We start from the raw sequence: 114293 nt of genomic DNA, 5'->3' as shown, positions 1-114293 counted from the left end.
GAACGGGGTCGGCAACGTCCAGGCCTTTGCGCCCGAATATGCGATGCGCATCTGGCTCGACCCGCAAAAGCTCGCCTCCTACAACCTCTCGGCCGCCGAAGCGCTGGCAGCGGTGCAGGAACAGAATAGCCAGACCCCGGGCGGCCAGCTCGGCGACCAGCCGATCGCCAAGGGGGCGCAGCTCAACGCCGTGATTACGACGCAGGGCCGCTTCACCAAGCCCGAGCAGTTCGAAAGCATCATCCTGCGCGCCAACCCCGACGGGTCGGCGGTAACGCTGGGCGACGTCGGCCGCGTCGAGCTGGGCGCGGCGAGCTATCTCTTCTCGTCCGAGCTCAACGGCAAGCCGATGGCGGGCCTCGCGGTCCAGCTCACCCCCGGCGCCAACGCGCTGTCGACCGCCGAGGGCATTCGCACGCAGATGGCCGAGCTGGCGAAGGGCTTTCCGCCCGACGTCACCTGGTCGATCCCTTACGACACGACGCCCTTCATCAGCCTGTCGATCGAGGAAGTGGTGAAGACGCTGGGCGAAGCGATGCTGCTCGTCTTCCTCGTCATGTTCCTGTTCCTGCAGAACTGGCGCGCGACGGTGATCCCGACCGTGGTCGTGCCGATCGCGCTCGCGGGTGCCTGCCTCGGCCTCTGGATGTTCGGTTTCTCGATCAACGTGCTGACGCTGTTCGGCATGGTGCTCGCGATCGGCATCCTCGTCGATGACGCGATCGTCGTGATCGAGAATGTCGAACGCATTATGAACGAGGAACATCTGCCGCCCTATGAGGCGACGGTGAAGGCGATGGGGCAGATCACCTCGGCGATCGTCGGCATCACATTGGTGCTGATCGCGGTGTTCATCCCGATGGCATTTTTCCCCGGATCGACCGGCGGTATCTATCGCCAATTCTCGATGACGCTCGCGATCTCGATCGCCTTTTCGGCGCTGCTCGCGCTGACGCTGACCCCGGCGCTGTGCGCGACGCTTTTGAAGCCGCACGACCAGACCGAGCGCAAGGGGCGGATCGGGGCATTCTTCGACCGCTTCTTCGGCCGCTTCAACGACTGGTTCGGGCGCACGACCGACCGCTATCAGGGCGGCGTCGGCAAGATGCTCGCGGCGCCGCTGCGCTGGCTCGGCGTGTTCGCTCTGATGGTCGCGGTGACGGCTTTGCTGTTCACCCGCCTGCCGGGATCGTTCCTGCCGCAGGAAGATCAGGGCTATCTCGTCACGGTCATTCAGGCTCCCCCCGGCGCGACGACGCAGCGCACCAACGAGGCGACCAAGCAGGTCAAGGCCTTCTTCGCCGAGCAGCCGCAGGTCGCCAATGTCGTGGCGGTCAACGGCTTCAGCTTCTTTGGCCAGGGCCAGGCGAACGCCATCATGTTCACGCCGCTCAAACCCTGGGACGAGCGCAAGGGCGACGAGGACAGCGCCGACGCGATCGCGGGCAAGGCGATGGGCGCGTTCATGGGCATCAAGGAAGCGTTCGTCTTTTCGCTGAGCCCGCCCTCGATCCCCGAACTCGGCACGTCGAGCGGTTTCACCTTCAAGCTGCAGGACCGCGGCGGCAATGGGCGCGACGCGCTGATCGCCGCGCGCAACCAGATGCTCGGCGGCGCGATGCAGAGCAAGCTGCTCGCCAACGTCCGCCCCGAGGGGCAGGAGGACGCGCCCGTGCTGAAGCTCGACATCGACCGGATCCAGGCGCGCGCGCTCGGCCTGTCGATCGGCGAGGTCAATGCGACGCTCGCGATCAGCTTCGGCAGCGCCTATGCCAACGACTTCACCCGCGAAGGCCGCGTGCTGCGCGTGCTGCTCCAGGCCGACGCCGCGAGCCGGATGACGCCGCAGGATGTGCTCGACCTGCGCGTACGCAGCGCGAATGGCGACATGGTGCCCTTCGGATCGTTCAGCAGCGCCACATGGTCGGCGGAGGCGCCGCAACTGCAACGCTATAACGGCTATCCCGCGATGACGATCTCGGGCGAGCCCGCGCCGGGCCAGTCGACGGGCGAGGCGATGGCCGAAATGGAGCGGCTCGCGCAGCAGCTTCCGGCCGGCTTCGCGTTCGAATGGACCGGCATCTCCTATGAGGAGAAGCAGTCGGCGGGGCAGATCGGCATGTTGCTCGGGCTGTCGCTCGTCGTCGTGTTCCTGTTGCTCGCGGCGCTCTATGAAAGCTGGTCGGTGCCGGTCGCGGTGCTGCTCGTGGTGCCGCTGGGCGTGCTCGGCGCGGTGCTCTTCTCGATGTTCCGCGGTTTGTCGGCCGACATTTATTTCAACGTCGGGCTGATCACGATCATCGGGCTCGCCGCGAAGAACGCGATCCTGATCGTCGAGTTCGCGATCGAGCAGGAAGCCGAGGGCAAGTCGACGCTCGACGCGGTGATGGAGGCGGTGAAGCTGCGCCTGCGTCCGATCATTATGACCAGCCTCGCCTTCATCCTCGGCATGGTGCCGCTCGTCATCGCGAGCGGCGCGGGGGCCGCGAGCCGCATCGCGGTCGGATCGGGCGTGATGGGCGGGATGATCGCCGCGACTTTGCTTGGCATCTTCTTCATCCCGCTCTTCTATCTGTCGGTGCGCAAATGGCTCAGCCGCAAGCGGCCCCCCGCCCCTGCCGAGAAAGGCCATCATGAGGAACCCGGCCATGCGTAACCTGATCGCGCTGCTTGCGGCGACGACGCTCGCCGGATGCGTCAACATGGCGCCGAAGCACGAGCGCCCGCCGCTGTCGACCGCCGCCGACTATCCGGCCGAGTTCGCTGGCGACGTGACGCTGGGCCAGCGGGCGACCGATGTCGCGTGGCGCGACTTCTTCGCCGACCCGCAGCTCGAGGTGCTGATCGAACAGGCGATCACACGCAACCGCGACCTGGCGGTGGCGGTGGCGCAGATCGAGGAAGCGCGGGGCCTCTATCGCATCCAGGACGCCGACCGCCTGCCGACGGTCGGCGCGAGCGCCGATGCGACGCGGACGCGCAGCCAACTGGTCCCGAATACGGACCCTGCCATGACCAACCGCTATTCGGTCGGGGTCGGCGTGACCTCGTTCGAGCTCGATTTCTGGGGACGGGTCAAGAATCTGTCCGAAGCCGCGCGCAGCCAGTATCTGGCGACCGAAGCGGCCGAGCGGGCGTTCCGCCTCGCGCTCGTCCGCGACGTCGCCTCGACCTATTTCTCGTCGCGCGGCGCCGAGGAGCAGATCGAGCTCGCCGAAGCGACGGTGACGAGCCGCAAGGAAGGGCTGCGCATCGCCAAGCGCCGCCTCGATGCCGGGGTGACCTCGGCGCTCGACTATCGCCAGTCGGAAACATTGCTGACGCAGGCCGAGACCCAGCTCGCGAGCCTGAAGCTCGGCAAGGCGCAGGCCGATAATTTCCTCGCCGTGCTCACCGGCGGGCCGGTCGCCGGCCCCCTGCCCGGGCCGCTGCCGCTCGTCGCGCAGGCGCAATCGCCGACGCTGACCGCCGGCCTGCCGTCGGACCTCCTCGTCGCGCGCCCCGACATCCTCGCAGCGGAAGAGCGGCTGCGCGCCGCGCGCGCCAATGTTGGCGCCGCGCGCGCCGCTTTCTTCCCGTCGATTTCGCTGACCGGCAATCTCGGTTTCTCCTCGCTCTCGCTCGACAATCTGTTCAGCGACGACAGCATGACGTGGAGCTTCGGCCCGTCGATCAGCCTGCCGATCTTCGATTTCGGGCGCAACAAAGGCAATCTGACCGTCGCCGAAGCGCGCGAGAATATCGCGGTCGCGACCTATGAGCGCGCGGTGCAAGGCGCGTTCCGCGAAGTCGCCGACGCGCTCGCCGGGCGCCGCTACCTTGCCGAACAGGTCGAGGCGCAGGAGCGCGGCACGCTCGCGACGCGGCAGATCGCCGACCTTGCGCGCAAGCGGTATCGGGAGGGCGTTTCGACCTATCTCGAAGTGCTCGACGCCGAGCGCAATCTGTTCGCGTCCGAACAGACGCTGATCGAATTGCGCCGCGCGCAGGTCGACAATCTGGTCACGCTCTACGTCGCGCTCGGCGGCGGGCTGGTCGAGCGCCGGTAAGAGCGACATCGTGAGTGCCGAAGCCCCTGCCCTGCTCAAGGACATATTGGGGACCCGGGCGCTGGAGACGATCGCCGATGCGGGTTCGGCGGCGACGGCGCGCTTCGATCGCGCCGCCTTTGTGCATGCAGCGTCGGACGGACTCGACGCGCTGTCGATCATGGAGCGCGTGCGCCATATCGCCGATGCGCTCCATCCCGCGCTGCCCGGCGACTATGCGGCGCGTCTCGATGTCCTTCGGGCGATGGCGCCGCGATTGACGCATGGGTTTCAGGCGATCGCGATCACCGAATATGTCGCGCGCCATGGGCTCGATGATTTTGATGCGTCGATGGATGCGCTCGCCGAGCTGACGCGCTTCGGCTCGGCCGAATTCGCGATCCGACCCTTTCTGGCCGCCGATACCACCCGCGCGCTGATGGCGATGACGCGCTGGACCGGCAGCGGCGACGAGCATGTGCGCCGGCTGGCGAGCGAGGGCGCGCGACCGCGCCTGCCATGGGCGGCGCGCGTGCCGGCGCTCAAGGCCGATCCGACCTTGGCGGCGCCGATCCTCGAGGCGCTCAAGGCCGATCCCAGCCTTTACGTTCGCAAATCGGTCGCCAATCATCTGAACGACATCGCCAAGGACCGGCCCGACTGGCTGCTGGCGCGCCTTGCCGGCTGGCCGCAGGGCGACGCGCGCACGGCGTGGATCGTCCGCCACGCGCTGCGCACGCTGATCAAGCAGGGCGACCCCGGCGCGCTCGCGCTGATCGGCGTCGGCCATGGCGCCGCGGTGACCGTGCGCGATTTCGCTGTCGTCCCCGTGAAGGTGCGGCTGGGCGAGCGGATTGCGATCAGCGCGGACATTGTGTCGGATTCGTCCGACGATCAGCGGCTGGTGGTCGATTACCGCATTCACTACGCGCGCGGGGGCGGCAAGACCGCACCGAAAGTGTTCAAGCTCAAGAGTTTCGAGCTTGCCACGGGCGCGACCGCGCCGGTCGGGATCAGCCAGACGATCCGCGATTTCAGCACGCGGCGCCACCATCCTGGCCGGCACCGGGTCGAATTGATCGTCAATGGCCGGACGATGGCCGAAGCCGCGTTCGACCTGTTGTCCGGCTGACGCGACGGCCCGGAGTGTATTGAACATCAAACACCGTTTGTCCTGAGGAGGGACTGAGCCTGTCGAAGACCCGTCTCGAAGGATCATGCGCGGTGGTAGCGTCCTTCGAGACGCCATTTCGACAAGCTCAATGGCTCCTCAGGACCAACGGATATGACAAGGACAGGCCCTAGGGCGGCGTCGTCACCTGCGCCGGCGGTTCCACCTCGGCCGGTTCGGGCGTCCGGTCCTGGATCGGCAGCCGGAGGTCGATGCGGCTGCCATTGATTTCGGTCGAGATGACCGCGTCGCCGCCTTCGAGGCCGACGCGCGTGCGGTCGCCGATCGGGATGTCGCTGATATCAGGGATGTCGAGCGGCTCGACCGGCCCCGCCGGATCGGCGCGCCTCGGTCGCGGCGGCTCCGCCCGCTTGCCCGATGCCTCGGTCATGAAGTCGCGCCAGATGCGCGCGGGCATGCCGCCACCCGATATGCCGCGAAGCGGCGTGTTGTCGTCGTTGCCGATCCACACCCCGACGACGAGGTTGTTCGCATAGCCGACGAACAGCGCGTCGCGATTGTCCTGGGTCGTGCCGGTCTTGCCATAATTGGCCTGCGGCAGCCGCGCCGCGCGGCCGGTGCCGCGGTTGACCGCGGCGCGCAGCATCGTCTCGATATCCTCATGCACGCCTGATCCGAAGCGCGAGGGTCCCCAGATCAGATTTTCGAACCAACCCTTTTCGTCCGCCTTGAACGCGTGCGGTTCGACCGGATAGCTGTTCGCCGCGACCGCGGCATAGGCGGCGGTGAGTTCGATCAAGGTCATGCTCGACGTGCCGAGCGCGAGGCTGGGGTCGCCCTTCGGCAGCGGCGCGGTGACGCCCAAATCGCGCGCCATCGCGATCACCTTTTCGTCGCCGACTTCGCCGAACAGGCGCACCGCGGCGACATTGCTCGACGAGGCGAAGGCGTCTTCGAGGCTGATGTCCTTCGAATAGGCGCCGCCCGAATTTTTGGGTCGGTAGGAGCCCGTTTCGATCGCGCTGTTGTCGATCCGGTCATCCGGTTCCCAGCCCGCCTCTAGCGCCGCGAGATAGACGAACAGCTTGAAGGTCGAGCCGGGCTGGCGCCGCGCCTGCGTCGCGCGGTTGAAGGGCGAGGCGGCATAATCCTTGCCGCCGATCATCGCGACGACTTCGCCGTTCGGGCGCATCGCGACGAGCGCGACCTGCGCCTGGCCGAGCCCGGCGCGGCCGGTCACGCGGCGCGCGATCGATTGCAGCCGCGCGTCGAGCGTCGTCGTGATCGTCTGGCGCGAATAGCCGACGTCGCTCAATTTGCGCGCCGCCGGCAGCGCCCAATCGGCGAAATAGGTGCCCGTCGGCAGCGTATTGCGCGTGCGCACGTCGATGCGCGGGGTGCGGATCGCTCTCGCTTCGGCCGCGGTCATAGTGCCGGTGTCGACCATCGCGTTCACGACGAGTTTCATGCGCTTTTCGGCAAGGTCGGGATTGCGCGTCGGCGCGAGGCGCGACGGCGCCTGCACCAGCCCCGCGAGCATCGCCGCCTGCGCGGGGGTCAGCTTTTCGGGATGGCGGTAGAAATAATGGAGCGATGCGGCGCGCAGGCCATAGGTATTGTCGCCGAAATAGGCGTTCGAGAGATAGCGTTCGAGGATCTCGTCCTTGGTCAGCCAGGCTTCGAGCCAGAAGGCGATCAGCGCCTCGCGCGCCTTGCGGCCGAGCGTGCGCTTGGGCGTCAGGAAAGTGAATTTCGCAAGCTGCTGGGTGATCGTGCTGCCGCCTTGGGTCCGCCCGCTCGTGACATTGCTCCACACCGCACGCGCGATGCTGCGCGGGTCGATGCCCCAATGGCTGTAGAAACGCCGGTCCTCGATCGCGAGGAAGGCGCCGGTGACATGTTTCGGAAGCTTCTCCGCCTCGACTGGCGCATCGACGATCGCACCGGCGCGCGCGATCGGCGTGCCGTCGGAGGCGAGCAAGGTGATCTGCGGCGGCGCGATCGGTTCGAGCGATTTCGACAGCGGCGCGGTGAGCGCGAGCCAGCCGACGAGCAACAGGAACGAGACGCAGAAGATCGCAAAGCCGCGCGACAGACGGCGCATCCATTTGCGCCACCGCGTTTCGGGAACGGGCGGCGGCGGAGGCGGCGCCATGTCGGCGAAGGGTCCGACCGGCGCCATCGCAAGCGTGGGGTCGGGGCCGTCGGGTTTACGAAACCAGGTCATGCTTGGGGCCGTATTACAGGCCCAATACAGCATAAGCAAATGGATTGGGCGGGCGTCGTTGGAGCGGGGCGATTCTGACTGTCTCGTCAATCGACGGGGTCATCACGGTCCTGCTGCCGGGCGTCGCCCCCGTCCTTCTTGATGAAGCTCATCTTGCCTTGCGGCTCGAGGATCGCCCAGGCGACGTCGGACATCCGCCCGATCCCCGCGAGCCGCATTTCGGAAAGGATTTCGTCGCGCGTCAGCCGGTCGCGGCGCAGGTTTTCGCTCACGATTTTGCCGTCGCGCACGACCACCCGCGGCGCCCCGTCGAGCAGATCCTTCGCGCGCGGAAACAGATAGGTGGTCCAACTGAGGATGAGCGCCCAGAAGGCGAAGGTGCTGATGGCGAGCGTCGCGCCGGTCAGGCTGAAATCATTGTGCGTCACCCCCTGCTGGATCAGGTCGCCGAGCACGACGAGCACGACGAATTCGAACGGCGTCATCTGGCCGAGTTCGCGCTTGCCGAGCAGGCGGATGAGCAGGAACAGGATGAAGAACATCACCGTGGCGCGCATCACGATATCCATCAGGGAAGCACCTTGATCCGCAGCGGCATCGCGCCGACGCGGCGGTCGCCGTCGTACACCGCGATCTCGCCGCGCGTGCCCGCGAACAGCGGCGGGTTGATCTGGCCGTCGATCTTGACGTGCAGGCGCTCGCCGGCGCCCAGCGGGCCGTAGGAGAAATGGAAATATCCGTCCTCGAAGCTCTCTTCGGCGGGCGCAGGGATCATCGTGTTGACCGTCATGTCCTGCCACAGCGCCGGCGTCACCGCGATCACCGCATCTGCAAGCGGGGTTTCGGCGGTCAGCGTCAGGTCGGTTTCGAAGAATTCGCCGTTGCGGATGATCAGCGGCGTTTTCACGGTCAGGCGCGCCTCGCCGAAATCGGCGGTGCGCGGCGGGCTCGGCTGGCCGCCGGTGAAGCCAAGGACGGCGGCGAGCAGCAGGCTGCCGAGAATCAGGATCGAGATCGGGCTGGCGTGCCGGTCCCAGAAGCGTTGGTGCGCCGGCTTGGCATCCTCCAGTCCTTCGAGAGCCTGCATCCGATCCTCCTGCCTGTCCGCGGGCCGCGACCGGCCGGGAGCGCATATGGGACGCTTGGCGCGGCGGTTCGTTCCCGCGGGGTCAGCGGGCGGTGGCGGCGAGCGTATCGCGCGCGACGCGTTGCAGCGCCGTCGCTTGCGCATCGGAGAGGCCGAGTTCGTCGGCGCCCTTTTCCCTGGGGCCGAGCCTGGTCGGGTCGACGCCGGTGACCGCGCCGAAGGTGACGAGCGCCGAGAGATAGGTGCCCGCGACGCTCGCATGATAATGGTCGTAGGCCCAGAGGTCGAGCTGGCCATAGGCGATGCCGTCATAGGGGTTGGGGTCGGCGACCCCCGTCGTCATCGCGCGGTTCCATGCCTGTCCGACCGGCAGCACGCCCGCCACGCCGGGGTTCGCCGCGCGCGCGCGATCGGCGGCGGCGCGAAGGTCTTCGGCCATCGCCGTCACCGGCTTGCCATACCAATGGCCCCCCGGCTTATAGGTCTGATCGGCGCGCGTCCATGTCGACACGAGACGGATTTCGACGGCGGGGTTGCGCGCCTTGAACAGCGCGGTCAGCCGCGCGACGTCGCGCAGATAATGGGTCGGATCGCCGGGCTTCTTGCGGCTGAGCGTACTGAGTTCCTGGAGCACGACGACATCCCACGGCCGGTCGAAGAGCGCGCGCCGCTCGTCATAATGAAAGCCAAGCGTCTTTCCGCCCTGCGTCTCGAGGCTGACGCGATAGTCGAGCCCCGCCTGCTCGGTGAACAGCTCGAACAGCGCCGGCACGCCGCCATAGCCCGCCTTGTTGAGATCGGTGACCGAACCCGCGCGCCAGTTGCGCGCCGCCGAATGCGCGCCTTGGGTGAAGCTGTTGCCGATGAAGAGAATGGTTTTTGGTGCGGCCTTGGGCTCGGCCGCTGGCGCGGCGGTTTCACCATGCGGGGCGGTGCTGGCGATCGCCTGGCCGGGCGCGCACCCTGCCAGCGCCAGCAGCACCGCTCCCGACATGGCCTTCAGGGGTCCAGTGGAACGAAGCCCCAAAGCTCTTTGCATTGCATTTCCCATCAGAATTTCACCGTCGCGCCGATATAGAAGCGGCGGCCGGCAATATCATAGACGCCGTTCTGATTGGTCAAGCGCCCGCTTTCGGTCCCGCTCGGCAGGAAGGGGCTGACCGAATTGAACAGATTGTTCACCCCGCCATAGAGACGGAATTCCTTGCCGCCGCGGTCGACGTCGAACGACAGGAACAGGTCGTGCTCCCACACATCGCCGATATTGAGGAAGATCGGCACCTCGGCATTCGGGTTGGTTTCCAGCAGCGCGGCATATTGGTCGGCGAGCGAATTGCTGTCGTTGATCTTGCCATAATAGGTGGTCGTCCAGCGGATGCGGAAATTGTCGAGCTTCCAGCTCAAGGACCCGCGCGCGCGATATTTGAAGCTGCCTTCGGCAAGATCGCCGGCGAGGTCGTTGGTCACCGTCCCTTCGACGCCCTGGAACCGCACCTTCTGTTTCAGCACATGCGTGCCGTCATAGCGCAGGTCGAAGCGGCCGGGGATGCCGAGCGCGTCGTCGAGGCGGAAACGATAGTTGAAGGCGACATCGATCCCCTGCGTATCGAAGCGCGCGAGATTGACCTGCCGCTGGACCAGTTCGACGATCTGGCCGTTGTTCGCGTTGCGCGTGATGTCGGCGCAGAAGGGGTTGTCCGCCTGCGGCACGTCGGTGTCATAGCATTGCAGCTGGATGTCGCGGTTCGAATAGGCGTCGATCGCGTCCTTGATGCGGATGTCGTAATAATCGACCGCGATCGTCAGCCCCGGCGCGAAGCGCGGCGCGAGCACCGCGCCGAGCGTCAGCGTGTCGGCGGTCTCTTCCTTTAGGTCGAGATTGCCGCCATTGGGGCTGTAGAGATTGTTGCCCGCCTGCGTATATTCCAGCGTCGCGCCGTCGGTCGCCTGCTGCGCGAACAGCGCCTGGATGCCGGGGTCGAGCCGGCAGCTGGCGGCTATCCGCCCCGCCGTGGTCGGGGTCACGCCGTCGCACAGATCGTTGGCGGACTCGAAATTGCCGCGCGGCGGCGAGTAGAGCTCGGCGATGTCGGGCGCGCGCTGGGCGCGGGCGAATTGGGCGCGGAAACGGATGTCGGGGATCGGCGCATATTGGACGCCGCCGCGCCAGCTGAACACGGTGCCGACCCGGTCGATATTATAATCGGCGACGCGCGCCGACGCATCGACGCTGAGCAGATAGGCGCCGGGCGCGTCGCGGAGCAAAGGCACGCTGACTTCGCCATAGCCTTCGAGCGCGCGGATCGAGCCGCCGAAATTGGGCACCGCATTGCCCGTCGTGCCGCCCGTCTGCGACAAAATGTCCCCGGTGAGTTCCTGGCTGTCCTTGCGGTAATCGACGCCAAAGGCGGCGCCGACCGGGCCGGCGGGGAGCTGGAACAATTCGCCGGTGACGAAGGCCTGCCCGGTATATTGGCGGATCGTCAGTTCCTGATGCAGGTCGGCGCGGATCCAGGCGGCCATGTCGGGGGTGATCGAACCCTCGCCGAACAGGTCGATCGCGACGCAGCCCGCGGCGCGCGCGTCGGCGTCGGCACATTGCGGTCCGTTCGGACCCATTTCGGCGTTGAGCGCCTGCGTCAGGTTCATGCCGTTGATCTCGTTCCGGCGCCACTGATCCTGCTTATACTGGCCGTAACCGAAGCTTGCTTCCCAGTTCCAGCTGTCCGAAATCTTGCCGCGCAGGCCGGCCCAGCTGCGGATCGTCTCGCGCTTGTTCTCGGTGATCTGGCCGCCGACTTCGTCGAAACGGCGTCCCCAGGCGATGCCGGCGCCGCTCGTCGGCGCGTCGGCCCGGATTTCCGCGGGAACGAAGGGGTTGCATGGGCCCGCCCCCCGGCCGCTGACCGGGCGGCACGGCATCTTGCCATATTCGATCTCAGTGGTGACGCCGGTGACCGGATCGGTCAGCGGATAGGTCGAATTCCAGTCGATGCCGACCGATTCGCGCGCTTCGCCCGAGGTGATCCGCGAATATTGCAGCTGCGCGAACCCTTCGAGCGCGTCCGAAAATTCATATTCGACCTTGGCTGCGCCGAGATAGCGTTTGCGCGCGAGAATCAGCGAACGGCCGGTGCGCTGATTGTAACCGTCGCGATTGGGGAGGAAATAGCCGGTGTTGCCGTCGTCGGTGTCCCCGACCTCGATCGGCTCGCCCGTCTGGACATCGGGGCCGAGCGGCACGAGCACGCCATTGCGGTAATAGCGGTCGCGGCGCGAATTGGCGCCCGAGAATACGCCGCCCGGAATGAAGCTGCTGAGATCGCTCATCACCAGCGGCGGGAATTCGGACGCGGGGCGCGATCCGCTCGAAGGCTCGCCGTCGGCGTTGATATAGACGCCCTCGAACTCGTTGATGCCGTTTTCGAAATCATAGCCATAGGAGACCGGCCGCACCGCCCATTCGCGGTCGACCGCGCGGATACCCCAGTCGCGGTCATAGGTGCCGCTGGCGAGGAAATAGCCGCGGCCGTCGGCGAAGCGCGTGCCATAGGTCGCGCCGAGCGTGAGTTCCTGCCCGTCGCCTTCGGAAGTGAGGCCGGCGCGTGCGCGCAGCGTCAGGCCGCGCTCATTCTTCTTGGTGATGATGTTGACGACGCCCGCGACCGCGTCGGAGCCATAGACCGACGAGGTGCCGCCGGTGATGATTTCGACCCGGTCGATGAAATCGCTGGGGATCGTCGACAGGCTGACGAGGTTGCTGATCCCCGAGTTCGACACGGTGCGGCGGCCATCGACCAGGACGAGCGTGCGGTTCGAGCCGAGGTTCCGCATTTCGATCGAGCTGAGGCCCGAATTCTGCGTGTTGCCGGTGACCGTCGAATCGTTGGTTGAAGACGATAATTGCGGCAGGTCGGCCAGCGTCTCGCTGAGTTCGCTGTCGCCCGATTCGAGCAGGTCCTCGCTCGAAACCCCGATCACGGGCGCCGGCGTATCATAGGTTTCGCGCGCGATGCGACTGCCGGTGACGACGATCGCCTCTCCATCCGGTGCCGCGGCGGCGGTTTCGGCGGGCGCTTCCTGCGCGGCGAGCGGCGCGGCGAAGGCGCCGAGGCCGGCGAGCATCATCGCGGTGCGGCTGCTGTGGCGGGCCCAGCGGGCTTTGGTCGAAATCATTCTATCACTCCCCATTATCGTGTCGTTGTCCGGTCAATCGGCGTCTGTCTCGATCGGCTGCGCGGCGAGCGGCGCGGGCTCTCCGCGAAGCGCGCGATGGAGCGCGTCGCGGTCCAGCGCCTTTTCCCATCCCGCGACGACGATCGCCGCGAGCGCGTTGCCGATGAAATTGGTGAGCGCGCGGCACTCGCTCATAAAGCGGTCGATGCCGAGGATCAGCGCGAGCCCCGCGACGGGGACCGACGGCACGATCGACAGCGTCGCTGCGAGCGTGATGAACCCCGCGCCGGTGACCCCGGCCGCACCCTTCGAGCTGACCATCGCGACGAGCAGCAGTGCGAGCTGGTCGCCGAGGCTGAGATCGACGCCGACCGCCTGCGCGATGAACAGCGCCGCGAGCGTCATATAGATGTTGGTGCCGTCGAGGTTGAAGCTGTAACCGGTCGGCACGACGAGGCCGACGATGGGCTTGGCGCAGCCGGCCTGTTCGAGCTTCTGCATCAGGCTGGGCAAGGCGGCTTCCGACGACGAAGTGCCGAGCACGAGCAGCAGTTCGGCCTTGAGATAGGCGATCAGGCTGAAGATCGAGAAGCCGGACAGCCGCGCGACCGCGCCCAGGACGACGATCACGAAGAAAAGCGAGGTCAGATAGAAGGTCGCGATCAGCAGGCCGAGATTGGCGAGCGATTCGACGCCATATCGGCCGATCGTGAAGGCCATCGCGCCGAACGCGCCGATCGGCGCGAACTTCATCAGCATGCCGACGAGCCCGAAGAAGACGACCGAGACTTTTTCGAGCAGGCCGAGCACCTGCCGCCCCGGTTCGCCCGCGTGCGACAGCGCGAGGCCGAAAAGGATCGCGGCGAACAGCGCCTGGAGGATCGACCCTTCGGTCAGCGCCGAGGCGAAAGTGGTCGGAATGATTTCGAGCAGGAAGGCGGTGAGCGATGCTTCGTGCGCCTTCGCCTCATATTGCGCTATCGCCCCGGCATCGAGCGTCGCGGGGTCGATATTCATCCCCGCGCCCGGCTGAATCACATTGGCGACCACCAGCCCGACGATCAGCGCGAGCGTCGAAAAGAAGAGGAAATAGGCGAAGGTCTTGCCGACGACGCGGCCGAGCGTCTTGGTCTCGCCGATCGAGGCGATGCCCGTCGCGACGGTCAGGAAGATGACCGGCGCGATGATCATCTTGACCAGCTTGATGAAGCCGTCGCCGAGCGGCTTGAACTCGGTCGCGACCGACGGCCAATAATGGCCGAGCAGCACGCCGGCGAGGATCGCGCCGAGCACCTGGACATAGAGGTGCATCCACCACGGCCGCGCCTGCGGCGTCTGTATCGCTTTCGAATCGATCGTGGCTGCCACCAGCCTCTCCCCATTTTCGCACCCAAGAGCGCAGCTTGCGGCCGTCGGGCGGCCTTTCCAGCAATTTAGGAGCGAGGCGGAGCGGGGGTCAAATGGGACGCCGTTACGATATAATAGATTGTAATCTATCGGTTTTATTGACGGCGACATTCGCGGAACGGTCAAATTTGTGCGATTTTCCGCATACGTAGGAAAAGATTTGTGCAATAATCCGCACATGTCCGGTTCAACCGATTCTCCGCGAACTGCCTCGCAAGCGGGCCGCCGGCGCCTGATCGTCGCGATCGCCGCGGGGCTCGCGACCCTTGTCGTCGCCGGCTTCGCGCTCGCCGGCTGGTCGACCGATCGCGCGAGCGCGCAGGCCGATCTGGAAGCGCGCCAGAATGCCGGCGCCCACGCGAGCCTGCTCGAAAGCGAATTGCAGAAATTCCGCCTGCTGCCGCGCGTGCTCACCGAATTTCCCGACGTGCGCGCGGCACTCGCCGACAAGAGCGACGCGGCCTCGCGCCGCCTCGACCGCGAACTCGAACAGCTCGCGGCGCGCACCGACGCCGCGGTGATCTATGTCCTCGATGCCGGCGGCACGACGATCGCGGCGAGCAACTGGCGCGCGCCGACGAGCTTCGTCGGCGAGAATTACCGCTTCCGCCCCTATTTCCAGGGCGCGATGCGACGCGGCGAGGCCGAACTGTTCGCGCTTGGCACGGTGAGCGGGCGTCCCGGCTTCTATCTCGCGCGGCGCGTCACCGTGGACGGACGCCGGCTCGGCGTGATCGTGCTCAAGGTCGAATTCGACAAGCTCGAGGCGCGCTGGGCCGATTCCGCCGCGACGACGCTGGTGACCGACGCGGCGGGGATCGTCGTGATGAGCAGCGATCCGCGCTGGCGCTTTCGCTCGTTCGGACCGATTGCGGCCGAAACGCAGCGACGGCTTCGCGCGACGCGCAGCTATGGCGCGGCTCGGCTGGAGTCCTTGCCGGTTGATCGCAGCGGCGGCGACCTTCGCATCGGCGACGATATATTCCGTCAGGCGGACGAGCGCGTGTCGCTCCCCGGCAGCACGCTCCGCCTGCTCCAGCCCGCCGGGCCCGCGCGCGCCAGCGCCGGCGCGACCGCCCGCGTCGTCTTCCTGATCCTGCTGATCCTCGTCGGCGCGGCGATCGTCACGCTGCTCCGCCTCGTCGAGCGGCAGACGATGCGGCAGGCGGCGCACGAGGCGCTCGAACGCGAGGTCGCCGCGCGCACGCGCGACCTCAGCACCGCCAATGACGAATTGCGGCACGCGTCGGAGCGGCAAGCCGAAACCGACCGTCGTTACCGCGCCGCGCGCGAGGAACTGGCGCAGGCGAGCCGGCTCGGTTCGATCGGACAGATCACCGCGGGCGTCGCGCACGAGATCAATCAGCCGGTCGCCGCGATCCGCACCTTTGCCGAAAACGCGCGCGCCTATCTCGACCGCGAGCAAGCGGGCAAGGCGCGCGGCAATCTGGACCATATCGTCGAGCTGACCGCGCGCGTCGGCGCGATCACGGGCGAGCTTCGCAATTTCGCGCGCCGCGCGCCCGCGCCGCTTGGCCCCGTGCCGCTGCAATCGGCGATCGACGGGGCCTTGCTGCTGATCGGCGACCGGCTGCGCGCGCAGGGCATCGCGCTCGACGTGGGCATAGAGGAGCCGGCCGTTGCGGTCCACGCCGACCGCGTGCGGCTGGAGCAGGTGCTGATCAACCTGCTGCAAAATGCCGCCGAGGCGGTGCGCGACACCGAATGCGCGCGGGTGACGCTCGTCGCGCATGGCGACGGGCCGGTGCTTATCGACATTTGCGACAATGGTCCCGGCATCCCGGCCGACATATTACCGCAGCTGTTCACTCCCTTCGTCACCGGACGCCCCGACGGACTGGGGCTCGGGCTGGCGATCGCCAGCGACATCATGCGCGGCTTCGGCGGCACGCTGACGCTTGTCCCCTCGCCGCTCGGCGGCGCCGGCTTTCGCCTGACGCTGAGGCGCGCATGAGCTTCTTCACCGCCGAGCAGGTGATATTTTTCGTCGATGACGATGCGGCGCTGCGCGAGGCCAATGTCCAGACGCTCGACCTCGCCGGGCTGACGGCGGAAGCGTTTCCCGATGCGCATAGCGTGCTGCCGCGGATCGCCCCCGATTTTCCGGGCGTCGTCGTCACCGACATCCGCATGCCGGGAATGGACGGGCTCGAACTACGCGCCGCGATTCACGCGATCGATCCCGAGATTCCGGTCGTCCTGATCACAGGCCATGCCGACGTCGCGACGGCGGTGCGCGCGCTGCACGACGGCGCCTTCGACTTCCTCGCCAAGCCCTTTGCCGCCGATCATCTGGTTGGCGTCGTCCGCCGCGCGCTCGCGCACCGCGCGCTGATCCTCGACAACCGCCGGCTGACCGCGGCGGCGGCGGCGATCGACAGTCCTCTCATTGGCGAGAGCCCCGCGATGGTCCGGCTGCGCGAGACGATCGCGCAGCTCGCGCAGGCCGACATCGACGTGCTGATCGAAGGCGAGACGGGGACCGGCAAGGAGCTGGTCGCGCATATGCTCCACCGCCAGAGCCGGCGGAGCGCCGCATCATTGGTCGCGGTGAACTGTGCCGCGCTGCCGCAGGAACTGGCGGAGGCCGAACTGTTCGGCAGCGACCTGATCGACCGGAGTAGCGGCAAGCTGGGCCAGGCGGGGCGTATCCGCAGCGCGCATCGCGGGACGTTGTTCCTCGACGAGATCGACACGATGCACGGCGCGGTGCAGGCGAAATTGCTGCGCGTGATCGAGGAGCGCGAGGTGCAGCCGCTCGGCGCCAGCGCGCCCGAGCCCGTCGACCTGCGCGTCGTCGCGGCGACCAAGACCGACCTGATGGATGCGGTGCGCGGCGGCGCGTTTCGCGAGGATCTTTATTACCGGCTGCACGTCGTGAAGCTGCGCATCCCGCCCTTGCGCGAGCGGCGGTCGGACATTCCGCAGACCTTCGCCTTCTTTCTCGACGAAGCCGCGGCGAAGATGGGGCTGGCGGGGTTTCAAATCGATGACGCGGTGCGCCGCCATCTGGTCGAGCATGACTGGCCCGGCAACGTCCGCGAGCTCAAGAATTTCGCCTATAGCGTCGTGCTCGACCTGCCGTCCGACCCCGGCCGCGCGGCGATGCCCACCGATGCGCCGCTGGCCGAGCGCGTGCGCCGGTTCGAGGCGACGATCATCCACGACACGCTGGCGCAGACGCGCGGCCATATCGCCGAAACGATGGCGCGGCTGCGGGTGCCGCGGAAGACGCTCTACGACAAGATGGCGAAGCTCGGGATCGATCCCAAGCGGTTCCGGGGTTAGCAGGTGATCGCGTCGGCCGGAAACACCGCTTTTCCATTCTGTCATCCCGGCGAAGGCCGGGATGACGAGGAAAAGGTCTAACTCGCCGTCTACTTCCCCTGCGCCGCCAGCACGCGGAGGATGTTGCCGCTCCACATTTTTTCGATGTCGGCGTCCGAATAGCCCGCGTCCTTCAGCCGCTCGGTGACCTTGGGCAGCGCCGAAATATCCTCGATGCCCGGCAGGCCGCCGCCGCCGTCCCAGTCGGCGCCGAAGCAGATGTGGTCGACGCCGCCGACCTCGATCGCGCGCAGCACCATCGTCATATAATCCTCGAAGTCAGCCGCCCACAGTGCTTCGGTCTTGTCGAGGTCGCGCCACTGGCGGTTGAGGTCGGCCTGCTCCGCGGGCGACAGCGACCCGATCCGTTCATATTTGCCGAACAGCTCGCCGCGCGCGGGTGACATGTTCATCGGCGACATGAAGATCGTCGAAATGCACATCGCGCCGCCCTTCGCCGCGAGCGCCTTCAACCGTCCTTCGTCGAGGTTGCGCGGATGGTCGAATGCCGAGCGCAGGCTCGAATGCGAAAGCAGGATCGGATATTTGGAGAGCGCGAGAATCTGGTCGAACGCCGCGTCGGACGAATGGCTCGCGTCGATCACGATGCCGAGGCGGTTCATCTCCGCCACCCATTGCTTGCCGAGCGGGCTCAAGCCCTTCCAGCGTCCCTCGCCCGTCGCGCTGTCGGCGAATTGATTGTCCTTCGAATGCACCGGTCCAGCGAGGCGCAGGCCCTTGTCGTAAAACTCCTGGAGCAGCGACAGGTCTTCGCCGAGCGGATAGCTGTTCTCCATCGACTTGAAGGCGATGAGCTTGCCTTCCTTGTTCAGGCGCAGCGCGTCGGCGGCAATGAGCGCGGGCGCGATCGCGTCCGAATTGGCGGCGATGGTCCTGTCGATCAGGTCCGAGCGATCGCGCGCGAAGGCGAGCGCGTCGGCATAGCCCTTCGCGGTCAATGGTCCCTGCTCGGTATAGATGGCGAAGAAACCGCCATCGAGATTGCCGTCCTTCATCCGCGGAATGTCGAGCTGCGCCATGTCGTCGGCGAGGCTATGGCGGTCGGCGAAGTTCCAGCCCGCGCGCTCGAAATGGAGCGGGGTGTCGAGATGGGTGTCGAGCACGAGCATCCGGCTGTGGAGCGGCGCCTGCGCTTCTTTCGGCTGATCGCCGCCCGTCGAGCAGGCGGATAACGCGGTGGCCGTCAGCAGGATCGCGATAGGCTTCACTTCTTGTCCTCCACGGGCTTCAGGTCGAGATCGTGATAGTCCCAGCTGAAGTCGGCGATCTGACTCACCGCCTTCATCGTCACGCCCGTCACCTTGCCGTCGGCGTCGAGCGCGAAGGTAACATAGGCGGGTTCGATCGCCGGATCGTCGAACTTGGTGACGAAGCTGTCATATTGCCAATGTTCGAGCCGCCCCGCCATCCGCGGCGTCGAGGTGAAGTCGATCGTCAGCCCGTTCGCCCCCGACCCCACCACGACGTCGCCATACCAGGGATCACGGTAGCGCCCCGCATAGCCCGCCAGCGCGAGCGAGGGACCGCTCTGCGCCGGCGATGCCTTCGACTGTTTCAGAAACTCGACCCCGCCCGCGAGCCGCGCCTGATACCAATCCTCCCACTTCTGAATCCAGCCATAGTCGGGCTGGTCCAGATAATGGTCGAGCAGGTCATAGGTGAGGCCGAGGAGCATGCCGCTGTCCTCGCTGTTCAGCATGATCGCGAAGCCGACATTCTTGTCGGGGATCATCACGACGCGCGTGATCGACCCGAAGACCCCGCCGCCGTGCTGAATGATGCGGTGACCGCGATAATCCTGCACGTTCCAGCCGAGCGCATAGGCTTGCTGCGTCGGCTGCGCGGGTTTGAGCTCGGCGGGCAGCGGGGTGATCGGCACCGGCGTCACCGGGGTCCACATTTCGGCGGCCTGTTCCTCGCTGAACAGGCGCTTGCCGTCGGGAAGCGCGCCGTGCGCGAGCTGGATCTTGAGCCAGGCTGCCATGTCATTGGCACTCAATGCGAGCCCGCCCGCAGGCGCTCCGTTGCGCCCGAGTTCGTCGCGTTCGTTCAGCGCCTGTTGCGGGCCGAGGCCGCGCAAGGGGCCCGACAGTCGCGCGTGCGGCCATGACCGGTTGGGGATGCGGAAACGGTCTTCGCTGTCGCTCGTCGCATTCTTCATGCCGCCCGCGCGCAGCACGCGCGCGCGGATGAAATCCTCCCACGTCTGGCCGGTGACTTCCTCGATCAACTGGCCGGCGACCGCATAGAGGATATTGTCATAGGCGTAAGCCGAGCGGAAACTCGTCTTCGGCTTGAGGTAAGCGACGCGCTCGACCGTCTGTTTGCGCGTGAGGTGCGTGCGCGGCACGAACATCAGGTCGCCCTGCCCCAGCCCGAGCCCGCTGCGGTGGACGAGCAGGTCGCGGATCGTGATTTCGCGCGTGACCCACGGGTCGTACATGCGGAACCATGGCATATGCTGGATGACCGGATCGTCCCAGCCGATCTTGCCCTCGTCGACCAGCACCGCGAGCGCGGCGGCGGTCATCGCCTTGCCGGTCGATCCGGTCTGAAAGATCGTCTGCGCATCGACGGGCGCACGCTCGCCGAGCTTGCGCACGCCCCAGCCGCGCGACAGCGTCGTCTTGCCATCCTCGACGATTGCGATCGACACGCCGGGCGCGCCGATCTTGGTGCGCAGGGCCTCGACGCTTTCGCCGATGTCGGCGGGCGGCTCCGCCCACACCGGTACGGCGACCGACAGCATCAGCGACAGGGCAAGCAGGCGTTTCATGGCAGGGCCTCCATATGGGGAGCAGTGGCGGGGCGCAGCAGGCGCCAGGTGCCGAGGGTGAGCAAAGGCAGAACGAAAACGGCGAGGAACAGCCACGCGAGGAAGCGGTATCCGCTCGCGATCAGGTCGACGAGGCCGATGCGCCCCGCGACGAACATGCAGCCGGTGAGGATCACCGCGCCGATGATCGCGCGCGCGGCCGCCGAGAGCGGCGGGCGTCCGCGGCTTTCGACCGCGCCCGAGATGCGCTCGTTGACCGCATGGACCGCGCCGGCGCCGCTTTCGAGCAGCGCGGCGAAGATCATCACCTGAAACAGGATATGGAAGCCCGGCACATTCATCTGACGGAGCAGGAAATCGGAGGGCAGCGTCTCGTCGCCGATCGCGGGGTAAAAGGCCATCATCGCGACGAAGAAGAGGATCGCGGGGAGCATCGACAGCGGCCCCGCGATCAGCCCCGCGACGACCGCGTCGCGCTGGCTAGTCAGATGCCGCAGCACCGGGAGGATCACCACCGCGCCGACGATATTATAGCTCGCATAGGTGAGCCCGCCCGCCATCCAGTTCCCCGACGGCGGCGGCGCATTCGCGAAGCCCTGCCCGATCAGTCCGCCGAAGCTCGCGAGCGCAAGGATCAGGAACAGGCCGTAGACCGCGTAGAGCAGGATCGAGACATATTTGAACATCTGCTCGACGGCGCTGGTACCCCATGCGGTGACCGCGACGATCGAGACGGCGAGCAGCACGACGCCGGCGAGCTCGGGCCAGCCGAAGGTGGCGGCGCCGATCGCGCCCGCCGCCGCGCCGAACACCGCGAGGATCAGGACGACGAAGATCAGGTAGGCGGCTTCGAACGCGACCCAGGCGGGGCCGAGAAGTCCCTTGAAAAAGGCGCGATAATCATAGGCGTCGAGCTTGCGCGCGAGCGCGAAGGTCAGCGCGGCGACGATGCTCCAGATGCACGTCGCGAGCAGCATCGCGGAAAGCCCGCCCCATGGGCCCGACGGCACGAAATATTCGGCCAGCTCGCGCCCCGTCGCATAGCCGCCGCCGATGATGACGGCCTTCAGCGCAAAACCGGGCAGCAGGAAACGCTGGAACCAAGTGGAGTCCTGCGCCCTGCCGCCCGTCTCGCCCACACTCATGCGAGACAGTTTTCGACGAGCGCGTCGAAGGACGCACCGCCGCGGATCGGATCGGTGACCGGCAGGCCCAGCCGCCGGCGTTCGGCCGCCATCAGCGCCTCAGCCGCGTCGGCGTCGTAAGCCGAGGTGTTGAGGCTCACCCCGCCGCAGCGGATCGCGGGGTTGGTGCGGCTGCCGAGGCGGATCGTCAGGTCGATCACCTCCTCGATGCTGGGCAGCGTAAAGCTCTCCATGCCGAGGATCACCTTACGCGCCGGGTCGTGGCAGACGACGAACACATCGGGCTGGCTGCCGTGGAGCAGGCCGAGCGACACCGCGGCATAGGCGGGGTTGAAGATCGACCCCTGCCCCTCGACGAGATCCCAATGGTTTTCCGGCGCATCGGGGCTCAATATCTCGGCCGCCCCGGCTTCGAAATCCGACACCACCGCGTCCATCGGCATACCGCCGCCGGCGATCATGATTCCCGTCTGGCCGGTCGCGCGAAAATCGGCGTCGATCCCGCGCGCCACGAAAGCGCGATGGAGCGCGAGCGCGGTATATTTCTTGCCGAGCGCGCAATCGGTGCCGACGGTCAGCAATCTTTTGCCGCTCCGCTTGCGCCCGGTGGCGATCGGAATCGAGGGCGGCGGGGTGCGGACGTCGATCAGCCGCTGGCCGGTGCGCCGCGCCGCCTCGACGAGCGCGGGGATGCTCGTCAATCGCGTGTGAAGCCCGCTGACGATGTCGAGCCCCGCCTCCATCGCCTCGACGAGCACCGCGACCCAGGCGTCGCCGATGACGCCGCCCTGGTTCGCGACGCCGATCACCAGCGACTGCGCGCCCGCGGCGCGCGCCTCGGCGGGCGACAGCCGCGGCAGGCCGGCGCTGACCGAGCAGGCGCCGATGCCATATTCGCCGACGCAGCGGTCGGCCGCCCAGTCGGCGAGGCCGAAGGCGGTCTTGGCATAGCCCGCCTCGGTCGTGTCGCCGAGGAACAGCAGATAGGGTTGCGGCAGGGTCAGGCTTTCGGCCAGTCTGCCGGTGGGCGCGTTCATCTTGTCCAACTCCAATTCGCTCAGAAAGCCATGTCGAGCGCGACGCCGATCGTGCGCGGCTGCAACGGCGAGATCGCAAGGAAGCTCGGCCGGTTGAGCCCGTCGGCAAGCGTCGAACGCGCCATCTCGCCCTTGTTGTCGAGCAGGTTGCGCGCATAGGCGCGCAGCGTCCAGTGATCATCGAAGGTCACCGACGCATTGAGATCGACCGAGGTATAGGCCTTGGCGCGCGCGACGAGCGGATCGCTCTCGACCAGCGACAACCGGTTGCTCGCGTGACGGACACCCGCGCCGAAGCTGCCCTTGTTGCCGCCGCCCAGTTCGAATTCATAGTCGGCGCGCAGCGCGCCGCTGAACTTCGGCACCGCGGGCAGACGGTCCCCTTTGAGACCGCTGATGTCGGGCACGTCCTCGCTGAGCGACGCGTCGGTGTATGATCCCGTCGCGCTGATCGTCAGGCCCGGCGCCGGGCGCAGCGCCAGGCTGCCCTCGAAACCCTTGCTCGTCGCCTTGCCGCCATTCGCGCCGCCCGACACGCCGCCGAAGGCGCGCGTGACCTGAATGTCGGTCCAGTCCATCCAGAAGAAAGCGGCGTCGACCGACACCATGCGGTCGGCGAAATCGGCCTTCAGCCCGACCTCGTAATTCGTCATGCGGTCGGCATCGACGCTCGGCGGCACATTGGGGACGATGACGTTCGGGCCGCCGGGGCGATAACCCGTCGCGACGCGGGCATAGAGCATCGCGTCTTCATTGATATGGAATTGCGGGCTGACCGAGAAGGTCCAGACGCTTTCGGCCGATTCGCCCGGATCATTGGCGCTCGGCACGATCGCGCCCTCGCTGATCTGTGTGAAGGTCTGCTCGTTGCGCGCCCAGCGAAGGCCGCCGGTCACCTCGAACCGCTCGCTCAGCTTGAACGTCGCATTGCCGAAGACCGCATATTCCTTGTAGGTCGCGGGCAGGCCGACGATGGCGAGCGGGTCGAGCGGCACGATGACGTTGCCGTCCATGTCGAACGAGCGGACGAGCTGGGAATTGCTCGTTTCCTCGTCGGTGAAAAAGCCCCCGACAAGCCATTCGAAGCGCCCGCCGCTCGGCGAGGCGAGCCGCACTTCCTGCGTCCATTTCTTGAGCCCGAGGTCGAGCGAGAAGGGCGTGATGCCTGGGTCGATCGGTGGATTGGTCAGGAATGGAAAGAGCACGCCGAAGGCATAGCTCGCATCCTGCAGCTGGCGGCTCTGCGTCTTGCTGTAGGTCGTGGCCGAGGTCAGCGTCGCGGCGCCGAAATCATAGTCGATCGTCGCCGAATAATAGTCGAGATCGACGTCGTAGGATTCGGGCACATAATTGTTGAACGAATGGCCGTTGCCGAGCCGGTTGCCGTCGAGATCGGCGGCATAGAGGCCGTTGCCGTCCGAATCGAGCGACTGCCAGATCCCCGCGAGCTTGACGCTGAGTTGGGGCGTCGGCTGCCACAGCAAGGCCGCGCGGCCGCCGCGCTGTTCATAATCATTCTGATCCTTGAGCCCGGCGTTGTTGACGCTGTCGACCCAGCCCGGCGTCTTGCGCCACGCGAAGCTGCCCGAAATCGCGAGCGTGTCGGTCGCGATCGGCGCATTGACATAGACCTGTCCGCCCCAGCCGAAGCCGCTCGCGTCCTTGATCGTGAAGCCTTCGACGCCCGCGCGCACCTTGAATTCGCGCGTGTCGGGCTGGACAGTGACATATTTGACGAGGCCGCCGATCGAGCTGGCGCCATAGAGCGTGCCCTGCGGGCCCTTCAGCACCTCGATGCGTTCGAGGTCATAGGGCATCAGGTCGATCGTGAACTGCCCGGCGCGGTTGTAGAGCGCGCTCGACCCGACCGGCGCATCGTCGAGATAGATGCCGACCGTCTGGCTGGCGTTGAGCGGCGCGACGCCGCGCAGCGTGATCGTCGTTTGCCCCGGCGTGCCGCCGTTGCTGACGTTCATGCCGGGAACATAGCCCGCATAGTCGACGAGCGAGGCCGAACCCTGTTCCTGCAATTCCTCGCCGCTAACGACGGCGATCGAGATCGGCACGTCCTGCACATTCTGGACGCGCTTCTGCGCGGTCACCACAATCTCGCCCGCGGCTTCGATCGCGCCTGCCTCCTGCGCCTCTGCCGGCATCGCAACGGCGACCGCGACCATGCTTGCTGCAACGAAAAGTCCCTTGTTCATCGTCTTACCCCCAGACTTGGGCGAGCAGGCGGCGGAAATTGCCACCGAGCACGGCCCGGATGTTATCGTTCGAATAGTTGCGGCGAATGAGTTCCTCGGTGAGGTCGAAGGTCTTCAATGGATGGTCGAAACCATCGATGTCGATCTTGTCGCGAAAGGCGTAGCTGCCCTTGTAGCTGCCCTTGAGCAGCGCATATTCGTCCGGCTTCATATCGTCATAGCCGTGAAGGTCGGCGTCGGAGCCGATGCCGACATGGTCGACCCCGACGAGTTTCGCGACATGGTCGATATGGTCGGCCATATGCCCCACGTTGGTCGGATCGCTCGTGCGGACAAACATGCGGACGCCGGTGATGCCCATCACCCCGCCCTTCGTCGCGAGCGCCTTGATCGCCGCGTCGGTCTTGACGCGCGGATGATCGACGAGCGCGCGGGCGTTGCTGTGGGTGATCGCGATCGGCCCCTTGGCGATTTCGATCGCGTCCAATGTCGTCTTGTCGCCGCAATGCGAAACATCGACGAGCATCTTCTGCTTTTCCATCTCGGCGATGATCGCCGCGCCATAGTCGCTGACGCCGCCGTCGACGCGCTCGGTGCTGCCCGAGCCGATCAGGTTTTGCGTGTTATAGGTGAGCTGCGCGCAGCGAAGGCCGAGGCGGCGGAACAGCGCGACGTCCTCCACGCTCTCGAACTGCTCGGCATTCTGGATGCCCATGATGACGGCGCATTTCTTCTCGGCCTTGGCGCGATCGAGATCGGCGACGCCATCGACGAGCGTGAAGACATGGCTGTTGCGTCCGGCGAAGCCCTGCCACCCCGCGAGAAATTCGAGCGCCTGGCGCTTCGCATCGGGGCCGCCGAGGCCATAGGCGTTGTGGAAGCCGGTGATGCCCGACGCCCGGAACTCGGCCGCCTCGGCATCGGTCAACCGGTGCGCGACATAATTGGCGTCGAGCGTGATCTTGAGCGGCGCGAGCATGTCGATGACGAGCGAGGATGCGACGAGGTCGACCGCGCGGCGCGAATAGGTCTTCGCCGGCGCCGCGGCAAAGGCATAAGCGCCCTTGTTGATCATCGGCGCCGACAAAGCGCCCCCCACCGCGCCCGCGAGTGCCGCGCGGCGCGTCATACGGAACGACCCGGTCATTCCATCCTCCACCTGTGATAATTCTTATTTGCCGACTATTGTCCTAATCAGAAAATTGTCAACCCGTTTAGGACATATTCTTGATAATTTTCGTCATCCCGGCGAAGGCCGGGATCTCGACCTATGGAGGGCGGACGACGGGACGGTTACCCGCCCCAAACCTCTTCCGCGCAATGGATCATGCCGCCGCGATATTCGACGCCGGGCACGCGGTCGCGCGCGAGGAAGGTCGGGCCGTCGAGGTCGACGATGTCGCAGAGCTGCCCGACCAGATAGGAGGGCGCCATCGACAGGCTGGTGCCCATCATATTGCCGACCATCACGTCGAGCCCCAGCGCCTTTGCCTGCCGCGCGATCGCGAGGCCCTCGGTCAGCCCGCCGCATTTATCGAGCTTGATATTGACGACGTCGAAGCGCCCGACGAGCGAGGCGGTGTCGGCGAGCGAGAGCGCGCTTTCGTCGGCGACGAAGGGCAAGGGGCGTTTGAGGCCGTCGAGATCGGCCTCGCGCCCGCGCTTCAGCGGCTGTTCGAGCTGCGCGACGCCATGCTCGACAAGCACGGGCAGCAAGCCGGCGAGCGTCGGACGGTCATAGCCTTGATTGGCATCGACGCCGATCCACGCGTCGGGCCGTGCGGCGCGGATCGCCGCGACGCGCAATATATCCTCGTCGAGGTCGCCGGTCAGCTTGACCTTGATCGGCGCCTGCGGGTCGATCGCCAGCGCCGCCTTCGCCATGGCTTCGGGGCTGTCGGCGCCGAGCGTCAGCGTCGAGCGCAACGCCCTCGGCGCCTCCAGCCCGGCAAGCGCCCAGACCGGCCGTCCCGCCCGCTTCGCCTCAAGGTCCCAGAAAGCGCAGTCGAGCGCGTTGCGCGCGCCGCCGGGCGGCAGCAGATGCTGCAATTGCTCGCGCGTCGCCCCGCGCTGAATGTCTTCGCGAACGCGTGTCGCCTCGGACAGCATATGGTCGATATCGTCGCCGAGATAATAGACCCCGGCCCCCTCGCCCCGCCCGACATGCGTGCCGTCCGAAATCTCGGCAACGAGCAGCGCGGTTTCGGTGAAGACATGCCCCGAAATGCGGAACGGCTGGTGATAGGGAAAGTGCTCGACCCGAAGGTCGAGCGTCAATTCCCGGGTATTTTGCGTTGCCATCAATAGACCATTCCGAAGCCATAGAGGTGGAAGACGAGCGTCACCCAGACGAGCACGAGCGCGGCGAGGATCAGCAGCACCGCGCCGAGCTTCATCGTCCAGCGGCGCTTGTCCTTGATGCAAAGCCACAGGTGCCACGCGGCGGTCGCGAGCAGGCCGAAGGCGGCGAGCGGCGTCAGGATGCGCAGCAGGTGGATAAGCCAGTCGAGCGGGCCGCCGATGGCGCCGATGTCGGCCGAGAAGGCCGCGATCAGCCCGATCCAGCCGGCGAGCGCGCCGAGCGCGAGCCAGGCGAAGACACGGCTCAGACGATAGGCGCGGAGCGACTTGCCCTGGAGCGCGAAATCGGCCTTGAAGCTGCGGCGCACCAGCGCGCGCACCGGCCACGCCAGCGCCGCGAGCAGGATGATGCCGAAGGCGAGGAGCAGCGCGGGGTTGAGCCAGGCGGCGTTGACGCTGGCGGGCGCCGGTTCGAACACCATGAAGGGCGATCCGGCATCGATGCTCCAGCGCACGACGCGCCCGTCCTTGAGCTCGGCAGCGAGCCGTTCGCCCGTGCCGGTGTCGCGCCAAACGAAGGGTTCGACCTCGACCCAATCGCGCGCGCCGGCGCCGAGGCCGTCGAGCGCGGGAACGCTGATCTTGCCATCCTCGGTCAGGCCGATGGTCGCCTGGCCGAGCAGGCCGAACAGGCTCATGAAATTGGTGAAGGAGCCGCGGCTGCTGATATAATTGCCAGCCATCATCTGTGCATGTTCACGCGCCGTTTTGGCATCGACCTGCGCCGGCTTTTCGGCCGGACCCGGCAGGTAGCGATCGGCGAATTTGTGGAAGAGCGCGCTGCGCACCGCGCCCGCCGCGCCGTCCTTGCCCGGGCTGTTCATCGAGATGAAGACGCCGGTGTCGGCATCCGGGAACAGCCAGAGGTAGGAGTGGAACCAGACGGTGTCGCCGCCATGCGCGATCGCGCGCTGACCGTTGACCCATTGTTCGTAGAAGCCGAGCGCCATGCTGTTGAGCGGGCCGACGCCGGGCGCCTTGAATTCGTGCATCAATTTCGCGGTTTCGGGCTTCATCAGCCCCGCCCCGTCGTTGAGGTGCGCGATCATGAACTTCGCCATGTCGGCACCGCTCGCCGACAGGCTGCCCGCGGGCGCGGGGATCACCATTTCGAACGGCTCGGGCTTTTGCGTGACGTCGGGATAACCCTTCGACATATGCGGCACGAGGCGCGCGGGAAGCGGCTGGCGGAACGTCGAATGCGTCATGCCGAGCGGCTTGAAGATATGGTTTTCGATATAGGTGTCGAAATTTTCGCCGCTGACGCGCTCGACGATATAGCCGGCGAGCGCGGTCGCATAATTGGAATAGGCCGGCGTCGTGCCGGGCGCGAAGACGCGTTCGGGCAGCGCGAGCGGCATCTGCTTCTTGAGCGTCATCACCGCTTTCGGATCGCTGCTGATCAGATGGCGTATCGATTCCTCGAAGCCCGCGGTGTGCGTCATAATGTTGCGCATCGTGATCGGCTTGCCGTCATAGGGCGGAATCTTGAAATCGAGATAGGCGTTGACGTCCTTGTCGAGGTCGATCTTGCCCGCCTCGACCTGCTGCATCACCGCGGTCCAGGTGAAAAGCTTCGACACCGATCCGGGGCGGAACAGCGTTGTTTCGGGCAAGACGGGCGCGCGCTTGGCGACATCCGAATAGCCATAGCCCTTCTGCAGCACGACCTCGCCGCCGCGCACGACGACGACGACCGCGCCCGGAATGCGCCCGCGTTCGAGCGCATAGGGCAGATAGCCATCCATCCACGCCTCGAGATCCTTGGGATCGAGCGGAGCGGGCGCCGCTTGTGTCTTTGCGGCCGGAACGGCTGCTTCGGTCTTTTTGACGGCGGGCGCCGGCACCGGCCCCTGCGCCGCCAGTGGCAGCGCGGCAAAGGCCGCCAGCCCGATCATCGCCTTACGGATGAAACGCATCGCTCTCCCCTTATTGTATGGCGCGTCCTGTCACACCTTGCGGCAAGTCGCGCGACCCCTTACCAAGGACCAACTTCTGTTAGCCCGATAGGGACATAATGATCCTGATTAGAAAATTGTCAAACGGGGATTGGAAAAACTGATGGCGGACCGTGCGCCCCCGCCGACGCTCGGCGCGGTGATGAAGGGCATTCGCGCGCGCAACGGCTGGACGCTCAAGGAAATGAGCGCCAAGTCGGGCATTCCCGTTTCGACGCTGTCGAAGGTCGAGCATGACCGGCTGACGCTGAGCTACGACAAGCTCCAGCAGCTGAGCCAGCGGCTACAGATTCGCATGTCGGACCTGTTCGCCGAGGATGAGGAGGACACCGCGCCGCGCGTCACCGGGCGCCGCAGCATCGCGGCGATCGATCGCGCCGCGCGCGTCACCACCGACAATTACGACTATCATTATCTCTGCACCGATTTGCGCCAGAAGCGGATGATCCCGATCCTGACGCGCATCCGCGCGCACAGCGCGCGCGAGTTCGGCGAGCTCGTCCGCCATCAGGGCGAGGAATTCATCTATGTCCTCGAAGGGCGGATCGAGGTGCACAGCGAATTCTACGACCCCGTCACGCTCGACGTCGGCCAGGGCATCTATATCGATTCGTCGATGGGCCACGCCTATGTCGTCGCCGACGGGTTCGACGAAGCCCTCGTCCTCGGTGTCTGTTCGAGCGCCGATGACGGGCTGATGGACAGCTTGATGAGCCTTCACGGATAAAAACCTCAAAACGGGAGAAAAAAATGGCCTCGCCCCGACGCTTCGCGCCCTCGCTTTTGCTGCTATGCAGTTCGATGCTGGTTTCGGCGCCGCTCGCGGCACAAGCCCCGGCCTATGACCTGATCATCCGCGGTGGCACCCTCTATGACGGGTCTGGCAAGCCGCCCGTCGTCGGCGATGTCGCGATCAAAGACGACCGCATCGTCGCGGTCGGCAAGGTCGAGGGCGAGGCGAAGCGCGAGGTCGCGGCGAAGGGCATGGCGGTCGCGCCGGGCTTTATCAACATGCTGAGCTGGGCGACCGAATCGCTGATCGCCGATCCCAGAAGCCAGAGCGACATCCGGCAGGGCGTGACGCTGGAGGTGATGGGCGAAGGCTGGTCGATGGGGCCGATGAACGCCACGATGAAGCGGCAGGAGACCGAGCGGCAGGGCGACATCAAATATGACATCGAGTGGACGACGCTCGGCGATTATTTCGGGTGGCTCGAAAAGCGCGGCATTTCGACCAATATCGCGAGCTTCGTCGGCGCCGCGACGGTGCGCGTGCACGAGCTGGGCGAAGGCGACGTCGATCCGAATCCCGAGCAGCTCGGCCGGATGCGCGCGCTGGTGCGGCAGGCGATGAACGAAGGCGCGATGGGGGTCGGCAGCTCGATCATCTATGCGCCCGGCTCCTACGCCGAGACCGACGAGCTTGTCGCGCTGACGACCGAAGCGGCGAAATGCGGCGGCATGTATATCAGCCATATGCGGTCCGAAGGCGACCGCATCGAGGAGGCGGTCGACGAGCTGATCGAGATTTCGCGCCGCTCGGGCGCGCCCGCCGAAATCTATCACCTCAAGATGGCGGGGCGCAGCAACTGGGGCAAGCTGGATACGATCGTGAAGAAGATCGAGGATGCGCGCGCCGCGGGGCTGCGCATCACGACCGACATGTACACCTATACCGCGGGCGCGACGGGGCTCGACGCCGCGATGCCGACGTGGGTGCAGGCGGGCGGGCTCGAACAATGGATCGAGCGGCTGAAGGATCCCGCGATCCGCGCGCGCGTCGCCGAGGAAATGAAGAAACCGGGCAGCGACTGGGAAAATCTCTATTTCGGCGCGGGCGCCGACAAGATGATCCTGTCGGGCTTCAAGAATGACGCGCTGAAACCGCTGACCGGCAAGACGCTCGCCGAAGTCGCGGCGATGCGCGGCAAGTCGCCCGAGGAAACCGCGATGGATCTCGTCGTCGAGGACGGATCGCGCGTCGGCACCGTCTATTTCCTGATGTCGGAGGACAATGTGCGGAAACAAATCCAGCTGCCGTGGATGAGTTTCGGGTCCGACGCGGCGTCGCAGGCGCCCGAGGGTGTGTTCCTGAAATCGGGCGCGCATCCGCGCACCTATGGCAATTTCGCGCGGCTTCTCGGCCGCTATGTCCGCGACGAGAAGCTCATTCCGCTCGAACAGGCGGTGTACCGGCTCACCACCCTGCCCGCGACCAATCTCGGCATCAAGGACCGCGGCGCGCTGAAACCCGGCTATTATGCCGATGTCGTCGTCTTCGACCCGGCGACGATCGGCGACCGCGCGACCTTCGAAAAACCGCACCAATATTCGGTCGGGGTGCGCGACGTGTTCGTCAACGGCGTCGCGGTGCTGCGGAACGGCGAGCATAGCGGCGCGACGCCCGGACGCGCGGTGCGCGGCGCGGGCTTCAACCGCTGCTCCTAGGCAGCGAGCGGCATCCCGGCCAGCAACCGCCGCTGCTCGGCGGGCGACCGGAACAGGAGATCATGCGGCAGGCCGAGCCGGACGCTCGCCTGGCAATGCGGCGCTTCGCGATCGACATGACGGTCGGCGAGCCGGCCGGCAATCCGCAGCGCGGTGCGGTCGAGCCGCGTCAGATCATAGCGCGGGCCGAGATCGAGCGTGCGGCGGATATGATCGGGGAGCAGCGACACCGACGCGCGCGCGATCGCGCGATGCAGGAAGCGCGGGGCACTGGGCGCCGCCTTGCCCGACTGGATAATATCGAGGAATTCGAAGATGATCGGATGCGCTTCGAAGCGCGGTTCGAGTTCGGCCATCATATCCATGAACGCGGCCACCGTCGGCGGCGTGCGCCGCGCCCCGAATTCGCGCCCGATCGCATCGCCGTCGGCCATGAAACGGTCCTTGTCGGCCTCGCTCAGCACATGGACGAAGCGGTCATAGGCCATCAGGAAGCCATAGGAGGCGGTCGCGGCAACCCAGTCGAGCAGCAGCGGGTCCAACGCGCGATATTTGTCGCCGGCCGGCGTTGCGCCCTTCACCTTGCCGTGCATGCGGTTAACCTTGCCGATCACCTCCTTCGCTACGCTCGCGGGGCCGTAGCAGGCGAGCATCGCGACGAGCCCGGTGCGCCGCGAGCGGCCGATCGGGTCGGCCTTGTAGGTCGAATGGTCCCACACCCCCGAGCGGATGCGCGGCTCGGCGAATTCGAGCAGCACCGCCGCGATTCCGCCGATGCCGAGCGCGATCGGGTTCTTGTAGACGCGCCACTGGACGCTGTCCGGCGCGAGCAGCGCGGGTTCGCCGAGGGGCGCGGTGAAATCGATCGCCGTCCCCAGATAATCATCCTGCATCGGCAAACGCGCCACGCGATGTTTCTCCCTTAAAAGTCATAACCCAGCGTGAGGCCCCAGGTTCGCGGCTGGTTGGCGAAGCGCACGACGACATTGGCGTTGCTGGCGACCGCCGACCAATAATATTTGTCGAACAGATTCTTTGCCCAGAGCGATACCGACAAGCCGCTTTCGTGGCGCAGGCCAAGACTCGCGTTGACGGTGCCATAGGCATCGACCTTGTAGAGATCGAGATCCTCGAAAATCGTGTTCGACTCGCTCTGATACCGCGCGCTCACCGCGCCGGTCAGGTCGAGCGTGTCGCTGACCGGCGTGTCATAGGCGAGCGTCACGCTGCCCTGGAATTCGGGGCTGTAGATGAATTCGGCGCCGTCGAAATTCTCGGGCTGTCCCGCCGCGTTGGTGCCGTCATAATCGTTGATCCGCGTCTTCAGATAGAGCGCGTTGGCGGCGATGGTCAGCCCCGTCGCAGGGCGGATCGTCAGCTCGCCCTCGACCCCGTAAGCCTCGCTGTCGGGCACATTGTCGAGGCGCGAGAGCGCGGTGTAGATCGGATCGGCGAAATAGGTGCTGATCTGCTTGTCGCGATAATCATAGTAGAAAGCCGAGAGATTGGCCTGCACCAGCCGGTCGGCGAGCGTCGCTTTCACCCCGACTTCATAGGCGGTGAGTTTCTCCTGCGTCACCGGCGCATTCTGGCGCGCGAGGTTCGCGGCGTTGATCGGCGTCGTCCCCGATTTATAGCCGCGCGATACTGAGGCATAGAGCAAAGTGTCGTCGTTCGGCGACCAGTCGAGCGCGACGCGCCACGCGACATTATTCTCGTCGAGTAGCGACTGGACCTCGCCGAAGGTGCCCGTCTCGGGATCGAAAGTGTTGCACTGACCCTCGGCGATTTCGGGCGCGAGCACCCCATAGGTCTGGAAATAGAGCGCGCGGTTCACGACGTTGACGTTGGGCAGCATATTGCCGTTGAAGTCGCGCGAGCAGCCGTTGTAGCGCTGCGTGTCTTCGGTATAGCGCACCCCAACGGTGAGCTTGAGCTGATCGGTGAGTTCGGCATCGGCATTGCCGAAAATGCTCCAGGTTTTGGTGCGGATGCGGCCGAAATCTTCGTAGGTGCGGAACGCCTGCGATAGTTCGAGCGGGGTGTAGCCGCCCGAATTGAACGGCGTCCCGAGCAAAGGCACGCCCGCCCCGCGAATGAGGCCGACGTTGGCGTTCTGACCGAGCATCGTGCGGTTCGAATCGATGATCCGGTCGTTGGCGTAATAGGCGCCGACGAGCCAGTTGACCGCCCCCGTCTCGCCCTCGACATGCAGTTCCTGTGCGAAGCTCTTGATCCGCCCGACCGTGTTCTGGAGCAGGATTTCGAACGGCGCGCCGCTCCAGTCCGAGAGCGCATTGCGTTTGAAGTCGTTATAGCTGGTGAGCGAAACGAGCTTCATCGTATCGCCGAGGTCCTGATCCCAGCGCAGCTTCAGGCCCCAGAAACGATTATCCTCGGCAAGCGGGCCGTCGAGCCCGAGCCCGGTCCCGATGTCCGCCGAGCGCGCCGCTTCGGGCGCCCAGTCGGCTTGGCTCGCCTTGGCCGGGAAATTGTTCGCGATATAGTCGGCGAGGCCCGGCGTGTTGAAGAAGCGCGAATTGCTGGTGCCGGTGACCGGGTTGGTCGCGGGCGTGAAGCCGATCCCCTGCCCCGCGACGGTGTCCGACTTGTTCTGCCACCAGGTGACCGACAGGTCGATGCTGGTGCCGGCGCCGGGGTCGATCGCCAGCGAACCGCGGATGCCGAGCTTGTCGACTTCGCCCAGCCGCTCGCCGCGCGTGTTGCTGACCTGCCAGCCCTTGTCGCTATTCTCGCTGCGGAAAGCGATGCGCGCGGCGATGCCTTCACCGAGCGGTCCCGAGATGTGGCCGCCGATATTGTACGTCTGATAATTGCCGAGGTCGGCCTTGATGCTGCCTTCGAAGCTGTCGGTCGGCTTGGCGGTGATGAAGTTGATCAGGCCCGCGGTGGTGTTGCGGCCATAGAGCGTGCCCTGCGGCCCTTTCAGCACTTCGACGCGTTCGAGGTCCATCACCGGGCCGGTATTCATGATCGGATAGGCGTAAGCGACTTCGTCGACATAAGTGCCGACGGTCGAGGTCGAGGACAGGTTGATCGTGTTGAAGCCGATCCCGCGCAGCGTATAGGTCGGCACGCCCTGATAGCTTTGCGATACAGTGAAACTCGGCGCCACCGTGGTGAGGTCGCGCATGTCGGTGACGCGCAGATTTTCGAGCGTTTTGGCATCGACCGCCTGGATCGCCATGCCGATATCGTTCATCGATTCGGCGCGGCGCTGCGCGGTGACGATGATGTCGCCTTCGGCCGCGACGCTGTCGGGTGCCGTTTCCTCCGCCGCAAAGGCCGGTGCCGCGACAACGAGGCCGATCGCCGTACCCGCGCTCCAGAAAATACGCATTGCCTTCATCACTCATCCTCCCTCAAACGGCTTGTCGCGGAGCTCGTCGATGTGCGAGCGTCGCGCGAAACCGGACCGTGACAGAACAAGGGATTGCGGCCGCGCGAACAAGCTGACACCTGTGTCAGGGAGCGGAGGGACAAGCGGGTGATTGACGAGAGGGCGGAATGCTGGTCGGACATGCCGGGGCTGATCGCCGCCGTGCAAGCGGCTGGCGACGCGATCGGCCTGTCCTATGTCGCGGCGCAAGCCGACCTGGGCGATCCCGAACCGATGAGCGACGCCGAAGGCCGTCCCTATGCCGAAACGAGCTTTCGCTGGGTCGATCCCGACTATGCCTATTGGCGCGATCGCAAACTGGCGCTGCATATCGCCTTCCTGACCGCGGCGCGGCTGACCGGCGAGCCCTTCTACTATAGCGACGGCCGCCTTCGCACCTGGCGCCCGACGCAGTTGCTCGAAGCCGTCGATTGCTCGCAGGCGCGCAACACGCCCAATTTCGGCGAAGCGATCATCGCGCCGGTGCATTTGCCGCGCGGGCTGGTCGGCGCGGTCTTCTGGTGCTCGCGCGAGCCCGTCGGGGTCGAAGCGATCTTCGCCGAGCAGGCCGGCCATCTGCACAACCTCGCGGTCAAGCTGGTCGCGACGCACAATGAAGCGCGCGGACGCCCGCGCAATGCCACCGTGCCGCAAACGCTGACGCGGCGCGAGGTGCAGTGCCTGCGCTGGGCGGCCGCGGGAAAGACCGACGGCGAGATCGGCATCATCCTGGCGCTGTCGGTGTCGACGGTGCGTTTCCACCTGCGCAACGCCGCGGCGAAGCTTGGCGCCACCGGGCGCGCGCAGTCGATCCAGATCGCCGCGGGGCTCGGCTTCGTCGGCGCGCGCGCGGCCTGATGCAGGTGCCAGCTTGGCCCGGCATCGACCGAGAGCTTAAGCCGGAGCCATGGACATGCTGCACGATCCGGCGCTGATCGCCTTTCGCGACGAGGTTCGCGTCTTTCTGACGGCGCATCTGCCCGACGACCTTCGGCTGGCGGCGGCGCGCGCGACCAGCGTCTTCATCGATCCCGAGGTGTCGCTGCCGTGGCAGCGCATATTGCACGCGCGCGGCTGGGCGGCGCCCGACTGGCCCGCCGAGTTCGGCGGCCCCGGCTGGAGCGAGATCGAACGCTATATCTTCGCCGCCGAGTGCGCGCGAGCCGGAGCTCCCAACCTCGCGCCCATGGGGCTCAAGATGGTCGCGCCGGTGATCATGCACTATGGCAGCCCCGAGCAGCGCGCCCATTATCTGCCGCGCATATTGGCGGGCGAGGATTATTGGTGTCAGGGCTTTTCGGAGCCCGGCGCGGGGTCGGACCTTGCCGCGCTGCAACTGCGCGCGGTTCCCGACGGCGAAGATTATGTCCTGAACGGGTCGAAGATCTGGACGACGCACGCCCATTTCGCGAACCGCATGTTCGCGCTCGTCCGCACGTCGAACGAAGGCAAGCCGCAGGCGGGGATCAGCTTCCTGCTGCTCGACATGAAGGCGCCCGGCATCACGGTCGAGCCGATCCGCACCCTCGCCGGCGATCACGAACTCAACCAGGTTTTTTTCGACGATGTCCGCGTGCCGCGGGCGAACCGTCTCGGCGGCGAGAATGAGGGCTGGTCGGTCGCCAAGCATCTGCTGACCTTTGAGCGCGGCGGGAAATATGCGCCGGGGCTGATCGGACGGCTCGAACGACTGCGCGCCCGCGATGACGTCGATCCGGTGCTGCGGGCGCAGCTCGACCGCGAGGCGGTGACGCTGAAGGCGCTGCAGGCGCTCGAACTCAAGGCGATGCGCGGCGTCGGCGGCAGTCCGGCGCTCTATGCCTCGGCATTGAAGGTTTTGGGGACCGAGACGGCGCAGCGCATCGACACGCTGGCGTGCGAAGTCGCGGGCCATGCCGCATGGGCCGACGCCGACGGCCAGACGCCCGCCGAGCTGGCGGTCGCGGTTCCGCGCTACCTCAACGACCGCGCGGCGAGCATCTATGCGGGGTCGAACGAAATCCAGCGCGACCTGATCGCGCGGGTGATGCTGGGTTAAACCGCCGCCTCGGCAAAGCGCGCCAAATGGCCGGCGCGCGGCCCGAATGCCGCCGCGATCGCCAGCGCGCGCTTGAAGTGGCCGCCGAGGCTCAATTCCTCGGTCAGCCCCATCGCACCGTGGATCTGCACCGCGCTTTCGCCGACGACCCGGACCGCGTCGCCGACCTCGATGCACGCGGCGCTGACCGCCTGCGCCCGGTCGGCACGATCCTGATCGACCGCGACGATCGCAACCTCGGTGAGCGCCGCCGCCTTCATCGCCGCGAGTTGCATGTCGGCGGCGCGGTGGCGCAGCGACTGAAAGCCGCCGATCGCGGTCCCGAACTGCTTGCGCTGGCCCAGATAGTCGATGCTGCCCGCGATCATGTGCTGCATCAGGCCCACCGCCTCGGCGCAGCGCGCCGCGAGGATCAGGTCGTTCGCATGGTCGGCAAGCGCCCGCGCTTCGTCCCCATCCGAGAGCAGGACCGCATCGCCGGGCTTGAGCGTGAAGGCGAGATCGGCCGACACGCTGCCGTCGTGCATGATGCGATGCCGCTGTTCGACCTTGTCGCCGTCGGCGGCGATGAGCAGCAGCGCATCGTCGCTTGCGAGCAGGAGCAGGTCGGCTTCCGCCGCGCCCGCGACCAAGGCCGCGCCACCGCGCACCAGCCCGCCTTCGACCACCGGCATCGCGGCGGTCGAGGCGGCGCAGAGGATCGCGATGCGGCGGCTGCCCCCCGCCAGATCGCCGAGCGCCGGATGTCCGGGCGCCACGCGCGCGAGGAGCGCGCTCGCCGCGACGTGCGATAGCCAGTCGGCGCCCGCGAGTGCCGGACCCAGCTCGGCCATCACGAGCGCGATGTCGATCGCGCCGCCACCGAAACCGCCGACGCTTTCGGGCAGCGTAATCCCGGCAAGGCCGAGCGACGCCGAAAGATCGCGCCAGCCGGGGTGCGGGTGGTCGGCGAGGAAGCGCTGGACGCTTTCCCGGAGCAGCTGTTGCTCTTCGCTAAGCGGAAGATCGAGTGCGGCCATGTCAGAAGGCCGGACCGGCGGGTCGCGGCGATTGGTCGGTGTATGTCATTTGCTCTCCCGCATCACTTGTGCAGCGCCGAGCGGCGCGGGTCTAGCTGATTGGTGTGGCAGGTCGGCCCGAACGAATGACGCCGAGCCCCGATTGCTGCATATACTTAGTATTAAAAGTATCGCATGGGACAGCAATGCAAGGCTTGGGGCGAATCGAAGACGCGGCGCGGCGCGGGGGGAGCGCATGAATCCCATCTGGCTTCCCGCGTCGCTGTTCGGCGGCTTGTTCCAGGCGTGGCGGACCGCGCTGCAACAGCGGCTGCGCGCCGAGCTCAGCGTCAGCGGCGCGGGGCTGGTGCGCTATCTCTATGGCTTGCCTTTCGCTTTTATGTTCGCGGCGATCTGGCTGACGATGCGGGGCGATGCGGTGCCGGCGTTTGGCACCGCCTTCGCGGGCTTCGCCATCGCCGGGGCGATCACGCAGATGGCGGGGACGATCCTGCTCATCATGGCGTTCGGGCATCGCGGATTCGTCGTCGGCACCGCCTTTTCGAAGACCGAGGCGGTGCAGGCGGCGCTCGTCACCGCATTGTTTCTCGGCGAGCGGTTGCCGCTGCTCGCGTGGATCGGGATCGTCGCGGGGGTCGCGGGGGTGCTGGTGCTCGCGCTCGCCGGACGCGGGGTTTCGGGGCGCGAGATATGGCGCGCGCTCGGCCAGCCCGCCGCGCTGTGCGGGCTCGGCGCGGGGTCGATGTTCGCGCTCGCTGCGATCGCGGTGAAGCTCGCGACCGCCGAGCTCGACGGTGTCGACCTGATCGGCTCGGCGCTCGTCACGCTCGTCGTCGTGATGGCGATCCAGACCGGGCTGCACATCCTTTGGGCCGCGCTGCGCGACCGCGACACGCTGCGCGCGGTGTTCCGGACGTGGCGCAATTCGAGTCAGGTCGGATTGTTGTCGGCGCTCGGGTCGGCCTGCTGGTATATCGGCTTTGCCGCGGCCCCCGCGGCGCTGGTGCGGATCGTCGGACAGGTCGAGGTCGTGTTCACGCTCGGCTTCGCGCATTTCTATCTGCGCGAGCCGGTGCGCTGGCACGAGATCGCCGGACTGCTGCTCGTCGTAGGCGGCGTCGTGATGGCGCTGATTGCGACCTTTTAGGGAAAGGCGGGCGCCTTGCTGACCATCGCCGGCAAGGGACGGCCCATGACACCCGCAAGCCATCCGGCTGCATCGACGACCTGCGGCAGCGTTATACCCGTTTCGATGCCGCTGCGTTCAAGCATGTAGATTACATCCTCGGTCGCGACATTGCCCGCCGCGCCGGGCGCAAACGGACAGCCGCCGAGCCCCCCGAGCGACGCGTCGACCGTCGCCGCGCCTTCCTTTACCGCCGCCCAGACATTGGCGATGCCGGTGCCGCGCGTGTTATGGAAATGGACGCGCACGGGCAGGCCGCCGACCGCCTCGCGCACGCGGCCGATCATCTCCGACACCCCCGTCGGCACACCGACGCCGATCGTGTCGGCGAGCGCGATTTCGCGCGGGCGCGCGTCGGCGGCGCGCTTCGCCATTTCGACGACGCGGTCGATCGCCACCCTGCCCTCGAACGGGCAACCGAAAGCGGTCGCGATGGTGATCTGGCCGCTGCGCCCCGCCTCCCGTGCCAGCGCGACGATCTCGATCGCGGCGGCGAGCGATTCATCCGAGCTTTGGCCCTGATTGCGGATGCCGAAACTGTCGCTCGTCACGCACACCGCGCCGAGTTCGTCGATGCGGCCGGTCGCAAGCGCGCGCTCGGCGCCGCGGCGGTTGAGGACGAGGCCGATATAGGTGACGTCCTCGCGCTCGGGCAGCATCGCGACGAGGTCCTCGGCGTCGGCGAGTTGCGGGACCTTCTTGGGATTGACGAAGCTCGTCACCTCGATCCGGCGCGCACCATAGTCGATCGCGCGGCGGATCAGCGCGAGCTTGTCGGCGGTCGATATGATCGTGGCTTCGTTCTGAAGCCCGTCGCGCGGGCCGACCTCGACCAGTTCCACGGCATGATTTTTCAACATCTTGCGTCCTGATTATCTTGAGTCATTTAGCAGGTTGAAAATTACATAGCATTCTAAGTATACAAAGGCCATGGGCGAGGCAGGCCGTCTTACCAGAGTCGGCCGCGAAAGGAATGATATGAGCGAAACGGGCAGCGGGGGGGCACTGGAAGGCATCAGGGTCGTCGAGATGGGGCAGCTGATCGCCGGGCCCTTCTGCGGGCAATTACTCGGCGATATGGGCGCCGAAATCGTCAAGCTCGAACCGCCGGTGACCGGCGACCAGATGCGAAACTGGGGCCAGGGCGACAAGCCGAGCTGGTGGCGCGTGATCGCGCGCAACAAATATTCGGTCGCGGTCGACCTGCGTAGCGAAGAAGGTCAGGTGCTCGCGCGCGAGCTGATCGCGAAAGCCGACATCCTCATCGAGAATTTCCGCCCCGGCACGCTCGAGAAGTGGAACCTCGATCCCGCTGAGCTGCGCAAGACCAACCCCGGGCTGATCATCGTGCGCGTGTCGGGTTACGGCCAGACCGGGCCCTATTCGGCGCGGGCAGGGTTCGGCGGTATCGGCGAGGCGATGGGCGGCTGGCGCGGTATCGTCGGTTATCCCGACCTTCCCCCCGCGCGCATGGGGGTGTCGATCGGCGACACGCTCGCCGCCACTTACGGCTGCATGGGGGCGCTCGCCGCGCTCCATCACCGCGGCAGGACTGGCGAAGGCCAGATCGTCGATTCGGCGCTCTATGAAGCGGTGCTGCAAGTGATGGAATCGACCGTGTCGGACTATTCGGCGAGCGGCACCAAGCGCCGCCGCACCGGATCGACGCTGCCCGGCATCGCGCCGTCGAACGTCTATCCGTGCAAGGACGGCGAATATCTGATCGGCGCCAATCAGGACGGCGTCTTCGCGCGGCTCGCCGCCGCGATGGGGCGCCCCGAACTGGCGAGCGACGAAAATTATGCGACGCACCGCGCCCGCGGCGCGCGGCAGGCGGAACTCGACGCGCTGATCGGCGAATGGACCGCGACGATGACGATCGCCGAGCTCGAAGCGAAGATGGTCGAAGCCGGCGTGCCCGCGGGCCGCGTGTACGATGCCGAAGATATGCTCGCCGATCCGCATTTCGCCGCGCGCGACGCATTGGTGACGGTCGCCGACGCGGAATTCGGCGAGGTCACGATGCAGGGCGTGTTCCCCAAGCTGTCGGCGACGCCGGGCAGCGTGCGGCGCCCTGCCCCACTCACGGTCGGGCAGGATGGCGCCGAGGTTTTGAAACGCTGGCTTGGACGGGAGGCTTGACGCGATGATCACGCTGTATGGCGGTCCGACGCCCAATGCGCGCAAGATCGCGATCGCGCTCCTCGAAATGGGGCTCGACTGGCGGCTCGAATATATCGACATCCTCGCGGGCGACCAGCTGACCCCCGAATTCCTCGCGCTCAATCCGAACAACAAGACCCCGGTGATCGTCGATGACGAGGGTCCTGAGGGGCCGAGCTTCGTGCTGTGGGAGACGGGCGCGATCCTGCTCTACCTCGCCGAAAAGACCGGGCGTTTCGTGCCAGCCGATCCGGCGAAGCGCGCGATCTGCTGGCAATGGCTGATGTTCCAGGTGTCGGGCGTTGGGCCGATGTTCGGGCAGGAAGCGCATTTCACTCATTATGCCAAGGACCGGCACGAATATGCCATCGCGCGCTACAGCCGCGAGGTCGACCGGTTGATGATGGTCATCGACAAGCGTCTTAGCGAAGCCGAATGGCTGGCCGGAGACGATTATACGATCGCCGACATGGCGACGCTGCCCTATCTGCGCCGCCAGCTGATCGAGAAGGCCGGGCGTTTTGCGAACGTCGACCGCTGGGGCGCCGCAATGCTCGAACGCCCGGCGGTCGCCGAAGGCATGACGGTCGGCGTCGCGCGCGCCGAAACGATCGAGGGCGGGCTGACGGGTTTCACCGACGAGCACCGCGCGATCCTGTGGGGCGATAGGCAGCACGCGAGACGTTGAGGCGAGCTGCCGGCTTGGGGTGAGGAACGGGAGGTTCTCCACTTTCGTCATCCCGGCGAAGGCCGGGATCTCGCCGGTGCGTCATTCTGATAGGGTGAGATCCCGGCTTTCGCCGGGATGACGATGAAAAGGATGGCCGCTACCGGTCGGAAGCAGACCTCAATCCCCCCTCACCGCCGCATGGTTCGCGTCGCCGAACATGTTCGACCATTCCTTTTCGTCGAGCGTCTGGTGGCGGCCGACATATTTCGCCGGCGCCTTCAGATCGTCGCGCGCCATCGCCCGCTCCACCGCGGGACGTTCGCGGATGCGCTCGAACCAGGCGTGCATCGCGGGCCAATCGTCGAGCCCCATGCCCATGACGAAGGCCGAGGCGCGGCCGGGCCAGATCGCCATGTCGGCGATGCTATAGTCGTCGCCCGCGATATAGGCGCTTTTCTCCAGCCGCCTTTCGAGCACGGTGAGCAGCCGGTTCAGCTCCTTCGTATAGCGTGCGGTCGCATAGTCCTGCCCCGCCGGGGCGTAGCGCAGGAAATGGCTCGCCTGCCCGCCCATCGGCCCGAGCCCCGCGACCTGCCACGTCAGCCACGACAGCGTCGCCGCGCGCGCCGCACCCAATGCGGGCAGGAAGCGTCCGCTTTTCTCCGCCAAATATTGCAGGATCGCGCCCGATTCGAACACGGTCACCGGGCCGCCGCCCTCCGCCGGATCCTGATCGACGATCGCCGGGAGCTTATGGTTCGGGTTGATGCGTCCGAATTCGGCGGTCAGCTGGTCGCCGTCGAAAATGTCATAAGGAATGACGCGGTAGGACGCCCCGATTTCCTCGAGCATGATCGCAATCTTCTGCCCGTTCGGGGTCGCCGAATAGTGAAGGTCGATCATCACAGCACCTCGTGGATCACATGCCGCACCCCGAAATCGGTGCGTTCGCCGACGCCGACGGCGAGCACGCCGTTCAGCCAGCCATATTTCGCGCTCGCGGTTTCGAACACCGGTGCGATTCGCAGATAGTATCGCGAGGGATCGGCGTCGGGCACCGCCGGGTCGGCGAAGGTCGCGCGCACATCGTCGGGAATGATGTTGCGCCCGGTGTAGCTCAGATAGATAAGCTCGCCGTCATCGGTCCGCCACACCGCGCGCGCATCGAAGGTGCCGACCGAGGCGTCGTCGCCAAGCCGCCCGCTGCGCGACCAGTTGCCGCCGCCTGGCAAGACTATGCCGTTGATCCGGGGTCCGAAAAACCTGCCGCCGCTGATATAGCCGAGCCGCTGGTCGCCAAAGGGCGAGGCGCCGATGCCGATGATCCCCCCGCCCACTTCGAACTCGACGGTGCACAGATGGCGGGTCGCCAGCGCCGCCGGGCCCCCACGCGAATTTTCTTCGTTCATCATGCGAATCCTCTTCCTGCCTATGGACAAGTATAAAACCATTAGTATACTAAGGGTCAATCAGATTGACGGATCGGAGACCATTCCGGGACCGCGACGACAAGCTCCATGGGAGGGTGAAGATGAAGGCGCATAACCAGTTCCTGCTATCCGGCGTTGCGGCGATCGCGATGCTTGCCAATGCCGCACCGGCGATGGCGCAGGCGGCCCCCGCCGACGCGGCGCCCGTCGCTGCATCGGAGGCCGACGACAGCAACATCAACGAAATCATCGTCACCGCGCAGAAGCGCGAGCAGAATTTGCAGGACGTTCCGATTTCGATGGAGGTCGTCAGCGGCGAAAAGCTTTCCGACTTCAACGCTACAGACATCAAATCGGTGATGAACTACACGCCGAACGTCTTTGTTCAGACGACCGCCGGCAACGACGTCATCTATATCCGCGGTTTCGGGTCTCCACCGTCGAACTTCGCCTTTGACCAATCGGTCTCGCTCTATGTCGATGGCGTTTATGCCGGGCGCAGCCGCCAGGCGCAGGCGCCCTTCTTCGACCTCGAACGGGTCGAGGTGCTGCGCGGGCCGCAGGGGGCATTGTTCGGCAAGAACACCGCGGCGGGCGCGGTCAGCGTGGTGTCGGCCGGGCCGACGTCGACGCCCGAAGGCGCCTTCACCGCGCTCTATAATTTCGACCACAAGGGCATCGACATGTCGGGCTATGTGGCGGGTCCGCTCAGCGACACGCTCGGCGCGCGCTTCGCCTACAAGATCGTCAAGCAGGACGGCTATATCTATAACCGCGCGACCGACCATGACGATCCCGAAACCAAGAAGCAGCTTGCCCGCCTGACGCTGCGCTGGGAGCCTTCGACCAGCTTCGATTATACGGTGAAGGCCGAATATGGAAACACCGACGTCGTCGGCGGCATCACCGTGTCGAGCCCGCTGACCAGCGAGCAGGATCCGCAGACGACGCGCTATCTGGAGCGCGCGGCGCTCGGCGACGAAGGCAACCGGAATGAATCGGTGATGGTCTCGGGTGTCGGCAATATCGCCCTCGGCGACTATACGCTGACCTCGGTCACCGGCTACAGCTGGTTCAATTCGATGATCGTCAATGGTTTCGACCAGACGATTCCGAACAGCGGCGGCGCGTTCACCAACAATTCTGTCTATAACGCCTTTCCCGAGCGGTTCGAGCAATTCTCGCAGGAAGTGCGAATCCTGTCGCCCGTCGGCGAGACGTTCGAGTTCATCGCGGGCCTTTATTACGACCACAGCAAATATCAGCTCGAACAGTTCCAGGGCTTCAACATCCTCGATCTGGGCGGCAGTCCCTATTTCGGCCGCATCGACAGCGTCTTCAACCAGACCGCCGACAGCTATTCGGTGTTCGGGCAGGGCACGCTCAACCTGACCGACGCTTTCCGCGCGATCGGCAGCCTGCGCTATACCCACACCGAAAAGGACGGCGATTTCGCGGCGGAGCTTGTCTATGGCCCCTTCCCGATCCGCCCGATCTCGAGTGCCGAAGGCTCGATCAGCGAGGGCAATCTCGATCCCTCGGTGACGCTGCAATACGACATCGCTCCGCGCATCATGGTCTATGCGACCTGGGGCCGCGGATCGAAATCGGGCGGCTTTGTCAGCAATACGCTCGGCACTGTCGACAGTAGCTTCACCTTCGAGCCCGAACGGTCGGAAAATTTCGAGGCGGGGGTCAAGTCGACGCTGTTCGACGGCGCGGTGATCGCCAATGTTTCGGCCTATCACACCCAGTTCAAGAATCTGCAGGTGTCGGTCTATCGCCCCCAAACATCGAGCTATCTGACCGGCAATGCCGCAAGTGCGACATCGAAGGGCATCGAAGGATCGCTCAGCATCTTTCCCATCCCCAATTTCGATATCACCGCATCGGGCGCCTATCAGGACATCGCCTATGACGATTATCCCGGTGCGGCGTGCCTGGCGGCTCAGGTCGCCGACGGCAGCTGCGTTCCGACCGATCCGACAAGCATCGCGAACAACAATCTTGCCGGTTATCGCCCGGCCAACACATCGAAGTTCACCGGCAGCGTCACCGCGCACGCCCGTTTCGACATGTCGGAGGATCTGAAGCTCGACATCACCGGCGTCGCCGCCGGCCGGTCGAAATTCTATAATTCCGACGATCAGGATCCGGTCTTCGGCCTCCAGAAGGGCTATGTGAAGCTCGACCTGCGCATCCAACTCGCCGACCGGGATGAAAACTGGCATCTCGCGCTGGTCGGCAAGAACCTGACCAATGAGCTGACCACCGGCAGCGCCTTCCGCTTGCCGGCGCCGATCACCGAGGTGTCGCGCGCGATCCTCTATCTGGAACCGACGCGCAATATCTCGGTCGAGGCCGGGTTCAAGTTCTGACGATGTCCCAGGGATCGGCCGCGGCCAAAGCTTTCCTCGACAGGGAAGCGGCGGCCGCGGTCGTGACCTGTTACGCGACCGCGCTCGATGCGCGCGACTGGCGCGCCTATCGCGCGCTTTTCACCGACGAGATCGCGATCGATTATGGCGCGATCGGATCGCTTGTCGGCGAAGTGCCCGCCGACGAGTGGACGAACCGCTGCCGGACGCTCGAAGGTTTCGACGCGACCGCGCACCAGCTGCACAATGTCATCGCCACGATCAACGGCGACCGCGCGACGGTGACGAGCATCGTCGATGCCGTGCATGTCGTCGGCGCCGGCGACCGCGCGCTCCTCGGCGATCTGATCGGCCGCTACACGCACCGGCTGGTGCGGCGGGATGGGTGGAAGATCGCGGGCGTGACTTTGGCCGTCGTCGCCTATCCTGCGGGGAAAGACGCGTTCGAGGCCGCTTTCGCCGCCGCACGCGCCATTCTCGCCGAAGGAAATCCCGCATGATCGACGTTTATTTCACCCCCACGCCGAACGGCCACAAGGTTTCGATCATGCTCGAAGAAACCGGGCTTCCGCACCAGCTGTTCGCGATGAACATGCTCGAGGGCGACCATCTGACCCCCGAATATCGGCGGATCAACCCCAACGGCCGCCTGCCCGCGATCGTCGACCATGAGCCCATCGGCGGCGGCGCGCCGCTGCCGGTGTTCGAGAGCGGCGCGATCCTGCTCTATCTCGCCGAGAAGAGCGGGCAGTTGCTTCCCGAAAATCCGCGTCGCCGATCGCAGGCGCAGCAATGGCTGATGTGGCAGATGGCGAGTTTTGGCCCGATGCAGGGTCAGGCGCATCACTTCATCCGCTATGCGCCGGAGGGGCAGGCTTATCCGGTCGAACGCTATCGCAACGAGACGTTGCGGCTGCTCCACGTCCTCAACGGGCGGCTGGGCGAAGCCGATTATCTGGCGGAGGAATATTCGATCGCCGACATCGCGGCATGGCCGTGGACGCGCGCGATCCGCGCGATCGGGCTGACGCTCGACGATTATCCCGCCGTCGCCGACTGGTTCGCGCGGATCGACGAACGGCCCGCCGTGCTGGCGGGGACCGACGTCAAGAACGCCGCGAACCTGTCGAGCGCCCGCCCGGTGCTGACCGAGGAGCAATGGTCGAATTTGTTCGGGAAGAATATGCTGGAAGCGCCGGCGCGGTGAGCACGCTCGTCATTGCGAGGAGCGAAGCGACGAAGCAATCCAGGGGCGGCTCTGCGCCGCTCTGGATTGCTTCGCTTTGCTCGCAATGACGACGTTGGGCGCTACACCGTATCGGCATGTCCCCACTGATATTCGACCTCGCCATTCAGCCGCCGCACCGCGACCCAATCGCCGCCGGCGAGACTGTCATCCTCGATCAGCGCCGCGACGCCCCCGGCGATGTCTTCCGGCCGGCACGCCTCATTATTCGCGAGCACCGCCTTCATCCATTCGGACTTGCCGCCCGCGCCCGTCGTGTCGAGAATTGGCGTATCGACGAGCCCCGGCAGCATCCCCGCGACGCGGACATTGCATTCGTCTTTGAGCGGCGCGCAGCAGCGCGTGAACATCATCACCGCCGCCTTGGTCGTCGCATACATCGCGTCGTAGAATCCGGTGCCGAGCGCGACGGTCGAGACGGTGTTGACGATCACCCCGCCCCCGCGCTTCCGCATCGCCTGCACCGCGATCTGCGTCGCCGCGACGAGCGAGGTGATGTTGACGTCGATGATCCAGCGGACGCGCGCCGCATCGACATCGGGAAATTGCGGCAGGCTCGACACGACGCCGGCATTATTGTGGAGGATATCGACGTCGCCATGCGCGCGGAACCAGGCTTCGGTCGCCGGAATGTCGGAGAGGTCCAGTTGGTGGACGCTCGCCCGCGCGCCCTCGGCCTCGACCAGCCGGGCGGTCTCGGCCAGCCCCGCCGCGTTGACGTCGACGAGCGCGATCTCCGCCGCGCCGCGCTGTGCCAGCATCACCGCGGTCGCGCGACCGATGCCGCCCGCCGAACCCGTCACAATGGCGCTTTTGCCCCTGATATCCATCTCTTCTCTCCCGTCGATTTTGCCGTTACCGTAAAGCACGTTGACAGATAAACTTAAATATCTAAGTATTTTTGGACCAAGAAGACTCGTGCGCATTGGGGAGAGTTATGTCGCAAGCTACCGCCCTTGATGGAGGCGCCCCGGTTCCCGACAGCGGCCTCGCGCTGCGCCGTAATGTCGCGCTGGTCATGCTGTTTATCGTCGGCACGATCAACTTCGTCGACCGCCAGCTTTTGTCGGTGCTCGTCGAGCCGATCCGTGCCGAAATGGATTTCAGCGACACGCAATTCGGTCTGCTCACCGGCTTCGCTTTCGCGCTCTTCTATGCCGCCGCCGGGGTGCCGGTGGCGATGATCGCCGACCGCTGGAACCGCATCAAGCTGATCGGCATCGCCTGCGTCGTGTGGAGCGGCTTCACCGCGGCGTGCGGCATGGTCTCGAACTTCTGGCAACTGGCACTGATGCGCTTCGGCGTCGGCGCGGGCGAAGCCGGCGGAACGGCGCCGTCGCTGTCGGTGATCGCCGATTATTATTCGCCCGCGCGGCGTCCGCTCGCGATCGGTCTCTTCACCCTAAACGGGCCATTTGGCGTGTTCGTCGGCGCGACCTTCGGCGCATGGGCCGCCGCGAATATCGGCTGGCGCAACGCCTTCATCGTCATCGGCATCGTCGGCATCCTCGTCGCGCCGCTTTTGATCTGGCTCGTTCGCGAGCCCGCACGCGGAGCGATGGACGCGCATAAGCCGGCCGATGAGGCGCTGCCCTTCAGCCAGAGCCTCGCGATGTTCATCCGCCGCCCGTCGCTGCGCATGGTGATGATCGGCAGCGGGCTTGCCGCCTTCGTGAGCTATGGCATGCTCAACTGGATTCCCGCCTTCCTGATGCGGACGCAGAAGATGCCGTTGGAAGCAATGGCGACCTGGTTCGGCCCGGCCGCTGGCATTACCTTCGGTATCGGCATTCTCGGCGGCGGCTGGCTGGTCAGCCACCGCGCGAAATATTCGGCGCGCGCTTATGGCACGATCCCCGCGCTCGCGACCGCAGTGCTGATCCCGACCTTCATCGCGGCGCTGCTGGTCGACACATGGCAAGCGTCGCTCGCGCTGATGCTGATCCCGATGGCGGCATGCACCGCCTATGTCGCCCCCGCGCTCGCGCTCGTGCAGAATCTGACCCCGCCGCGCAGCCGCGCGACCGCCGCGGCGGTGCTGATGCTGATGTTCAACATCATCGGGCTGGGGCTCGGCCCGCTGTTCGCCGGGGTGGTCAGCGATAGTCTGAAGCCCGTCCATGGCGACGAAAGCCTGCGTTGGGCATTGATGGCGCTGATGCCCTTCGCCGCCGCCGCCGGCCTCGCCCAGTATCGCATGACGCGTTATCTCGAAAAGGATTTCGCCGAATGACCGACGTCGCGGGCAAGACCGCCTTCGTCACCGGCGGCGCGAGCGGTCTCGGGTTCGCGACCGCGAAGGCCCTCGCGGCGAAGGGCGCGTCGCTGATCCTCGCCGACATCGACGGCGCCGGCGCCGAGGCGGCCGCAGCCACGCTGCGCGGCGACGGCGCCGACGCGCTCGGCCTCCAGCTCGACGTCACCAGCGAGGACAGCTGGGCCGCCGCCGGCGCGAGGGCGCGCGAGTTCGGCCCGGTGCGCATCCTGTTCAGCAACGCCGGGGTCGGCGGCGGATCGGGGCCGTTCGAGCAGTACGACACCGACGTCTGGCGCTGGAACTATGCGGTCAACGCGCACGCGCATCTCTACGCCTGCCGGACCTTCCTCGCCGACATGAAGGCCAGCGGCGAACCCGGCCACCTCGTCATCACCTCGTCGATGGTCGCGATCGTGCCGCCGCCGATCTCGGTCGCTTACATCAGTTCCAAATATGCGACGCTCGGCATCGCGATGGCGCTGCGCAACGAGTTGGCCGGGACCTGCGTCGATATTTCGGTGCTGATGCCCGGCATGTCGGCGACGCGGATCGTCGAGACGACGCGCGACCTGCGCCCGGTTGAAGTCGAGGCCGGCAAGGCCGCGGCGACGAGCCAGGCGATGCAGGGCGTGCTCGCGGGCGGCATGGCGCCCGACAAGATCGGCGCGCGGGTCGTCGAGGCGATCGAGGCCGGCGAATACTGGATTTTCACCCACCCCGAATGGAAGGCGATGGCCGAACTGGTGACGCGGGACATGCTGTCATCCTTCGGTCCCTCGGCCGATCCCGACTATAGAGGCGACGACATCGACGGGCTGATCGCGGCCAATGGCGGCCGCATGTTCGGCGCCAAGATTTAAGGAGAGCATCATGGCAGAGCAGAACGACATCCGCGACATGGCGCAGCGTTTTTTCGACGCGATCGAGGCGGGCGACATCGAGACCATGCAAAGCAGCTTCACCCCCGATGCCGAAATCTGGCACAATACCGACGAGTTGATCGTCACCCCGGCGCAGACCGCGCAGACGCTGACCGGCATGGTCGCGCGGATCAAGGACCGCGAATATGCCGACCGCCAGCTCACCATTTTTCCCGGTGGCTTCGTCCAGCAGCATGTCCTGAAAGGCAAGCGCGTCCGCGACGAGGGCGAAGTGCGCCTGCCCTGCGCGATCATCTGCAAGGTCGAAGACGGCAAGATCACGCGGCTCGACGAATATTTCGACAGCGCGCACGTCGCCGAATTCCGCAAATTCGCGAACGCGTGATGTCAGTGCCGCAAAACACCTCGTCATTGCGAGCGCAGCGAAGCAATCCAGAGCGGTTACCGCACGCTCTGGATTGCCGCGTCGCCTTCGGCTCCTCGCAATGACGACATTGTGAATTCGAGAATTTTTCAGGAGTATCCCATGCCCGTCCTGCGCCAGGTTCCCCGCTCGGAAGTCACCGACGAGACCGTTCTAGCCTATTACAACCGCCTGTTCGGCGAGCGTGACCCCGTCGCCGAGCCCGGCACCGCGACGGGCACGCCCGGCGACTGGTGGACGGTGTTCGCGCTGTCGCCCGACATCTTCGAACATGCGGTCAAGGGTTTCGCCGTTTATCGCAACCCCGCGCGCACGATCGACCCGGTGCTCCGCGAGCTCGGCCAGACGCGCGCCGGCTGGGTCAAGGGCAGCCAGTTCGTTTTTTCGCAGCATTGCAAGTCGCTCCGCGGCCTTGGCGTCAGCGAGGAGAAGATCGCCGCCATTGCGCACTGGCAGGTCGCCGATTGCTATGACGAACAGGAACGCACCGTCCTCGCCTATGCCGATTGCCTCGCCCAGGCGAGCGGGCGCGTCCCGCTCGAGGTCTTCGACAAGCTCAAGACCTTCTGGAACGACGAGCAGATTTTCGAATTCACCTACATCACCTGCCTCTATGACATGCACGCCGTGATCACGCGCGCATTGCGCATGGAATATGACGCGCGCGAAGACCCGATCGTCGAGGTCGCGGCGCCCGAGGGCTTCAGCGCCGCCGACTTCCTCAGCGCGCCGCGTCCGGCCCAAGGGTGAGCGACTACGGCGCTCTCCAGGTCGTCGCGACCGGCCTGCGCTTTCCCGAAGGGCCGGTGCCGATGGCCGACGGATCGGCATTGCTCGTCGAGATCGCGCGCGGCACGCTGACGCGGGTCACGCCCGACGGCAGCTTGTCGGTCGTCGCAGACCTCGGCGGCGGACCGAACGGGCTCGCGATCGGCCCCGATGGCGCCGCCTATGTTTGCAACAATGGCGGATTCGAGTGGATCGAGGCGGGCGCCCTGCTCTTCCCCGGCCATGCCGCGAACACCGAACCCTGCGGATCGATCCAGCGCGTCGACCTCGCGACCGGCGCGGTGACCATACTTTACGACAGCTTCGAGGGCGAGCGCCTCAAAGGTCCGAACGACATCGTCTTCGATGCAAACGGCGGTTTCTGGTTCACCGATCACGGGCAGGTTCGCGCGACCGGCCGTGACCATGGCGCGATCTATTACGCCGCCGCCGACGGATCGCGGATCAGCCGCCAGCGTGCCGATATGATGGGGCCGAACGGCATCGGCCTCTCGCCCGATGGCGGAACGCTCTATGTCAGCGAGACGATGACCGCGCGCGTCTGGGCGATGGAGATCGTCGCGCCCGGCACCCTCGCGCCGCCGCCGCCCTGGGCGCCCGGCCGCTTCGTCGGCACGCCGCCGGCGTTTCGCCTGCTCGACAGCATGGCGATCGAGGAAAGCGGGCACATCTGCGTCGGCACGATGGTCGAGGGCGGGATCACGATTTTCGACCCCGACGGCAGCGGTTCGGAGTTCGTGCCGCTGCCCGATGTCGGGATCACCAACATCGCCTTTGGCGGCGCCGATCGGTGTGACGCCTATATTACGGCGTCGACGACGGGGACGCTGTATCGCGTCCGCTGGCCGCGTTCGGGGCTGAAACTTCATAACCGTCAACTTAATTGACGATTGATCGCGAAAATGATAAAAGACTCGGGGAGAGGATAAGATGAAATTTTACAATAGCGTCGGCCCCAACCCACGCGTCGTGAAGCTGTTCATGGCCGAAAAGGGTATCGAGATCCCCGAGGTCACCATCGACCTGCGCGGCGGCGAGAACCGGCGCGCGCCCTATAATGTCGATGTGAACCCCGCCGGGCAGACGCCCGCGCTCGAGCTCGACGACGGCGGCATGCTCTGCGAAGTCACCGCGATCTGCGAATATCTCGACGAACGCTTTCCCGAACCCACGCTGGTCGGGTCGAGCCCCGAGGAGCGCGCCAACACACGCATGTGGACGCGCCGCGTCGACCTCAAGATTTGCGAGCCGCTCACCAACGGCTTCCGCTTTGCCGAAGGGCTTCCGCTGTTCGAGGCGCGGCTGCGCTGCCTGCCCGAGGCCGCCGATGGTTTGAAAGCCACCGCGCAGGACGGGATCAAATGGCTCGACGCGCAGATCGCCGGGCGCGAATTCATCGCGGGCGACGCCTTCACGCTCGCCGACATCATGCTGTTCACATTTCTCGATTTCGGCGCGTCGGTCGGGCAGCCGCTCGACCCCGCCAATAGGAATATTCTCGGCTGGTTCGAGCGGACGAAGAGCCGCCCCAGCACCGCCGCAAACTAAGGAGACGGATGATGGCTGCAGAAAATAGCGAATTCGAGTTTTGCGGGGTCAATCACCTCGCGCTCGTGTGCAAGGATATGGCAAGGACGGTCGAATTCTATCGCGACAAGCTCGGCATGCCGCTGACCAAGACGATCGACCTGCCCGGCGGGCGCGGCCAGCATTTCTTCTTCGACATCGGCAACGGCGACAGCCTCGCCTTTTTCTGGTTCCCGAACGCGCCCGAAGCCGTTCCCGGAATCTCGGCCCCCGCGGCGCTGCCGACCAAGGGCAGCTTCGTGTCGGCGCACGGGTCGATGAACCATATCGCGATCAACGTCCGCGCCGACAAATTCGACGATTATTACAACCGCCTGATCGAAAAGGGCATCGAGGTGACCCCGGTGCTGAACCACGACGACAGCCCGACGCAGTCGTCGGCCGAACTCCATCCCGGCGTCTTCGTCCGCTCGGTCTATTTCTTCGATCCCGACGGCGTCTGCCTTGAATTCGCGGCATGGACCAAGGAATTCGATGAGCGCGACGTCGCGCACGATCCGGTGCAAGCCGACGGCACGAAACGCGAAGGCTTTATCACCGCGCGGACGCCGGTGCCCGCCGAATAGACATTCCCAACGGTACCACTGGGAACTCCTCCTGGACCCGGCCTTTGGCCGGGTTCTTTTTTGGGAGAGGAGTGGATGGCGGATTTCGGCCGGAAGCTGACCTTAATCCTCCCTGCGGCGAAGCCGTGGGGAGGGGGACCGTCGCCGCAGCGATGGTAGAGGGGCAGCGACCTCGCTCTATAGCCCCTCCGTCAGCGCTTCGCGCTGCCACCTCCCCATGGCTCCGCCACAGGGAGGATTTTAACGGCAGCTCCCCACCCCAAAGCCGACGCCTCCGCTACCCCACCGCCCGGTCGCGCCCTTCCCAATAGGGCGCGCGGAGTTCGCGGCGCAGCACCTTGCCCGACGGATTGCGCGGCAGCGCGTCGATGAATTCGATGCTCTTGGGCACCTTATACGCCGCGATCCTTTCGCGCACCCACGCAACGACATCGGCCGGATCGAGCGTCGCGCCCGTCGTGGGCACGATCAGCGCCTTCACTCCCTCGCCCCATTTGTCGTCGGGCACGCCGATCACCGCGACGTCGGCGACGCCGGGGCAGCCCATGATCGCGCTTTCGACCTCGGCCGGATAGACATTCTCGCCCCCCGAAACGATCATGTCCTTGATCCGGTCGTGAACGTAGTAGAAGCCGTCGGCGTCGCGATAGCCGACGTCGCCGGTGTGGAGCCAGCCGCCCGCCAGCGTTTCTTCGGTCGCCGCGGCGCGGTTCCAATATTCCTTCATCACGATGCCGCCGCGGATCGCGATCTCGCCGATCTCCCCCTCGCCGAGTTCCTTGCCCTCGCCATCGAGGATCGCCATTGCGGCGCCCGGCCAGGGCTTGCCGCACGAGGTGAGCTTGCCCGGCAGATCGTGCGCGGCCGGCGACAGGTACGAACCCCCGCCGGCCGACTCGGTCATGCCGTAGAACTGCACGAAATCGCAGCCGAAGGTCGCGCGCGCGCGCCGCAAAACATCCTCGGCGATCGGCGAGGCGCCATAGGCGATCGACTTGAGCCGCGGATAAGCCCCCACATTCGCATCGGGCTGGAGCAGCATCATCTGAATCATCGCGGGCGCGAGGAAGGCGTGCGCGACATGCTCCTCGCGCATCATGCGCACGGCGTCGACGGCGGTGAAATCCTTGACGAGCACGAGGCGGCCGCCCTGCGCCAGCCCCGAGAAGCTGACGTTCGTCCCCGCGACGTGGAACAGCGGCATGACGATCATCACCGTCTCGTCCTCGCCATAGGCAAAACCGTCGACCTCGGTCGCGGCTTCGAGGAAGGTGCGGTAGTTCGCGTTGGTCAGGACGACGCCCTTGGGCAGCCCGGTCGTCCCGCTCGTGTAGAGCTGGAGCACATCGTCGGCGAGTTGCGGCGGGTCGGCGAGCGGCGCATCCGATGCGGCCCCCAGCCACGCGTCGAACGGCTCGAACGCCGGATGCTCGCCATAGAGCGCGATGAGGCGCGGCGGCGCGGCGAGACCGGCGACCGCGGCGAGCGCGCAATCGAAGAAATGCTCGCCGACGAACAGCAGCTTCGGCGCAGCATCGCCGAGGATGAAGCCGATTTCGGCGGGCGCGAGGCGGCAGTTGATCGGCGCCAAACAGGCCCGCGCGCGCGCCGTCCCGAAGAAGAGCGGATACCAGCTATCATGGTTCTTGGTCAGCGCCGAGACGCGATCTCCAGGCGCGGCGCCCGCAGCGATCAGCGCATGGGCGACACGGTTCGACCGCGCATCGAGCTGCGCGAAGCTCGTCTCGCGCGTCCCATATTTTACCGCGGTCGCATTGCCCCTTACCCGCGCCTGCGCCGCCGGAATGTCCGCCAGCGTCCGGATGGCCTCCAGATCGATCATTTTGCTCTCCCAACCGTCGTTTCGACTTGAATTAGATAGAATACTAAGCAAATGTTTGGCCAGCCCAAAAATCGAGAGGATTGGCCTTGTTCGACCACCCCATATTGCCGACGACGATCGTCGGAAGCTACCCCCAGCCGGACTGGCTGATCGACCGCGAAAGACTGAAGGCCAGCCTGCCCCCGCGCGTGCGCGCCGAAACGCTGTGGCGCGTCCCCGAACCCTGGCTCGCCGACGCGCAGGAAGCCGCGACGCTGATGGCGATCCGCGATCAGGAGGAGGTCGGCATCGACATCGTCGGTGACGGCGAAATGCGCCGCGAAAGCTATTCGAACCGCCTCGCGACCGCGCTGTCGGGGATCGACCGCGAAAAGCATGGCTCCGCGATCGACCGCACCGGCAACGCCAATCCGGTGCCGCTCGTCTCGGGCCCGATCCGCCGCGTCGCGCCGATCGAGGCGCAGGATGCGGCGTTCCTGCGCCGCCATTCGACCAAGCCCGTCAAGCTCACCCTGCCCGGCCCCTTCACCATGACGCAGCAGGCCGAGAACGGCTATTATCCCGACGCGAAATCGCTCGCGATGGACTATGCCGATGCGGTCAATGCCGAGGTGAAGGATCTGTTCGCGGCGGGCGTCGATGTCGTCCAGCTCGACGAACCTTATTTGCAGGCGCGCGCCGCCGAGGCGAACAGCTATGCGATCGAGGCGATCAACCGCGCGCTCGACGGGGTCGGCGGCACGACGGCGCTCCACATCTGCTTCGGCTATGCGATGGTGCATCACGGTGCGGGCGCGACGGGGCCGAAGCCCAAGGCCTATGATTTCCTTGCCGAACTCGAAGCGTCGGCGATCGACGTGATCTCGGTCGAGGCGGCGCAGCCCGGGCTCGACCCCGCGATCCTCGCCGAACTGCCGACCAAGACGATCATGTATGGCGTGCTCGACCTGTCGATCCCCGACGTCGAAACGCCCGAGGTGGTCGCGGGGCGCATCCGCGAGGCGCTGCGTTACGTCGACGCCGAACGGCTGTGGATCGCCCCCGACTGCGGGATGAAATACCACAGCCGCGAGCATTCGCAGGCCAAGCTGAAGGCGATGGTGGACGGGACGGCGATGGTGCGGGCGGAGTTGACCTAACCTGATGTCGTCATCCCGGCGAAGGCCGGGATCTCGCCGGTGAGATCCCGGCCTTCGCCGGGATGACGAATTGGTCAGGCGTCGACGAATTCGGTCAGCAACGGCACCACCACCTCCGGCGCCTCAATCATCGGCAGATGCCCCGCCCCCGCGATTACCTCCAGCCGCGCCCCCGGGATGGCGCGCGCGATCTCGTCGTGATGCGCGCGGCTGGTGATGCCGTCCTTCTCGCCCCAGACCAGCAGCGTCGGCACCGCGATCTCACCGAGGCGGGGGCGGCTGTCGATGCGCGCCATGATCGCGCGCTGCTGGGCGAGGAAGGTGTCAGCGCCGGTATCGGCCGCCATCCGCCGTGCGATGCCGAGCAGCCGTTCATCGCCGCGCTTCTCTTCGGGGAAGAGGATCGGGATGCGCTCCTCGACGACCCGATCGAAATTGCCGCTCTCGACGAGGTCGATATAGCCCTGCCGCCGCGCGGTCTGCGCCGGGCCATCGGCCGAGGCGAGGGTCGCGATAAGCGCGAGCTTCGCGACGCGCTCGGGCGCGCGGCGCATCACCTCGAACGCGACGAAGCCGCCCATCGCATGGGCGATAAGGATGAATTTCGGCGGGGCGTTGTCGAGCAGGCGCTGCGCGAAGCCGGCGATCGTGTCGTCGCTGCGGTTGTCGACGACGGTGACTTCGCGGTCGGGCCAGGCTTCGAGCAGCGGTTGCCACACAGTCTCGGTCAAAAGCTGTCCGGTCATCAATACAATGGGGAGCGACATTAAATCACCTGATGAAGAAGTTGAACGCCCGCGACAAGGCGGCGGCAGTTTTCATGCGCCACGGTCAGACTGCGCACCAGCGTCTCCGGCGTGAGCCAGGCGATATGCGGTGCGAACACCGCGTTCGGCAGCCCGAGCAGCGGACTGCCGCGCGGCAGCGGTTCTTCGGCAAAGACGTCGAGCCCCGCACCGCGCAAATGGCCGGAAGTCAGTGCTTCGACCAGCCGCGCCTGATCGACCAGTTCGCCGCGTGCGGTGTTCACTAGCACCGACCCCTTCTTCATCGCGAAGGGATCGATCGACGACCGGGTTTCGTCGGTGAGGGGAATGTGCAGCGACACGATGTCGCTTTCCGCGAGCAGGCGGTCCAGCGGCCAATATTCATAGGGCACGTCGCGCGCGTTTCGGGCGGTGTAGACAACCTTTGCGCCGAGCGCCGCGAGCGCAGGCGCGAGCAACTGCGCCGAATTGCCGAAGCCGACGAGCCCGACGGTGCGCCCGCCGATTTCGCCGACCTGATCGAGCTCGGACGGATCGGCGGTCCAGCCCTCGCCCGCACGCGTGCGCGCATCGAAGAAACAGGTTCGGCGCAGCACCGCCATCATCAGCGACAGCGCCATTTCGGCGACCGCCCGGCTGTTGGTGCCCGGCATGTTGCACACCGCGACGCCCTGCGCGCGCGCGGCCTCAAGCGCGATCGTATTCACCCCGACGCCGAGCTTCTGGATCAGCTTCAAATTCGGCGCCGACGCGATGAATTCGGGAGTGACCGGGGTCAGCACATGGAGCAGCGCGGTGATGTCGGGCGCGACCGCATCGAGCGGCGCGGCCTCGTCGATGTGCGTCACCGCGCCGGGGCCGAAGATCGCATCGACCGCGTCGCGAAAACCCGGGCTTGGGCGCGCGTGGAGGACGATCATGCCGTCACCCGGCCGATCGACCCCGCAAAGGCCGAAAAGCCCGCAAACTCCGCGTCGGCGCCCATTGCTTCCTCGATCCGCAGCATCTCGTTCCACTTTGCCATACGCTCGGAGCGCGTGAAGCTGCCGACCTTGAGCTGGCCCGCGTCCCACCCGGTCGCGAGGTGCGCGATGGTGACATCCTCGCTTTCGCCCGAGCGCGCCGAGACGATCGCCCCCCATCCGCGGGCGACCGCGGCGTCGAGCGCGGCCTTTGCCTCGGTGACGGTGCCGACCTGGTTGACCTTGATCAGCACCGCGTTGCACACCGCCGCCTCGCTCGCCCGCGCGACGCGTTCAGCATTGGTGACGAGCACGTCGTCGCCGATGATCTGCACGCGCTCGCCGATCGCCGCGGTCACCGCCGCCATCGTCGTCCAGTCGTCCTGCCCCGCCGGGTCCTCAATCGACAGGATCGGGTAGCGTTTCGCCCAGTCGATGATACGCGCCGCCATTTCCTCACCCGACAGACGGCCGTCGTCGAGCGCGAGATCATAGCCGCCCGCGTCGCCGAGCTCGTTCGCGGCGATGTCGAGCGAGATGAACACCTCCTCGCCCGCGCGGTGCCCGCTCGCCTCGATCGCCTTGGTCAGCGTGTCGAGCGCATCCTCGTTCGACGCGAAGTTCGGCCACCAGCCGCCCTCGTCGGCGACCCCCGACAACGGGCCCTTCGCCTCCATCAGCTTGCCTGCGGCGCGATAGACATCGTCGGTAATCTCGAGCGCGCGGCGAAAGCTGCCCGCCTTCGGACACATCACCATGAAATCCTGCACGTCGGTGCGCCGCCCGGCGTGCGCGCCGCCGCCGAAAATCTGGATTTCGGGAAGCGGCACGCGTACCTTGCGATCCCCGGCAAGATAGCGCCACAGCGGCTCGCGCGCGTCGGCCGCGGCGGCGTGGAGCACCGCCATCGACACCGCAACGATCGCGTTCGCGCCGAGCCGCGCCTTGTTCGCCGTGCCGTCGAGGTCGCAGAGCGTCGCATCGACCGCCGCTTGATCGCGCGCGTCCATGCCGGCGATCGCGCTTGCGATTTCGGAACCGATCCCCGCCACCGCGCGGTTGACGCCGAAGCCGCCAAACGCCGCGCCTCCGTCGCGTAGGTCGATCGCCTCATGCGCCCCGCGCGAGGCCCCGGCGGGGGCGATAGCGCGGCCGATGGCGCCCGATTCGAGCACGACCTCGGCCTCGACGGTGGGCCGGCCACGCGAGTCCCAGAGCTGGCGGCCGGTGACGGAGGCGATACGCGAAGTCATGCAATTGTCCTTTTCCAGTTGGCGACGAGCGCGTCGATCGGCTCTGGCGCGGGGATGCGCGCGCGCGCCTGATCGCGCACGATACGCTTATGTTCGGGGTCGGTGAGGTAAGGCGCGGGCGACTTGCCCTCGACGCGGGCGAGGAGCAGCGCGGCGGTCAGCTTACCCGCGCGGAGCAGCAGGCCGCCGTCGTCTTCCCAGTCGATGCCGGCGCGGTAGGCGGCGACGAGCGCCGCCGCCGCTTCGTTCATCCGGCTATCGCCCGACCACACCGCCTTCAGCAGCAGATGCGTCGTGCAAAAGGCGAGGTCGAAGGCCGGATCGCCATAGACCGCGCATTCGGCGTCGAGGAACACCGGCCCGTCGGCGCTCACGAGGATATTCTTGGGGCTGACGTCGCCATGGACGAGCGCGATCTTGCGCGACACCAGATCGTCGGCGAGCGTGGTCAGCGCGGGCGCCAGTTCGCGATCATGCCGCGCAACATAGAGCAGGAAGGGATCGACGCGCAGCGCGCGGAACATCTCGTCATTGGGGAAGTCGGCGCGGTCGCCGTCGTTGTGCGCGGTCGCGGCGTGGACCGCGGCGATGCCCGTCCCGACCTGCGCAGCAAAACCGGGGTCGACGCGGCCCTCCATCAGCTCGTCCTTCCAAACCGGACAGCCAGGAAGGAAGCGCATCGCGAAGGCATGACCGGGCAGTTCGGCGAGCACCTCGGGCGCGATTCGCGCATCGCCCCCCCGCGCGCGCCGCAGCCAGCGCACCTCGCTCGTCCCGCGCTCGACCGGAGCGAGCCATTCGGCGGCGACGCGAAGCTGCGGCAGCGGGCGCTTGACGACGATTGGGCCGGTCGGGGTCTCGACCTTCCACACGTCGCACGACACGCCGCCGGTCAGCGGTTCGAGGACGACATCGCCCTCGCCCACCAGCCCGGCGGCGCGCAATCCATCGACGATGTCGGCATCCGCCGTCACGTCAAAGCTTCTCCTTGATCCATGCGCCGACGAGGTCGGCGGCCGTCTGCCGCTCCTCTATCGAATCCTCGAAATAATGCGCGCCGGGGATGAGTTCGAGCTTCTTGTCGCTGGACCCCAGGAAATCGAAAATCTTGCGCGCATCGCTCGGGAAAACGCCGGTGTCGGCGGTCCCCTGCACGACGAGCGCCGGGGTGTCGTGTTTGGCGAGATGCGGCTGCCCTTGGCACGGCGACGTTTCGAGGCTCCACATATTGAGCCAGGTCTTGATCGTGTTCGCGCGGCCGATGCTCGGCGTGCGGTTGGCGACCGCGGGGTCGCCGCGATAACACCAGTTGGGCTTGCGGTCCGACGGGTCGATCGCGGGATCGACGCAGCGGATGTCGCCCCAGCAACGGAACATCGGGAAGATGCGGTCGGGAATGCCCGCATCGTTGAGCCGCTTCAGCTCGGCCTTCGCCCAATCGGTGATCCGCTGGTTGCGCGCGCGCTGCGCGGCGCGATATTTTTCGATGAAGGCGTCCGAATAGGGCGGGCCGTTATCCGGGTTGAACGGGTCGAGTGCGGGATCGGTGGCGACGGGATCATTCTCGTCGATCACCGACGCGTCCATCCAGTCGGTCAGCACTTCGGGGCGTCCTTGGTGGGCGTTGAAGCTGATATAGAGGTCGCCCTTGACGAGGCTTGCGAGCGCATCCTGCCCCACCGATGGCAAGCGATCGGTCAAGGTCGGCGCGATCGCTTCGGCCTGATAGGCGCCCATCAGCGAGCCCCCGCCCGAATTGCCGAGGATGACGATCTGCTCAACCCCCGCCTCTTCCTTCAGCCATTTCATGCCGACGCCGATGTCGAGCACCGCATGTTCGAGAAGGAACTGGTCCTCGACGCCGCGATAGCGCGTGTTCCAGCCGAGAAAGCCGAAACCCTGCCGCGCGAACCAGGGCGCGATATAATGTTCGGAGAAATCGACGTTATAATGCGTCGCGATAATCGCGACCTTCGGCCGCTTGCCACTTTGGGTCCAGTAGATGCCCTGGCACGGATGCCCGCCCGCCTGGATGCGCGGCGCGGTCGGTGACACGCGTCCGATAAATTGCGCGTCGAGTCCTTCGATGCCGTTGGGGTTCATTAGTCTCTCCTGCTTATTGTTTATGGGTGGGATTGCGATGCGCGCAGAGACGCAGAAGCCGCGAAAATTCTGGTTCACGCGGAGACGCGGAGACGCGGAGGATCCATGCCTTCGTCACCCGGACTTGATCCGGGGCCCGCCTTCGTCCTCAAGAAAAGGCGGGTGCCGGGTCAAGCCCGGCATGCCGGGGAAAAGCGGCAGGCGGCCCTCCGCGTCTCCGCGTCTCCGCGTGAACAATAATTCGTGCGTTGCGGTCATCGGCTGACCTCGAAAGGCAGCTTGTACCCCTCGAGCCCCGCGCGGATCGCCTTCTTGTCGATCTTGCCCGTCGGGCCGAGCGGGATGGTATCGACGAACAGCACATCGTCGGGCATCCACCATTTCGCGATCTTGCCGTCGAGATACGCCTTGAGGTCGTCGGCCGAGGCGCTCGCTCCCTCCTTGAGCTGACAGAGCAGGATCGGCCGCTCGTCCCACTTCGGATGCGCGACGCCGACGACTGCGGCATTGGCGACCGCGTCGTGCCCCATCGCGATATTCTCGATCTCGATCGAACTGATCCACTCGCCGCCCGATTTGACGACATCCTTCGCGCGGTCGGTTATCTGCATATAGCCTTCGGCGTCGATCGTGCTGACGTCGCCGGTGTCGAAAAAGCCTTCGTCGTCGAGCACCTCACCGCCCTCACCGCCATAATAGGCGGCCGCGATCGTCGGCCCCTTGATCATCAGCCGTCCCGGCGTCCTGCCGTCGTGCGGCAGGCGATTCCCCGCATCGTCGACGAGCTTCATATCGAGTCCGCAGAGCAGCCTTCCCTGCTTCAGCTTATACGCCATCTGTGCTTCATCGCCCTTTGCCGCGACCGACGCATTGGGCACCGACACCGTACCGAGCGGCGAGGTTTCGGTCATGCCCCAGCCCTGGATGACGTCGACGCCATAATCGTCGCGAAAGGCGCGGATGATCGATTCGGGGCACGCCGAACCACCGATCGTCACGCGCTCCAGCGTCGTGAAACGTTTCCCATTCTCCTGCATATAGGTGAGCAGCATCTGCCACACCGTCGGCACCGCGGCCGAATAGGTCACGCCCTCCTGCTCGATCAGATTATAGATCGATTCGCCGTCCATCCGCTGGCCGGGCAGCACGAGCTTCGCGCCGACCGCGGGCGCCGAATAGACGACCCCCCACGCATTGGCGTGATACATCGGGACGACCAGCAGCACCGTATCGCGCGCCGACAAGGCGAGCGCATCGCGCTGGAGCGTCATCAGCGCGTGGATATAGTTGGAGCGGTGCGAATAGAGCACGCCCTTGGGATTGCCGGTCGTCCCGCTGGTGTAGCAGAGCCCGCACGCGGCATTTTCATCGAACCCGCCCCAGTCATATTCGGCGGAATGCTCGGCGATCCAATCGTCGAAGGCGACCGCCGGAAAGCGGGTTTCGGGGAGCGACGCGCGGTCGCAGAAAAAGATCACCTTCTCGATCGACGGCACCTGCGGCAGCAATTGCTCGACTAGATCGGCGGTCGCGGGGTCGGCGATCAGCAGCCGGTCGCCCGCATGGTTCGCGATATAGGCGATCTGTTCGAGGAACAGGCGCGGGTTGAGCGTGTGGAGCACCGCGCCCATCCCCGCCGCGCCGTACCAGGCGGAAAGGTGCCGCGCGCCGTTCCACGCCATCGTCGCGACGCGGTCGCCGGGCCCGATCCCCTCGGCCGCCAGCGCGTTCGACACACGCTTCGCATCCGCATGGACGTCGGCATAGGTCGAACGGGTGACGCGTCCCTCGGCATCGCGCGACACCACCTCGCGCGCGCCATGCCAGTTCGCCGCATGGTCGATGATCCGGTCGACCGTCAGCGGCACATTCTGCATCAACCCGTCCATGCGGCCTCTCTCCTTGTCGTTATAATAGGTAGTATACTAAGTATTTTGCCTTTGCAACGCCGCTCCGCCTTGCCTCGCCCGCCTCGCTCTTCTAGCGTGACGGCGTCGGCATTCCGCCGGCAACAGGGGGCACAGCATCGCGTCATATGCGCACCAATCAGCTTATCATCGCGCTTTTTCAACGCTTCTGCTGGCTCGACGAAGGGCTGCAGGCGCGGCTTCACGATCATGGCTGGCCCGACGTCAATCGCCCGCAATCGATGGTGATGACCAACATCGTCAGCGGCGTCGTGCGCCCGTCGGACATCGCGCGCAATCTCGGCGTTTCGCGGCAGGCGATCCACAGCACGATCAACCAGATGGTGAAGCTGGGCATGGTTCGACTCGATGTCGATCCCGACGATCGCCGTCACATGATCGTATCGCTGACCGACCTTGGCGCGCGGATGCGCAAGGATGCGCAGCGGTCGATGGACGCGCTCACCGCGCAGATCGCCGACCGTCTGGGTCAGGACCGGTTCGACGCGCTGCTCGCCGCGCTCGAGGCCGACTGGGGCGATAATATCGCGCGCGCGCCGGCCCCTTCGCGGGGCCGCTAGGCCGCGAGTGCCTTCGCGACGGCGATCAGCCGCCCCGCGGTCATGTCGACGAGCGAGGCGGGCAGCCGCTCCTTCAGGCTGCCGTCCTCGGCAAAGGCGGCGTGCGCGGCGGGGACGACGACCTGCTCGGGGATCACGAGCATCTGGATCGTCGACAGGATCTGGCGGAGGTGCATCAGCCCGCGCAGCCCCCCGAACGGGCTGATCGACGCCGACATGACCGCCGCCGCCTTGCCGCGATAGGCGGTGAGCGCGACGAGCGATTCGTCGCCGGTCGGCCGCGACGCCCAGTCGATCGCATTTTTGAGGAGCGGCGGCAGCGAGCCATTATATTCGGGCGATACGAACAGCAGCCCGTCCTGCGCCGCAAGGAGCGCCTTGAGCTTTAGCGCATCGGGCGGAAAGGCGTCGGCTTCGAGCGCGGCCGAATAAAGCGGCAGATCGAACGTCGCGAGGTCGACCCGCGTGACGCTGGCGCCCTGCGCTTCGAGGCTGGCGGCGGCGAGTTCGCCCAACGCACGATTATAGGATCCCTCGCGGATGCTCCCGACGATGACGGCGATATTGGTCATTTTTCCTCCCGGACAATATGATTAGAATACTAACTTATTGTCCGGTCGCGAGGCAAGATCAAGCTGTCAGGCCTTGATATCCGAAAGCACCGCGAGCTTGCGCGTTTCGTCGGCGAGGTTTTCGATCACGCGGCGCATCAGCCCCTGCAGCACCTCGACCTCCTCGTCGCTCATGCCCTTGGTCGCGATCTCGTGGATCTCGGCATTCATCGGCGCGAGGACCAGCTCGAGCTTCTTGGCGTGCGGGGTCAGGTGGATGAAGGTCTTGCGGCGGTCGTCGGTCGTCTTCTTGCGCGTGATCAGCCCGGCCTTTTCAAGCCCCTTCAGCGCGACCACCGTGGTCGGTTCGCGCATGCCGACGCGTTGGCTCAATTCGCGCTGAGTGATGCCATCCTCGCGCCACAACTGACGCAGGAAACGCCACTGTCCCGCCGAAACATCATGCGTCAGCGTGCGGCGCTCGAGCAACCGCGAAAAGGAACGGAAGACGACCCGCGCGAGGTAGCCGATGCTGTTTTCAGGATCGGTATAATATTCGGCTGGATTCCGATAATCCTTTGTTTTCTTGACCAAAATCCTGCTCCCCTGCCGCGGCGCCCAGATGCCGGCCCGCGCTGGAACGAATCTTAGAACGCGAAGGTTCGTGCGGCAACCATCTTCGTCGCCGCCTCCCGCCCGGCGGCCGTTCAACCCCGCGATAATGTTGGACAAGCTTCGCCGACCGATATACTTAGAATACTAAGTTAATGGAGGCGATGTGCAAAAATTCATTCGGGTGAAAGCGGCCGCGGCGCCCCTGCCGCTCGCGAATGTCGACACCGACATGATCATTCCGGCGCAATATATGAAGGCGCTGACGCGGTCGGGCCTCAGCCGCCATCTGTTCCGCGAGCTGCGCTTCGACGAAAACGGCCGCGAACGCGAGGATTTCATCCTCAACCGGCCTCCTTGCCGGGGGGCGCGGATCATGGTCGCCGATCGCAATTTCGGCTGCGGATCGTCGCGCGAACATGCGGTGTGGGCGCTCACCGATTTCGGTATTCGCTGCGTGATCGCGCCGAGCTTCGGCGATATCTTCGCGGGCAATGCACGCAAGAACGGTCTGCTGCTGATCCGTTTGCCCGATGAAAGCTGCGCCCGGCTGCGCGGCGAGATCGAAGCTGCGCAATATGCGCCGATCGAGGTCGATCTCGAAGCGCAGCACATCCGCCTCGCCTCGGGCGAGACGATAGCTTTCGAAATCGATCCGGGCGACCGCCGCATCCTGATGGAGGGGCTCGACGATATCGACCGCACGCTACGCCACGCCGAGGCGATCGCGCGGTTCGAAACGGCGGTCTAGCCGAGCATATCGGGCGACGCGATACGGCCCGCGATGGCGCTCGCCGCCGCAAGCGCCGGGCTCATCAGGTGCGTCCGCCCGCCGCGTCCCTGACGGTTCTCGAAATTGCGGTTCGAGGTCGCGGCGCAGCGTTCGCCGGGCCGGAGCCGGTCGGCATTCATGCCGACGCACATCGAACAACCGGGTTCGCGCCAGTCGAAGCCGGCGGCGCGCAGCGTATCGGCGATCCCCTCGTCCTCGGCCTGTCTTTTGACCAGCCCCGATCCCGGCACGACCATCGCGCGGACGTGCGGCGCGACATGGCGGCCGCGCACGATGTCAGCGGCGACGCGCAAATCCTCGATCCGGCTGTTGGTGCAGCTACCGAGGAATATGCGGTCGAGCCGTTGTCCGGCGATCGGCGTCCCGGGGGCAAGATCCATATAGGCGAGCGCACGCTCGGCCGCAGCGCGCGTGTCGGGATCGTCCATCGTCGCGGGATCGGGGATCGGATCGTCGATCGCGACGACCTGCGACGGGTTGGTCCCCCAGCTCACCATCGGCCGCACGCCCCGCGCGTCGAATCGCAGTTCGCGGTCGAATACCGCGCCGGCGTCGCTCGCCAGTGCCGCCCAGCGCGCCAAAGCGGCATCCCATGCGTCGCCGCGCGGCGCCGCCGGACGGTCCTTCAGATAGGCGAGCGTCGTGGCATCGGGCGCGACCAGCCCGGCGCGCGCGCCCATTTCGATGCTGAGGTTGCACAGCGTCATCCGCGCCTCCATCGACAGCGCGCGCACCGCGTCGCCGGCATATTCGATGACATGCCCGCCGGCGCCGTCGACGCCGATCGCGCCGAGCAAATGGAGCGCGAGATCCTTCGCATGGACGTGCGGCGCCAGCGCGCCATCGACGGTCACGCGCATGTTGCGCGAGCGTCGCTGGCGGACCGTCTGCGTCGCGAGCACATGTTCGACCTCCGACGTCCCGATCCCGAAAGCGAGCGCCCCGAAAGCGCCGTGGGTCGAGGTGTGGCTGTCGCCGCAGACGATCGTCATTCCGGGCTGCGAACGTCCCTGCTCGGGCCCGACGACATGAACGATCCCGCCGCGCGGATCGCCCATCGGGAAATTCTCGATCCCGAAACGGCGGGTATTCTCGACCAGCGCCTGAAGCTGCGCCCGCGCCTCGCCATCGGAAACCCCGGCGGGGCCCGCAGCCTGTCCTGCGGTCGGGACATTGTGATCGGACAGCGCCAGCGCCCGCTCGGGCCGCCGAACCGCCCGGCCCGCCGCCGCGAGCCCGACGAACGCCTGCGGCGAGGTCACTTCGTGCAGCAGATGCAGATCGATATAGAGCAACGTCTCGCCGTCATCCTCGGCGACGGCGTGCGCGTCCCATATCTTGTCGTAAAGCGTGCGCGGGCCCGTCACAGCGTCCCCACGATGGGGCTCGGTCGGCATCTCGCACATATTTCCGGCATCAGTATCCTCATCCATGACATTTACTTAGTATACTAACTATATGTCATGAATCCGGTCGCGGCAAGTGACCTTGAAGCTGGAAGGGATGAATTCGGGCAGCACGAACGGCGTGGGCGCCGGACCTTCGGACTATTTGCCGTCGAAGGGCGGTTCGGCCGCCGAATAATCGCCCGTCCCCTTCGCCGTGCCGATCGAGGATATGACGATCAAACCGATCGCGATCCATTGCGTCAAGGTCAGCAGTTCGCCGAGCAGGAAGAAGCCCATCAGCGCCCCGACCGCGGGTTCGGCGCTGAGCAGCGTGCCGAAACTGTTCGGCGGCAGGCGGCGCAGCGCCACCATTTCGAATCCAAAGGGAATCGCGCTCGACACAAGGCCGACGACCAGCCCCAGCGCCAATATCTCCGGGCGGAGCAGTTCGGTGCCGGCGTGGAGAACGCCGATCGGCGCCGCGACGAGAGCCGCGACGATCGTGCCGCCCGCGGCGGCGGCGGGCCCATGCTGCGCGCCCGCGCGCTTGCCGAGCAATATATAGGCGGCCCAGCAGGCGCCCGCGAACAGCGCCAGCGCGACGCCCCGCCAGTCGAGATGCGCCGTGCCCTCGCGCAGCGGCAGCAGGAGGAGCAGGCCGAACACCGCGATCCCGATCCACAGAAAGTCCGCGCGCCGGCGCGAGGTCAGCACCGCGACGCTCAAGGGACCGATGAATTCGATCGCGATCGCGATGCCGAGCGGAATATAGCTCAGCGCGCCATAGAAGCTGAGGTTCATCGCGCCGAGGACGACGCCATAGGCGAGGATCGATCGCCACCCCCCGCGATAGTTCAGCCGCCACGGGCGCAGCACGATCGACAACAGGATCGCGCCGAAGATCAAACGCAGCGCCGTGGTCCCCGTCGGCCCCACCATCGGGAACAGGCTCTTCGCCAGCGCCGCGCCGCCCGTCACCGACACGAGCGACAGGAACAATGCGCCCAACGCGAGCAAATCGATCTTTCCGCTGGCGGGACTCTGGGCGACAGGAAGGGTCATTGGGTTCGTCGTTGGACAAGGGCGGGTCAATTCGCAAGGTGCGATCGATGTGCCTCCGGGCACAAGCCCGTCGTCGCAATGAAAATGTCCCGATCGAGCCATCGGGCTATTCTTTCGGCACCCGAGGCAGGATCGCGCTGGAAGATTCGAACATCGCCGCGTAAGGCGCGGGCCATGAGGATCGCGATCATCGATACCAGCACAACGCGCGCGGCCATCATCTCCGATGGCTTGCGCGAGGCGGGACTCGACGATCTGGTGCTGATCGACCCCGGCGGCGCGCTCGTCCGGCAGGTCGAGGCGGCGCAGCCCGAAGTCGTGCTGATCAACCTCGAAAACCCCAGCCGCGACCTGCTCGAGGATTTTTTCGCCATGTCGCGCGCGCTCGCGCGGCCGATCGCGATGTTCGTCGATCAGAGCGACGCCGAAGCGACGGGGGCGGCGATCGACGCGGGGGTGTCGGCCTATGTCGTCGATGGCCTGTCGAAACAGCGGATCAAGCCCGTCATCGACCTTGCCGTCCGTCGCTTCCAGGCCTTTTCGCGCCTCCAGCGCGAACTCGACGAAGCGAAAAACGCCCTCGCCGAACGCGCGGTCATCGACAAGGCCAAGGCGATATTGATGAAGCGCCGCCAGGTCGACGAGCCCGCGGCCTATGCGCTGCTGCGCGGCCAGGCCATGCGCACCAATCGCCGCATTTCGGAAATCGCGGAGGCGATCGTCACCAGCGAGGCGCTGATGGGAGACATGGAATGAGTGCCGAGAGCTTCCGCATCGGCTTCCTGCCCCTGGTCGACGCCGCCTTGCCGATCCTCGCGCGCGAACTGGGATTCGCCGCGCGCGAAGGGGTCGAAATCGAACTCGTTCGCGACATGACCTGGGCGACGGTGCGCGACCGGCTGCTTTTCGGGCAGACCGACGCCGCGCACATGATCGCGCCGCTCGCGATCGCGACCGCGCTCGGCCGCGACCGCCCCCCGGTGCCGATGGCGGTGCCGTTCGTGCTCGGCCTGAACGGCAACGCGGTCACCTTCTCGGCCGCGCTCTCGCAGGAATTGTCGCTCGGAAACGAACTCGGCGATCCGTCGGAGATCGGCGCGGCCCTCCGGCGCGCGGTCGCGGCGCGGCCGACCGCCGCCGGCCGGCTGCGCTTCGGGGTCGTGCATCGATACTCCAGCCATAATTATATGCTGCGCTACTGGCTCGCAGGGGTCGGAATCCGGCCCGACGAGGATGTCGAGATCGTCGTGGCCAGCCCGCCCTTCGCCGCCGACGCACTCGCCGCCGGCGAGCTCGACGGCATTTGCGTCGGCGAGCCATGGAATTCGATCGCGGTCGAACGCGGCGTCGGCCGGATCGCGCTGGCGACCGCGCAAATCTGGCGCCGCGGGGTCGAGAAGGTGCTGGCGATGCGCAGCGAGATCGCCGACGAGCGCCGCGACGCGGTCGAGGCACTCGTTCGCGCGCTGCATCATGCCGCCGCCCATTTCGTCGAGCCCGCCAACGCCGGTGAATGCGCCCATCTGCTGGCACGCCCCGAATATCTCGACGCGTCGCAGGATGCCATTTTGCGCGCGATCACCGATCGCATTCGCGTCACCCCCGGCAGCGAACCGATCCACTATCCCGACTTCATGTTCCAGTATCGCGAGGCGGCGAATTTCCCCTGGCGAAGCCAGGCCGCATGGCTCTATTCGCAGATGATCCGGTGGGACAGCGGCCGTTACTCCGAAAGCGACGCGGCGACGGCGGCGGGCGTGTTCCGCCCGGACATTTACCGGGCCGCGCTCACGGGTACGACGGCGCCCCTTCCCGGCGCCAGTTCGAAACTCGAAGGCGGGCTGGGCGAGCCGATCGGTGCGGGGTCCGTGCAAGGCCGCCTGATGCTCGGCAGCGATCGCTTTTTCGACGGCCGCGCCTTCGATCCCGATGATATCGAGAGCTATCTCGCTGACCTTCCGTAACTGTGCCCCTGCCTTCGCAGGGGCGCAGGGCATTTATGCTGCACTGCAAAATATTCTCTTGCCGACGACCCGCGAATCAGGCAGTTTAACCCCACTCGGCAAGGATGCCGGGGCAGGATAATGCGACGATCGCTCCAACGAGGGGGCTGGTCAGCAGGCGGACAGGGAGCCCATTCCCTGTATCCCACAAGGCAATGAAGCCGTCAGGATGCGCTCGCAAGGCCGCCGTCCTGGCGGCTTTTTTATTGCCCGTCACAAAAGGGACGGACGATGACGAGCGCAACCGGAGATGCCCGCGCGGCACCCAAATCGAACTTCTGGGCAAGCGGACACTGGCCGACGCTGGTCGCGGCCCTTCTCTATTTCGACCTCGCTTTCATGGTTTGGGTTATCCTCGGGCCGCTCGCGCCCGCGATAGCGGAAGATCTGGGGCTGAGCCCGGCGCAGACAGGCCTGATGGTCGCGGTGCCGACGCTGGCGGGCGCGGTGCTGCGCGTCGCCGGCGGCCTGCTCGTCGATCGCATCGGGCCGAAACGCTCGGGCGCGATCAGTCAGGTCATCGTCATCGCGGGTCTGTTCACAGCATGGCTTGCGGGCGTGAGCAGCTTCGCCGGGACGCTCGCGCTGGGCGTCATCCTCGGCTTTGCGGGCGCGAGCTTCGCGATCGCGTTGCCGCTCGCGAGCCGCTGGTATCCCCCCGAGCATCAGGGCAAAGCGATGGGGCTCGCCGGCATGGGCAATTCGGGCACCGTGCTCGCGGCGCTCTTCGCCCCCGGCCTCGCCAAGCTGTTCGGCTGGAACGCGGTGCTCGGCCTTGCCTGCATCCCGCTGACGATCGTCTTCTTCGTCTATCTCGCGATGGCGAAGGACGCGCCGAACGCGCCCGCGCCCAAACGGCTCGTCGACTATTTCCAGCCGCTCAAGACCGCCGACGCCTGGTGGCTGATGGCATTCTATGCGGTGACCTTCGGCGGCTTCGTCGGGCTCGCCGCCTCGCTGCCGGTCTATTTTACCGACCAGTTCCACCTGACCCCGGTGACGGCCGGATATTGCACCGCGGCCTGCGTCTTCGCCGGATCGCTGGTGCGGCCACTGGGCGGCGCGCTCGCCGACCGGATCGGCGGGGTGCGCGCGCTGATGATCGTGTTCGTCATCGCTGCGTTCGCCCTCGCCGGGGTACCACAGGCGACCGCCATCCCCGCCGCACTCGCTTTTTTCGTGATCGCGATGCTCGCGCTCGGGATCGGCAACGGATCGGTGTTCCAACTCGTCCCGCAGCGCTTTTCGGCCGAGATCGGCTTGATGACCGGGCTTGTCGGCATGGCTGGCGGGGTCGGCGGCTTCACCCTCGCCTCCTCGCTCGGCATCGCCCGGCAGTGGACCGGCAGCTTTGCGCCCGCCTTCCATCTCTTCGCCGCTCTCACCATCGCCGCGCTCGTCGCGCTCGTCCTCGTCAAGGACCAGTGGCGCCGGTCGTGGGCCGCCGCCGACGGCGTGCGAATTTGAACCTCTCCCCAATATTCGACTGGATCCGATGATGGAACATAGCCCCCTCTCCCCCGACGCGGACACGCGCGAACATCTGATCGTGATCGGCAACGGCATGGCCGGCTGCCGCGCGGTCGAGGAATTGCTCGCGCGCGATCCGGCTCGCTACCGCGTGACGATCTTCGGCACCGAGCCGCGCGTCAACTACAACCGCATCATGCTCTCGCCCGTGCTGGCGGGCGAGAAATGCTTCGACGACATCGTGATCAACGACGCGGACTGGTATAAGTCGAACGGCATCGCGCTGGTCGCCGGCGATCCGGTGGTCGGGATCGACCGTGAAGCCAAGATTGTGACGACGCGCGGCGGCGTGGCTGAAAGTTATGACAAGCTGCTGATCGCGACCGGCTCCGACCCCTTCATCATCCCCGTGCCCGGCAAGGATTTGCCCGGCGTGATCGCCTTTCGCGACATGGACGATGTCGACACCATGCTCGCCGCCGCCGATGCCGGCGGCGATGCGGTGGTGATCGGCGGCGGGCTGCTCGGGCTCGAGGCGGCGCACGGCCTCAGCTTGCGCGGGATGAAGGTCACGGTCATCCACCTGATGCCGACCTTGATGGAACGCCAGCTCGACGAAGCCGCGGGCTGGCTGCTCAAGCAGGCATTGGAAGCGCGCGGCCAGACGATCCTGACCGGCGCCGACACCGCCGAGATCGTCGGCGACGGCAAGGTCGAGGGGGTGAAGCTGAAGGACGGGACGCTGATCCCGGCCAGCCTCGTCGTGATGGCGGTCGGCATCCGTCCGTCGACCCAGCTCGCCCGCGACGCCGGGCTCGCGGTCGGGCGCGGCATCCAGGTCGACGATCATATGGTGACCAGCGATCCTTCAGTGCTCGCGGTCGGCGAATGTGTCGAGCATGACGGACAGGTTTACGGCCTCGTCGCGCCCTTGTGGGATATGTGCCGCAGCCTAGCCGACGGGTTGGTCGAGAAACCGACGGGCTATCGCGGATCGGTAACGTCGACCAAGCTCAAGGTGTCGGGGATCGATGTGTTTTCGGCGGGAGATTTCTCGGGCGGCGACGGGTGCGAGGATATCGTGCTGCGCGACGCCAGCCGCGGCGTCTACAAGCGCGTGATCGTCCGGGACGACCGCATCGTCGGCGCGGTGCTTTATGGCGATACCGCCGACGGCAGCTGGTATTTCGACCTGCTCAAGAAGCAGGAAGATGTGTCGCAGCTTCGTGACCTGCTGATCTTCGGCCAGGCCTTCGCCGCGGGAGGCGGCGCGGCGGACCCTAAGGCGGCCGTTGCGGCGCTCTCGGACGATGCCGAGATTTGCGGCTGCAACGGCGTCACCAAGGGCCAGGTCGTGTCGTGCATCGCCAAGGGCGCGCACAGCCTCGATACGGTGCGCGGCACCTGCAAGGCGTCGGCGAGTTGCGGGAGTTGCACCGGGCTCGTCGAGAATCTGCTCGCGCTGACGCTCGGCGACGATGTCCAGTCGGGTCCCAAGACGATGTGCAAATGCACCAGCTTCGGCCACGACGACGTCCGCCGCGAAATCGTCGCGCAGGCCATGCGCTCGATCCCCGAGGTGATGCAGAAGCTGCACTGGACGACGCCCGACGGCTGCTCTTCGTGCCGCCCGGCGCTCAACTACTATCTGCTCTGCGCCCTGCCCGGCGATTATGTCGACGATCAGCAGAGCCGCTTCGTCAACGAGCGCCTCCACGCCAATATTCAGAAAGACGGCACCTATTCGGTCGTGCCGCGCATGTGGGGCGGGCTCACCAACCCGACCGAATTGCGCGCGATCGCCGACGTCGTCGAAAAATATGATGCCCCGATGGTCAAGGTGACCGGCGGCCAGCGGCTCGACATCTTCGGGATCAAGAAGGAGGATCTGCCCGCGGTCTGGGCCGATCTCAACGCCGCCGGGATGGTGTCGGGCCACGCCTATGGCAAGGCGCTGCGCACCGTGAAGACCTGCGTCGGGTCCGAATGGTGCCGCTTCGGCACGCAGGATTCGACCGGGCTCGGGGTCAAGATCGAACGGATGAGCTGGGGCAGCTGGATGCCGCACAAGTTCAAGATCGCGGTGTCGGGCTGTCCGCGCAATTGTGCCGAGGCGACGATCAAGGATTTCGGCGTCGTGTGCGTCGACAGCGGCTATGAACTGCACGTCGGCGGCAACGGCGGCATTCATGTGCGGGCCACCGACCTCCTCTGCAAGGTCGCGACCGAGGAGGAGGCGATGGATTATTGCGCGGCCTTCATCCAGCTTTACCGCGAGGAAGCGCGTTACCTTGAGCGCACCGCACCATGGATCGAGCGCGTCGGGGTCGATTACATCAAATCGCGGATCGCCGACGACGATACCGGCCGCGAGGCGCTGCGCGCGCGCTTCCTCCATGCTCAGAGCTTTTCGCAGGACGACCCGTGGGCGCAGCGCGCCGAGGGCGCCGAGGCCGAGCATCATGCGCCGATGGCGCGCTTCACCCCGCAGAAGGAAATCGCATGACGACCACCGCAGAATGGCTCGACATCGGCTGGATCGACCAGATCCCGGTGCGCGGCAGCCGCACGGTGCAGGTCGAGGGCGGCGACGACATCGCTCTCTTCCGCACTGCCGAGGGGAAGGTCTTCGCGCTGCTCGACCGCTGCCCGCACAAACATGGGCGGCTGAGCCAGGGGATCGTCCACGGCGGCGCGGTCGCCTGTCCGCTGCACAATTGGCGGATCAGCCTGTCGACGGGCGAGGCGCTCGGCGAGGACAAGGGCTGCACGCCAACCGTGCCGGTGAAGATCGACGGCGGCCGCGTCCTCATCTGCCGCGCCAGCACCCTGAAGGCGGCGGCGTGAATCCCCCTCTCCCCTTCAGGGGAGAGGGCCGGGGAGAGGGGAACGACCGTTGAGCATTTCCCCGCCCTATCCCGCTCTCCCAACCCTCTCCCCTGAAGGGGAGAGGGCTATCAGAACCACCTGCGCCTATTGCGGCGTCGGCTGCGGCATTCGCGCGAGGGTAACCGGCGAGCGGACAGTCGAGATCGCGGGCGACCCCGATCATCCCGCCAACCGCGGGCGCCTCTGCTCGAAGGGGACGCACCTCGGCGAGACGGTTGGCCTCGAAGGCCGCCTGCTCGCGCCGATGATCGCGGGCAAGCGCGCCAGCTGGGACAAGGCGCTCGATCTGGTCGCCAAGCGGTTCAAAGAAACGATCGCCCGCCACGGCCCGAACAGCGTCGCCTTCTATGTCTCGGGCCAGCTCCTCACCGAAGATTATTACGTCGCGAACAAGCTGATGAAGGGCTTCATCGGCACCGCGAACATCGACACCAATTCGCGCCTCTGCATGTCGAGCGCGGTCGCGGGCCACATGCGCGCGTTCGGTGAAGATGTCGTGCCCGCGACTTATGACGATCTGGATGCGGCCGACCTGTTCGTCCTCGTCGGGTCGAACACCGCCTGGTGCCATCCGATCGTCTATCAGCGCATCCGCGCGCGCTGCGAGGCGGGCGCGAAGCTCGTCGTCATCGACCCGCGCCGCACCGAGACCGCCGAGGAAGCCGATCTTCACCTGCCCCTCCGCCCGGGCAGCGACGTCGCGCTGATGAACGGGCTGCTCCGGCATTGCCGCGAGGCGGGCGCCATCGACGAAGCCTATCTCGCCGCGCATGTCGCGGTTCCGCAAGATTTCTGGAACCAGCTTGGAGAGGGGAATGACCTGTGGTCGGTGGCGCGCACTTGCGACGTGCCCGCCGCCGACCTCAGGCATTTCTACGAACTGTTCGCCGCCACCCCGCGCACCGTCACCCTGTTCAGTCAGGGGATCAACCAGTCGACCGCGGGCACCGATCAGGTCAATGCGATCACCAACCTCCATCTCGCGACCGGGCGGATCGGCAAGCCCGGCGCCGCGCCCTTTTCGATCACCGGCCAGCCCAATGCGATGGGCGGGCGCGAGGTCGGCGGTCTCGCCTCGACGCTCGCGGCGCATATGGATTTCGCGCCCGAAAACCGCGCCCGCGTCCAGCGCTTCTGGGCCGCGCCCACGATGGCGGAAAAGCCCGGCCTGAAAGCCGTCGATATGTTCCGCGCTATCGGCGAGGGCCGGATCAAGGCGCTGTGGGTCATGGCCACCAACCCCGCCGTGTCGATGCCCGACGCGAACCGCGTGCGCGAGGCGCTCGCCGCCTGTCCCTTCGTGGTCGTCAGCGACGTGATCGAAAGGACCGACACCGGCGCCTTCGCGCATGTCCGCCTCCCCGCCGCGGCATGGGGCGAAAAGGAGGGCACCGTCACGGGCAGCGACCGTATGATCAGCCGCCAGCGTGCGCTGTTCGCGCTGCCGGGCGAAGCGATGCCCGACTGGTGGATCGTCAAGGAGGTCGCGCGGCGCATGGGGTGGAAAAATGCGTTCGCCTACGACCGGCCCGCCGACATCTGGCGTGAGCATTGCCGCCTGTCGAACTACGACAATGATGGCGCGCGCCGCTTCGCGCTGCCGGGCGCGGCCCAAGGCGGCAATGCCGCCTATGACGCGATGAAGCCCTTTCGCTGGGGCGGCGACCGACCTTTCGCCGACGGCCGCTTTTCCACCGGGGACGGCCGCGCGCGGCTGGTCGCCGTCGCGCAAAAGGCGATGCCCGAGCCGCTCGTCCAATGGCCGCTGACGCTCAACACGGGGCGTTATCGCGATCAATGGCACAGCATGACGCGCACCGGCCTCGCGCCCAAGCTCGCGCGCCACCGCGAAGAGCCGCTCGTCGAGGTCCACCCCGACGACGGCGCGCGGCTCGGCCTGACCGACGGCGGCCTCGCGCGCGTCGAGACCCCGCAGGGCGACAGCCTCTATCGCGTCGCCTTCCACGCGGGCCAGCGCCCCGGCGAGCTGTTCGTGCCGATCCACTGGACGGACCGCACGGCCAGTGGCGGCCGCACCGGGCTGCTCCCGCGTCCCCTCGTCGACCCCCTATCGGGCCAGCCGGGTTTCAAGCGCACTCCCGCGTCGATCTCCGCCGTAACACCCAAATGGCGCGGCTTCCTGCTGCTCGCGCACGAATTGGCCGAAACGCCGCGCTGCTTGTGGGCAACGCGCGTCGCCGTGCCCGCGGGCGTGATGTGGGAGATCGCGGGCAACGGCGACCTCAAAACGATCGAAGCGCTGCTTCCCAAGGGCGAGCGCATCGAGGCACAAGACGCCGCGCGCGGAACGCGGCGCATCGCCATCGTCGCGGGCGGCCGCCTCGCCGGCGCGCTCTTCGTCACCGAAACCGGCGAACTGCCGCCGCGCGACTGGCTGATCGCACAATTGAGCGCGCCCGACATCGCGCCGACCTTGCTCGCCGGCCGCGCGCCGGGGGCACAGATCGACCGCGGCCCGGTCATCTGCGTCTGCTTCGACGTCGGATTGAAAACGATCGTCGCCGCGATCCGCGACCAGAGCCTCGCCGACGTCGCGGCGATCGGCGGCGCGCTGGGCGCCGGCACCAATTGCGGTTCGTGCCGCCCCGCGCTCGCGCGCATATTGACCGAGGAGACGAGCGATGCGGCCTGACGACTTTCCCCCCGGCACGGTATGGCTGGTGGGCGCCGGCCCCGGCGACCCCGAATTGCTCGCCATGAAGGCGGTGCGCCTGATCGAAAGCGCTGACGTCGTCTTTTACGACGCGCTCGTCGGCAGCGGCGTCCTCGATCTCATCCCCGCGCGCACCGAGCGCGTCAGCGTCGGCAAACGGTCGGGCCGCCATTCGAAGGATCAGGCGACCATCGACGCCCTCCTCGTCGCTGCCGCACGGGCCGGCAAGCGCGTCGTCCGGCTGAAAGGCGGCGACCCGACGCTGTTCGGCCGCGCGACCGAGGAGATCGGCGCGCTGAAAGAAGCCGGCTTTCCCGTCCACATCTGCCCCGGCATCACCGCCGCGAGCGCCGCCGCCGCATCGGCGGGGATGTCGCTGTCGCTGCGCGGCGTCGCGCGCGACGTCCGCTTCGTCACCGCTCACAGCCGCCGCGGCGCCGCGCTCGACATCGACTGGTCTTCGCTGGCGCGTGGCGGATCAACCCTCGCCTTTTACATGGGACGCGAGGCGGCGGGCGAAATCAGGCGCGGGCTGATGCAGGCGGGGATGCCGGGCGAGATGCCAGTGATGATCGCCTGCGAGGTCAGCGGCCCCGGCGAGCGGCGGCTCGTCACCAGGCTCGACCTTCTCGACCTCGCGACCAAATCCTTCGCGGCGGGCGCCCCGACGCTCATTCTCGTCGGCGCCGCCGTGATGCTCGCCGGCAGCGCGGCGGCGCTGCCGGCGAACGCCTCCAGCGCCGCCTTCGGGCAATAGCAGCGGTCGTCAGCGCAATTTTCGTCCCTCGGCATCCCACACCTCGACGGTGCCGAGACCCAGCGCGCGTATCTTCGCCTCGATCTTCGACAGGTCGCCGACGATCACCCAGCTCATCGCGTCGGGACGCAGCATCTCGTCCGCCGCCTTGGTGATCGCCGCGGGCGTCAGCGCACCATATTTGGCCGGCAGGCTCGCCAGATAGTCATAGGGTTTGTCGTAGAGCGACACATATTGCAGGTAGCTGACGAACGCCTGGTTCGTTTCGAACTGCCCGGGCAGCGCCAGCACATTGCCCTTCACCATCATGTCGAGCTCGGCCTGCGTTGCGGGGCGCTCGCCCCGGATCGTGCGGATTTCCTTGTCGATCTCCGCCAGCGCCTCCGCCGTCTTGTCGGTCTGCACGCTCGTCGCCACGCCGAAATTCTGCGGCCCGCGCTGCGCGTTGATGAAACTGCTCGCGCCATAGGTCCAGCCCTTCGCTTCGCGCAGGTTCATGTTGAGCCGCGCGGTGAAGCTGCCGCCGAGCACGCCGTTCGCGGCATCATAGTCGAAGTTGCGCGGATCGAGCCCGTCGGGCAGCAACTGGCCGACGCGGATCACCGACTGGAGCGCCCCCGGCTTGTCGACCAGCACCACCCGGCTCGCGGTCGCGAACGGGATTGCGGGCACGGCCTTGCCGCCCTTGGCCTCCGCGGGCGGCGTCCAGCCGCCGAAGCCTTTTTCGAGCAGCGCCGTCAGCGTCGCCAGCGTCGTGTCGCCGCTGGCGTAGATCACCGCATTGTCGGGACGCACCCAGTTCGCATGCCAGCCGGCGACATCGGCGCGCGTGAAGGCGTTCAGCGTATCGGCCCGCCCGCCAAGCTGCGCGCCATAGGGATGCGCCGCACCGTAAAGGACATTGGTAAAGGTCCGCTGCGCGATCGCGGTGGGTTCGGCGAGCGATTGCGAAATGCCCGACAGGCTGAGTGTGCGAGCGCGCTCCATATCCTCGGCGCGGAAGCCCGGATTGCGGACATAATTCGCCCATAGCGCAATCGTCGCGGGCAGCTCGCGGCTGAGCGAAGAGAGCAGAAAGCTCGTCGTGTCGCTACCCGAACTCGCATGAAGCCGCGCGCCGAGCGCCGCCTGCTGCTCCTCGAACGCCTGCGCGGTCAGACCGGCCGGGCCGTCGCCCATCAACTGCAAGGTGAAACCGCCAAGCCCCTTTTTGTCGGGTGCGTCGGCCGCTGTCCCCGCGTCGAACACGATCGCCATGTCGACCGTCGGCACCTTGCGGCGCGGCGAAAAGACGACGCGAATGCCGTTCGAAAGCCGCGCCTCCTCGGCGACCGGCAGCGTCAGGCCGGGCGAGGCCGCGAGATCGGGCAGCTTGCTGCGGTCGGCGCCGTCCACGGTCGTGCTGTGCGCCGCATAGGGAAGCACCGTCAACTTGTGCGCGCCGCGGGTCAGCCAGTCTTTGGCGTCGGCGAGCACCGCCGGCCCGGTGACGGCGTCGAAACGCTTGTTGTCCTCGGCATATTCGGCCGGATTGTTCGCAAAGATCAGCCCGTCCGCAAGCGCCATCGCGCGGACATAGACCGACTCCAGCGCGCGGATATTGTTGCCGTAATTGGTCACCTTCGCGCGCTTCAACTCGTCGGCGGTGGGGCCGCTCGCAAGGAAGCTGCCGACCGCCCGCTCGATCGCGGCCTCGGCCGCTTTCGGATCGACCCCGGCCTTCAGCCGCGCGTCGATCGAGAAGATGCCCGCGACCGCCATCGGCTGGTAATTGACCGACACCGACGTCGCGAGCGGCCGGTCGAGAACCAGCGCCTTGTAGAGCCGCGACGTCTTGCCGCTGCCGAGCGCGCTCGCGGCGGCGCGCAGCGTCGAGGACTGCGGCGTGCCGCGCCCGGGCACCGCCCAACTCCACGACACCGCCGCCTGCGGCACATTGTCGAGCATCGTATCGCGCTTGTCTTCGGACAGGCTCGGTACCCAGGCGGTGGCACGGCCGACCGGCGGGCCCGCGGCCACGCTGCCGAAATATTTCTCGGCGAGCGCCCGCGCCTGCTTCGCATCGACATCGCCCGACAGCGACAGCACCGCATTGGCGGCGCCATAATATTGGCCGAACCAATCCTTCACATCGGCCAGCGACGCCGCGTTCAGGTCGTCCATCGAGCCGATGATCGGATGATGATAGGGATGTCCCGCCGGGAACAGCGCCCGCGCGGTGACGTCGTCCATCTTCGCATAGGGCTGGCTTTCGCGCTGCCTTTTCTCATTCTGGACGACCCCGCGCTGCTCATCGAGCTTGGCCTGCGTGATCGCGCCGAGCAAATGGCCCATGCGGTCCGATTCCATCCACAGCGCGCGTTCGAGCCCCCCGGTCGGGACGACCTCGTAATAATAGGTCTGGTCGAAAGAGGTCGCGCCATTCACCGCCGAGGCGCCGATTTCCTGGAGCGGCGGAAACCATTCGTCGTCGCGATGTTCGGACCCGTTGAACATCAGATGTTCATAGAGATGCGCGAAGCCCGACTTGCCCGCCGGTTCGTTGGCGGAACCCACATGATACCAGACGGCGACCGCGACCTTGGGCGTGCTGCGATCCTCGTGGACGACGACGCGCAGGCCGTTGGACAGCGTGAACTGCTCGAAGGGCAGCACCTCGTCGGCGTGCGCGGGCTGGACGAGCGAAAACGCCGCGGCCGCGGCCGACAGCAAGAGGCTGGTACGGATCATAAGGAGAAGCTCCTGTCGCATCTTCGGGGGAAATCCGGTCGGCTGGTCCGGGACAAGAACAGCCGGCCGGAAGGGAAATGGACGTCAGAAAGTGACGGCGACGCCGGCTTTGACGCGGCGGCCGCCGAGATAGGTCGCGCCGCTGTAGAAGCGCGGCGTGTCGCCCAGCCCGCCGACCGAGCCGAGCAGATCGGGGCTGTCCGTGCCTTTGAGCAGATCCTCGCCCTCGACATAGAGGCGCAGTTTGCCGAAGCTTGGCTGCATCCAATATTCGAAGCGGAAGTCGAGCGTGCGGACGCCCTCGCGATAGACCGAGAGGCCGCGCGGGTAGAAATTGTCGAGCGTGCGCGACTGGAAACCATAGGCCAGCGTCGCGTCGATCCCATATTTATTATAGGTCAGCGCGACCGTGCCCGAATGTTTCGGCTGATTGTTGAACGAAATGCCCGAGAATTCATAGACTTCCTCCCCGGGGGCGCCATAGGGCCAATTGTAGATCTGCCCGCGCTTGCTCTTGGTGAAGGTGTAATTGGCATAGATGCCGAGCCCCGAAAGCGCACCGGGCAGGAAGTTGAAGCGCCGCTCGGCCTGCGCCTCGATCCCCCATATCGTCGCCATCTTGTTGCTGTTCGACGGCGTCGACCCGGTGATGAAGTAATTTTCGGGATGCGCGGGATCGAAATAGGGCGCGCCCTGGAAATAGATATGATCGGGCAGCGGCACCGCGGCGAGCTGCGCGGGCCCGTTCGTCGCATTCGCCTGGAGCAGATTCTTGATCCGCTTGTAGAATCCCGACAGCTTCAGCACGCCGATATCCTGGTCATAATATTCGACGCTGAGGTCGAAATTATGCGTCGTCGCGGGCTTGAGGTCGGGGTTGCCGGTGTTGATCGTCAGCACCGGCTTCAACCCGTCGGGCCCCGGAATCGGGATGTTGATGAAGCTGATCCGCGTCTGCGCCGACAGCTGGCCGATCTGCGGCCGCGCGACCGACAGGAAATAGCCGCCGCGGAAGATCAGATTGTCGCTTTGACGATAGTTGAACAGGATGCGCGGCAGCCAGTCGGTCGTCGTCGCCTTCTGGCTCGCCAGCCGGGTGAAGTCGTTCTGGAATTTGAGGTCGATGCCGAAACCGCCGCCGTTCGACGGGTCGATCGGCCCGATATAGGTCGGAAAGACCAGATTGTCGGCCTCCAGCCGCGTGCGGTTGAGGCGCACGCCGCCGATGATTTCCAGCTTGCCGATGTCGAGGCGCGACTGGACATAACCCGCGAGATTCTGTTCGAGCGTGCGTTCGCGGTTGATATCCTCGGGCAGGACGATCGGCGTGAGTTGCAGTCCGCTGGTGCCGCCGACATAATCATTCACATTGTCGACGAAATCCCTGAGCGAGTGCTCGCCGATCACGACGAAGCGCGAGCCCGTGACGCCGATGCGCGAAAGATCGTTGGGGACGAGGGTGAGCGGCAGCGCGCCGATCGGGACGTTGCCGCCGAACTGCGAACGCGCGAGCCGGCTCTGGAACTCCACCCGCTCGAACTGCACCCCCGCCTCGACATAGGTCAGCGGACCCCAGCCGGCGTTGAACTTGGCGCTATATTCGGCGGTATAGCGGTCGTTCTTGCCGCGCGTGACGTCGATCTGACCGCTGGCGGCGTCGATCGTGAAATTGGACGCGTCGTTGACGAAATCCCATCCCGCCTCGGTCAGCAGCGGCAGTTGCAGCCCCTTGCCGCCGCGCGGGCCGAACGGTGTGACGATATAGCCGAGCGTCGGGTCGGTCGCCTGGGCGAGAAAATATTCGGCGCGCGCATCGGCGGCGGGCATGCGGAGTTGCAGGCCGAAATTCGACGGATGGCGCTCGCTGCCATGCGCGTAACCCAGCAGATATTCGAACTCGAACCGCCCCGCCTTGGTGCTGCCGCCGAGGCTGTAGGTGTCGGTGATGTTGCGGGCATTACGGTCGTAGACATAGTTTTGCGTATGCTCGATCGCCTCGTTGCCCGGCGTGAGATCGAGAACCAATGCGGTGCGATTGCCGCTGGTCGGCGTCGCGACATAGTCGAGATCGACGCCGAAGCTTTCGTTGAGCTGCGTCGTCGTGCGGCGTGCCTCGCTGTGCTGATAGTCGAATTTCAGATTGCTGTGGTCGCCGACCTTCCACTCGGCCGACAGCGTCGCGGCGATATTTTCGGTCTCGACATGGTTGAAACTGGTGCCGAGGCTGAGCGGAAAGGCGCGCGTCGCGTCGGGCAGGAAGGGAAAGGTCGCGAGCGGGTCGACCGCATCATATTGTTCTAGCGTCGGATTGCCGTCGGCATCGGGCGGCAGAAACTCGCCATAGCGCAGATTGTGGCCATAGCTGATCGAACGGTTGCTCGACTTGCGATATTGCACCGAGGCGCTGAGCCCGAAATTCTCGTCGGCGCCGAACTTGCCGGCGATCGTTCCCGACACCAGCACATCGTCGCTGAAACTCCTGCCGCTCTTGCCCCCCTCGATCAGCAGATTGGCGTAACGCCGCGGCCGGTTGAGCGGCGACAGCGTCTCGATCTCGACCAGCCCGCCGGTCCCCGCGCTGTCCTGGCTCGGCAGCAAGCTCTTGCTGATCGTGATCTTGCTGACCGAATCGGCGAGCATGTTCGACAGGTCGGCCGAGCGCCCGACACCGTTGCCGACCGGCAGGTTCAGGCCGTTGAGCTTGACCGCGTTCATGTCGGGGTCGAGCCCGCGGATCATGATATTGGTCCCGTCGCCGGTCAGCCCGTCGCGCTGGAACGAGACCCCCGGCACGCGGCGCAGCGCTTCCGAGATCGTCGTGCCGGTAAAATTGCCGAGATCGTCGACCGAGACGACGTCGGAGCTGTTTTCGGCGGTGCGCTGAAGGTTGAGCGCGTTGGCGCGCGCACTGCGCGAGCCATAGACGACGATTTCGCCGGCCGCGTTGCTGCCCTCGTCCATCCAGAATTCGGCATTGGTCTGCTCGCCCCGAACCACATCGACCCGCGTCGACTGCTCGATAAAGCCGAGGAAGGAGACGGTCAGCGTATAAGTGCCGGTGGGAACGCGCGCGAAACGGAAATTGCCGAGATCGTCGGCGGCCGCGACCTGCCCCGTTTCCTCGATCCGCACCAGCGCGCCGGAAATGTTGCGATTGCCGTCGGACTGGGCGACGCGGCCCGAGATCGACCCCGCGCCCTCGGCCGCCGGGCGGTCGGAGGCGGTCGAAGGCGCGCCGCCCGACGGGCGGGTCACGATATAGGAACCGCCCGCGGTTTCGCGCAGGACCAACCCCGACCCCTCGATCAGCGCGCGATAGGCGCCGCCCGCCGTATAGCGGCCGCGCAGCGACGGCGCCGTCTTGCCGCGCACCACCGAGCTTACGAAGACGATATTGGTGCCGGTCTTCGACGCGACATCGCGAAGCGAGCGGGCGAGCGGCTGTTCCGACAGGTCGAGATCATATTCGGCCTGCGTCCGGGCCGCGGCGGTGTTGGAGACGATGGCAATCGTTGCGGCACAAGCCGCGAGCGTGGCTTTCGAAATCATCAATGGCCCCCTGATGAGCGGGGTGTTGCTTGCGACCCGCCTCTTTCAAGCAGACGCGCGATCGCCGCAAAACCGACATCGGAATGAAATAAAATTTTCGTGTTTGGCGGATGGCGAAATATTATTACGGTTTTCATCGGTTTAACCGATGCGCCGCCATGGCCTAACGACCAAGGCGGATCCGGCCCGCATCGCGATCGACGTTCAAGCCGTGGAGCGCGGCGACCGCATCGGCGAACTCCGCCGTGTCGTTGGTCGCGAAGACTCCCGACACCGTCAGCGCGCCCAGCCGGGGGTCGGCTATGTCGACCTGCGGCCCGCCATAGCGGTTGAGTTCGGCGATCGCCGCCGACAGCGGCGTATCGTTGAACATCACCTGTCCGCGCCGCCATGCCGTTGCGGCCTCCGACGAAACGGGCGTCACCATCGCGGCGGTATCGGCCGCGGCGGCGAACCGCTCGCCCGGCGTCAGCATCGTCGACTGGACGGGGCGCGCGGCCGCGGGCGAGGAATAGGTGTCGACGCGGACCTTTCCGGAAATCAGCGTCACGGTGACGGCATTGCCCGCCTTGCGCACGATGAAGCTCGTGCCGATCGCGGTAACGCTCTTGTTCCCGGCCGTGACGACGAAGGGCCGCGCCGGATTGCGGGCGACCTCGAACATCGCCTCGCCGTCGTCCATGACGATTTTGCGCGCCGCCTCCTCATAACGGACGCTGAGGTGCGTATCGGTGTTGAGCGCGATCCGCGTGCCGTCCTCCAGCGTCGCGACCTTCTGCTCGCCGATCGCCGTCGCATAGCCCGTCGGCTGCTGCATCAGCCACCATCCCGAAACCAGGGCGACGATCAGGAAGGACGCGACGAGCGCCAGCGACCGGGCGCGAGCGCCTATCCTGTTCCGGAACACGGGCAACGGATCGGCGGCGCTTTCGCCGCCGTCGCGCAGCGCGGCGGCGCCGGGCAGGATCGCCCACAGGTCCATCGCCTTCTCGAATGCGCCGCGGTGACTCGCATCGGCATCGAGCCAGGCGCGCAGCCCCGCCTCGGTGGCTTCGGTCCGCCCCGTCGATTCGAGGCGGGCGAGCCATGCGGCCGCTTCGGCCGCCGTCCGTTCGGATGGGCTCTGCCCGCTCACCATTGCTCCATCCATTTCATCAGTTGCAGCGTCGCGCGCGCGACCTGCTTTTCGACCGCCGCGACCGACATATTTTCCGAGCGGGCGATCTCGGCGAAGGGAAGATTGTCGAGTCGGCGCTTCAGCAGGATGCGCCGGGTCCGTTCGGGCAATTGGTCGAGCCCGCGCGCGGCATGGACAAGGCGCGCACGCTCCTCGACGATCTGCCCCGGATCGGGCGCACCATCGGCGATCGCCTGGATGTCGTCATGCGCCGCGAACGGCGCGCGCCGGTTCCTGCGCGCCCGGTCGATCGACAGATTGACCGCCGCCGTCACGAGCAACGCCTCCCTCGACTCCGCCGCATGGGCCCGTTCATATTGCTCGACCTTGATAAAAGCGTCGTGGACAAACTCGTCCGCATCCGCCGCGGAAACGCCGCGCCGCATCACCGCCCGTCTGGCTTTTGCCATCATCTCAGCGAGGCTCGACATGCCGCTCCCGAATTGCCCTTTGCTTCCCTAGACGAACGAGGTCGCATTTTCCGACAAGGAAACCAATGCCATTTCCCGGCGGCGCGAATCCTTGGTATCGGGAAGGTTCCGGACAAGTGGAACGGAAGAATCCGGGCCCGGCTATGCTCCCCGCCTGCCCCGTCCCGGCAGGTGGCTGAGCACGCTTCGCATCGCGAGACTGGAGTGGATGCGGGCTACGCCCGGCAGGCGCGAGAGGATATTCTTGTGAATCCCCTCATAGGCCGCGGCGCTCGCGGCCGAGGCCCGGAGCAGATAATCGGCGTCGCCGGTCATCAGGAAACATTCCTCGATCTCCGGATGCTGGCGCACCGCTTCTTCGAACCGGTTGAGATAGGCCTCGGTCTGCCGTTCGAGGCTGATCCGCACGATCGCGATAACCCCGCCCTCCTCCGGCGCCGCTACGATGGCAGTATAACCGCGGATCACCCCACTTGCCTCGAGATTGCCGACGCGCCGCAGGCAGGCCGAGGGCGACAGGCCCACCTCCGCCGCCAACTGGCTGTTCGGGATGCGGGCGTTGCGGCGCAGCAGCCTCACAATATTCCGGTCGATCGAGTCCATGGCGCAATATCATTCCATTTCTGTCGATGATTGTTGCAGATAGCACCGATTTTTGCCGAAACGAACCATAGTTCGATCGAACATTCGAACAATCTTTGTCTAGATGCAATGCCCACCGGATGCACCGGCGGGGATCGAGGATATGGATATCGGGGGCTTGAGCGGCGGGCGACTGCGCATCGACCTGGGTGCGATCGCGGCCAACTATCGGCTGATCGCCGAGCGTGTCGCTCCTGCCGAAGTCGGCGCCGTCGTCAAGGCGAATGCTTATGGTCTCGGCGCGATCAAGGTTGCGCAGGCATTGTGCGATGCGGGATGCCGGCTTTTCTTCGTCGCCCATCTGGGCGAGGCGCTGGCGCTGCGCCCCGCCTTGCGGGCCGAATTCAGGCTGGTCGTGCTCAATGGCCTGCCGCCCGGTGCCGAGGCACTGTGCGCCGAGGCCGCTATCACTCCCGTCCTCAATTCCCCCGAACAGGTCCATCGCTGGGCAGAAGTCGCGCAGAAGGCCGGAACGCGGCTGCCCGCGGTGCTTCAACTGGACAGCGGCATGGGACGGCTTGGAATAGCGATCGAGGATCTGGCGCCGCTGGCCGGCAACGCCCAATTCCATTCGGCGATCGAGCTCGTCATGGTCATGAGCCACCTCGCCTGCGCCGATACACCCGAGCACCCCGCCAATGCCGCACAGCTCGCCTGCTTCCAAACCGCGGCCGCGCTTTTCCCCGGCATTCCCCGCGCGCTTGCCAATTCGGGCGGCGCCTTCCTGCCCGCCGATTTTCACGCCGATATCGTCCGGGCCGGCATCGCGCTTTACGGCGGCGCGCCGAACCAGAGCGGCCTCAATCCGATGCGACCGGTCGTCGACCTTGAAGCCCGCGTTATCCAGATTCGCACGATCGTGGCGGGTGGCGCGGTCGGATATGGTCACAGTCATTATTGCGAACGCGAAAGCCGCATCGCCACGATCGGTGTCGGCTATGCCGACGGATTGCCGCGTTCGCTCGGCAATCGCGGTGCGGCCTGGCACGCCGGCGCGCGGCTGCCGATCGTCGGCCGCGTGTCGATGGACAGCATCACGATCGACGTCACCGCGCTCCCGCCGGGCGGCATCGAGGTCGGGGGCTGGGTCGAGCTGATCGGCCCGCACCAGTCGGTCGACAGCCTCGCCGACGACGCGGGAACCATCTCCTACGAGATGCTGGCTGGCCTCGGTGCGCGCTACGACCGGGCCTATCTCCCTGCATCGGTGCGCGACCGGGCAGTGGCGGCATGAAGGTCGCGGTTCTTGGCAGCGGCGTCATCGGCGTCACATCGGCCTGGTATCTCGCCGAAGCCGGGCATGATGTCGTCGTGATCGATCGCCAGCCCGGCCCGGCGCTCGAGACGAGCTTTGCCAATGCCGGCGAAATCTCTCCGGGCTATGCTTCGCCCTGGGCCGCGCCCGGCATCCCGCAAAAGGCGATCCGATGGCTGATGATGCGGCACGCACCGCTGATCCTCCAGCCCGAGGTCGATCGCGAGATGCTGGGCTGGTTGTTCGCGATGCTGCGCAACTGCACGAGCGCCCGCTATGCGGTCAATAAGGCGCGTATGGTGCGGCTTGCCGAATATAGCCGCGACCGGCTCATCGCGCTGCGTGCCGACACCGGCATCGCCTATGACGAACGGATGCAGGGAACGCTGCAACTGTTCCGGACGCAGAAGCAGCTTGATGGAACCGCGAAGGACATCGCCGTTCTCCAGGCCGGCGGCGTCCCGTTCGAACTGCTCGATCGCGAGGGGTGCATCGCGGCCGAACCCGGCCTCGTTGCGGCGCGCGAGAAGATCGTCGGCGGCCTCCGTCTCCCGGGCGACGAGACGGGCGATTGCTTCATATTCACCGGCGCCCTCGCTGCCATGGCCGCCGAGCGCGGCGTCGCTTTCCGCTATGGCGAGGCGATCCGTTCGCTGGCGGTCGAAGACGGACGCGTCGCGGGGATCGAAACCGACCACGGCCGGATCACCGCCGATCGCTATGTCCTGGCGCTCGGCAGCCATTCAGCGGCGATGCTGCGGCCGCTTGGGCTCCGGCTGCCCGTCTATCCGGTAAAAGGCTATTCGATCACCGTCCCGATCGTCGATCCGGCGCGCGCGCCCGAATCGACGTTGATGGACGAAAGCTACAAGATCGCGATCACGCGACTCGGCGACCGCATCCGCGTCGGCGGGATGGCGGAGATTTCGGGATACAACAACGCGCTGCCCGAACGCCGCCGCGCCACACTCGTCCACTCGCTCACAGACCTCTTCCCGGGCGCCGGCGACATCGACGCCGCCAGCTACTGGTCGGGACTGCGGCCGATGACGCCCGACGGCACGCCCGTTATCGGCGAGACCCCCTACGACAATCTCTTCCTCAACACCGGCCACGGTACATTAGGCTGGACGATGGCCTGCGGGTCGGGCCGGCTGATTGCCGATCTCGTCAGTGACCGTGCGCCCGACATCGAGGCTGCCGATCTTTCCATCGCACGTTATGGCGTGCGCTGACGTTGCCCATTCACCAAATGAAAGGAAAAGACATGACCATCACCCGCATCCACGCCGGCGCGCGCATGAGCCAGGCCGTCGTCCACGGCGACACCATCTATCTCGCAGGCCAGGTCGGCGCTCCTGGCGAAAGCGTTACGAACCAGACGCAGACAATCCTCGGCCAGATCGAGGCGCTGCTGGCCGAAGCCGGCTCGGAAAAGGCAAAGATCCTGTCAGCGACGATCTGGCTCGCGGACATGGCGGACTTCGCCGAAATGAACGCGGTCTGGGACAAATGGGTCGACGGAAAAGACGCCCCCGCCCGCGCCACTGGCGAAGCCAATCTTGCGACGCCCGCCTATAAGGTCGAAATCATCGTCATCGCAGCGCGTTGATCCAAACAGGGCGGAGAACCGCGAAGCGGTCTCCGCCAATAGGCGTTCCCATGGCGGCTCATGGCCGCTTTGAGACCTTCCGCTTTTCGGAAGGAATCCGAAATAGCGGACGTTGGGCAACTCGCCGCCGCGATGACGTGAATCGATCATTTGCAATTATTCAACCCCGTTCCACCCGGCCGGAAGAGGATGAAGCTCAGTATTGCCAGGATCAAAGCCCCGGCACCCGCATAGATCATCACGAGACCGAAACCCGCGATGAGCCCGTGCTGTACGGCCGCCTCCGGCAGGTTGCCGACGATCATCCGATCTGTCGCGAGCGCTTCGGCATTGCCCGCCGCGATCGCCTCCGCCGCACCCCGCAGTTGCGCGAGTTCGATTCCCTTCGGCACGGCGCGTTGCAGCGCAGAGGCGATCCCTTCGACGAGAAATATGCCCATGAGTGCGATGTTCACGGCCAGCGTTATCAGCCGCGCGCTCATATCGATACCGGACGCCATACCAGCACGGCTCGGAGGCACTGACGCCGTCGTGGTATTGGTCACGGGCGTATTGGTGATACAGGAAGGAGCATTTCCTGGACCAAATCGACGAGCGATGCCTGCTCGCCTTTCAGCGAGCGAGGGAAATGAACGGCGTGTATTCGCGCGCCGAAGTCGCGGACACGGTCACCCTCATCGACGTGTCGGCGCGCTCGACACGATCGTCGCGTGCCGCGCCGCGAAGGCCACACGATCGAGGTCGGTTACAATCGCGCCAGCGCCTACATCGTCGACAAGTTACGCTGCACGACAAATGGGTTTCGAGCTGATCGCTCTCTTTGTGACGTTTACCACTCCGGCCACGCTGATGCTGTTGGCCCGCGCGGCGATCTACCGCGATCGGAGCGAAGCGGCAGCCGATGTCCCGACGGACATCGGCGATGGAGCGGACACGCGCCCGGGCGCGAAGCGGGTTCCTTGAGGCGGCAGTTCGCCGCGCTCACATCGCGATGTCGAAGCTGTCGGCCCGGGCGAGACGCCATGCCGCGCCGTAGAAGTCCCTGTCCGAGTCCCCGTCGAGGAGTTCGCCATTCGCGAGAAAAATGTGGAGCTGCGAGAACAGCCTGATCTCGGTGAGGCTGACGCGCCGGACGAGATGGTGCGGGCCTAGCCGGCTCGGATGATCGAGCCCCGCCGCGGCGATCATCTCCGACAGCGCCAGCAAGGTATTGCGATGAAAATTATGGACGCGGCCGGCCTTGTCGCTCACGACGAGCGCACGCTGCCGTATCGGATCCTGCGTCGCGACGCCGGTCGGGCATTGGTTCGTGTGGCACGACAGCGACTGGATGCAGCCGATCGCGAACATGAAGCCGCGCCCCGCGTTCGTCCAGTCGGCGCCGAGCGCCATGACGGTGGCGATATCGAACGCACTGACGATCTTGCCCGCGGCGCCGATCTTGATCCGGTCCCGCAATCCCGCACCGACGAGTGTGTTGTGCACGAAGAGCAGGCTTTCGCGGAGCGGCATGCCGAGGTGATCGGTGAACTCCAGCGGCGACGCGCCGGTGCCCCCCTCGGCGCCATCGACGACGATATAGTCGGGCAGGATACCGGTCTCGAGCATCGCCTTGACGATACCCATGAACTCCCAGGGCTGGCCGACGCATAATTTGAAGCCGACGGGCTTGCCGCCCGACAGCTCGCGGAGCCGGGCGATGAACTGGACGAGTTCGATCGGCGTGCCGAAGGCCGAATGCCCCGGTGGGGAAATGCAATCGCGGCCCATCGGTATGCCGCGGGTGAGAGCGATTTCGGGGGTCACTTTCTCGGCGGGCAAAATACCCCCTTTGCCGGGCTTCGCCCCCTGGCTGATCTTGAGCTCGATCATGCGGACCTGCGGATCGGCGGCCTGCTCGGCGAAGCGCCCCGCGTCGAACCTGCCCGCATCGTCGCGGCACCCGAAATAGCCGCTGCCGATTTCCCAGATGAGATCGCCCCCATGCTCGCGATGATAGGGGCTGACCGATCCTTCGCCGGTGTCGTGTGCGAACCCGCCAAGCTTCGCGCCCTTGTTGAGCGCACGGATGGCGTTCGCGCTGAGCGCGCCGAAGCTCATCGCGGAAATGTTGAAAATGGAAGCCGAATAGGGCTGGCGACATGCCTCGCCGCCGATCGGAATCCGGAACGAGGCCGGGTCGGCGGCAGGAACGGGCTTCGTAGAATGGGCGATAAACTCGTAACCATTCTCATAGACGTCGAGGAGGGTGCCGAATGCCCGGTCGCTTACCTCATTCTTTGCGCGCGCATAGACGAGCGAACGCTGACTGCGCGAGAAAGGCGTCTCCTCATGCTCGTCCTCGAAAAGATACTGCCTGATGCCTGGCCGGATATCCTCGAAAAACCAGCGAAGGCGCCCGACGACCGGATAGTTGCGGCGAACCGAATGGAGCGGTTGCCCGAGATCGTACAAGCCGAGCCCCGATAATATCACCCCCGCGACAAGGAGAGCCCAAGCCCACGGCGCGGGAAGCCCCGGGATCGCAAGGAGTGCGGCGGCTAAGCAGAGCGCGAGCGGGGCGAAACGAATGAAGGACAAAAAAAAGACTCCCAATGGGCGCGATGCGCTCCGCGATGCTGCGCGAGAAAGGCATGAGGGTTAGCCGAAGGCCAGCCATACGCCCGCGATCGCGATTGACGCTGGCAAGCATATGAGAAGTACGACTTCGAGAACGGAAACCCCAAGGTGTGCACGGTGATCGTAATAGAAAAGCGCGAGCTTGCCCGACAACCGCTCGTCGGCGGTGAGGACGGCCTTGTCGATGAGCGATAGACGGCGGAAATCCCGAACCAGCGCCGCCAGTTCCTGCTCGTCGAGACCCGGATAGCGATCGAGCGATCTCTCGACATCCTCCAGCTTGGGCGAACGGGGCCGCCATCGCTGCGCCCGCGACTCCTGTTTCTTCATCGTTCATGCCCCTTTCCGCCGGGCAGGGACAGAAGGGAAACGCCGTGCCCCGCCGGCCCGGCGTGCGCCGCGTCGGCGACGCGCGCGGCGGGAGGGCTCGCCGCGATCAGCGCCGCCGTGACGGCGAACGAGAAGAGGGCGGTTAGCGTCCATCCGCGGCGCGGCTTCCGCGCGATCGCGAACATCAGGCTATATGCGCAGACGACCGACCCGACGAGTACGAGGCCGAGAATGTCTTCGAGGTTATAGTTCCAGCCGGCCGCTGGAACTGCCAATTCGGATATCATGCCCAACTCCGATAATCAGGACGGGCGCGCGATCATCGTTCCGATCGTCCAGCAAGCGCCGAAGAAGAGAAGAATGAAAGTCGCGACCAGCAGCATTTGCGCGCGGCAGCCAAGCTGCAGGGGCGCAGCGGGATGTTCGGAAGTCACGGGTGGCGGGGTCTTCACGCTTCGGCCTCCCCTTATTCCGGCGGCGCGCAGCGTGCGTGCAGGACGCTGACAAGCGCCAGCATCTCGCGCCGGGCGGTTGCCGGCGCGGCAATCCTGGGATCGCACCATAGATCGCTGTAGAGGCCGGCATAAGCACTTAGCCCGGTCGCCTTTGAAGCGCCGGCCACTGCCAAGCGTTTCTCGATCGCATCAGCCGCCTCCGCTGCGCGCCCGAGCGGCAGCCCGTGCCCGGCCATGCCATTCCACGCCGCCCGGCGCTGGGCTTCCACCGCGAGCCACCCGGGCGGGGTGGCGAAATGGCATTGCAGCGCGCTCGCGATCGCGTCGGGCCGCGCCGCCTGCGATGACAGGCGGAGCGCAGCGGCCAATAGCTGGTCTTCGGCGACCGGCGAGCATTCGAGCCGCTCGATCACGGTCATGCCGTCGTCATCGAGCGAGCGTACACGCGCCGCCTCTTCGGGATGCGCCAGCATCGCGCTCGCGCGGCGCGCGGCATCGCCCAGAAGATGGCTGAACAACACCTGCTGTTCCAATGGACCATTCACGGTAACCTCCGTTGTCGCGCGCTGAGGCGCGCGCGGCATTCAGGGCTGCAAACCGGGGAAAAGTAGCGGGCTCTTGCGCTCGATCGAGAAGTGAACGGTTGGCTGGCGACTTGCCCCGGTCCTGCCGGCGACGTGCCGGACAAGCGCGCCGACATGGCGGGCGCGCGCAGCGGGTGGGACGAGGTAACACCCCGGAGCCGCGACATGCGGATCCGGGGCGGCTAGCGTTCGAGCAGCCGTCCTACATAGTGCGCGAAGCGCGCAAGAGATGGAGCCTTGTCGCTCATGGTGCGACCAAGATGGCCCGACGCAGCCGAAAGTCAAGCATGGGTCATCCCTGCTCGGCTCGGGCGCGAATCGCTTCGGACGTCCGCGGAGCGGCGACGCTGGAGCGGGGCCGGTGCGCCATCAACCCCGCGAGCAAGGACGTCTCGTCGGGCCGGCTCGCCACCTCGATCGAAATGCGCGAGAAAGAACGAAACGGCACGGCGGCGGCATCGGAGATGCAATGTACGGTGCCGCGCCAGTGCGGTTCGACGTCCTGGAGCCAGCGCGCCACATGCGCACCGGCACGCGGCGAGTGGATCAACATATGGTCTATCGCATCGATATGGCCGGCCACCCGCTCGAGGTCCCGGCGGTCGTTCTCCAGTGTCTCGTAGATCGCAAGCCGGCTGACGCGGTGGCGCGGCCCGAGCAGGGCGCCGAGGTCACCGGCGGGCCTTGCGGCGCCGATATGGAGGATCGCCGCCGGCGCGGTAAGCTCGCGCGTGATCGTGCCGGCGAGATCCGAGATATTGCCACTGGCCGACCGGACACGGCGGTATCCGCAGGTCTGCGCGAGGCGCGCACTATGGTCGCCGACCGCGAACACCGGAATCTCCGCGAGTGCGGGCAGGAAGCGGTGGAGCCGGACCCCGTTCAGGCTGGTAAACGCCAGCGCGTCTGGCACCGCGAGGACAGCGGGGACATCGAGACCCAAGACGCGCAGTGCCGGCGCGCAGAGCGTTTCATAGCCCGCGCCGGCTAGCCGCTTGGCCGTCAGGCGGTTAAATGGATCGGTCCGCGTCACCCAGACGCACGGGCGGCTCATGGCGCGTCCACCGCCCGCGCGGCGCTACGCCAATAAGCATCGACGCAGCGCGTCAGAGCCAGAAAGGCGACGGGTACATCCCTGCCGATGATGTCCTTCAACAGCGGCACAAGATTGTCGCCGAAGCGGCTGTAAACCTCGCGGCGCAGCGCGGGCGCCGCCGCTTCCGGTTTGAGGCGTCCTTGATAGGCGGCGAGCGTCATGCCCAGCAGCTTGTCCGCGGCATCGGCGGCATCTGCCGGGCTTCCCACTTCGGTGCCGGCAAGCAGCGGTGCGGCCGCCGCGGTGAATGCCGCCCGCCTTTGTTCGAGGAGACGGAATGCGTCGGCCTCGGACATAATTTTTTCCATGATCAACTCCGCGCATGAATGCGCCACCAGACCCGCAGACGCGAGCCTCAAAAATTACGGGAATGGGACCGCGAGCGGGTCCTGCGGACGGGCCTCGGGACGCCCATCCACGCTCAAGCGGAGAGGCGGTGCTCCGAGGCCGGACGGCGCGTGAGCAGGCAACCGGCGTGGGCAAGAAAGCGAAGATGCTTCTCGAACGACATGGGAGAGCCTGTAGCATGGCCCGCAAGGAACCTCAAATAGCTGCCCCGCGCTTGCTGCCGCAAAACTCCCGCGGCAGGTACCAACCCGAAAATCGCGGCTGCGGAAGGATATTTGCGGGCGATCCGGCCGGCGCTGGAAGCCTTGCGCGCCGCGTCGAATTTCTTCCCCGCCGCCGCCCTGACGCCCGGGTGTCGGAACGGGGCGAGCGTAGTCGGGGTGCTCGCATAGCTTGAGAATGTCGCCGGGGGCATCGGCGAGTTGGGCGGCGACGGCGTCGCCGAACCGCTCGGCCCAGTCGAACGCCGCATCCGGCCGTTTCCACTGCACCTCGCCCAGATTGTGAACGACATTGCCGCTGGCAAGGATCATCACGCCCCTGCCGCGTAAGGACGCGAGCCGCGCGGCCAATTGATAGCTCAGCGGGCGGAGCGCGTTGATCGACAGCTGCACAACGGGAACATCGGCCTCGGGATAGAGATGAGCGAGCACCATGGCCGATGAAAAGCGCGGGTGGGCGGAGCGCGGTGCTGACCTCTTCGTTCACCTCGTCTCCTTTCGGCAGCGTTGCAAGCCCGCCCCCATCGGACCGGAGCAAACTTTGAAGGACGAGCCTCTTTGTAGCCGCCCACCGAGCATCCTGTGCTATAGCGCATGCAACGCAAGGTGACGAGGAACCGCCCCTCTCTTTCAGGAAAGGGTTCGCATGACGGAACATCAAGACAGCGCCAGACCCGAAACGGTCGCCGCGCCGCACAGCGCCCCGAGCGACACGCGATTTGACCCCATCGCTCCGCCGATTGCCCTTGCAGAATTCCTTGGAGGTGTCGAAAGCCCTGCCGTGCATCCAGCGACAACGCATGTCGGCATGGGAGTCGCAGCGCGCGCGGGCGCTGGTATCGATGACGACCACATCCGGCTCGAGGCCGAAGCGGACCTCCTCGCCGACCTGAAGGCGGGCCTCCCGGCCCGCCGCATGTGACACGATGTCCGCGTCGCTGCTCGCCATCGACCTCCTCGGCATCATCCTCGCCATCCTAGGATTTCTGATGGCGTTCAGACCGGCCACCTTCCGCCGGCTCATGCGGATGCCCCCGCCCGCAGCGCGCGACGGCGAGGACGGCCCCACCGACCCCCTCACCTACCTGCTCCGGATCGCGGGCGTGATGATCTTGATGTTCGGGATCGTACTCGCCGGCATGTTCACGCTCGTTTATGGCGTGTGAAATGAACGATGCGTTGCACCGGCTATCTTATGTATAGCGACGGGAGCTTGTAATGGGCCCCTCGGAGACTCCTGGCCCGAGGTTTCAGTGCGGATGCAGAGACAGTCAGAATGGGTGGCAGACCGGTTCGCCCCGCAAGCTCGCTGTTGTGCCGGCGCCGAAAATCGCCCGTGATTATTGGGGCCTTTCCGCCGATGCGACGCTGCGCGATGTCGTTCTGGTCGTCAGGGCAGATGAGGCGCATCACCGCGATGTGAACCATGGCTTCGCCAACGAACTCGCCGGCCTCCCCGTCGGTCCCGTCGCCGAATTCCCACCGCACGTCACGCTCGAGCCCAACTGGAAGAAGGCCGCCTGAGCGTGCCCCGAACGAAGGAGGAAGGACATGGACCCGTCGTCGCACTCTTCGCCAGCGACCCTGCCCTTCTCTCCTCGCTCCGGTTTTTCTTGTCGTTGGAAGACTATCGGCTTCGGAGCGACGGCGAACCGCCCGCTCCCGGCGAGTGCATGGTGATCGACCAGACATCGGCGATCCGGCCTTGCATGGCTCGCAAGCCTGCGCACGGTCGGCCATGCGTCTCCGGCCCTGTTGCTCGTCACGCGTCCGGACAGCACCGTCCGGGCATGGGCGGCGGCGCCGAGCGCGCGGCTGATCGACAAACCGCTGACCGGCGATGAGCTTACGAAGCATTGGAAGACATCTTCGGTCATGGGTCAGCAGCCTGACGTCCCCATTCCTTGTCCAACATCGGAAAGAAACAGTGCGAAACGCATCCACCGACGCCATGGCCATCGTCAAATCCAGTGCTCCGGCACTCGAAAAACATGGCCCAGCAATTCCGTCGCGCAAAGACACGATCGGGGCACTGCCTCCTGAGGTCCGACCTTACAAGCGAACCGCGAGCTTTACCGAGACGACCATCCCCGCCGGCTTGCTGGCGGAGCATTCGACCAAGGCGGGCACATGGGGCCTGATCAGTGTCGAAGAGGGCGCACTACGGTATGTGATCACCGACCCGCGTCGTCCGTATCGGGAATCAGTCCTGTCGGCGGACAGCGACGCAGGCATCGTCGAACCGACGATCGTCCATCGCGTCGAGCCGATCGGAGCGGTTCGCTTTTATGTCGAGTTCTTCCGGTAGGGGTGGAACTTGGTTCTGGCCGGTCGGGATCGATTGGCTCTTGATTTCAATCTCTGAAAAATGGACTTGGGCCAGCGCACGAACCAGATGACGTAGCGCCTCGAAGATCAGCGGAAACGCCGGCAGATTTCGCCGGCGCTCCTGATAGGCGCTGAAATATTGTCGAGGAAGAGCGATCCGGCGTCCTGGTCTGCATAAGATCTCCCGCCTCGAATCCGTTCGATGACACTCTCGGTGCCATATCGTGAATTCACGCGGATTGGAACACGACAGGTTTTGCGGCGTCATTCGGACAGGTTCCGCAGCGACTGCAGCTCGCATCGCGGGAATTCCCGGTTACCGGAAATTAAGACGATCGGAGCAATATCAACGCCATGGACAGATCGGCCCCCACCGCACCGATCGCGACGACATTTCGCCAGCGTATCTTCCCCGACCCGGCATTGCTTCCCCTGCCGGTCTATCGGGACTTCATCGACATGCTCTACAGCATGCGATTCCCGATTTTTGGCTCGGGGGTCGTGTTCGTCGGCATCTGCCTGCTCGTCGGTCGCCATCTGGGGAGCGACTTTCTGCTCGCACTCGCCGCCGTCGGTGCGCTTACGACATTCGCACGGCTCGCAACGATCAGCGCCTTTCACCGAGTTGCGCCCATACTTCGTTTCGAAGAACTCAGGCGCTGGGAACGCCGCTACGCCGCCGGCAATCTCGCGTCGGCGGCGCTGCTGGCCCTTCTCAACGTTGCGGCCATCGCAGAGCATAATCCGCTCGTGCATCTCATCACCGTGAGTCTCGTGTTCGGGTTCGGCGCGGGCGTGGTCGCGCGCACATCGGTGCGCCCGGCGATCTGCGTCGCCGGCCTTCTGGTAGCCACTGTGCCGACCGTGGCCGCGCTCGCGCTCCATGCGGCGGTTCCGAACGCCACGTCGCTTCACGGCGAGATGTTTCTCGTCGAAGCCTTCATCGTCGCGGCGATCACCGGGCTCAGTCTCCAGACGGTCGCGCATCTTTATCGATCCGCAGTCGAGCATCACGCTGCGCGTCACGACATGGCGAGACTTGCCCGCACCGACGCGCTCACCGGCCTCTCGAACCGTCTTTTGCTGCGCGAGCAATTCCAGGACCGGGCGGCGACCGCCGTGCGCGCGAAAAATCTGGTCGCGCTCCATTATCTCGATCTCGACGGCTTCAAGGCCGTAAATGACCGCCACGGTCACCCGGCCGGCGACGCGCTCCTGAAGCGGGTCGCACGGCGGCTTGAGGAGATGATACGCGCCGACGATGTCGTCGCGCGCCTCGGCGGCGACGAGTTCATCGTTTTGCAGGCTGGGATCAGCGAAGAGAGTGAGGCCGAAATGCTCGCGCGCAGAATCATCCGCGAGGTCAGCAAGCCCTATGTCATCGACAATGTATCGATGTCTGTTTCTGTGAGCGTCGGCATCGCCACGGCTCCGAAGCTCGGGCTGGAGCTCGAACGCCTCCTCGGCTGCGCCGATGCAGCGCTGTACCGGGCGAAGGCCGGCGGCAAAGCACGAGCCCTGTTTTGCCTCGAAGCCGACGCGGCCGACGCCGAACTGGCGGCCTGAGCCGCTCTCACCAGAGCCGGAACCGCGGATCCGAAAGCGGTTTCATCAGCAAGCAAACGATTTGAAGAAAATACCCAAAGCGGCTTGAGGCCCGCGTCGGCATTCAAGCTGCAGCAAATCGGCCGCCCGCCGGCCAACTGCTGTCTGGGACTGTCCCGCTCACTGTCCGCTACCATCGCGAAGCCCGTGCGCACGCCCGCCTGTCACCCGCGACCAAGCGGGAGGCTGCTGTGACCATTTCTTCAGCCAGTCCGGCACCCGTTCTGCCCCGATTGCGCGGCTCACGAGATAGCCTTGGGCGATGTCGCATCCGAGCTCGCGCAACTGGGAGAGCTGATTCTCGCTCTCGACGCCTTCGGCGACCGTGGCGATCTTCATGCGATGCGCAATGTCGATGACGCCGTGGACAATCGCGAAGTCGGCACTGTCGGCGCTGTCGAGCCGCGAAATGAAGGACCGGTCGATCTTGAGCACGTCGACCGGAAACTGCTGCAGATGGGTGAGCGAAGCATAGCCGGTACCGAAGTCGTCAAGGGCAATGGACACGCCTTCGGCAACGAGTGTTCGCAGAGCTCGATCCACGTTCGCAGCGAGGTGATCGACGAAGACACTTTCGGTCACCTCCAGTTCGAGCAGCGCGGGCGAAAGGTTCTTCTCCCAAAACTTCGTCAATATGCGGTCGGCGAAATCATCACGGCGGAAGTCGGAAAGAGAGCCGTTGATCGCGATACGGCCAAAGGTCACACCTTTGTCGCTTAGACGTTCGATGTCGACCAGGACGCGATCGATCATCCGGTCCGTCAGGGAACGCGCGAGCAGCGCATCTTCGAAGGCGGCGCGGATGCTGTCGGGAGGTTGAAGACCGCGCCTGTGATGGTGCCAGCGCAGGAGCGCCTCGAAGCCCACGACAGCGCCCGTCTTCAGGTCGATCTTGGCTTGGTAGAAGGGAATGATCCGGTCGTCGTTCAACGCGTCGCGGGCCTCGCGCAGCATTGCCTTCCGGCTTTCGGCGGCTTCGCGCATTTCTGGCTGAAACGCGCATATGGTGCCCGCCCCGTCGGCCTTGGCGGCATAGAGTGCCAGATCGGCGCTCTTGAGAACGGCCTCGGCATCGCTCCCGTCGGCTGGCCAGCGCGCCGCGCCGGCGCTGATGCTGACCTCGACCACTCCTTCGTCGATGATCAGCGCGTCGGCTACCCCGTCGAGGATGGAGGTCGCCGCCGGTACAATCGGCTCGTCGGCGCGCAACCCCGTTACAATCGCGGCGAACTCGTCTCCGCCGAGTCTTGCGACAGTGGCGTCTGCTCCAAGATTCGCCTGGAGCCGGATCGCGACCGTCCGTAGGAGCTGGTCGCCCGCAGCATGGCCCATGCTGTCGTTCAGAAGCTTGAACCCGTCGATATCGATGACGATGACCCCTACGCACGATGCGTTGGCCGACGCGGCGCCGAGTGCCGCTTCGAGCACCTCTCCGAACAGCTTGCGGTTGGGAAGCCCCGTCAGCGGGTCGTGATTGGCGGCCCAGCGAAGTTCCTTCTCGGCCTCTCTCGCGGCGGTGACGTCGAGGAGCGCGCCGATCGACCGCACGGCTTTTCTTTCATCGTCGCGCACAACATAACCGCGGGAAAAGAGTTTGATGAATTCGCCGCTTGCCGCACGGAAACGATATTCGTGGTTCCAGCTGTCCTGGAGGTTGGCAAGGACCCTGTCGTAGGTTGCATCCACCGCCGCGAGGTCTTCGGGGTGGATGCGCTCCCTCCACCAGGTGACCGGGGTTCCTCCGGCGGCCTCTGGATAGCCGAGCACTTGCTCGACACCATTTCCCCATTCGATCCGGCCGGTGCTGTGCGACCAGTCCCAGATCACATCGTTCGTCGCGCGCGATGCGAGACGGTAACGCTCCTCGCTTTCGCGCAGGCCCAACTCGGCGGTCACCTGGTCGTGGATATCCTCAAGCGTCCCGTACCAGCTGGTAATGCGTCCGGACTGTTCGCGGCGCGGATTGGCGCGCGCCCGGCACCAGCGGAAGCCCCCGTCGGAATGGCGCACCCTGTAGCGCACGTCGGCGACTCCATTGTCATCGGAGGTCAGCGCCTCGTTCCAATGAGCAAGGACTTCGGGCTGGTCCTCGGGATGCACGGCGTCGACCCATCCCCAACCAAGCGCCGTCTCGGCCGGAACGCCGGTGAGCTCCGTCCATCGAGGTCCGACCTCGACGATCCGCCCCTCGGGGTCGCTGATCCAAGGAATCTGGGGATTAAGCTCGACCGAATAGCGATAATGTTCCTCGCTGCGCTGCAATGCCTCGATGAGCGCCGCCATTTCCGACCGCGCGTGCAGGGATTCATAGACGGCGGAGCGCGTAGTCGCGATCGTCCGCAATATCACCCCCGCGCCGAGCAGAAAGGTCAGACCCATGCCGGTGAAGTAGAAATCCCGCGACAAAAGCAGCCCGATTGTGACGGGCATCGCACCGAACAGGAGGACGAGGCGCGCCGCGGCGGGCAGCGCCTGTAGGCAGTAGCAACAGCTTATGGATCCGACGAATATGAAGAGAGCGATAGCGGTCGTGTGGAACGGATCGGCAGAAAGGAAGAGATAGAGTCCCCAGCCACCGAAAAGGAAGCTGAAGACCCCCGCCCTGGCGATCGTCCCGCGAAGATACCGGCGCATGTCGTCGTGGCTCGTCGCCCGCCCGCGCCGGGCGTACCAAGCGGCGCCGCGGACCGCGATGATCGCGGTCAGAACGAGCGGCGCTATGAAGCTGGCCGCCCACGAGCCGCCGTCCGTGGTGACGAGCGCGAGAAACAGGACGTTGAGGAACATCAACGCGTACAAGAGTGGCACTTGGCGCGCGAGGCTCGCATATTGCTCGCCCAGAACCGCTTCCGATTGATCCAATGATTTGCCGTCGGCGATGAGGGACATTTGCTCTGCTATCCCGCTAGATCCTGACCCGAGCGATATTCCTCCCTAATTAACGACAGGTTTAACCGGCGGTTGCGTAGGCCGGAGAAATTGAATTGCGGAGTCGGCGACGCCATCGACACAAGCGGCGGAATTGGCGATTTCCGGATGCGCGGCCCCGCCTTCGCGGGGGCGACGGTTATGAGGAATGTCGTCAATCCGCCTCATTCCTGCCATTGAGGCCGCGGGCGATCCCGCCGGTCGCCGCAACCGCTGGCTCCGGCCGAATGAGACTGTCATAATCGGCATAAATCGGGAAAATAAGAGATCCGCGGGCGCGCAAACCACAATCTCGGGGAGCGCGACCCGCCGTACCGGATTAGGCGTCGATCCCGAGCCTGCCCACCGCGCTCCGGCGTTGCCCGTATGCCGAATACAGGCCTAGACCAATCAGATTCCATACCAGACACCATAAGAGAGTTTCGGCCGGCAAGCTCAGGAAGAGGTAAAAGCAGCCTCCGATTGTTCCAAGCCCGACCAGCCATACCGCGCGAATGCGAAATGGCCGTGGAATGTCCGGTGCGCGGCGACGAAGGACGAGCAGGCAGAGGCCGACCGCTGTGAAGGCGATCAGCGTGCCGGCATTGGCGAGCGCGGCGACCTTGCCGATCGGAAGCAGCCCGGCGAGTACCGCCACGATCGCAGCCGTCAGCAGCGTGATGCGCGTTGGCGTGCCGCGTGCTGAAATACGCGCCAGGCGCTGCGGCAGGAAGCCGTCGCGCGCCATCGCTAAAAAGATTCGGCTTTGTCCGTAGAGAAAGGCGAGCAAGACGGTTGGCAGGGCGACGACGGCGGTCGTCGCAACAATCTGCGCGATGCCGCCCTGCCCGATCGAACGCAGGATCAGCGCCAGCGGCTCGGGACTGTCGGCAAAGCGCGTGAACGAAATCGCACCCACCGCCGTAGCCGCGACCAGCATGTAGATGAGCGTGCAGACGGTCATCGATCCGATGATTGCGATCGGCAGATCGCGCGCGGGGCGTTTTGTTTCCTCCGCTGCCGTCGAAATCGCATCGAAACCGTAGAAGGCGAAAAAGATGATCGCCGCGGCGGCCATGACCCCGCGCTGCACCCCGTCGCTGCCGACCTGGGCGGTATAGCCAAAAGGCATGAAGGGCTCGAAGTTCGCGGCGTCGAAATGGGGCAAGGTGTAGCCGACGAAGAGCAGCAGCGTGACGATCTTCACGACAACGAGCACCGAGTTTATCCGTGCGCTCTCGCGCGTTCCCAGCAACAATAGCCCGGCGACCACGGCGATAATGCCCACTGCGGGAAGATTGATCAGTCCGCCCAGTTCAGGTCCGTGCGTCAACGCTTCCGGAAAGCCAACGCTCATCAAAAGCGGCGACGCATAGCCCGACCAGCCTACCGCCACCGTCGAGACGACGAGCGAATATTCGAGGATCAAGCTCCAGCCGACGATCCACGCAAAGGCTTCGCCAAGGCCCGCGTAGGAATAGCTGTAGGCGCTACCCGCCGCGGGCATCATCGCCGACAATTCGGCATAGGCGAGCGCCGCGCAGGCGCAGACCGCCCCCGCGATGGCGAAGGATATCAGGACGGCGGGCCCCGCCCGATCGACGCCGACGCCGATCAGGGTCAGGATTCCGGTGCCGATGATCGCGCCGACGCCCATCGCCATCAGTTGCGGCCAGGACAGGCTCGGCGGCAGCGCATCGGCGCTGCCTTCGCCGGGCGGCAGGATGGGTTTGCGGCGGGTCCAGTTATTCATGATGCGTCTCCCAAATATCCGGCCCGATGATCCGGGTCCGCCGCTCACCCCAATGCGTCAGTTCGATGCGTCCGTTCAGGGCTTTTCGTTCGGGAACAGCAGCAGCCAATCGGCTTCGGCCTGGATGCGCGCGAAGAAGCTCCAGCTGTCGACCGCGATCGACCGCTTGAGCCAGGGCTTCGCCTTCTCGGGCTCGCCGCTCAGGATATAATAGTTGGCAAGACTATAGGCGGTCGAGGCGGCCACGCCGTCGGCGGTCGCGAACGCGCGGCCACTGTCCTTGTCGCTGAAGAAACTGTCGGCGGCACGATTGCCTTTGAACAGCTGGATGCCGTCGAAATAGGTGTCCGACCCGCCCTTCGGATGAACCTCGAACAGCGTCAGGTCGTAATCGTCGAGCAGCTTCTGTGCCTTGCGCATATTGCCGGCGCGCGCGAGCGACAGATATTCCCAATAGGTGTTCGCGGTCCGCGCCTCGACGTCGTGGGTGAAGGCTGCCGATTCCGCCGATTTGGCGAACCATTTCGCGGCATTTTCGAAGTCATGCTTACCGAAATAAGCCTGCCCGAGGTGGTAATAGAGATAATATTGCACGACATCGGGGTCGCCCGGGAAATAGTCGGGTCCCGGCTTCTCGCGTTCGAGCGGCTGGTTTTCGTAAAGCTTCGCCGCCTTCAGCCCCAGTTCGATCGACTTGTCGAATTCGCGCAGCGAGAAAGCGCGATGTGCGCGGTGGCGGAGCAGCTTGCCCGAATTGGGGAAACGCTTCAGCGCCTGATCGTAGACCGACGCCGATTCCTTCGTATAGCCTTGGTAGAAGAGAATGCGTCCGTACCAGGTCGCGCTGTCGACGGTCATGTTCGCCTCATACGCGGCCTTCGCATCGCGCGCGGCGCGTTCGAGCGTCTCGACCGAGGCGACGTTTGCATTGCGCGCCGGAGCGGTGACCATCCTTTCACCGAGCAGCGACATGCCCTGGAAGCTGCCTTCCTGCGCCATTGCCGCGACGGGCGACGCAATCAGCAACAGGCCGGCCGATATTAGAAATTTCAAATGCTTGCGGTTCATCATAAATCCTCTCCGAACAAATCCGTGTCGTCAGTCGATGTCGAAATCGAACTTCACGCCCTGTGCGAGCGGAAGCTCCGTCGAATAGTTCACCGTCGCGGTAACGCGGCGCATATAATTCTTCCAGCTGTCGGAACCCGATACGCGGCCGCCGCCCGTCATCTTTTCGCCGCCGAACGCGCCGCCGATTTCGGCCCCGCTCGTTCCGATATTGACGTTGACGATTCCGCAGTCGCTGCCCTGCGCCGACTGGAATGTCTCGGCCTCGCGGACATCGCTGGTGAAGATGCACGACGACAGCCCCTGCGGCACACCGTTCTGGAGCGCGATCGCCTCCGCAAAATCGGCGTAGGACAGGACATAGAGGATCGGTGCGAAGGTTTCTTCGCGAACGATTTCGCTCTGCGCGGGCATCTCGACGATCGCGGGGCGGACATAATAGGCCTCCGGCGATCCCGCGACCTCGATCCGTTCGCCGCCGTGGACGGTCCCGCCTTCGCCGCGCGCCCGATCGAGCGCGCGCTGCATCGCGTCGAACGCCGCCTTGTCGATCAGCGGTCCGACGTGCGTCATATCGTCGAGCGGGCTGCCGATGTTGAGGCTGCCGACCGCGGCGATCAGGCGCTTCACGAAATCGGCGCGGATGCTTTCGTGAACAATCAGGCGGCGAAGCGTCGTGCAGCGCTGGCCGCACGTGCCGGTCGCGGCAAAGATCGTCCCGCGCAGCGCGAGCCCGATGTCGGCGCTCGGCGCGACGATCGCGGCATTGTTGCCGCCAAGTTCGAGCACCGGACGGCCGAAGCGGCGCTGCACGCGCACTCCAACGTCCTGCCCCATGCGAACGCTGCCGGTAGCGCTGACGATCGAAATCCCCGGATGGTCGGCGATGATGCCGCCGCATTCGGCGTCGCCGATCGCGACCTGAACCAGATGATCGGGCGCAAATTCATAATCGGCCGCGACCTTCTGGAGCAGCTTTGCGAAAGCGAGGGCGGTCAGCGGTGTCTTTTCCGACGGCTTCCAGATCGCGCTGTCGCCGCAAACGAGCGCGACCGTCGTGCCCCACGCCCACACCGCGGCGGGGAAATTGAACGCCGAGATCAGTCCGAGGACCCCAAGCGGATGCCAATATTCGGTCAGCCGGTGCTCGGCGCGCTCCGACGCGATCGTCAGCCCGAACAGCTGCCGCGACAGGCCGACGGCATATTCGCAGATGTCGATCACTTCCTGCACTTCGCCGCGAGCTTCGGTCAGGATCTTGCCATTCTCGATCGTCAGCAGGCGCGATAGCACCTCCTTATGTTCGCGCACGAGCTGGCCATAGCGCCGGATCAGTTCGCCGCGATGCGGCGCGGGCACCTGTTTCCACGCGACGAAGGCGACTTCCGCATTGGCGACCATCGCATCCATGTCGGTGGCGCGGTGCATCTTGAGCGTCGCGAGCGCCGAGCCGTCGATGGGCGAAAAGACCGCAAGGTCCGATCCGAGATCGTCCGAAAGCGAAAGGCCGAGTTCGCCGAACAGGTCGACAATGGCGTCGGCGAAGGCGCCGGGTGCCGGCTGGCCCGGCGAAGAGGAGAGAGACGTATCAATAGCGTTCATGTGATGTCCGTTGAAAGCGTTGCAAATAATGGAAAAGCGGCCGGATCAGGGCGCGCGCACCTCGTGACGAATGACCTGGCCGTCCTTGATGACGGTGGAGGCATGCTCGAGCAGCGTGATGTCGCGATAGGGATCGCCCGCGACGGCAATCATGTCGGCATATTTGCCCACTTCGATCGTGCCGAGATTGTCCGATTGGCCCAGCAGCGTCGCCGCATCGACCGTCGCCGAGCGCAACGCCGCCATCGGCGTCATCGGTCCCTGCTCGACCATCAGGCGGAACTGGCGCGCGTTCTGTCCGTGCGGCGACACCCCGGCGTCGGTCCCGAAAGCGAATTTGACCTTATGCCGGACCGCGAGGCGGATATTGCGCCCCGCGACCCGGCGTGCTTCGGCCATCTTCGCCTGCACCGCCGGGCTGGCATCGCTGGTCTTGCGGCCGTCGAGCAGGCCGAGCGTCGGCACGAGCCAGGTTCCGCGCGCCGCCATCAACTTCGCGGTCTCTTCGTCCAGCCAAGTGCCGTGCTCGATCGAATCGACGCCTGCGCGCACCGAGGCCGCGATGCCTGCGCCACCGTGTGCGTGCGCCGCGACCTTGAGCCCGAGGCCGTGCGCGGTGGTGACGATCGAGGTCAGTTCATCGTCGCTGAGATGCTGGCCGAGCCCGCGCGCCTGCTGCGACATGATGCCGCCGGTTGCGGTGATCTTGATCAGGTCGGCGCCATATTTCGCCGCTTCGCGGACACGCAGCGCGCATTCGACCGCGCCGGTGCAAGCGCCGGTATAATCATAGGGATAAAGCGCCTCGGTCGTCTTGCGGTTGAGTCCCGACATGTCGCCATGGCCGCCGACGATCGACAGCGAGGTGCCCGACAGGAAGATGCGCGGACCGATGACCGTGCCGTCGTTGACCGCATCACGCAGCGCGTGGATCGAATAGCCATCCGACCCGACATCGCGCACGGTGGTGAACCCCGCCTCCAGCGTCTTTTTCGCATTGGAAAAAGCGAAGAGTGCGACATCCTCGGCGGTATTGATCGCCGCCGACCATAGTTTCGTTTCGGGCGAGAAGCTGAAATGGACATGGGTGTCGATCAGCCCGGGCAGCAGCGTCCGGTTGCCGAGGTCGATCGACCGCGCATCGGGCCGCTCGACGTGGCCCGGCAGGATTTCGGAGATCCGCCCGCCGCGCACCACAACGGTCGTCGGCCCGAGCGGCTCTTCGCCCGGAATCGTAACGACGGCGCCTGCGTGAATCACCAATGTCCTGGCGGCGTCGCCGCCGGCCGGCGCCGCAATAGCTCCGCCGGAAAGCGATGCGCCGATCGCCAACACCGACAATTTCTTCATGCCGCCCAAGCGAATTCTCCCGTCAGCCCACGCCGCGAGGCCACCTCTGCAGCCCTCTCCATTCGCATAGGAAGTTTTTGCTAGTTGAGCAATAATTTTTATGATAGGAAAAATTTAGAAATTATGACACAAGACGGAAACCATAGCATTTCCAGTGGGGAAGCAGGTCCAAAGGAGGGAAAAATGTCGAAGTTCGTGTCACGCCTGTTGTTGTCGTCTACGCTCGCGTTCGCGATCACGCCGATGGCGTATGCCCAGTCGGCGCCGCCCGCCGACGACGGCGCAGAAACCAGCGAGGGCGGCAACGACATCGTCGTTATCGGAACGCGCCGCAAGGATCGCTCGATCACCGACAGCTCGGTCGCGATCGATGTCATCTCGCCCGAACAGATCAACGCGACGGGTTATTCCGATGTCAACGACGCCCTGCGTACGCTGGTGCCTGCGTTCAACGCGCAGCGCCTGCAGGGCAACGACGGTTCGTCGTTCGTGCGTCCGGTCACGCTGCGCGGCTCGCCAGCCGACCATGTGCTGCTGCTGATGAACGGCAAACGCCGCCACCGCGCCTCGATCGTCCAGATCGGCACCGGCCATGCCTCGACCTCGGGCTCGCAGGGTCAGGATTTCAACGTGATTCCGCCGATCGCCCTGTCGAGCGTTGAAGTGCTGCGCGACGGCGCGTCGGCCCAATATGGTTCGGACGCGATCGCGGGCGTGATCAACTTGGAACTGAAAAAGGCCAGGAGCGGCGGCTCGATCATGGCCCAGGTCGGCGAATATTATGAGAGCGAAGGCCGCACCTATGACATTCAGGGCCATTTCGCGGTTCCGGTCGGCGACAACGCCTATTTCAACGTCGCCGCCCAATATACCGACCAGGCCAAGGCCTATGCCAAGAAGGCGACGCACGCCGGCGCCGAAGCACTGAAGGCGCTGCGCGTCCCTGGTATTCCCGAGCATCCCGAGGGCAATCTCGATCCGCGCTATATGGCGTTCAAATCGGTTTGGAACGCCGGCATCGAACTGAACGACGCACTCGAACTTTACAGCTTCGGCAACTATATGACGGGCAAGAGCTCGGTCACTTTCGGCCTGCGCCAGCCCTTCACGGCGGGCGGACTGAACGGCCATGGCACCTACGCCGACTCGGCGTTCGACCTGTCGCCGGCACATCCCGAGGAATTCGACCTCACCACCATTTATCCCGGCGGCTTCACGCCTGAATTCCGCGGCCACCTCGAGGATTTCAGTGCGCTCGTGGGCCTGCGCGATCAGGAAGGCCCGCTGACCTGGGACTTGTCGGCGCGCTATGGCACCAACACGGTCGATTATACGATCACCGGCACGATCAACGCGTCGATGGGCGTCGAGTCGCCAACCTCGTTCAAGCCGGGTTCGCTGACCCAGCGCGAAATCCAGTTCGACGCCGAAGTTTCCTATGAACTGAGCAAGGACGTCCTTGTCTTTGCGGGCGCCAGCCACCGCAAGGAGACCTATGTCATCGGCGAAGGCGACGTCGCGAGCTATACGACGGGTCCGCTGCAGGACCTCCCCGCCGGATCGAACGGCTTCCAGGGCTTCTCGCCCGAATTCGCCGGCAGCTTCGATTCGAACAGCTATGCGGTATTCGGCGAAATCGATGCCGACATCACGCCTTGGTGGAACCTGTCGGCGGCCGCCCGCTATGAAGACTATGACCAGTTCGGCGACAACTTCAGCTACAAGGCGGCGACGCGCTTCGAACTGAGCGACGCTTTCGCGCTGCGCGGGTCGGTCAGCACCGGCTTCCGCGCTCCGGCGGCGGGACAGGTGTTCGGCACCAGCCTGACGTCGCAGCTCGACGGCGTCGGCGGCTTCATACTCGACGCCGTGCTCGTCCCGGGTTCGCCCGCGGCGCAGGTTTTCGGATCGAAGACGCTGATCCCCGAAACGTCGTTCAACATGTCGGCAGGCATGGTTTTCACCGGCCTCGACGGCTTCCTCGCGACGCTCGATTTCTATCAGATCGACGTCGACGATCGCCTGCTGCTGACGCCGTCGCGCGACACGACCGCAGCCGAGCGCGCGGCGCTCGCCGCGATCAACTTCCCGAACGGCGCCGACATCGAACAGGTGCGCTATTTCCAGAACGAAATGGACACGCGCGTGCGCGGTTTCGACCTTGTCAGCACTTATCGCCACAGTTGGTCGGACAATGCCTCGACCGACTTCAGCCTCGCGGTGAACTATAACGAACAGCATCTGCGCGGCGCGCCGCCTCCGGGCTTCAGTCCGGCGATCGTGACCGAGTTCGAACGCGGAACGCCGCGCTGGCGCGGCAATTTCTCGACGACCACCAAGGTCGGCGATTTCGGCTTCATGGCGCGCGCGATCCACTATGGCGCATGGCGCCGCCTGGACGGCGCGACCTTCCTGCCGCGCAAAGCCGTGACGCTGTTCGATGCCGAAGTGACCTATTCGGGGATCGAGGATGTCGAACTGAGCATCGGCGCGCGCAACCTGTTCAACATCTTCCCGCCAGACCGCGGTCCCGCGCGCGCCCGGGCTGGCCTGATCTATGACAATCACAGCGTATTTGGGGTCGCCGGGGGCTTCTATTATTTGAATGCTAAGTATAAATTCTGATCTCGTCTGTTCGAGATCGGCCTCTATTTCCGGTGGGCACATACGGAACTGGCATATCGGATATGCCAATTCCGTAGCCTATCGGAAATTTGTGACCTATAGGTGGCAGTGGCTGATTGGCTGGACCTCTCCCCCAGCCGCCCCCTATCGGCCGATGCCGTGCGCTCTCGAGCAAGTGAAGGATTGGAGATTTATGCCGCCCAGAAATGGAGACGAGCCGGAAGTTTTGGGTGCCGTTCGTACCGCGAAGCGGCCCCGATCAGAAGGCTTTCATCTGGGTGAGCGACTGCGCCAGTTGCGCAAGGAACGCGGAATGACGCTGGAGGACGCGGGCCGCCTGACGGGCCTCGCCGCCTCGACGCTGTCGAAGATCGAAAACGACCAGATGTCGCCGACGTTCGACGTCGTGCAAAAGCTCGCGGTGGGCTTCGACATCGACATCACCGAATTGTTCGCAAGCAATTCAGGGCAGGATGCCGCAGGCCGGCGCAGCGTCACGATGGATGGCGCGGGCCGCCTGATGGAAACCGCGGTCTACCGTCACCGGCTGATCGCAGCGGAGCTCAAGAACAAGAAGATCCTGCCCTTCGTTACGACGATCAAGGCGCGCAGCCTCGAGGATTTCAAGAGCTGGTCGCAGCACAGCGGCGAGGAATTCCTCTATGTGCTCAAAGGCGAAATCTGCTTCCAGACCGAGCATTATGAACCGGCATATCTCGGCGCCGGCGACAGTATCTATATCAACAGCAGCATGCAGCACGCCGCCTATTCGACGAGCGAGGAGGATGCCGTCGTGCTGTGGGTCAACACCGGCTGAACGCCTGCGCGCTCGAGCCGATCATCGGGCTTGCAATAATTTTCCGATACGCTAATTTATTTCCAATAGAGAATTGGAGAGGGCGAAGCTATGGACAGACGGAATTTCATACTGTCGGGGGCGTCCTTGTCGGCCACGATGGCGCTGGCGCCCGCGGCGGCGGCATGGGCGAAGACGCGTCCCCTCACCTTCGACGCGATGGGCGAGGTGCGGTTCGAATATGACGCGGCGCTGATCGGGCAGATGCGTGCCAGCGGGCTCGACGCGATCACGATCACGCTCTGCGACCCCAAACATTATGAAGCGCAAGCCTATGAGGATGCGGTGCAGGCCGTGCTCGACCATGACGCGCATATTGCGAAGCATCCCGAGCTCTTCCTGAAGGCAACCAGCACGGGCGACATCGACGTCGCGCGCCGGAATGGCCAGCTCGCGCTGTTCTACCTGTTCCAGAACAGCACCCAGTTCGGACGCGACCTCGACAATGTCGACCTGTTTCACAAGCTGGGCGTCCGGTCGGCGCAAATCACCTATAACGACCAGAATTGGGCGGGCGCGGGGTGCAAGGAACTCGGCGCGAACGGGCTCACCCACTTCGGCCGCGACCTCGTCGGCCGGATGAACGAGCGGCGCATGCTGATCGACCTGTCGCATGCGAACATGCAGACGATGGCCGACACGATCGCCGCGTCGAAGGTGTCGGTGATCGTCTCGCACACCGCGTGCATGGCGGTGCACAGCAATATCCGTAACACGACCGACGCGAACCTGCGCCTCCTCGCCGACAAGGGGGGCGTCGCCGGGATCTGCCAGATGCGGCCGTTCCTGACGACGAAGCGCGACGATGCGCTGCCCGAATATTTCCGCCACATCGATCACGCTGTGAAGGTGATGGGCGCCGACCATGTCGCGATCGGCAGCGACCGCGACCACCGCGTCGTCGAGATGACCGACGCCTATATCGCCGAACTCAAGGCCGAAGAGGGCGCCAACTTCAACGAGGCCGATTGGCCGCTGTTCATCAACGAACTCAACGGCCCGCGCCGGATGGAGGTCGTGTGGGATGGCGTACGCAAGCTGGGCTATCCGGCCAGCACGGTCGAAAAGATCATGGGGACCAATGTCCGCCGCATCTATCGGGAGGTGATCGGATGAGCCCGCGCGTCGTGGCTTGCGGCGCAAGCGCCATCCTCGCCCTGATACTGGCGGCCGTCCCCGCGTCGGCGAACGAAAAAGTCCCTGGCGTCGACGCGGGGAATTGCACGACCAGCCTGATCGGCACCCAGCTCAGCCTTCCCGTCTTTTCGGCGGCGACGCAAAAGCGGCTGGACGAAGACATCGAAATCGCGCGCGCCGCGCTTCGCATCGCGCCCGATCGCGAGGAATCCCATTTCTGGCTCGGCCGCAGGCTCGGCTATGCGGGGCGGGTGTGCGAGGCGATCGCGGTGTTCAGCGACGGGCTGAAGGCCTTTCCAGACAGCTACAAGCTGCGCCGCTATCGCGCGCGTCACCTAGCCCGCGCGCGCGCCTTCGACGCAGCGCTTGCCGACTATCGCGATGCGCTGGCGCTGATGGAAGGAAAGCCCGACAGCTTCGAGCCTGACGGCCTGCCCAATCCGGCCGGCCTCACGATCGGCACCTATCGCAGCAACATCATCTATTATCACGCACAGACGAGCTTCGCGACGGGCGACTATCCGACGATGGTCGCCGGCATGGCGAAATCGCTCGAACTGTCGGCCGATTTCGCGCGCGACGACATGCGCGTGCCGACCGCCTACTGGACCTATCTCGCCTACCGGAAAATGGGCGAGCACGACAAGGCGCGTGCGGCGATCAACGCGATCGAACCGGGGCTCAAGCTGATCGAGAATTTCACCTATTATCAGGCGGTCCAGATCATGCAGGGACGCCTCGATCCGACGGCCGTCAAAGGCACGCGCGACAGCACGATCAAGTTCGCGATCGCGATGGAACGCCGCTTCGCCGGCGACGAGGAAGGCGCGAAAGCACTGCTTGCCGAGATCGTTCGCGAAAATCCGCAGGGCCATTGGCCTTCAGAAGCCGAACTCGCGAACCCGGATCGGAAAGCGCGTTAACTGACGAGCCGTCCCGCCAAGTCGGTTAAGAGTTAAAGGGTGGCCAAAGCGGCCGAAATTAGCCGGTGGCGGCCGGGGCGGCGCCGATAACGAGTTGCAACGGGGGGCTTCTCGACGGTTCGCATTCATCCAACGTGCCGCATGTGCTGTTCTCCATCGATCCGCCGAAATTGCCCCCATCCTGAAGGCCGCGAAAATCGCCAACGTCGGTCTTTTGAATAATGACGGGCATGTCGAAATTTTCGCCACGACCATCCCGCACCTTCATCCGTTTGCGCCGAGCTTGGTGAAAGTGCTCGCAGAGCAGAGCGTTTCGTCCGCTTGAGCCAGAAGCTCGCCCTCACGAGCCTACTGCTCGTAGAAGAGAGATTACTTGAGGCTCACTGCCGCAGCGATATTTGCCGCGCAAGACCCGTCCAATGGCGGTCGATCTCCCGAGCGGCGCGCGAGGTGCCGCGGCTGGGGTAATTATGCGGGCTTTTGCGTTAGAGGTGGGCCGGAGGGTTGGCAGCAAAACTAGTTCGCATGAATTGAAAACTGATCGGACTAATGGCTGCTTTCGGGTATCCCGTTCGGAAGCTCCTAAGGCTGAGATCAGGCGTGAAGCGGATGATCAGTCCTCAGACGACCTGATCGATACCCCCAACTTGCAGCTTGAAATAAATTTCGCGCTCATGCGCGAATATGAAATAGCGATATTTCAATCACTTAAATTCAAGGAGCCGGAACCTGGTAGCCAATCCGCATTTAAGAAAATCATTTATTTTCAATGCCTTAGATAGCTTGGTAGCGGAGGAGCGACTTGGCCATAAGCGGGGATTGCGCCGGATCGCGATCTAACGTCTGAAATGGGGTGGGGAGCGGACGTTATGGACGAGCGCGTTGCTCCATCCAACGCTCAAGATAGTGGACGATAACAGAGCCGAAAAATAGTTGAGCTGCGG

Annotated in this window: 98 protein-coding genes (1 of these 98 running past the window's edge); 46 read left to right on the top strand and 52 right to left on the bottom strand. The window is 65.6% G+C overall.

What is annotated here, in order from left to right; translation table 11 throughout:
* The 3 genes in view from GGR90_RS18195 to GGR90_RS18185 are tightly spaced (at most 10 nt apart) and all read left to right on the top strand, a layout consistent with a single transcriptional unit that may run on beyond the window.
* Nucleotides 1–2656, top strand: partial view of an efflux RND transporter permease subunit gene (locus tag GGR90_RS18195; protein ID WP_167922827.1) — the 3' portion only. 509 nt of this gene lie to the left of the window's left edge; 2656 of the gene's 3165 nt are visible here — the last part of the coding sequence; its start codon lies beyond the left edge, outside the window; its stop codon occupies nt 2654–2656.
* Nucleotides 2649–4049: an efflux transporter outer membrane subunit gene (locus GGR90_RS18190; RefSeq protein WP_167922826.1), complete on the top strand. Its 1401-nt coding sequence runs from the start codon at nt 2649–2651 to the stop codon at nt 4047–4049. Before GGR90_RS18195 ends, GGR90_RS18190 begins: the two co-directional genes overlap by 8 nt.
* A 10-nt stretch (nt 4050–4059) precedes the next feature.
* On the top strand, nt 4060–5160 hold the full coding sequence (locus GGR90_RS18185) for a DNA alkylation repair protein (RefSeq protein WP_167922825.1): 1101 nt from the start codon (nt 4060–4062) through the stop codon (nt 5158–5160).
* A gap of 169 nt (nt 5161–5329) precedes the next feature.
* On the opposite strand, the gene GGR90_RS18180 is transcribed toward GGR90_RS18185, so the two are convergent.
* The 6 genes from GGR90_RS18180 to GGR90_RS18155 form a co-directional block, all read right to left on the bottom strand.
* The gene (locus GGR90_RS18180; RefSeq protein WP_209023873.1) at nt 5330–7387 is read right to left on the bottom strand and encodes a transglycosylase domain-containing protein; all 2058 of its coding nucleotides are present in this window, start codon (nt 7385–7387) and stop codon (nt 5330–5332) included.
* A gap of 86 nt (nt 7388–7473) precedes the next feature.
* Nucleotides 7474–7956: a DUF421 domain-containing protein gene (locus GGR90_RS18175; RefSeq protein ID WP_167922824.1), complete on the bottom strand. Its 483-nt coding sequence runs from the start codon at nt 7954–7956 to the stop codon at nt 7474–7476.
* On the bottom strand, nt 7956–8474 hold the full coding sequence (locus GGR90_RS18170) for a hypothetical protein (protein WP_167922823.1): 519 nt from the start codon (nt 8472–8474) through the stop codon (nt 7956–7958). Before GGR90_RS18170 ends, GGR90_RS18175 begins: the two co-directional genes overlap by 1 nt.
* Before the next feature lie 82 nt (nt 8475–8556).
* Nucleotides 8557–9468: an SGNH/GDSL hydrolase family protein gene (locus tag GGR90_RS18165; protein WP_167922822.1), complete on the bottom strand. Its 912-nt coding sequence runs from the start codon at nt 9466–9468 to the stop codon at nt 8557–8559.
* A 56-nt stretch (nt 9469–9524) separates the two neighbouring features.
* The gene (locus GGR90_RS18160; RefSeq protein ID WP_167922821.1) at nt 9525–12650 is read right to left on the bottom strand and encodes a TonB-dependent receptor plug domain-containing protein; all 3126 of its coding nucleotides are present in this window, start codon (nt 12648–12650) and stop codon (nt 9525–9527) included.
* Between the two features lie 33 nt (nt 12651–12683).
* Nucleotides 12684–13961, bottom strand: coding sequence for a dicarboxylate/amino acid:cation symporter (locus tag GGR90_RS18155; protein WP_209023878.1), 1278 nt, complete (start codon nt 13959–13961; stop codon nt 12684–12686).
* A 274-nt stretch (nt 13962–14235) separates the two neighbouring features.
* Here GGR90_RS18155 and GGR90_RS18150 point away from each other — a divergent pair, with 274 nt between their 5' ends.
* Nucleotides 14236–16032 (top strand): sensor histidine kinase, encoded by a 1797-nt coding sequence (locus GGR90_RS18150; RefSeq protein WP_167922820.1) that lies wholly within the window; start codon nt 14236–14238, stop codon nt 16030–16032.
* Entirely contained in the window at nt 16029–17366 is a 1338-nt protein-coding gene (locus GGR90_RS18145) for a sigma-54-dependent transcriptional regulator (protein ID WP_167922819.1), read from the top strand. Before GGR90_RS18150 ends, GGR90_RS18145 begins: the two co-directional genes overlap by 4 nt.
* An 89-nt stretch (nt 17367–17455) precedes the next feature.
* Here GGR90_RS18145 and GGR90_RS18140 read toward each other — a convergent pair whose 3' ends face one another.
* The 8 genes from GGR90_RS18140 to GGR90_RS18105 form a co-directional block, all read right to left on the bottom strand.
* Nucleotides 17456–18634: a membrane dipeptidase gene (locus GGR90_RS18140; protein ID WP_167922818.1), complete on the bottom strand. Its 1179-nt coding sequence runs from the start codon at nt 18632–18634 to the stop codon at nt 17456–17458.
* On the bottom strand, nt 18631–20202 hold the full coding sequence (locus tag GGR90_RS18135) for a serine hydrolase (RefSeq protein ID WP_167922817.1): 1572 nt from the start codon (nt 20200–20202) through the stop codon (nt 18631–18633). The genes GGR90_RS18140 and GGR90_RS18135 overlap by 4 nt, the downstream gene beginning before the upstream one ends.
* Entirely contained in the window at nt 20199–21347 is a 1149-nt protein-coding gene (locus GGR90_RS18130; protein ID WP_167922816.1) for a YkvI family membrane protein, read from the bottom strand. Before GGR90_RS18130 ends, GGR90_RS18135 begins: the two co-directional genes overlap by 4 nt.
* A complete protein-coding gene (locus GGR90_RS18125; protein ID WP_167922815.1) occupies nt 21344–22384 on the bottom strand; it encodes an N-acetyltransferase DgcN family protein in 1041 nt (346 codons plus the stop codon). Before GGR90_RS18125 ends, GGR90_RS18130 begins: the two co-directional genes overlap by 4 nt.
* A 20-nt stretch (nt 22385–22404) precedes the next feature.
* Nucleotides 22405–24591, bottom strand: coding sequence for a TonB-dependent receptor (locus GGR90_RS18120; protein ID WP_167922814.1), 2187 nt, complete (start codon nt 24589–24591; stop codon nt 22405–22407).
* 4 nt (nt 24592–24595) lie between these two features.
* The gene (locus GGR90_RS18115) at nt 24596–25738 is read right to left on the bottom strand and encodes a dipeptidase (RefSeq protein ID WP_167922813.1); all 1143 of its coding nucleotides are present in this window, start codon (nt 25736–25738) and stop codon (nt 24596–24598) included.
* A gap of 146 nt (nt 25739–25884) precedes the next feature.
* Nucleotides 25885–26892: a dipeptide epimerase gene (locus GGR90_RS18110; protein ID WP_167922812.1), complete on the bottom strand. Its 1008-nt coding sequence runs from the start codon at nt 26890–26892 to the stop codon at nt 25885–25887.
* The gene (locus tag GGR90_RS18105) at nt 26892–28871 is read right to left on the bottom strand and encodes a serine hydrolase domain-containing protein (protein WP_167922811.1); all 1980 of its coding nucleotides are present in this window, start codon (nt 28869–28871) and stop codon (nt 26892–26894) included. Before GGR90_RS18105 ends, GGR90_RS18110 begins: the two co-directional genes overlap by 1 nt.
* Before the next feature lie 142 nt (nt 28872–29013).
* On the opposite strand from GGR90_RS18105, the gene GGR90_RS18100 reads away from it, so the two are divergent.
* Together GGR90_RS18100 and GGR90_RS18095 are read left to right on the top strand one after the other, a co-directional pair.
* Nucleotides 29014–29637 carry a helix-turn-helix domain-containing protein gene (locus GGR90_RS18100; RefSeq protein ID WP_167922810.1) on the top strand — a complete coding sequence of 208 codons (624 nt, stop codon included), beginning with the start codon at nt 29014–29016 and terminating at the stop codon, nt 29635–29637.
* A gap of 23 nt (nt 29638–29660) precedes the next feature.
* Nucleotides 29661–31358: an N-acyl-D-amino-acid deacylase family protein gene (locus GGR90_RS18095; protein ID WP_167922809.1), complete on the top strand. Its 1698-nt coding sequence runs from the start codon at nt 29661–29663 to the stop codon at nt 31356–31358.
* On the opposite strand, the gene GGR90_RS18090 is transcribed toward GGR90_RS18095, so the two are convergent.
* Complete coding sequence (locus GGR90_RS18090) at nt 31355–32266, bottom strand: oxygenase MpaB family protein (RefSeq protein ID WP_342449965.1); 912 nt, start codon at nt 32264–32266, stop codon at nt 31355–31357. The genes GGR90_RS18095 and GGR90_RS18090 overlap by 4 nt on opposite strands.
* 14 nt (nt 32267–32280) lie before the next feature.
* Nucleotides 32281–34728, bottom strand: a complete 2448-nt coding sequence (locus tag GGR90_RS18085) for a TonB-dependent receptor (protein WP_167922808.1) — start codon at nt 34726–34728, stop codon at nt 32281–32283.
* Nucleotides 34729–34866: 138 nt separating this feature from the next.
* Here GGR90_RS18085 and GGR90_RS18080 point away from each other — a divergent pair, with 138 nt between their 5' ends.
* Nucleotides 34867–35616 (top strand): helix-turn-helix transcriptional regulator, encoded by a 750-nt coding sequence (locus GGR90_RS18080; RefSeq protein ID WP_342449964.1) that lies wholly within the window; start codon nt 34867–34869, stop codon nt 35614–35616.
* 55 nt (nt 35617–35671) lie between these two features.
* Nucleotides 35672–36796: an acyl-CoA dehydrogenase family protein gene (locus tag GGR90_RS18075; protein ID WP_209023872.1), complete on the top strand. Its 1125-nt coding sequence runs from the start codon at nt 35672–35674 to the stop codon at nt 36794–36796.
* On the opposite strand, the gene GGR90_RS18070 is transcribed toward GGR90_RS18075, so the two are convergent.
* The gene (locus tag GGR90_RS18070) at nt 36793–37815 is read right to left on the bottom strand and encodes an acyl-CoA dehydrogenase family protein (protein ID WP_167922806.1); all 1023 of its coding nucleotides are present in this window, start codon (nt 37813–37815) and stop codon (nt 36793–36795) included. The two genes, GGR90_RS18075 and GGR90_RS18070, sit on opposite strands and share 4 nt — an antisense overlap.
* A gap of 235 nt (nt 37816–38050) precedes the next feature.
* Between GGR90_RS18070 and GGR90_RS18065 the strand changes: the two genes are divergently transcribed.
* Nucleotides 38051–38962 carry an EamA family transporter gene (locus GGR90_RS18065; RefSeq protein WP_167922805.1) on the top strand — a complete coding sequence of 304 codons (912 nt, stop codon included), beginning with the start codon at nt 38051–38053 and terminating at the stop codon, nt 38960–38962.
* On the opposite strand, the gene GGR90_RS18060 is transcribed toward GGR90_RS18065, so the two are convergent.
* A complete protein-coding gene (locus tag GGR90_RS18060; RefSeq protein WP_167922804.1) occupies nt 38959–39861 on the bottom strand; it encodes a hydroxymethylglutaryl-CoA lyase in 903 nt (300 codons plus the stop codon). The two genes, GGR90_RS18065 and GGR90_RS18060, sit on opposite strands and share 4 nt — an antisense overlap.
* A 118-nt stretch (nt 39862–39979) precedes the next feature.
* Here GGR90_RS18060 and GGR90_RS18055 point away from each other — a divergent pair, with 118 nt between their 5' ends.
* Nucleotides 39980–41143 (top strand): CaiB/BaiF CoA transferase family protein, encoded by a 1164-nt coding sequence (locus GGR90_RS18055; protein WP_167922803.1) that lies wholly within the window; start codon nt 39980–39982, stop codon nt 41141–41143.
* A 4-nt stretch (nt 41144–41147) separates the two neighbouring features.
* Nucleotides 41148–41852: a glutathione S-transferase family protein gene (locus GGR90_RS18050; protein ID WP_167922802.1), complete on the top strand. Its 705-nt coding sequence runs from the start codon at nt 41148–41150 to the stop codon at nt 41850–41852.
* Nucleotides 41853–42011: 159 nt separating this feature from the next.
* Here the strand turns inward: GGR90_RS18050 and GGR90_RS18045 are convergent, their stop codons facing one another.
* Together GGR90_RS18045 and GGR90_RS18040 are read right to left on the bottom strand one after the other, a co-directional pair.
* Nucleotides 42012–42737: a glutathione binding-like protein gene (locus GGR90_RS18045; protein ID WP_167922801.1), complete on the bottom strand. Its 726-nt coding sequence runs from the start codon at nt 42735–42737 to the stop codon at nt 42012–42014.
* Entirely contained in the window at nt 42737–43243 is a 507-nt protein-coding gene (locus GGR90_RS18040; protein ID WP_167922800.1) for a DUF3237 domain-containing protein, read from the bottom strand. Before GGR90_RS18040 ends, GGR90_RS18045 begins: the two co-directional genes overlap by 1 nt.
* Before the next feature lie 122 nt (nt 43244–43365).
* Here GGR90_RS18040 and GGR90_RS18035 point away from each other — a divergent pair, with 122 nt between their 5' ends.
* From GGR90_RS18035 to GGR90_RS18025, 3 genes are read left to right on the top strand one after another with little or no spacing between them, the layout of a single operon-like run.
* Nucleotides 43366–45642: a TonB-dependent receptor gene (locus GGR90_RS18035; protein WP_167922799.1), complete on the top strand. Its 2277-nt coding sequence runs from the start codon at nt 43366–43368 to the stop codon at nt 45640–45642.
* Nucleotides 45643–45644: 2 nt separating this feature from the next.
* On the top strand, nt 45645–46142 hold the full coding sequence (locus GGR90_RS18030) for a nuclear transport factor 2 family protein (protein ID WP_167922798.1): 498 nt from the start codon (nt 45645–45647) through the stop codon (nt 46140–46142).
* Nucleotides 46139–46849 (top strand): glutathione S-transferase N-terminal domain-containing protein, encoded by a 711-nt coding sequence (locus GGR90_RS18025; protein WP_167922797.1) that lies wholly within the window; start codon nt 46139–46141, stop codon nt 46847–46849. Before GGR90_RS18030 ends, GGR90_RS18025 begins: the two co-directional genes overlap by 4 nt.
* A gap of 101 nt (nt 46850–46950) precedes the next feature.
* On the opposite strand, the gene GGR90_RS18020 is transcribed toward GGR90_RS18025, so the two are convergent.
* Nucleotides 46951–47718, bottom strand: a complete 768-nt coding sequence (locus GGR90_RS18020) for an SDR family NAD(P)-dependent oxidoreductase (RefSeq protein WP_167922796.1) — start codon at nt 47716–47718, stop codon at nt 46951–46953.
* A 107-nt stretch (nt 47719–47825) separates the two neighbouring features.
* Here GGR90_RS18020 and GGR90_RS18015 point away from each other — a divergent pair, with 107 nt between their 5' ends.
* The 7 genes from GGR90_RS18015 to GGR90_RS17985 all read left to right on the top strand — a co-directional run bounded on the left by GGR90_RS18015 (nt 47826) and on the right by GGR90_RS17985 (nt 53392).
* A complete protein-coding gene (locus GGR90_RS18015; protein WP_167922795.1) occupies nt 47826–49121 on the top strand; it encodes a spinster family MFS transporter in 1296 nt (431 codons plus the stop codon).
* Nucleotides 49118–50005 (top strand): SDR family NAD(P)-dependent oxidoreductase, encoded by an 888-nt coding sequence (locus tag GGR90_RS18010; RefSeq protein WP_167922794.1) that lies wholly within the window; start codon nt 49118–49120, stop codon nt 50003–50005. Before GGR90_RS18015 ends, GGR90_RS18010 begins: the two co-directional genes overlap by 4 nt.
* A gap of 10 nt (nt 50006–50015) precedes the next feature.
* Entirely contained in the window at nt 50016–50411 is a 396-nt protein-coding gene (locus GGR90_RS18005; RefSeq protein WP_167922793.1) for a nuclear transport factor 2 family protein, read from the top strand.
* Nucleotides 50412–50552: 141 nt separating this feature from the next.
* On the top strand, nt 50553–51200 hold the full coding sequence (locus GGR90_RS18000; RefSeq protein WP_167922792.1) for a carboxymuconolactone decarboxylase family protein: 648 nt from the start codon (nt 50553–50555) through the stop codon (nt 51198–51200).
* The gene (locus tag GGR90_RS17995) at nt 51197–52126 is read left to right on the top strand and encodes an SMP-30/gluconolactonase/LRE family protein (RefSeq protein WP_167922791.1); all 930 of its coding nucleotides are present in this window, start codon (nt 51197–51199) and stop codon (nt 52124–52126) included. Before GGR90_RS18000 ends, GGR90_RS17995 begins: the two co-directional genes overlap by 4 nt.
* 43 nt (nt 52127–52169) lie before the next feature.
* Complete coding sequence (locus tag GGR90_RS17990; RefSeq protein WP_167922790.1) at nt 52170–52787, top strand: glutathione S-transferase family protein; 618 nt, start codon at nt 52170–52172, stop codon at nt 52785–52787.
* An 11-nt stretch (nt 52788–52798) separates the two neighbouring features.
* Nucleotides 52799–53392 carry a VOC family protein gene (locus GGR90_RS17985; RefSeq protein ID WP_245198814.1) on the top strand — a complete coding sequence of 198 codons (594 nt, stop codon included), beginning with the start codon at nt 52799–52801 and terminating at the stop codon, nt 53390–53392.
* Nucleotides 53393–53669: 277 nt separating this feature from the next.
* Here the strand turns inward: GGR90_RS17985 and GGR90_RS17980 are convergent, their stop codons facing one another.
* Nucleotides 53670–55235, bottom strand: coding sequence for a long-chain-fatty-acid--CoA ligase (locus GGR90_RS17980; RefSeq protein ID WP_167922788.1), 1566 nt, complete (start codon nt 55233–55235; stop codon nt 53670–53672).
* 80 nt (nt 55236–55315) lie between these two features.
* On the opposite strand from GGR90_RS17980, the gene GGR90_RS17975 reads away from it, so the two are divergent.
* Complete coding sequence (locus GGR90_RS17975) at nt 55316–56374, top strand: 5-methyltetrahydropteroyltriglutamate--homocysteine methyltransferase (protein ID WP_381449224.1); 1059 nt, start codon at nt 55316–55318, stop codon at nt 56372–56374.
* 74 nt (nt 56375–56448) lie between these two features.
* Here the strand turns inward: GGR90_RS17975 and GGR90_RS17970 are convergent, their stop codons facing one another.
* The 6 genes from GGR90_RS17970 to GGR90_RS17945 all read right to left on the bottom strand — a co-directional run bounded on the left by GGR90_RS17970 (nt 56449) and on the right by GGR90_RS17945 (nt 63348).
* The gene (locus GGR90_RS17970; protein WP_167922786.1) at nt 56449–57120 is read right to left on the bottom strand and encodes an alpha/beta fold hydrolase; all 672 of its coding nucleotides are present in this window, start codon (nt 57118–57120) and stop codon (nt 56449–56451) included.
* A 20-nt stretch (nt 57121–57140) separates the two neighbouring features.
* Nucleotides 57141–58061 (bottom strand): NAD(P)-dependent oxidoreductase, encoded by a 921-nt coding sequence (locus GGR90_RS17965; RefSeq protein WP_167922785.1) that lies wholly within the window; start codon nt 58059–58061, stop codon nt 57141–57143.
* A complete protein-coding gene (gene eno, locus GGR90_RS17960; protein WP_167922784.1) occupies nt 58058–59356 on the bottom strand; it encodes a phosphopyruvate hydratase in 1299 nt (432 codons plus the stop codon). The genes GGR90_RS17965 and eno overlap by 4 nt, the downstream gene beginning before the upstream one ends.
* Nucleotides 59353–60330, bottom strand: a complete 978-nt coding sequence (locus tag GGR90_RS17955) for a phosphotransferase (protein ID WP_167922783.1) — start codon at nt 60328–60330, stop codon at nt 59353–59355. The genes eno and GGR90_RS17955 overlap by 4 nt, the downstream gene beginning before the upstream one ends.
* A 1-nt stretch (nt 60331) precedes the next feature.
* On the bottom strand, nt 60332–61459 hold the full coding sequence (locus GGR90_RS17950; protein WP_167922782.1) for an alpha/beta hydrolase: 1128 nt from the start codon (nt 61457–61459) through the stop codon (nt 60332–60334).
* A gap of 254 nt (nt 61460–61713) precedes the next feature.
* The gene (locus GGR90_RS17945) at nt 61714–63348 is read right to left on the bottom strand and encodes a long-chain-fatty-acid--CoA ligase (RefSeq protein WP_167922781.1); all 1635 of its coding nucleotides are present in this window, start codon (nt 63346–63348) and stop codon (nt 61714–61716) included.
* A 146-nt stretch (nt 63349–63494) separates the two neighbouring features.
* On the opposite strand from GGR90_RS17945, the gene GGR90_RS17940 reads away from it, so the two are divergent.
* A complete protein-coding gene (locus tag GGR90_RS17940; protein ID WP_167922780.1) occupies nt 63495–63947 on the top strand; it encodes a MarR family winged helix-turn-helix transcriptional regulator in 453 nt (150 codons plus the stop codon).
* On the opposite strand, the gene GGR90_RS17935 is transcribed toward GGR90_RS17940, so the two are convergent.
* Nucleotides 63944–64519 (bottom strand): NADPH-dependent FMN reductase, encoded by a 576-nt coding sequence (locus GGR90_RS17935; RefSeq protein ID WP_167922779.1) that lies wholly within the window; start codon nt 64517–64519, stop codon nt 63944–63946. The genes GGR90_RS17940 and GGR90_RS17935 overlap by 4 nt on opposite strands.
* 66 nt (nt 64520–64585) lie before the next feature.
* The gene (locus GGR90_RS17930) at nt 64586–65092 is read right to left on the bottom strand and encodes a MarR family winged helix-turn-helix transcriptional regulator (RefSeq protein WP_167922778.1); all 507 of its coding nucleotides are present in this window, start codon (nt 65090–65092) and stop codon (nt 64586–64588) included.
* Between the two features lie 184 nt (nt 65093–65276).
* Here GGR90_RS17930 and leuD point away from each other — a divergent pair, with 184 nt between their 5' ends.
* Nucleotides 65277–65861: a 3-isopropylmalate dehydratase small subunit gene (gene leuD / locus GGR90_RS17925; protein ID WP_167922777.1), complete on the top strand. Its 585-nt coding sequence runs from the start codon at nt 65277–65279 to the stop codon at nt 65859–65861.
* Here the strand turns inward: leuD and leuC are convergent.
* Entirely contained in the window at nt 65858–67300 is a 1443-nt protein-coding gene (gene leuC, locus GGR90_RS17920; RefSeq protein ID WP_167922776.1) for a 3-isopropylmalate dehydratase large subunit, read from the bottom strand. The genes leuD and leuC overlap by 4 nt on opposite strands.
* Before the next feature lie 150 nt (nt 67301–67450).
* Nucleotides 67451–68353: an EamA family transporter gene (locus tag GGR90_RS17915; protein WP_167922775.1), complete on the bottom strand. Its 903-nt coding sequence runs from the start codon at nt 68351–68353 to the stop codon at nt 67451–67453.
* A gap of 174 nt (nt 68354–68527) precedes the next feature.
* On the opposite strand from GGR90_RS17915, the gene GGR90_RS17910 reads away from it, so the two are divergent.
* The 7 genes from GGR90_RS17910 to cobA all read left to right on the top strand — a co-directional run bounded on the left by GGR90_RS17910 (nt 68528) and on the right by cobA (nt 78146).
* Nucleotides 68528–69109 carry an ANTAR domain-containing response regulator gene (locus GGR90_RS17910; RefSeq protein ID WP_167922774.1) on the top strand — a complete coding sequence of 194 codons (582 nt, stop codon included), beginning with the start codon at nt 68528–68530 and terminating at the stop codon, nt 69107–69109.
* Nucleotides 69106–70317 (top strand): ABC transporter substrate-binding protein, encoded by a 1212-nt coding sequence (locus GGR90_RS17905; protein ID WP_167922773.1) that lies wholly within the window; start codon nt 69106–69108, stop codon nt 70315–70317. The genes GGR90_RS17910 and GGR90_RS17905 overlap by 4 nt, the downstream gene beginning before the upstream one ends.
* Before the next feature lie 270 nt (nt 70318–70587).
* Nucleotides 70588–71823, top strand: coding sequence for a nitrate/nitrite transporter (locus GGR90_RS17900; protein WP_167922772.1), 1236 nt, complete (start codon nt 70588–70590; stop codon nt 71821–71823).
* 31 nt (nt 71824–71854) lie between these two features.
* Complete coding sequence (gene nirB, locus GGR90_RS17895) at nt 71855–74332, top strand: nitrite reductase large subunit NirB (RefSeq protein ID WP_167922771.1); 2478 nt, start codon at nt 71855–71857, stop codon at nt 74330–74332.
* Nucleotides 74329–74673 (top strand): nitrite reductase small subunit NirD, encoded by a 345-nt coding sequence (nirD, locus tag GGR90_RS17890; protein ID WP_167922770.1) that lies wholly within the window; start codon nt 74329–74331, stop codon nt 74671–74673. The genes nirB and nirD overlap by 4 nt, the downstream gene beginning before the upstream one ends.
* 49 nt (nt 74674–74722) lie before the next feature.
* Nucleotides 74723–77368, top strand: coding sequence for a molybdopterin-dependent oxidoreductase (locus tag GGR90_RS17885; RefSeq protein ID WP_209023871.1), 2646 nt, complete (start codon nt 74723–74725; stop codon nt 77366–77368).
* Nucleotides 77358–78146, top strand: coding sequence for a uroporphyrinogen-III C-methyltransferase (cobA, locus tag GGR90_RS17880; protein ID WP_167922769.1), 789 nt, complete (start codon nt 77358–77360; stop codon nt 78144–78146). Before GGR90_RS17885 ends, cobA begins: the two co-directional genes overlap by 11 nt.
* Nucleotides 78147–78155: 9 nt before the next feature.
* Here the strand turns inward: cobA and GGR90_RS17875 are convergent, their stop codons facing one another.
* The 5 genes from GGR90_RS17875 to GGR90_RS17855 all read right to left on the bottom strand — a co-directional run bounded on the left by GGR90_RS17875 (nt 78156) and on the right by GGR90_RS17855 (nt 86636).
* On the bottom strand, nt 78156–80876 hold the full coding sequence (locus tag GGR90_RS17875; protein ID WP_167922768.1) for a M16 family metallopeptidase: 2721 nt from the start codon (nt 80874–80876) through the stop codon (nt 78156–78158).
* Between the two features lie 84 nt (nt 80877–80960).
* Complete coding sequence (locus GGR90_RS17870) at nt 80961–84425, bottom strand: TonB-dependent receptor (protein WP_167922767.1); 3465 nt, start codon at nt 84423–84425, stop codon at nt 80961–80963.
* Between the two features lie 163 nt (nt 84426–84588).
* Entirely contained in the window at nt 84589–85560 is a 972-nt protein-coding gene (locus GGR90_RS17865) for a FecR domain-containing protein (RefSeq protein ID WP_167922766.1), read from the bottom strand.
* The gene (locus GGR90_RS17860) at nt 85557–86012 is read right to left on the bottom strand and encodes an RNA polymerase sigma factor (RefSeq protein ID WP_245198812.1); all 456 of its coding nucleotides are present in this window, start codon (nt 86010–86012) and stop codon (nt 85557–85559) included. Before GGR90_RS17860 ends, GGR90_RS17865 begins: the two co-directional genes overlap by 4 nt.
* Before the next feature lie 162 nt (nt 86013–86174).
* Nucleotides 86175–86636: an Lrp/AsnC family transcriptional regulator gene (locus GGR90_RS17855; protein WP_167922764.1), complete on the bottom strand. Its 462-nt coding sequence runs from the start codon at nt 86634–86636 to the stop codon at nt 86175–86177.
* A gap of 142 nt (nt 86637–86778) precedes the next feature.
* Between GGR90_RS17855 and alr the strand changes: the two genes are divergently transcribed.
* The 3 genes from alr to GGR90_RS17840 are packed head-to-tail and all read left to right on the top strand — an operon-like array spanning nt 86779 to nt 89542.
* Nucleotides 86779–87909: an alanine racemase gene (gene alr, locus GGR90_RS17850; RefSeq protein ID WP_167922763.1), complete on the top strand. Its 1131-nt coding sequence runs from the start codon at nt 86779–86781 to the stop codon at nt 87907–87909.
* Nucleotides 87906–89165, top strand: a complete 1260-nt coding sequence (locus GGR90_RS17845; RefSeq protein WP_167922762.1) for a D-amino acid dehydrogenase — start codon at nt 87906–87908, stop codon at nt 89163–89165. Before alr ends, GGR90_RS17845 begins: the two co-directional genes overlap by 4 nt.
* Before the next feature lie 32 nt (nt 89166–89197).
* Complete coding sequence (locus GGR90_RS17840; RefSeq protein ID WP_167922761.1) at nt 89198–89542, top strand: RidA family protein; 345 nt, start codon at nt 89198–89200, stop codon at nt 89540–89542.
* Between the two features lie 146 nt (nt 89543–89688).
* Here the strand turns inward: GGR90_RS17840 and GGR90_RS17835 are convergent, their stop codons facing one another.
* On the bottom strand, nt 89689–90042 hold the full coding sequence (locus GGR90_RS17835) for a hypothetical protein (protein WP_209023870.1): 354 nt from the start codon (nt 90040–90042) through the stop codon (nt 89689–89691).
* A 295-nt stretch (nt 90043–90337) separates the two neighbouring features.
* Between GGR90_RS17835 and GGR90_RS17830 the strand changes: the two genes are divergently transcribed.
* Nucleotides 90338–90505, top strand: coding sequence for a hypothetical protein (locus GGR90_RS17830; protein WP_167922738.1), 168 nt, complete (start codon nt 90338–90340; stop codon nt 90503–90505).
* A gap of 18 nt (nt 90506–90523) precedes the next feature.
* Here GGR90_RS17830 and GGR90_RS17825 read toward each other — a convergent pair whose 3' ends face one another.
* From GGR90_RS17825 to GGR90_RS19310, 8 genes are all read right to left on the bottom strand, one after another.
* The gene (locus GGR90_RS17825) at nt 90524–92122 is read right to left on the bottom strand and encodes an FMN-binding glutamate synthase family protein (protein ID WP_209023869.1); all 1599 of its coding nucleotides are present in this window, start codon (nt 92120–92122) and stop codon (nt 90524–90526) included.
* Nucleotides 92123–92182: 60 nt separating this feature from the next.
* Nucleotides 92183–92491 carry a hypothetical protein gene (locus GGR90_RS17820; RefSeq protein ID WP_167922758.1) on the bottom strand — a complete coding sequence of 103 codons (309 nt, stop codon included), beginning with the start codon at nt 92489–92491 and terminating at the stop codon, nt 92183–92185.
* Nucleotides 92488–92778, bottom strand: a complete 291-nt coding sequence (locus GGR90_RS17815) for a hypothetical protein (RefSeq protein ID WP_167922757.1) — start codon at nt 92776–92778, stop codon at nt 92488–92490. The genes GGR90_RS17820 and GGR90_RS17815 overlap by 4 nt, the downstream gene beginning before the upstream one ends.
* A gap of 15 nt (nt 92779–92793) precedes the next feature.
* Nucleotides 92794–92943 carry a hypothetical protein gene (locus GGR90_RS17810; protein ID WP_167922756.1) on the bottom strand — a complete coding sequence of 50 codons (150 nt, stop codon included), beginning with the start codon at nt 92941–92943 and terminating at the stop codon, nt 92794–92796.
* Between the two features lie 14 nt (nt 92944–92957).
* A complete protein-coding gene (locus GGR90_RS17805; RefSeq protein ID WP_209023868.1) occupies nt 92958–93479 on the bottom strand; it encodes a hypothetical protein in 522 nt (173 codons plus the stop codon).
* Nucleotides 93480–93822: 343 nt separating this feature from the next.
* Nucleotides 93823–94584: a uroporphyrinogen-III synthase gene (locus GGR90_RS17800; protein WP_167922754.1), complete on the bottom strand. Its 762-nt coding sequence runs from the start codon at nt 94582–94584 to the stop codon at nt 93823–93825.
* Nucleotides 94581–94922 carry a hypothetical protein gene (locus GGR90_RS17795; protein ID WP_167922753.1) on the bottom strand — a complete coding sequence of 114 codons (342 nt, stop codon included), beginning with the start codon at nt 94920–94922 and terminating at the stop codon, nt 94581–94583. The genes GGR90_RS17800 and GGR90_RS17795 overlap by 4 nt, the downstream gene beginning before the upstream one ends.
* Before the next feature lie 66 nt (nt 94923–94988).
* On the bottom strand, nt 94989–95630 hold the full coding sequence (locus tag GGR90_RS19310) for a class III extradiol ring-cleavage dioxygenase family protein (protein ID WP_209023867.1): 642 nt from the start codon (nt 95628–95630) through the stop codon (nt 94989–94991).
* A gap of 211 nt (nt 95631–95841) precedes the next feature.
* Here GGR90_RS19310 and GGR90_RS19305 point away from each other — a divergent pair, with 211 nt between their 5' ends.
* The 5 genes from GGR90_RS19305 (at nt 95842) to GGR90_RS17765 (ending at nt 99089) form a co-directional block, all read left to right on the top strand.
* Entirely contained in the window at nt 95842–96117 is a 276-nt protein-coding gene (locus GGR90_RS19305) for a PLP-dependent transferase (protein ID WP_209023866.1), read from the top strand.
* A 4-nt stretch (nt 96118–96121) separates the two neighbouring features.
* Nucleotides 96122–96361, top strand: a complete 240-nt coding sequence (locus GGR90_RS17780) for a DUF6199 family natural product biosynthesis protein (RefSeq protein WP_167922751.1) — start codon at nt 96122–96124, stop codon at nt 96359–96361.
* Between the two features lie 52 nt (nt 96362–96413).
* Nucleotides 96414–96719, top strand: coding sequence for an alternative oxidase (locus tag GGR90_RS17775; protein WP_381449201.1), 306 nt, complete (start codon nt 96414–96416; stop codon nt 96717–96719).
* Between the two features lie 427 nt (nt 96720–97146).
* The gene (locus tag GGR90_RS17770; RefSeq protein WP_167922750.1) at nt 97147–97503 is read left to right on the top strand and encodes a TehB-like domain-containing protein; all 357 of its coding nucleotides are present in this window, start codon (nt 97147–97149) and stop codon (nt 97501–97503) included.
* 374 nt (nt 97504–97877) lie between these two features.
* Nucleotides 97878–99089 (top strand): GGDEF domain-containing protein, encoded by a 1212-nt coding sequence (locus GGR90_RS17765; protein ID WP_245198811.1) that lies wholly within the window; start codon nt 97878–97880, stop codon nt 99087–99089.
* A 159-nt stretch (nt 99090–99248) separates the two neighbouring features.
* On the opposite strand, the gene GGR90_RS17760 is transcribed toward GGR90_RS17765, so the two are convergent.
* From GGR90_RS17760 to GGR90_RS17740, 5 genes are all read right to left on the bottom strand, one after another.
* A complete protein-coding gene (locus GGR90_RS17760; RefSeq protein ID WP_167922749.1) occupies nt 99249–102017 on the bottom strand; it encodes an EAL domain-containing protein in 2769 nt (922 codons plus the stop codon).
* A 358-nt stretch (nt 102018–102375) separates the two neighbouring features.
* Nucleotides 102376–103788, bottom strand: coding sequence for an amino acid permease (locus GGR90_RS17755; protein WP_167922748.1), 1413 nt, complete (start codon nt 103786–103788; stop codon nt 102376–102378).
* A gap of 75 nt (nt 103789–103863) precedes the next feature.
* Nucleotides 103864–104856: a tetratricopeptide repeat protein gene (locus tag GGR90_RS17750; RefSeq protein ID WP_167922747.1), complete on the bottom strand. Its 993-nt coding sequence runs from the start codon at nt 104854–104856 to the stop codon at nt 103864–103866.
* A gap of 30 nt (nt 104857–104886) precedes the next feature.
* A complete protein-coding gene (amaB, locus tag GGR90_RS17745; RefSeq protein WP_167922746.1) occupies nt 104887–106458 on the bottom strand; it encodes an L-piperidine-6-carboxylate dehydrogenase in 1572 nt (523 codons plus the stop codon).
* A gap of 45 nt (nt 106459–106503) precedes the next feature.
* Nucleotides 106504–107808, bottom strand: coding sequence for a metal-dependent hydrolase family protein (locus tag GGR90_RS17740; RefSeq protein WP_167922745.1), 1305 nt, complete (start codon nt 107806–107808; stop codon nt 106504–106506).
* Nucleotides 107809–107991: 183 nt separating this feature from the next.
* Here GGR90_RS17740 and GGR90_RS17735 point away from each other — a divergent pair, with 183 nt between their 5' ends.
* From GGR90_RS17735 to GGR90_RS17720, 4 genes are all read left to right on the top strand, one after another.
* Nucleotides 107992–110433 carry a TonB-dependent receptor plug domain-containing protein gene (locus GGR90_RS17735; RefSeq protein WP_167922744.1) on the top strand — a complete coding sequence of 814 codons (2442 nt, stop codon included), beginning with the start codon at nt 107992–107994 and terminating at the stop codon, nt 110431–110433.
* Nucleotides 110414–111250: a helix-turn-helix domain-containing protein gene (locus GGR90_RS17730; protein WP_342449962.1), complete on the top strand. Its 837-nt coding sequence runs from the start codon at nt 110414–110416 to the stop codon at nt 111248–111250. Before GGR90_RS17735 ends, GGR90_RS17730 begins: the two co-directional genes overlap by 20 nt.
* 90 nt (nt 111251–111340) lie before the next feature.
* Nucleotides 111341–112405 carry a dipeptidase gene (locus GGR90_RS17725; protein ID WP_167922742.1) on the top strand — a complete coding sequence of 355 codons (1065 nt, stop codon included), beginning with the start codon at nt 111341–111343 and terminating at the stop codon, nt 112403–112405.
* Nucleotides 112402–113349, top strand: coding sequence for a hypothetical protein (locus GGR90_RS17720; RefSeq protein ID WP_167922741.1), 948 nt, complete (start codon nt 112402–112404; stop codon nt 113347–113349). Before GGR90_RS17725 ends, GGR90_RS17720 begins: the two co-directional genes overlap by 4 nt.
* Before the next feature lie 58 nt (nt 113350–113407).
* On the opposite strand, the gene GGR90_RS17715 is transcribed toward GGR90_RS17720, so the two are convergent.
* Nucleotides 113408–113617 carry a hypothetical protein gene (locus GGR90_RS17715; protein WP_167922740.1) on the bottom strand — a complete coding sequence of 70 codons (210 nt, stop codon included), beginning with the start codon at nt 113615–113617 and terminating at the stop codon, nt 113408–113410.
* A 151-nt stretch (nt 113618–113768) separates the two neighbouring features.
* Here GGR90_RS17715 and GGR90_RS17710 point away from each other — a divergent pair, with 151 nt between their 5' ends.
* The gene (locus GGR90_RS17710; protein ID WP_167922739.1) at nt 113769–114131 is read left to right on the top strand and encodes a P-loop NTPase family protein; all 363 of its coding nucleotides are present in this window, start codon (nt 113769–113771) and stop codon (nt 114129–114131) included.
* Nucleotides 114132–114293: the final 162 nt, after the last annotated feature.

Origin of the sequence: Sphingopyxis italica (assembly GCF_011926545.1) — a bacterium.
In the GTDB taxonomy this organism is placed as follows: Bacteria; Pseudomonadota; Alphaproteobacteria; order Sphingomonadales; family Sphingomonadaceae; genus Sphingopyxis; species Sphingopyxis italica.
Note: the sequence above shows the minus strand (reverse complement) of the source record. Positions and strands in the feature narration are given on the sequence as shown.

What these genes read in the sequence shown, in the direction of transcription:
- GGR90_RS17740 (WP_167922745.1), bottom strand. Translation starts at nt 107,808, where the DNA reads ATGAAGAAATTGTCGGTGTTGGCGATCGGCGCATCGCTTTCCGGCGGA.
- GGR90_RS17710 (WP_167922739.1), top strand. Translation starts at nt 113,769, where the DNA reads ATGGCGGTCGATCTCCCGAGCGGCGCGCGAGGTGCCGCGGCTGGGGTA.
- GGR90_RS18155 (WP_209023878.1), bottom strand. Translation starts at nt 13,961, where the DNA reads ATGCACCTCTATGTCCAGGTGCTCGGCGCGATCCTCGCCGGCGTGCTG.
- GGR90_RS17780 (WP_167922751.1), top strand. Translation starts at nt 96,122, where the DNA reads ATGTCCGCGTCGCTGCTCGCCATCGACCTCCTCGGCATCATCCTCGCC.
- GGR90_RS17800 (WP_167922754.1), bottom strand. Translation starts at nt 94,584, where the DNA reads ATGAGCCGCCCGTGCGTCTGGGTGACGCGGACCGATCCATTTAACCGC.
- GGR90_RS17770 (WP_167922750.1), top strand. Translation starts at nt 97,147, where the DNA reads ATGGCCATCGTCAAATCCAGTGCTCCGGCACTCGAAAAACATGGCCCA.
- GGR90_RS18175 (WP_167922824.1), bottom strand. Translation starts at nt 7,956, where the DNA reads ATGGATATCGTGATGCGCGCCACGGTGATGTTCTTCATCCTGTTCCTG.
- eno (WP_167922784.1), bottom strand. Translation starts at nt 59,356, where the DNA reads ATGACTTCGCGTATCGCCTCCGTCACCGGCCGCCAGCTCTGGGACTCG.
- GGR90_RS18145 (WP_167922819.1), top strand. Translation starts at nt 16,029, where the DNA reads ATGAGCTTCTTCACCGCCGAGCAGGTGATATTTTTCGTCGATGACGAT.
- GGR90_RS19305 (WP_209023866.1), top strand. Translation starts at nt 95,842, where the DNA reads ATGACGGAACATCAAGACAGCGCCAGACCCGAAACGGTCGCCGCGCCG.
- GGR90_RS17840 (WP_167922761.1), top strand. Translation starts at nt 89,198, where the DNA reads ATGACCATCACCCGCATCCACGCCGGCGCGCGCATGAGCCAGGCCGTC.
- GGR90_RS17870 (WP_167922767.1), bottom strand. Translation starts at nt 84,425, where the DNA reads ATGATTTCGAAAGCCACGCTCGCGGCTTGTGCCGCAACGATTGCCATC.
- GGR90_RS17795 (WP_167922753.1), bottom strand. Translation starts at nt 94,922, where the DNA reads ATGTCCGAGGCCGACGCATTCCGTCTCCTCGAACAAAGGCGGGCGGCA.
- GGR90_RS18180 (WP_209023873.1), bottom strand. Translation starts at nt 7,387, where the DNA reads ATGACCTGGTTTCGTAAACCCGACGGCCCCGACCCCACGCTTGCGATG.
- GGR90_RS17940 (WP_167922780.1), top strand. Translation starts at nt 63,495, where the DNA reads ATGCGCACCAATCAGCTTATCATCGCGCTTTTTCAACGCTTCTGCTGG.
- GGR90_RS17935 (WP_167922779.1), bottom strand. Translation starts at nt 64,519, where the DNA reads ATGACCAATATCGCCGTCATCGTCGGGAGCATCCGCGAGGGATCCTAT.
- GGR90_RS18160 (WP_167922821.1), bottom strand. Translation starts at nt 12,650, where the DNA reads ATGATTTCGACCAAAGCCCGCTGGGCCCGCCACAGCAGCCGCACCGCG.
- GGR90_RS18190 (WP_167922826.1), top strand. Translation starts at nt 2,649, where the DNA reads ATGCGTAACCTGATCGCGCTGCTTGCGGCGACGACGCTCGCCGGATGC.
- GGR90_RS18030 (WP_167922798.1), top strand. Translation starts at nt 45,645, where the DNA reads ATGTCCCAGGGATCGGCCGCGGCCAAAGCTTTCCTCGACAGGGAAGCG.
- GGR90_RS18065 (WP_167922805.1), top strand. Translation starts at nt 38,051, where the DNA reads ATGAATCCCATCTGGCTTCCCGCGTCGCTGTTCGGCGGCTTGTTCCAG.
- GGR90_RS18010 (WP_167922794.1), top strand. Translation starts at nt 49,118, where the DNA reads ATGACCGACGTCGCGGGCAAGACCGCCTTCGTCACCGGCGGCGCGAGC.
- GGR90_RS17720 (WP_167922741.1), top strand. Translation starts at nt 112,402, where the DNA reads ATGAGCCCGCGCGTCGTGGCTTGCGGCGCAAGCGCCATCCTCGCCCTG.
- GGR90_RS17730 (WP_342449962.1), top strand. Translation starts at nt 110,414, where the DNA reads ATGCTAAGTATAAATTCTGATCTCGTCTGTTCGAGATCGGCCTCTATT.
- cobA (WP_167922769.1), top strand. Translation starts at nt 77,358, where the DNA reads ATGCGGCCTGACGACTTTCCCCCCGGCACGGTATGGCTGGTGGGCGCC.
- GGR90_RS18085 (WP_167922808.1), bottom strand. Translation starts at nt 34,728, where the DNA reads ATGAAGGCAATGCGTATTTTCTGGAGCGCGGGTACGGCGATCGGCCTC.
- GGR90_RS18025 (WP_167922797.1), top strand. Translation starts at nt 46,139, where the DNA reads ATGATCGACGTTTATTTCACCCCCACGCCGAACGGCCACAAGGTTTCG.
- GGR90_RS18100 (WP_167922810.1), top strand. Translation starts at nt 29,014, where the DNA reads ATGGCGGACCGTGCGCCCCCGCCGACGCTCGGCGCGGTGATGAAGGGC.
- GGR90_RS18060 (WP_167922804.1), bottom strand. Translation starts at nt 39,861, where the DNA reads ATGTTGAAAAATCATGCCGTGGAACTGGTCGAGGTCGGCCCGCGCGAC.
- GGR90_RS18120 (WP_167922814.1), bottom strand. Translation starts at nt 24,591, where the DNA reads ATGAACAAGGGACTTTTCGTTGCAGCAAGCATGGTCGCGGTCGCCGTT.
- GGR90_RS18135 (WP_167922817.1), bottom strand. Translation starts at nt 20,202, where the DNA reads ATGAAACGCCTGCTTGCCCTGTCGCTGATGCTGTCGGTCGCCGTACCG.
- GGR90_RS17815 (WP_167922757.1), bottom strand. Translation starts at nt 92,778, where the DNA reads ATGATATCCGAATTGGCAGTTCCAGCGGCCGGCTGGAACTATAACCTC.
- GGR90_RS17845 (WP_167922762.1), top strand. Translation starts at nt 87,906, where the DNA reads ATGAAGGTCGCGGTTCTTGGCAGCGGCGTCATCGGCGTCACATCGGCC.
- GGR90_RS17875 (WP_167922768.1), bottom strand. Translation starts at nt 80,876, where the DNA reads ATGATCCGTACCAGCCTCTTGCTGTCGGCCGCGGCCGCGGCGTTTTCG.
- GGR90_RS17950 (WP_167922782.1), bottom strand. Translation starts at nt 61,459, where the DNA reads ATGAACCCCAACGGCATCGAAGGACTCGACGCGCAATTTATCGGACGC.
- GGR90_RS18055 (WP_167922803.1), top strand. Translation starts at nt 39,980, where the DNA reads ATGAGCGAAACGGGCAGCGGGGGGGCACTGGAAGGCATCAGGGTCGTC.
- GGR90_RS17755 (WP_167922748.1), bottom strand. Translation starts at nt 103,788, where the DNA reads ATGAATAACTGGACCCGCCGCAAACCCATCCTGCCGCCCGGCGAAGGC.
- GGR90_RS17905 (WP_167922773.1), top strand. Translation starts at nt 69,106, where the DNA reads ATGAGTGCCGAGAGCTTCCGCATCGGCTTCCTGCCCCTGGTCGACGCC.
- GGR90_RS18050 (WP_167922802.1), top strand. Translation starts at nt 41,148, where the DNA reads ATGATCACGCTGTATGGCGGTCCGACGCCCAATGCGCGCAAGATCGCG.
- GGR90_RS18015 (WP_167922795.1), top strand. Translation starts at nt 47,826, where the DNA reads ATGTCGCAAGCTACCGCCCTTGATGGAGGCGCCCCGGTTCCCGACAGC.
- GGR90_RS17820 (WP_167922758.1), bottom strand. Translation starts at nt 92,491, where the DNA reads ATGAAGAAACAGGAGTCGCGGGCGCAGCGATGGCGGCCCCGTTCGCCC.
- GGR90_RS17860 (WP_245198812.1), bottom strand. Translation starts at nt 86,012, where the DNA reads ATGGCAAAAGCCAGACGGGCGGTGATGCGGCGCGGCGTTTCCGCGGCG.
- GGR90_RS17965 (WP_167922785.1), bottom strand. Translation starts at nt 58,061, where the DNA reads ATGATCGTCCTCCACGCGCGCCCAAGCCCGGGTTTTCGCGACGCGGTC.
- GGR90_RS18170 (WP_167922823.1), bottom strand. Translation starts at nt 8,474, where the DNA reads ATGCAGGCTCTCGAAGGACTGGAGGATGCCAAGCCGGCGCACCAACGC.
- GGR90_RS18035 (WP_167922799.1), top strand. Translation starts at nt 43,366, where the DNA reads ATGAAGGCGCATAACCAGTTCCTGCTATCCGGCGTTGCGGCGATCGCG.
- GGR90_RS17760 (WP_167922749.1), bottom strand. Translation starts at nt 102,017, where the DNA reads ATGTCCCTCATCGCCGACGGCAAATCATTGGATCAATCGGAAGCGGTT.
- nirD (WP_167922770.1), top strand. Translation starts at nt 74,329, where the DNA reads ATGACGACCACCGCAGAATGGCTCGACATCGGCTGGATCGACCAGATC.
- GGR90_RS18115 (WP_167922813.1), bottom strand. Translation starts at nt 25,738, where the DNA reads ATGACCGGGTCGTTCCGTATGACGCGCCGCGCGGCACTCGCGGGCGCG.
- GGR90_RS18130 (WP_167922816.1), bottom strand. Translation starts at nt 21,347, where the DNA reads ATGAGTGTGGGCGAGACGGGCGGCAGGGCGCAGGACTCCACTTGGTTC.
- GGR90_RS17775 (WP_381449201.1), top strand. Translation starts at nt 96,414, where the DNA reads ATGGGCCCCTCGGAGACTCCTGGCCCGAGGTTTCAGTGCGGATGCAGA.
- GGR90_RS17945 (WP_167922781.1), bottom strand. Translation starts at nt 63,348, where the DNA reads ATGGACGGGTTGATGCAGAATGTGCCGCTGACGGTCGACCGGATCATC.
- GGR90_RS18095 (WP_167922809.1), top strand. Translation starts at nt 29,661, where the DNA reads ATGGCCTCGCCCCGACGCTTCGCGCCCTCGCTTTTGCTGCTATGCAGT.
- GGR90_RS17835 (WP_209023870.1), bottom strand. Translation starts at nt 90,042, where the DNA reads ATGGCGTCCGGTATCGATATGAGCGCGCGGCTGATAACGCTGGCCGTG.
- alr (WP_167922763.1), top strand. Translation starts at nt 86,779, where the DNA reads ATGGATATCGGGGGCTTGAGCGGCGGGCGACTGCGCATCGACCTGGGT.
- GGR90_RS18000 (WP_167922792.1), top strand. Translation starts at nt 50,553, where the DNA reads ATGCCCGTCCTGCGCCAGGTTCCCCGCTCGGAAGTCACCGACGAGACC.
- GGR90_RS18005 (WP_167922793.1), top strand. Translation starts at nt 50,016, where the DNA reads ATGGCAGAGCAGAACGACATCCGCGACATGGCGCAGCGTTTTTTCGAC.
- GGR90_RS17990 (WP_167922790.1), top strand. Translation starts at nt 52,170, where the DNA reads ATGAAATTTTACAATAGCGTCGGCCCCAACCCACGCGTCGTGAAGCTG.
- GGR90_RS17970 (WP_167922786.1), bottom strand. Translation starts at nt 57,120, where the DNA reads ATGACCGGACAGCTTTTGACCGAGACTGTGTGGCAACCGCTGCTCGAA.
- GGR90_RS17735 (WP_167922744.1), top strand. Translation starts at nt 107,992, where the DNA reads ATGTCGAAGTTCGTGTCACGCCTGTTGTTGTCGTCTACGCTCGCGTTC.
- GGR90_RS17985 (WP_245198814.1), top strand. Translation starts at nt 52,799, where the DNA reads ATGGCTGCAGAAAATAGCGAATTCGAGTTTTGCGGGGTCAATCACCTC.
- GGR90_RS18110 (WP_167922812.1), bottom strand. Translation starts at nt 26,892, where the DNA reads ATGGCAACGCAAAATACCCGGGAATTGACGCTCGACCTTCGGGTCGAG.
- GGR90_RS18040 (WP_167922800.1), bottom strand. Translation starts at nt 43,243, where the DNA reads ATGAACGAAGAAAATTCGCGTGGGGGCCCGGCGGCGCTGGCGACCCGC.
- GGR90_RS18070 (WP_167922806.1), bottom strand. Translation starts at nt 37,815, where the DNA reads ATGGCCGCACTCGATCTTCCGCTTAGCGAAGAGCAACAGCTGCTCCGG.
- nirB (WP_167922771.1), top strand. Translation starts at nt 71,855, where the DNA reads ATGGAACATAGCCCCCTCTCCCCCGACGCGGACACGCGCGAACATCTG.
- GGR90_RS17910 (WP_167922774.1), top strand. Translation starts at nt 68,528, where the DNA reads ATGAGGATCGCGATCATCGATACCAGCACAACGCGCGCGGCCATCATC.
- GGR90_RS18045 (WP_167922801.1), bottom strand. Translation starts at nt 42,737, where the DNA reads ATGATCGACCTTCACTATTCGGCGACCCCGAACGGGCAGAAGATTGCG.
- GGR90_RS17830 (WP_167922738.1), top strand. Translation starts at nt 90,338, where the DNA reads ATGGGTTTCGAGCTGATCGCTCTCTTTGTGACGTTTACCACTCCGGCC.
- GGR90_RS18105 (WP_167922811.1), bottom strand. Translation starts at nt 28,871, where the DNA reads ATGCGTTTCATCCGTAAGGCGATGATCGGGCTGGCGGCCTTTGCCGCG.
- GGR90_RS17855 (WP_167922764.1), bottom strand. Translation starts at nt 86,636, where the DNA reads ATGGACTCGATCGACCGGAATATTGTGAGGCTGCTGCGCCGCAACGCC.
- GGR90_RS17980 (WP_167922788.1), bottom strand. Translation starts at nt 55,235, where the DNA reads ATGATCGATCTGGAGGCCATCCGGACGCTGGCGGACATTCCGGCGGCG.
- GGR90_RS17715 (WP_167922740.1), bottom strand. Translation starts at nt 113,617, where the DNA reads ATGAAGGTGCGGGATGGTCGTGGCGAAAATTTCGACATGCCCGTCATT.
- GGR90_RS18125 (WP_167922815.1), bottom strand. Translation starts at nt 22,384, where the DNA reads ATGAACGCGCCCACCGGCAGACTGGCCGAAAGCCTGACCCTGCCGCAA.
- GGR90_RS17765 (WP_245198811.1), top strand. Translation starts at nt 97,878, where the DNA reads ATGGACAGATCGGCCCCCACCGCACCGATCGCGACGACATTTCGCCAG.
- GGR90_RS19310 (WP_209023867.1), bottom strand. Translation starts at nt 95,630, where the DNA reads ATGGTGCTCGCTCATCTCTATCCCGAGGCCGATGTTCCCGTTGTGCAG.
- amaB (WP_167922746.1), bottom strand. Translation starts at nt 106,458, where the DNA reads ATGAACGCTATTGATACGTCTCTCTCCTCTTCGCCGGGCCAGCCGGCA.
- GGR90_RS17900 (WP_167922772.1), top strand. Translation starts at nt 70,588, where the DNA reads ATGACGAGCGCAACCGGAGATGCCCGCGCGGCACCCAAATCGAACTTC.
- GGR90_RS17915 (WP_167922775.1), bottom strand. Translation starts at nt 68,353, where the DNA reads ATGACCCTTCCTGTCGCCCAGAGTCCCGCCAGCGGAAAGATCGATTTG.
- leuC (WP_167922776.1), bottom strand. Translation starts at nt 67,300, where the DNA reads ATGCCGACCGAGCCCCATCGTGGGGACGCTGTGACGGGCCCGCGCACG.
- GGR90_RS17750 (WP_167922747.1), bottom strand. Translation starts at nt 104,856, where the DNA reads ATGAACCGCAAGCATTTGAAATTTCTAATATCGGCCGGCCTGTTGCTG.
- GGR90_RS18150 (WP_167922820.1), top strand. Translation starts at nt 14,236, where the DNA reads ATGTCCGGTTCAACCGATTCTCCGCGAACTGCCTCGCAAGCGGGCCGC.
- GGR90_RS18165 (WP_167922822.1), bottom strand. Translation starts at nt 9,468, where the DNA reads ATGTCGGGAGCGGTGCTGCTGGCGCTGGCAGGGTGCGCGCCCGGCCAG.
- GGR90_RS18020 (WP_167922796.1), bottom strand. Translation starts at nt 47,718, where the DNA reads ATGGATATCAGGGGCAAAAGCGCCATTGTGACGGGTTCGGCGGGCGGC.
- GGR90_RS18075 (WP_209023872.1), top strand. Translation starts at nt 35,672, where the DNA reads ATGCTGCACGATCCGGCGCTGATCGCCTTTCGCGACGAGGTTCGCGTC.
- GGR90_RS17725 (WP_167922742.1), top strand. Translation starts at nt 111,341, where the DNA reads ATGGACAGACGGAATTTCATACTGTCGGGGGCGTCCTTGTCGGCCACG.